The organism is Brenneria salicis ATCC 15712 = DSM 30166, assembly GCF_003315515.1.
Lineage (GTDB): Bacteria > Pseudomonadota > Gammaproteobacteria > Enterobacterales > Enterobacteriaceae > Brenneria > Brenneria salicis.
The window spans coordinates 1-86,830 of the sequence record NZ_QNRY01000012.1 but is presented as its reverse complement, the minus strand read 5'-3'; the positions used below and the strand labels follow the sequence as shown (position 1 = coordinate 86,830).

General features: G+C 53.0%; 70 protein-coding genes, 4 tRNA genes and 4 pseudogenes. 56 read left to right on the top strand and 22 right to left on the bottom strand.

From position 1 onward, the window contains the following. Positions 1-459: 459 nt before the first annotated feature. Positions 460-1,287, bottom strand: coding sequence for an HTH-type transcriptional regulator HdfR (gene hdfR / locus DES54_RS07655; RefSeq protein ID WP_113866105.1), 828 nt, complete (start codon positions 1,285-1,287; stop codon positions 460-462). 119 nt (positions 1,288-1,406) lie between these two features. Between hdfR and DES54_RS07650 the strand changes: the two genes are divergently transcribed. Beyond that, a complete protein-coding gene (locus tag DES54_RS07650) occupies positions 1,407-1,745 on the top strand; it encodes a MaoP family protein (protein WP_113866103.1) in 339 nt (112 codons plus the stop codon). A gap of 164 nt (positions 1,746-1,909) precedes the next feature. Here the strand turns inward: DES54_RS07650 and DES54_RS07645 are convergent, their stop codons facing one another. Continuing rightward, positions 1,910-3,436: a YifB family Mg chelatase-like AAA ATPase gene (locus tag DES54_RS07645; protein ID WP_113866100.1), complete on the bottom strand. Its 1,527-nt coding sequence runs from the start codon at positions 3,434-3,436 to the stop codon at positions 1,910-1,912. 359 nt (positions 3,437-3,795) lie between these two features. Here DES54_RS07645 and ilvL point away from each other — a divergent pair, with 359 nt between their 5' ends. The 7 genes from ilvL (at position 3,796) to DES54_RS07610 (ending at position 11,238) form a co-directional block, all read left to right on the top strand. Further along, entirely contained in the window at positions 3,796-3,894 is a 99-nt protein-coding gene (gene ilvL, locus DES54_RS07640; RefSeq protein ID WP_071531109.1) for an ilv operon leader peptide, read from the top strand. A 140-nt stretch (positions 3,895-4,034) separates the two neighbouring features. Further along, positions 4,035-5,681: an acetolactate synthase 2 catalytic subunit gene (ilvG, locus tag DES54_RS07635; protein ID WP_113866099.1), complete on the top strand. Its 1,647-nt coding sequence runs from the start codon at positions 4,035-4,037 to the stop codon at positions 5,679-5,681. A 38-nt stretch (positions 5,682-5,719) separates the two neighbouring features. Continuing rightward, the gene (gene ilvM, locus DES54_RS07630; protein WP_113866097.1) at positions 5,720-5,980 is read left to right on the top strand and encodes an acetolactate synthase 2 small subunit; all 261 of its coding nucleotides are present in this window, start codon (positions 5,720-5,722) and stop codon (positions 5,978-5,980) included. A 24-nt stretch (positions 5,981-6,004) separates the two neighbouring features. Next, positions 6,005-6,931: a branched-chain amino acid transaminase gene (locus tag DES54_RS07625; protein WP_113866095.1), complete on the top strand. Its 927-nt coding sequence runs from the start codon at positions 6,005-6,007 to the stop codon at positions 6,929-6,931. Between the two features lie 76 nt (positions 6,932-7,007). Next, positions 7,008-8,858, top strand: coding sequence for a dihydroxy-acid dehydratase (ilvD, locus tag DES54_RS07620; protein WP_113866093.1), 1,851 nt, complete (start codon positions 7,008-7,010; stop codon positions 8,856-8,858). A 5-nt stretch (positions 8,859-8,863) separates the two neighbouring features. Further along, positions 8,864-10,408, top strand: coding sequence for a threonine ammonia-lyase, biosynthetic (gene ilvA / locus DES54_RS07615; protein WP_113866091.1), 1,545 nt, complete (start codon positions 8,864-8,866; stop codon positions 10,406-10,408). A gap of 83 nt (positions 10,409-10,491) precedes the next feature. After that, the gene (locus DES54_RS07610; protein ID WP_113866089.1) at positions 10,492-11,238 is read left to right on the top strand and encodes a DUF2461 domain-containing protein; all 747 of its coding nucleotides are present in this window, start codon (positions 10,492-10,494) and stop codon (positions 11,236-11,238) included. A gap of 27 nt (positions 11,239-11,265) precedes the next feature. On the opposite strand, the gene ilvY is transcribed toward DES54_RS07610, so the two are convergent. Then, positions 11,266-12,156: an HTH-type transcriptional activator IlvY gene (gene ilvY, locus DES54_RS07605; RefSeq protein ID WP_113866087.1), complete on the bottom strand. Its 891-nt coding sequence runs from the start codon at positions 12,154-12,156 to the stop codon at positions 11,266-11,268. A 166-nt stretch (positions 12,157-12,322) separates the two neighbouring features. Here ilvY and ilvC point away from each other — a divergent pair, with 166 nt between their 5' ends. The 3 genes from ilvC (at position 12,323) to DES54_RS07590 (ending at position 14,907) form a co-directional block, all read left to right on the top strand. After that, positions 12,323-13,801 carry a ketol-acid reductoisomerase gene (ilvC, locus tag DES54_RS07600; RefSeq protein WP_113866085.1) on the top strand — a complete coding sequence of 493 codons (1,479 nt, stop codon included), beginning with the start codon at positions 12,323-12,325 and terminating at the stop codon, positions 13,799-13,801. A gap of 349 nt (positions 13,802-14,150) precedes the next feature. Then, a complete protein-coding gene (locus DES54_RS07595) occupies positions 14,151-14,528 on the top strand; it encodes a polymorphic toxin type 44 domain-containing protein (protein WP_169050402.1) in 378 nt (125 codons plus the stop codon). Further along, positions 14,506-14,907, top strand: coding sequence for a hypothetical protein (locus DES54_RS07590; RefSeq protein WP_113866083.1), 402 nt, complete (start codon positions 14,506-14,508; stop codon positions 14,905-14,907). Before DES54_RS07595 ends, DES54_RS07590 begins: the two co-directional genes overlap by 23 nt. Positions 14,908-14,941: 34 nt before the next feature. On the opposite strand, the gene putP is transcribed toward DES54_RS07590, so the two are convergent. Continuing rightward, the gene (putP, locus tag DES54_RS07585) at positions 14,942-16,426 is read right to left on the bottom strand and encodes a sodium/proline symporter PutP (RefSeq protein ID WP_113866081.1); all 1,485 of its coding nucleotides are present in this window, start codon (positions 16,424-16,426) and stop codon (positions 14,942-14,944) included. Positions 16,427-16,632: 206 nt separating this feature from the next. Between putP and putA the strand changes: the two genes are divergently transcribed. Continuing rightward, positions 16,633-20,604, top strand: a complete 3,972-nt coding sequence (gene putA, locus DES54_RS07580) for a trifunctional transcriptional regulator/proline dehydrogenase/L-glutamate gamma-semialdehyde dehydrogenase (RefSeq protein WP_113866079.1) — start codon at positions 16,633-16,635, stop codon at positions 20,602-20,604. A 60-nt stretch (positions 20,605-20,664) separates the two neighbouring features. On the opposite strand, the gene ppiC is transcribed toward putA, so the two are convergent. Beyond that, positions 20,665-20,946 (bottom strand): peptidylprolyl isomerase PpiC, encoded by a 282-nt coding sequence (gene ppiC, locus DES54_RS07575; RefSeq protein WP_113866077.1) that lies wholly within the window; start codon positions 20,944-20,946, stop codon positions 20,665-20,667. A 165-nt stretch (positions 20,947-21,111) separates the two neighbouring features. Here ppiC and rep point away from each other — a divergent pair, with 165 nt between their 5' ends. Continuing rightward, positions 21,112-23,133 (top strand): DNA helicase Rep, encoded by a 2,022-nt coding sequence (gene rep, locus DES54_RS07570; RefSeq protein ID WP_113866075.1) that lies wholly within the window; start codon positions 21,112-21,114, stop codon positions 23,131-23,133. A gap of 39 nt (positions 23,134-23,172) precedes the next feature. Here the strand turns inward: rep and ppx are convergent, their stop codons facing one another. Beyond that, a complete protein-coding gene (gene ppx / locus DES54_RS07565) occupies positions 23,173-24,669 on the bottom strand; it encodes an exopolyphosphatase (RefSeq protein WP_113866074.1) in 1,497 nt (498 codons plus the stop codon). Positions 24,670-24,675: 6 nt separating this feature from the next. Continuing rightward, entirely contained in the window at positions 24,676-25,947 is a 1,272-nt protein-coding gene (gene rhlB / locus DES54_RS07560; RefSeq protein ID WP_113866072.1) for an ATP-dependent RNA helicase RhlB, read from the bottom strand. Between the two features lie 119 nt (positions 25,948-26,066). On the opposite strand from rhlB, the gene trxA reads away from it, so the two are divergent. The 17 genes from trxA (at position 26,067) to DES54_RS07475 (ending at position 41,274) form a co-directional block, all read left to right on the top strand. Then, the gene (gene trxA / locus DES54_RS07555) at positions 26,067-26,393 is read left to right on the top strand and encodes a thioredoxin TrxA (protein ID WP_113866070.1); all 327 of its coding nucleotides are present in this window, start codon (positions 26,067-26,069) and stop codon (positions 26,391-26,393) included. A gap of 416 nt (positions 26,394-26,809) precedes the next feature. Then, positions 26,810-28,069 carry a transcription termination factor Rho gene (rho, locus tag DES54_RS07550; protein ID WP_113866068.1) on the top strand — a complete coding sequence of 420 codons (1,260 nt, stop codon included), beginning with the start codon at positions 26,810-26,812 and terminating at the stop codon, positions 28,067-28,069. Positions 28,070-28,419: 350 nt separating this feature from the next. Next, positions 28,420-29,502, top strand: a complete 1,083-nt coding sequence (wecA, locus tag DES54_RS07545; RefSeq protein WP_169050403.1) for a UDP-N-acetylglucosamine--undecaprenyl-phosphate N-acetylglucosaminephosphotransferase — start codon at positions 28,420-28,422, stop codon at positions 29,500-29,502. A gap of 21 nt (positions 29,503-29,523) precedes the next feature. After that, positions 29,524-30,570 (top strand): ECA polysaccharide chain length modulation protein, encoded by a 1,047-nt coding sequence (gene wzzE / locus DES54_RS07540; protein WP_113866064.1) that lies wholly within the window; start codon positions 29,524-29,526, stop codon positions 30,568-30,570. Positions 30,571-30,638: 68 nt separating this feature from the next. Beyond that, entirely contained in the window at positions 30,639-31,769 is a 1,131-nt protein-coding gene (wecB, locus tag DES54_RS07535; RefSeq protein ID WP_113866062.1) for a non-hydrolyzing UDP-N-acetylglucosamine 2-epimerase, read from the top strand. 69 nt (positions 31,770-31,838) lie between these two features. Then, on the top strand, positions 31,839-33,101 hold the full coding sequence (gene wecC, locus DES54_RS07530) for a UDP-N-acetyl-D-mannosamine dehydrogenase (protein WP_113866060.1): 1,263 nt from the start codon (positions 31,839-31,841) through the stop codon (positions 33,099-33,101). Next, entirely contained in the window at positions 33,098-34,165 is a 1,068-nt protein-coding gene (rffG, locus tag DES54_RS07525) for a dTDP-glucose 4,6-dehydratase (protein WP_113866058.1), read from the top strand. The genes wecC and rffG overlap by 4 nt, the downstream gene beginning before the upstream one ends. A gap of 21 nt (positions 34,166-34,186) precedes the next feature. Further along, entirely contained in the window at positions 34,187-34,945 is a 759-nt protein-coding gene (gene rffC, locus DES54_RS07520; RefSeq protein WP_240634967.1) for a dTDP-4-amino-4,6-dideoxy-D-galactose acyltransferase, read from the top strand. Between the two features lie 4 nt (positions 34,946-34,949). Next, positions 34,950-36,080 (top strand): dTDP-4-amino-4,6-dideoxygalactose transaminase, encoded by a 1,131-nt coding sequence (gene rffA / locus DES54_RS07515; RefSeq protein ID WP_113866056.1) that lies wholly within the window; start codon positions 34,950-34,952, stop codon positions 36,078-36,080. Position 36,081: 1 nt separating this feature from the next. Next, positions 36,082-37,332, top strand: coding sequence for a lipid III flippase WzxE (gene wzxE, locus DES54_RS07510; protein ID WP_113866054.1), 1,251 nt, complete (start codon positions 36,082-36,084; stop codon positions 37,330-37,332). After that, a complete protein-coding gene (locus DES54_RS07505) occupies positions 37,329-38,414 on the top strand; it encodes a TDP-N-acetylfucosamine:lipid II N-acetylfucosaminyltransferase (protein WP_113866052.1) in 1,086 nt (361 codons plus the stop codon). Before wzxE ends, DES54_RS07505 begins: the two co-directional genes overlap by 4 nt. Continuing rightward, entirely contained in the window at positions 38,411-39,799 is a 1,389-nt protein-coding gene (wzyE, locus tag DES54_RS07500; protein WP_113866050.1) for an ECA oligosaccharide polymerase, read from the top strand. Before DES54_RS07505 ends, wzyE begins: the two co-directional genes overlap by 4 nt. Before the next feature lie 13 nt (positions 39,800-39,812). After that, the gene (gene wecG / locus DES54_RS07495; RefSeq protein WP_113866116.1) at positions 39,813-40,553 is read left to right on the top strand and encodes a lipopolysaccharide N-acetylmannosaminouronosyltransferase; all 741 of its coding nucleotides are present in this window, start codon (positions 39,813-39,815) and stop codon (positions 40,551-40,553) included. 241 nt (positions 40,554-40,794) lie between these two features. Beyond that, a tRNA-Arg gene (locus DES54_RS07490) sits at positions 40,795-40,871 on the top strand. Between the two features lie 98 nt (positions 40,872-40,969). Further along, a tRNA-His gene (locus tag DES54_RS07485) sits at positions 40,970-41,045 on the top strand. Between the two features lie 26 nt (positions 41,046-41,071). Next, positions 41,072-41,158: transfer RNA gene (locus DES54_RS07480), tRNA-Leu, on the top strand. Positions 41,159-41,197: 39 nt separating this feature from the next. Continuing rightward, positions 41,198-41,274: transfer RNA gene (locus tag DES54_RS07475), tRNA-Pro, on the top strand. A 151-nt stretch (positions 41,275-41,425) separates the two neighbouring features. Here DES54_RS07475 and DES54_RS07470 read toward each other — a convergent pair. Further along, on the bottom strand, positions 41,426-42,220 hold the full coding sequence (locus DES54_RS07470) for a transporter substrate-binding domain-containing protein (RefSeq protein ID WP_113866048.1): 795 nt from the start codon (positions 42,218-42,220) through the stop codon (positions 41,426-41,428). 255 nt (positions 42,221-42,475) lie between these two features. On the opposite strand from DES54_RS07470, the gene DES54_RS07460 reads away from it, so the two are divergent. From DES54_RS07460 to DES54_RS07430, 7 genes are all read left to right on the top strand, one after another. Continuing rightward, complete coding sequence (locus tag DES54_RS07460; protein WP_113866044.1) at positions 42,476-43,546, top strand: iron-containing alcohol dehydrogenase family protein; 1,071 nt, start codon at positions 42,476-42,478, stop codon at positions 43,544-43,546. A 180-nt stretch (positions 43,547-43,726) separates the two neighbouring features. Continuing rightward, entirely contained in the window at positions 43,727-45,091 is a 1,365-nt protein-coding gene (purB, locus tag DES54_RS07455) for an adenylosuccinate lyase (protein WP_113866042.1), read from the top strand. 12 nt (positions 45,092-45,103) lie between these two features. Next, complete coding sequence (locus DES54_RS07450; protein WP_113866040.1) at positions 45,104-45,631, top strand: GNAT family N-acetyltransferase; 528 nt, start codon at positions 45,104-45,106, stop codon at positions 45,629-45,631. A 17-nt stretch (positions 45,632-45,648) separates the two neighbouring features. Continuing rightward, a complete protein-coding gene (locus DES54_RS07445) occupies positions 45,649-46,440 on the top strand; it encodes an amino acid ABC transporter substrate-binding protein (protein ID WP_248290646.1) in 792 nt (263 codons plus the stop codon). Positions 46,441-46,518: 78 nt separating this feature from the next. Further along, positions 46,519-47,190, top strand: a complete 672-nt coding sequence (locus DES54_RS07440) for an amino acid ABC transporter permease (RefSeq protein ID WP_113866038.1) — start codon at positions 46,519-46,521, stop codon at positions 47,188-47,190. A 9-nt stretch (positions 47,191-47,199) separates the two neighbouring features. Further along, the gene (locus DES54_RS07435; RefSeq protein WP_113866036.1) at positions 47,200-47,961 is read left to right on the top strand and encodes an amino acid ABC transporter ATP-binding protein; all 762 of its coding nucleotides are present in this window, start codon (positions 47,200-47,202) and stop codon (positions 47,959-47,961) included. Between the two features lie 77 nt (positions 47,962-48,038). Continuing rightward, entirely contained in the window at positions 48,039-49,196 is a 1,158-nt protein-coding gene (locus DES54_RS07430) for a M20 peptidase aminoacylase family protein (protein ID WP_113866034.1), read from the top strand. Positions 49,197-49,805: 609 nt separating this feature from the next. On the opposite strand, the gene DES54_RS07425 is transcribed toward DES54_RS07430, so the two are convergent. From DES54_RS07425 to hemC, 5 genes are all read right to left on the bottom strand, one after another. Next, entirely contained in the window at positions 49,806-50,483 is a 678-nt protein-coding gene (locus DES54_RS07425; protein WP_113866032.1) for a type 1 glutamine amidotransferase domain-containing protein, read from the bottom strand. Positions 50,484-50,742: 259 nt separating this feature from the next. Then, positions 50,743-51,939: a protoheme IX biogenesis protein HemY gene (hemY, locus tag DES54_RS07420; protein ID WP_113866030.1), complete on the bottom strand. Its 1,197-nt coding sequence runs from the start codon at positions 51,937-51,939 to the stop codon at positions 50,743-50,745. A 2-nt stretch (positions 51,940-51,941) separates the two neighbouring features. Further along, entirely contained in the window at positions 51,942-53,069 is a 1,128-nt protein-coding gene (hemX, locus tag DES54_RS07415; RefSeq protein ID WP_113866028.1) for a uroporphyrinogen-III C-methyltransferase, read from the bottom strand. A 23-nt stretch (positions 53,070-53,092) separates the two neighbouring features. Continuing rightward, complete coding sequence (hemD, locus tag DES54_RS07410) at positions 53,093-53,833, bottom strand: uroporphyrinogen-III synthase (RefSeq protein ID WP_113866026.1); 741 nt, start codon at positions 53,831-53,833, stop codon at positions 53,093-53,095. Continuing rightward, the gene (gene hemC, locus DES54_RS07405; protein ID WP_113866024.1) at positions 53,830-54,771 is read right to left on the bottom strand and encodes a hydroxymethylbilane synthase; all 942 of its coding nucleotides are present in this window, start codon (positions 54,769-54,771) and stop codon (positions 53,830-53,832) included. The genes hemD and hemC overlap by 4 nt, the downstream gene beginning before the upstream one ends. 332 nt (positions 54,772-55,103) lie before the next feature. Between hemC and DES54_RS07395 the strand changes: the two genes are divergently transcribed. Beyond that, positions 55,104-57,659 (top strand): class I adenylate cyclase, encoded by a 2,556-nt coding sequence (locus tag DES54_RS07395; RefSeq protein ID WP_113866020.1) that lies wholly within the window; start codon positions 55,104-55,106, stop codon positions 57,657-57,659. A gap of 71 nt (positions 57,660-57,730) precedes the next feature. Further along, complete coding sequence (locus tag DES54_RS07390) at positions 57,731-58,903, top strand: MFS transporter (RefSeq protein WP_113866018.1); 1,173 nt, start codon at positions 57,731-57,733, stop codon at positions 58,901-58,903. 19 nt (positions 58,904-58,922) lie between these two features. Here DES54_RS07390 and cyaY read toward each other — a convergent pair. Beyond that, positions 58,923-59,160 (bottom strand): annotated as a pseudogene (gene cyaY, locus DES54_RS07385) (iron donor protein CyaY). Between the two features lie 77 nt (positions 59,161-59,237). Between cyaY and lptM the strand changes: the two are divergent. The 6 genes from lptM to uvrD all read left to right on the top strand — a co-directional run bounded on the left by lptM (position 59,238) and on the right by uvrD (position 64,906). Beyond that, on the top strand, positions 59,238-59,405 hold the full coding sequence (gene lptM / locus DES54_RS07380) for an LPS translocon maturation chaperone LptM (protein WP_211185851.1): 168 nt from the start codon (positions 59,238-59,240) through the stop codon (positions 59,403-59,405). 87 nt (positions 59,406-59,492) lie between these two features. Next, positions 59,493-60,317 (top strand): diaminopimelate epimerase, encoded by an 825-nt coding sequence (dapF, locus tag DES54_RS07375; RefSeq protein WP_113866014.1) that lies wholly within the window; start codon positions 59,493-59,495, stop codon positions 60,315-60,317. Further along, complete coding sequence (locus DES54_RS07370) at positions 60,314-61,018, top strand: DUF484 domain-containing protein (RefSeq protein WP_113866012.1); 705 nt, start codon at positions 60,314-60,316, stop codon at positions 61,016-61,018. Before dapF ends, DES54_RS07370 begins: the two co-directional genes overlap by 4 nt. Then, positions 61,015-61,941, top strand: coding sequence for a tyrosine recombinase XerC (gene xerC, locus DES54_RS07365; RefSeq protein ID WP_113866010.1), 927 nt, complete (start codon positions 61,015-61,017; stop codon positions 61,939-61,941). Before DES54_RS07370 ends, xerC begins: the two co-directional genes overlap by 4 nt. Next, on the top strand, positions 61,941-62,657 hold the full coding sequence (gene yigB / locus DES54_RS07360) for a 5-amino-6-(5-phospho-D-ribitylamino)uracil phosphatase YigB (RefSeq protein ID WP_113866008.1): 717 nt from the start codon (positions 61,941-61,943) through the stop codon (positions 62,655-62,657). The genes xerC and yigB overlap by 1 nt, the downstream gene beginning before the upstream one ends. Positions 62,658-62,743: 86 nt before the next feature. Beyond that, complete coding sequence (uvrD, locus tag DES54_RS07355) at positions 62,744-64,906, top strand: DNA helicase II (protein WP_113866006.1); 2,163 nt, start codon at positions 62,744-62,746, stop codon at positions 64,904-64,906. A gap of 243 nt (positions 64,907-65,149) precedes the next feature. Here the strand turns inward: uvrD and DES54_RS07350 are convergent, their stop codons facing one another. Continuing rightward, positions 65,150-65,389 (bottom strand): DUF2645 family protein, encoded by a 240-nt coding sequence (locus tag DES54_RS07350; RefSeq protein ID WP_211185852.1) that lies wholly within the window; start codon positions 65,387-65,389, stop codon positions 65,150-65,152. Between the two features lie 186 nt (positions 65,390-65,575). Further along, positions 65,576-65,839, bottom strand: coding sequence for a hypothetical protein (locus DES54_RS07345; protein WP_113866004.1), 264 nt, complete (start codon positions 65,837-65,839; stop codon positions 65,576-65,578). Between the two features lie 116 nt (positions 65,840-65,955). On the opposite strand from DES54_RS07345, the gene corA reads away from it, so the two are divergent. Then, positions 65,956-66,906 (top strand): magnesium/cobalt transporter CorA, encoded by a 951-nt coding sequence (gene corA / locus DES54_RS07340; protein ID WP_113866002.1) that lies wholly within the window; start codon positions 65,956-65,958, stop codon positions 66,904-66,906. A 219-nt stretch (positions 66,907-67,125) separates the two neighbouring features. Then, on the top strand, positions 67,126-68,184 hold the full coding sequence (locus tag DES54_RS07335; protein WP_113866112.1) for an AbrB family transcriptional regulator: 1,059 nt from the start codon (positions 67,126-67,128) through the stop codon (positions 68,182-68,184). Here the strand turns inward: DES54_RS07335 and rarD are convergent. Next, positions 68,150-69,078 (bottom strand): annotated as a pseudogene (gene rarD, locus DES54_RS07330) (EamA family transporter RarD). The gene DES54_RS07335 and the pseudogene rarD sit on opposite strands and share 35 nt — an antisense overlap. Positions 69,079-69,331: 253 nt before the next feature. On the opposite strand from rarD, the gene pldA reads away from it, so the two are divergent. Further along, complete coding sequence (gene pldA, locus DES54_RS07325) at positions 69,332-70,198, top strand: phospholipase A (protein WP_113866000.1); 867 nt, start codon at positions 69,332-69,334, stop codon at positions 70,196-70,198. A 195-nt stretch (positions 70,199-70,393) separates the two neighbouring features. Beyond that, positions 70,394-72,220, top strand: coding sequence for an ATP-dependent DNA helicase RecQ (gene recQ, locus DES54_RS07320; RefSeq protein ID WP_113866110.1), 1,827 nt, complete (start codon positions 70,394-70,396; stop codon positions 72,218-72,220). Positions 72,221-72,262: 42 nt separating this feature from the next. Here the strand turns inward: recQ and rhtB are convergent. Beyond that, positions 72,263-72,837: pseudogene (gene rhtB / locus DES54_RS07315) on the bottom strand (homoserine/homoserine lactone efflux protein). 174 nt (positions 72,838-73,011) lie between these two features. Between rhtB and pldB the strand changes: the two are divergent. Further along, entirely contained in the window at positions 73,012-74,004 is a 993-nt protein-coding gene (gene pldB / locus DES54_RS07310; protein ID WP_113865998.1) for a lysophospholipase L2, read from the top strand. A 48-nt stretch (positions 74,005-74,052) separates the two neighbouring features. After that, positions 74,053-74,853 carry a sugar/pyridoxal phosphate phosphatase YigL gene (gene yigL / locus DES54_RS07305; RefSeq protein WP_113865996.1) on the top strand — a complete coding sequence of 267 codons (801 nt, stop codon included), beginning with the start codon at positions 74,053-74,055 and terminating at the stop codon, positions 74,851-74,853. Positions 74,854-74,939: 86 nt separating this feature from the next. On the opposite strand, the pseudogene glpT reads toward yigL, so the two are convergent. Next, positions 74,940-76,290: pseudogene (gene glpT, locus DES54_RS07300) on the bottom strand (glycerol-3-phosphate transporter). 311 nt (positions 76,291-76,601) lie between these two features. On the opposite strand from glpT, the gene glpA reads away from it, so the two are divergent. The 4 genes from glpA (at position 76,602) to DES54_RS07280 (ending at position 81,801) form a co-directional block, all read left to right on the top strand. After that, on the top strand, positions 76,602-78,269 hold the full coding sequence (gene glpA / locus DES54_RS07295; protein ID WP_113866109.1) for an anaerobic glycerol-3-phosphate dehydrogenase subunit A: 1,668 nt from the start codon (positions 76,602-76,604) through the stop codon (positions 78,267-78,269). Continuing rightward, positions 78,259-79,521, top strand: coding sequence for a glycerol-3-phosphate dehydrogenase subunit GlpB (gene glpB, locus DES54_RS07290; RefSeq protein WP_113865994.1), 1,263 nt, complete (start codon positions 78,259-78,261; stop codon positions 79,519-79,521). The genes glpA and glpB overlap by 11 nt, the downstream gene beginning before the upstream one ends. After that, positions 79,518-80,729 (top strand): anaerobic glycerol-3-phosphate dehydrogenase subunit GlpC, encoded by a 1,212-nt coding sequence (gene glpC, locus DES54_RS07285; RefSeq protein ID WP_113865992.1) that lies wholly within the window; start codon positions 79,518-79,520, stop codon positions 80,727-80,729. Before glpB ends, glpC begins: the two co-directional genes overlap by 4 nt. A 376-nt stretch (positions 80,730-81,105) precedes the next feature. Further along, a complete protein-coding gene (locus DES54_RS07280) occupies positions 81,106-81,801 on the top strand; it encodes a pirin family protein (protein ID WP_113865990.1) in 696 nt (231 codons plus the stop codon). A gap of 116 nt (positions 81,802-81,917) precedes the next feature. Here DES54_RS07280 and DES54_RS07275 read toward each other — a convergent pair whose 3' ends face one another. Beyond that, positions 81,918-82,511, bottom strand: a complete 594-nt coding sequence (locus DES54_RS07275; protein WP_113865988.1) for a YhgN family NAAT transporter — start codon at positions 82,509-82,511, stop codon at positions 81,918-81,920. 205 nt (positions 82,512-82,716) lie between these two features. Here DES54_RS07275 and asd point away from each other — a divergent pair, with 205 nt between their 5' ends. Continuing rightward, positions 82,717-83,820, top strand: a complete 1,104-nt coding sequence (gene asd / locus DES54_RS07270; protein ID WP_113865986.1) for an aspartate-semialdehyde dehydrogenase — start codon at positions 82,717-82,719, stop codon at positions 83,818-83,820. Between the two features lie 75 nt (positions 83,821-83,895). On the opposite strand, the gene DES54_RS07265 is transcribed toward asd, so the two are convergent. Beyond that, positions 83,896-85,614 (bottom strand): sensor histidine kinase, encoded by a 1,719-nt coding sequence (locus DES54_RS07265; RefSeq protein ID WP_113865984.1) that lies wholly within the window; start codon positions 85,612-85,614, stop codon positions 83,896-83,898. A gap of 662 nt (positions 85,615-86,276) precedes the next feature. Further along, entirely contained in the window at positions 86,277-86,642 is a 366-nt protein-coding gene (locus DES54_RS07260; protein ID WP_113865982.1) for a Mor transcription activator family protein, read from the bottom strand. Positions 86,643-86,830 lie beyond the last annotated feature (188 nt).

The following is an 86,830-nucleotide window of genomic DNA, read 5'->3' as shown; positions in this document are numbered from 1 at the left end:
CCGGTTGGTGATTTGTGATTTTTGGCGATTGATCAGATCGCTCAACTCGGACTGAGTTCCCTCAAAGTGATCTACTATTTGGAACAGCTATTTAGAAAGCGGCAAGATAGTGGTCTTGCTGGATCAGAATACTGTAGTAAAATCCCCACTGATAAAAACGCTTTCCGGGGTTATAGTCATTCAAATGGGGAGATTATTCTTGAAAGGATGCTGATTAACTCAACTAATATAGTATATTCACAATTATTAGATGTCGGTGCGGTACATCAGCAAGGAAATTTATTGCTTAACTTATCTGTTGCAGTAAATTTATTTATTGGTCGTGATCTGCCACAAATATGTATCGTCGATCAAAAAAATATTAATTGTTATCGGATTACTGCTGTTTGCTTTGAGTGGTTTATAAAAAACATTAAGCACGTTCTGATTGGCTCAGACGTGCCTAAGCGATGTGTATTGCTACGTCGATATAGCAATCGGTGTTTTGAGTAACTGACGAATTAACGCCTGTTGATCGCTGTTTTGTAGCCAGACGGCATAAAATGGCCGTACTACGGGCGGCGTGTCGTTTAATGCTTTCAGATGAGGATAGATCTGTAGCCAGTGGCTGGGCAGGAAGGCGCAGCCGCTGGTGGTCACCAGTAGCTGGCGAGTAAGATGTGCGGATGTGGTAGTAAGCACGGGAAGTTGATCGCTGAGTAACAGCAGACTTTCTTGCTGATGAAAATCAGCTCCCCATTCCAGCTTGATGTAAGGCAGATCCTGATTATTCTCGTTTTCTGCGGAGGTGAAAAGCGAGAGTGAAAAGTTGCCTAAAAGTTGGCTCGCCAATTCTTCCATTTTCGGCTGTTCTGTCGTGATCAACAGATCCAACTGACGTTCATGAAGTTGCTTTACCAATGAGTGGCGCAGTGCGATACGTGCTTCCAACTGTAGCAAAGGCCGTTTCTGATAGAGCGACTGTAACCACGACGTAAGATAGGCCTCCCACAGTGAGGCGGTGGCGCCAACGGAGAGCAGGCTATGCTGTTGTGAACGTGCGACCTCTTTTTTGGCGATTTGCCAGGTGCCTATCAAGCTTTCCGCATAGGGTAACAGCCGCTCTCCTGCTGGAGTTAAGCGGATGTTATTTCGGTGACGGGTAAATAAATTTGCCCCAAGCTGAGTCTCTAACTGACGAATACGGAAACTTACCGCTGACTGTGTCAGATAAAGCGATTCTGCGGCGCGGCCAAAGTGTCGGGTCCTGCTGACTTCCAGAAAGGTTTTTAGTAATTCGGTATCCACGCCTATCTCCAAAAAATTTTGTCGTAATGATTTAAATGTTTTGTTTTACACAATGTCAAGCCTATCTAATACTCCGCGCCATAAACAACACGACCATAGAAGAATTAGGAGCGTGTAAGATGGCGGAAAGCTTCTCTACCAATAATCGTTTTTTTGATAACAAGTTTTATCCACGTGGTTTTTCCCGGCACGGCGACTTTACTATTAAAGAAGCACAACTGTTGGAACGCCACGGTTATGCCTTTAACGAACTTGATCTGGGTAAACGCGAACCGATTACCGAAGAAGAAGTACAGTTTGTGGCGATGTGTCGTGGCGAGCGTAAGGCTGAGACAGACATGGAAAAAATATGGTCCAAATATCTGGATCGTATCCGTCGTCCCAAGCGTTTCCACACGTTGTCCGGTGGCAAGCCGCAAATGGACGCGGTTGAAGAATACACCGAAAGTGATGATTAGTAATAAAATGGGGCGAAAGCCCTATTTTTTACGATGAACATCCTTGTCCATCTCCCTCTGGGCCGTAGCGGCGCAATGCTAAAAATACGCCTGACATTATTTATTCCTGATCTTCAAACGTTAATCGCTTCATGTGCATCTCTCTTGGAACCGCGCAGCTATTCTCATCCAAGGTTTTTGTGTAGTTGTATCAACAGGCGATCCATACATCGATAACTGAGTGCTTCAGCAAGGTGATTTTTGTGAATCTCAGACTGATCGGCGAGGTCGGCAATGGTGCGGGCAACTTTTAATATTCTGTGCCAGGCGCGTACTGATAATCCCAGCTTACTCATTACCTCTTCCAGATAACCGGCATCTTCCGATTTCAAACGACAGTATTTCTCGATTTCATTCGGCTTCAGTAGCGCATTGATTTTATTGGCGCGGTGGATTTGCCGCTGTCTTGCTGCCAGCACGCGTGCCCTGACGGTAGCGCTGCTTTCCCCGTGAGCGTTTTGCTGGCGTAGGACACCAGGCGGCAATAATGGAACTTCAATAGAGATATCAAAGCGATCCAGAAACGGGCCGGATAGTTTGCTGAGATAACGTAGAATTTGCTGTGCCGGAAGGCGGTTATGTATCCCCTGATAATGGCCCGAAGGGCTTGGGTTCATGGCTGCAACAAGCTGAACACGTGCCGGATAACGAACTTTGGCGCGAGTACGGGAAATAACGATCTCACCCGATTCCAGCGGCTCTCGCAGTGCGTCTAAAACTCGTCTTTCGAACTCTGGAAGTTCATCCAGAAACAAAACGCCATTATGTGCGAGAGAAATCTCTCCTGGTTTGGGCAGCGATCCCCCGCCGACGAGCGCCGTCATGGAGGCGCTATGATGCGGGGCTCTGAATGGTCGTGCACGCCAGTGTTTCATGATCGCATCGATATTGATCAAACAGTTTATTGCTGCGCTTTCCAGCGCTTCTTCATCGCTCAATGGCGGCATCAGGTTACCAAGTCGGCTGGCCAGCATGGTTTTACCCGTACCGGGCGGGCCAAGCAGCAACAGATTATGGCCGCCAGCGGCGGTGATCTCCAATGCCCGTTTTGCCTGCTCCTGACCAATAATATCTTTTAGATCAGGCGTATCATCATCGGTCACCGTCTCCAGAGGAATTTCATGGCTACGGAGTAATGCTTCCTCACCCTGTAAGAAAGCACAAACCTGCAACAGATGGTCGGCCATCAGCACGTCTCCCTGAGGGATTAGCGCCATTTCCTGCTTATTGTCTTCAGGCAAGATCAGTTGGCGACCGGATTTTGTTGCTGCCAGCGCTGCCGGGATCGCGCCGTTAACGCCACGTAAAGTACCTGAAAGGCCTAACTCGCCAAGAAACTCATACTGGCTGAGTCTCGTGCCGTCAATTTGCTCTGAGGCCGCCAGAATCGCCAGAGCGATAGGGAGATCGTAACGCCCGCCTTCTTTCGGCAGATCGGCTGGCGCAAGATTTACCGTTATGCGCTTGGCGGGAAACGTAAAACCGCAATTAATCAGCGCGCTGCGCACGCGATCGCGTGCCTCTTTGACGGTGGTTTCGGGCAAACCAACCAAGGTTAATGCCGGCAATCCACTGCTGATATGTACCTCAATGTTCACATCCGGCGCCTGTACGCCTATCATCGCCCGTGTGTAGGTAACCGCCAGTGACATCTATTCTCCTCCTTATGTATGATGTATGGCGACATAATGCGTTATCACCCTGCTTGCCGGGAGCATGTCGTGATGAGTTTGCGAAGGCGGAGCAAGGAAGTTTTTCTGCTCTCATTGTGCTACCGCATTCGTGCGAGCCGTATCGCGGTTTTTAATGACTAGAAAAGGGCTACCCAATAATTTCCCACGATCCGATGGAAATAAACGGAAATTACTCTACCCTATGATTAGACTGTGTTTTTTAATGTTCTGACGCTGCCGCTTAAAATTAATCATGCAAAAAATGGTTGTCATCCAATGACTGACTGTGATAACTCTGTAGGCATTCGTTCAACAGTGGGTTACTGAACAGCCTATTTATGAAAGCCCTATCCCTGGTGATTAGCCTAGTCGTGATTAGCGTGGTGGTGATTATTATCCCACCGTGCGGGGCAGCACTTGGACGAAGAATGGCTTAGAAATCAAGCCCGAATTCAAGAAAACCCCCGCACCGTAAGGTCGGGGGTTTTTTATTGGGCGCAATGTATAACATAAGGGAACAGATGATGAGTGGTAGCGTAAGATCCTGTTATTCCAGAAAAAGCTTGGGGAAATAACGATGAATGGGGCAAGGTGGGTGGTACAGGCGTTGCGAGCGCAGGGAGTGGAAACCGTATTCGGTTATCCAGGGGGCGCGATAATGCCCGTCTATGATGCACTGTATGACGGCGGGGTAAGCCATCTACTGTGTCGCCATGAGCAAGGCGCAGCAATGGCGGCGATCGGTTATGCGCGGGCAACAGGGAAAGTTGGCGTGTGTATTGCTACATCAGGTCCCGGCGCAACCAATCTGATCACCGGGCTGGCCGATGCTTTGCTGGACTCTGTTCCCGTTGTTGCTATCACCGGTCAGGTTGGTTCGTCGCTGATTGGTACGGACGCTTTTCAGGAGATCGACGTACTGGGGCTTTCTCTGGCCTGCACTAAACACAGTTTCCTGGTTGAGTCGCTGGATTCGTTGCCGGAGGTGATGGCCGAAGCGTTTGCCATTGCCAGCAGTGGCCGCCCCGGTCCGGTTCTGGTGGATATTCCAAAAGATATCCAACTGGCTGTCGGGGATTTCGCGCCGCACGTTGCGGCGGTTGACAACGGTTTTGATTTCCCGGCTCAGGAAATCGCATTGGCGCGTGAGATGATATCGCAGGCGAAAAAACCTGTGTTGTATGTTGGCGGCGGTGTCGGCATAGCGCAGGCGGTGCCCGCCCTGCGCCAGTTTCTGGCGATGACCGATATGCCTTCCGTTGTGACGCTGAAAGGGTTAGGTGCTGTTGACGCCGAACATCCCTACTATCTTGGTATGATTGGCATGCACGGCACCAAAGCCGCCAACCTGATGGTGCAACAGTGCGACCTGTTGATCGCCGTCGGCGCGCGGTTTGATGATCGCGTGACTGGCAAACTGAACGCCTTCGCGCCCCATGCCAAGGTGATCCACATGGATATCGATCCGGCCGAACTGAGTAAATTGCGTCAAGCTAATGTGGCGTTGCAAGGCGACCTGAAAGCGTTGTTGCCCGCGCTGCAACAATCGCTGAACATCGCCGACTGGCAACAGCAAGCTTCGATGATGAAGGCGGAGTATCCCTGGCGCTATGATCATCCGGGGCAAGCTATTTATGCGCCGGCCTTGCTGAAGGCTATCTCCGATCGTATGGACAAAGATACCGTGGTGACGACGGATGTCGGCCAGCATCAGATGTGGGCTGCTCAACATATGACATTCAGCCGCCCGGAAAATTTCATCACGTCCAGTGGCCTCGGCACCATGGGCTTTGGTGTGCCTGCCGCAGTTGGCGCGCAGGTTGCCCGCCCGGAAGATACGGTAATCTGTATTTCCGGCGACGGATCTTTCATGATGAATGTTCAGGAACTGGGCACCATCAAGCGAAAACGGCTGCCGCTGAAAATCGTCTTGCTGGATAACCAGCGGTTAGGCATGGTGAGGCAATGGCAGCAGTTATTTTTTGATGAACGCTATAGTGAAACGAACCTCTCCGATAATCCTGATTTCCTGACGTTGGCAAGTGCTTTTGCTATCCCCGGCCAACGAATCACACGTAAAGACCAGATTGGTGTGGCATTAGATGCCCTGTTCAACAGCGAAGGGCCATATTTACTGCATGTCTCCATCGATGAATATGAAAATGTCTGGCCTCTGGTTCCCCCCGGCGCCGGTAATGAAACGATGTTGGATAAAACCGAGTAATGGCTAGCCACAATAGAATACGTGTTGGAGAAAACAGAATGATGCATCATCAACTTTCCATTCAGGCTCGCTTTCGTCCCGAAGTTCTGGAGCGTGTATTACGCGTTACCCGCCACCGCGGGTTTAAAGTATGCGCCATGAATATGGTGCATACGACGAATAATGAGCAGATTAATATTGAACTGACCGTTGCCAGCCACCGTCCGGTGGATCTATTGTCGGCTCAATTAAGTAAATTGTTGGATATCTCTAATGTCGATATTCAGCCGATGACAGCGACGCAACAGATCAGTGCTTAACGTACAAGTGAAGGAAAATAAAGAATGACCAAGAAAGCTGATTACATTTGGTTTAACGGGGAAATGGTGCCGTGGGCGGAAGCGAAAGTACACGTGATGTCGCACGCATTGCATTATGGCACCTCGGTGTTTGAAGGGATTCGTTGCTATAACTCGCATCAAGGGCCGGTGGTGTTCCGCCATCGCGAACATATGCAGCGTCTGCATGATTCAGCAAAAATCTACCGTATGCCGGTACAGCAAAGCGTTGATGAACTGATGGAAGCCTGCCGGGAAACGCTGCGCAAGAATAATCTGACCAGCGCCTATATTCGTCCGTTGGTATTTGTCGGCGATGTTGGCATGGGCGTCAACCCGCCGGACGGCTATAAAACTGATGTCATTATCGCGGCATTTCCGTGGGGCGCCTATCTGGGTGAAGAAGCGCTGGATCAGGGCATTGACGCCATGGTTTCCTCCTGGCACCGTGTGGCGGCGAATACCATCCCTACCGCGGCGAAAGCGGGCGGTAATTATCTTTCTTCGTTGTTGGTGGGAAGTGAAGCTCGTCGTCATGGCTATCAGGAAGGGATTGCGCTGGATGTGCATGGTTATGTGTCGGAAGGCGCGGGTGAAAACCTATTTGAAGTGAAAGACGGTATTCTTTTCACGCCGCCCTTTACCTCGTCCGCGCTGCCTGGCATTACGCGCGACGCCATCATCAAATTGGCGAAAGATTTGGGCTTTGAAATCCGTGAACAGGTGCTGTCTCGCGAGTCGCTTTATCTGGCCGACGAGGTGTTTATGTCCGGTACGGCGGCGGAAATCACGCCCGTGCGCAGTGTGGACGGTATTCAGGTGGGGATCGGCAAATGTGGCCCAGTCACGAAAAAATTGCAGCAGGCGTTCTTTGGCCTGTTCACCGGTGAGACGGAAGATAAATGGGGCTGGCTGGATCCGGTAAACCGTTAATCAATTAATAGATATAAAATCAGGCGGTGGTTTATTTCGCCATCGCCCATTACGTTATTATTGGAGTAATAAGAGCATGCCTAAGTACCGTTCAGCCACCACCACGCATGGCCGTAATATGGCGGGCGCCAGAGCCTTGTGGCGCGCCACCGGGATGACCGACGACGATTTTGGCAAACCCATCATCGCGGTGGTTAACTCCTTCACCCAGTTTGTTCCCGGCCATGTGCATTTACGCGATCTGGGGAAACTGGTCGCCGAGCAAATCGAGGCCTCTGGTGGTGTCGCTAAAGAATTCAATACGATAGCGGTTGATGATGGTATCGCCATGGGGCATGGCGGCATGCTCTATTCTCTGCCTTCCCGTGAATTGATCGCCGACTCGGTGGAATACATGGTCAATGCGCACTGCGCCGATGCGATGGTGTGTATTTCCAACTGCGATAAAATCACGCCCGGCATGTTGATGGCGTCGCTGCGCCTGAATATTCCGGTGATTTTTGTTTCCGGCGGGCCAATGGAAGCCGGAAAAACCAAATTATCCGATCAGATCATTAAGCTGGATTTAGTGGATGCCATGATCCAGGGCGCCAACCCGAATGTCAGCGACGCCGACAGCGATCAGATTGAACGTTCCGCCTGCCCGACTTGCGGTTCCTGTTCCGGGATGTTCACCGCCAATTCCATGAACTGCCTGACCGAAGCGCTGGGGCTGTCTCAGCCGGGGAACGGTTCGCTGCTGGCGACGCATGCCGATCGTAAGGAACTGTTCCTGAATGCGGGCAAACGAATTGTCGGTCTGGCGAAACGTTATTACGAGCAGGATGATGAAAGCGTGCTGCCGCGCAATATCGCCAATAAAGCGGCGTTTGAAAACGCCATGACGCTGGATATCGCCATGGGCGGCTCTACCAATACCGTACTACACCTGCTGGCGGCGGCGCAGGAAGGCGAAGTCGATTTCACCATGACCGATATCGATCGTCTGTCCCGGCAAGTGCCGCACCTGTGTAAGGTCGCGCCAAGCACGCAGAAATATCATATGGAAGACGTGCATCGTGCGGGCGGCGTCATCGGCATTCTGGGCGAACTGGACAGAGCGGGCTTGCTGAACCGGGATGTGAATAACGTGCTGGGCAAAAACCTGCCGCAAACGCTGGAAGCCTATGACTTGATGCTGACGCAGGATGAGAGCGTGAGAAGCATGTATTCCGCAGGTCCGGCGGGTATCCGCACTACCAACGCGTTTTCGCAAGATTGCCGTTGGGATTCGCTGGATACCGATCGTCAGGAAGGGTGCATTCGTTCCCGCGAATTTGCCTACAGTCAAGACGGCGGCCTGGCGGTGTTGTACGGCAATCTGGCGGAAAATGGCTGTATCGTGAAGACGGCGGGGGTGGATGAAGGCAGTCTGGTTTTCCGCGGCCCGGCCAAAGTTTATGAAAGTCAGGATGATGCGGTGGAAGCGATCCTGGGCGGCAAGGTGGTGGCGGGCGATGTGGTGGTGATCCGTTACGAAGGGCCGAAAGGGGGGCCGGGCATGCAGGAAATGCTGTATCCGACCAGCTTCCTGAAATCAATGGGCTTGGGCAAACAGTGCGCACTGATTACGGATGGCCGCTTTTCCGGCGGGACTTCCGGTCTATCCATCGGCCATGCTTCGCCGGAAGCGGCCAGCGGCGGCACCATTGGTCTGGTACAGGACGGCGACATGATTGCCATCGATATTCCGCAGCGCAACATCGTACTGGACGTAGCCGACAGCGAGTTGGCCCGCCGCCGCGAAGCGGAGGAAGCACGGGGCGAGGCGGCCTGGACGCCGCATCATCGTGACCGTCAGGTTTCTTTTGCCCTGCGCGCCTACGCGAGTTTGGCGACCAGCGCCGATAAAGGGGCTGTTCGCGATAAGAGTAAGCTGGGAGGCTGATTCTGATGGCAGTGTCACAACCACTTCCTGCCGCGCCCGGCGGCGCGGAGTATCTGCGGGCGATCCTGCGCTCGCCGGTTTATGAAATTACCCAGGTCACGCCGCTGGAGAAAATGGACAAACTTTCTTCGCGGTTGGGTAATGTCATTCTGGTAAAACGTGAAGACAGACATGCGGTGCACAGCTTCAAGCTGCGCGGCGCCTACGCGATGATGGCGGGGCTGAGCGATGAGCAGAAATCGCATGGCGTGGTGACGGCATCGGCAGGTAACCATGCGCAAGGCGTGGCGCTCTCTTCCAGTAAGCTTGGCATTAACTCATTGATCGTGATGCCGGTGGCGACAGCCGATATCAAGGTTGACGCGGTGCGAGGCTTCGGCGGAGAAGTGTTGCTGTATGGCGCCAACTTTGATGAGGCGAAAGCCAAAGCGATAGCGTTGTCGCAACAGCAGCATATGACTTTCCTGCCGCCATTCGATCATCCGGCGGTCATTGCCGGACAAGGCACATTGGCGATGGAACTGTTGCAACAGGACGCGCATCTGGACCGGGTGTTTGTACCGGTGGGCGGCGGTGGACTGGCTGCGGGAGTGGCGGTGTTGATCAAACAGTTGATGCCGCAGATTCAGGTCATCGGCGTGGAAGCCGAGGATTCCGCCTGTCTGCGGGCGGCGCTGGATGCCGGACATCCTGTCGATCTCCCGCGCGTGGGGCTGTTTGCCGAAGGTGTTGCGGTGAAACGCATCGGTGATGAAACCTTCCGCTTGTGCCGGGAATACCTGGATGATGTGATCACGGTGGATAGCGATGCGATTTGCGCGGCGGTCAAAGATCTGTTTGAAGACGTGCGGGCGATTGCGGAACCCTCCGGGGCGCTGGCGCTGGCGGGAATGAAGAAATACATTCAGCAGCACCAGATCCAGGGCGAACGTCTGGCGCATGTGCTGTCAGGCGCTAACGTAAACTTCCACGGTCTGCGATATGTTTCCGAGCGCTGTGAACTGGGCGAACAGCGTGAAGCGTTGCTGGCGGTCACCATTCCAGAAAAGAAAGGCAGTTTTTTGAAATTCTGCCAACTGTTGGGCGGTCGTTCCGTGACCGAATTCAACTACCGTTATGCCAATGCCGACGATGCCTGCATTTTTGCCGGCGTGCGTCTGACGCGCGGCTATGCCGAGCGTGACGAAATCATCACCGAGTTGTCGGCGGGCGGTTATGAAGTGGTGGATCTGTCTGATGATGAAATGGCCAAGCTGCATGTTCGCTACATGGTCGGCGGACGGCCTTCAAAACCGTTGCGGGAGCGGCTTTATAGCTTTGAATTTCCCGAGTCGCCGGGCGCCTTGCTGAAATTCCTGCATACGCTGGGCACGCACTGGAATATCTCGCTTTTCCATTATCGTAGCCACGGTACGGATTTTGGGCGCGTATTGGCGGCGTTTGAACTGGACGAGCGAGATCCTGAGTTTGAGCATCATCTCCAGGCGCTGGGTTATGAGTGTCATGATGAAACCGATAATCCGTCTTTCCGTTTCTTTCTGGCGGGCTAGGGAGTCACCGCGCTCCCGGTGGTGTTTCACTGTCGGGAGCGTTATCTTTATGCCATCAGAGACAACATGGATGACAGACAACGATGGCTTCACATTTCAATGGGTTTTCTCAGCAAGGGCTGACATTCCTGCAACAGGTGCGTCAGCACAATGATAAAGACTGGTTCGAAACTCATCGCGCTATTTACGATGAACAGTTGGTCGCGCCTTTTCGGGCGCTGGTGGATGAACTGAGTCTGGCCATGTTGCAGATTGACGATCATTTCGAAACCCGCCCGGCCATCGGCAAGACATTGTCGCGAATCCATCGCGATACCCGGTTTTCCCACGATAAATCACGTTATCGCAGCCAGATGTGGCTGACCTTCAAGCGTACTCGTAAAGACTGGACGGACGCGCCGGTCTATTTCTTTGAGATATCGCCGGATAGCTGGCGTTACGGGCTGGGATATTACAGCGCGACGCGCACGACCATGGATTTGTTCCGCCAAACGCTGCGCGGCAACCCCGCGCAGTTTCTGGCGGTGGCAGGCTGTCTGGGGAATACCTTCATGCTGGAAGGCGAAAGTTACAAGCGACCGCTGATTAACGATCAGCCGCCGGAACTGGCCGACTGGTATAACCGTAAATCCTTTGCCGCGATTTGTACCCGGTACGATATGGACGCCTTATTTTCCGGTGAACTGATCACCACGCTGGCACAAGGATTTACCCGGCTTGAGCCGCTCTATCACTACCTGATGAACATCGAAACTATGAAGAGAACCGCGCAGGAATCTGAAGCGTCAGGTTCGCGCGCCTTTCCTGCCGACAAGTGGTTTGAGCGCTAGAGAATCGGACGCGTGGTGAGCCCTGTTTTATGGTTTGTCCGGCAAGGTTTCCCAGAAAGCGGCGATTAATGGTTCGCTGAGCCGTTTTTTCTGTACGCAAACGCCCAATTCAAGCGGTTCCATTGCTTGCTCGGCAAAAATGGAGACGCGGTTGCGCACCGGTTCCGGGCTGTTTTCCAGCACCACATCCGGGATGAGCGCAATGCCGCAGCCCAGCGCAACCATCGACACCATCGCTTCATGACCGGACACGGTGGCATAAATTTGCGGATTATTGAGGTGGTGGCGACGGAACCATAGGTCGATACGCTTACGCACCGGGCCGTGTTCCGGCAGAATAAACGGAATTTGCGCCCAGTCAGGGTGGGGGACTTTAACCTGCACCTGAACCGGACATGGTAGCGCGGGGATAATCAGCGCCAGCGGAATTTTACCGATCGGCATAAACTCCACGCTGGCGGGCAAGGTTTCCGGGTTTCCGGCTATTCCCAGGTCAGCCTCGTTAGACTGGACTTTCTCAACCGCGTCTGCGGCATCACCGGTGGTCAGTTTGATCTCCACCAGCGGATGCTCCACTCGGAAGCGATCAAGAATGGGGGGCAAATGACTGTAAGCGGCGGTCACCGAACAGAAAATACGCAACTCGCCGCTCAGGGACGGCCCGCGTTGGTTGAGGACATGTCTGAGTTGCTGATATTGCAACAGCGTTTGCTGGGCGAACAGTTTCAGATGTTCTCCGGCATCGGTGAGTTGCACGGTACGGTTATCGCGCTGGAACAAGGTTTGCCCCACGTCTTCTTCCAACCGTTGAATTTGCCGAGACAGCGTTGAAGGACTGATGTGCATCGCCTTGGCGGTACGACCAAAATGTCGGCTTTCCGCCAAATGCAGAAATAATTTGAGATCACGTAAATCCATGCGATGCGAGCCTCGTTTTTATCTTGCAGATTTTGCAATGTGACGTTGTTAATATATCAATTTAAGCAACGCATTTCCTGTCATATGATGAACGCCATAATGGTTTTCGCTGCGGCGGGAGCCTTTTTCGAATAACAGACAAACAAAACCGGATACGGAGCATGACATGGCTAACTATTTCAACACATTGAACCTGCGCCAGCAGTTGGCGCAACTGGGCAAGTGTCGTTTTATGGGACGTGATGAATTCGCCGATGAAGCGAACTACCTGAAGGGTAAAAAAGTGGTGATTGTCGGCTGTGGCGCGCAGGGCCTGAATCAGGGTCTGAACATGCGTGATTCCGGTTTGGATATCGCTTATGCGCTGCGTCAGGAAGCGATCGCCGAAAAACGCGCTTCATGGCGCAAAGCCACGGAAAACGGTTTCACCGTGGGCAATTACGAAGAACTGATCCCGCAAGCCGATCTGGTGGTTAACCTGACGCCGGACAAACAGCACTCAGCCGTGGTTCAGGCGGTTCAACCACTGATGAAGCAAGGCGCGGCGTTGGGCTACTCGCATGGTTTCAATATTGTTGAAGTGGGCGAGCAAATCCGTAAAGACATTACGGTAGTGATGGTGGCGCCGAAGTGCCCCGGTACGGAAGTCCGTGAAGAATACAAACGTGGTTTTGGCGTGCCGACGCTTATCGCGGTTCACCCGGAAAACGATCCGCAAGGCGAAGGCATGGCGATTGCCAAAGCCTGGGCCGCCGCGACGGGCGGTCACCGTGCCGGCGTGCTGCAATCTTCTTTCGTTGCAGAAGTAAAATCCGACCTGATGGGCGAACAAACGATCCTGTGCGGCATGTTGCAGGCCGGTTCGCTACTGAGCTTCGACAAACTGGCGGCGGATGGTGTCGACGCGGCTTATGCGGAAAAACTGATTCAGTTCGGTTGGGAAACCATTACCGAAGCGCTGAAACAAGGCGGTATCACGCTGATGATGGACAGGCTGTCCAACCCGGCGAAACTGCGCGCCTATGCGTTGTCTGAGCAACTGAAAGCGATTATGGCGCCGCTGTTCCAGAAACACATGGATGACATTATCTCTGGCGAATTCTCCAGCGGTATGATGGCGGACTGGGCGAACGACGATGTTAAGTTGCTGACCTGGCGTGAAGAAACCGGCAAAACAGCGTTTGAAAACGCGCCACAGTTTGACGGAAAAATTTCCGAGCAGGAATACTTTGACCACGGCGTGCTGTTGGTGGCGATGGTGAAAGCCGGTGTTGAACTGGCGTTTGAGACTATGGTGAGCGCGGGCATCATTGAAGAATCCGCTTACTATGAATCACTGCATGAACTGCCGCTGATTGCAAATACCATCGCGCGTAAGCGTCTGTACGAAATGAACGTGGTTATCTCCGATACCGCGGAATACGGTAACTATCTGTTTGCCAATGCCGCGGTGCCGTTGTTGAAAGAAAAGTTCATGGCCTCGCTGCAACCAGGTGATCTGGGTAAAACGGTCGCCGCGACCGAAGTAGACAACGCGCAACTGCGTGACGTCAACGAAGCGATCCGTAATCATCCGATCGAAACCGTCGGTCGCAAACTGCGTGGCTATATGACGGATATGAAACGTATCGCCGTTGCGGATTAATTCTGCGATTATATGCTAAACAAGGCACAGCGTCATGCTGTGCCTTAGACTATTGGCAAACCTTGTTGGGAAATCAGAAGGGTGGTGATAAAGGGATAGAAGAGCAAAACTTTCGCACCAGTGCGACAAAGGGATGTATTTATGGCATCTTACGATCTATCGATTACCGCCGCTCCTTGTGCTTTGTCAGCAACCTCCGAATAGATTTTTCCTTCCTTTCTTGTACATCACGAAAATAACAACATTAATTGATTGAAACTCTGCGTGTTTGTACCGAGAAAACGTTTATTATGATGCCAATTGTATCAATGAAATATCGCGCTTAATATTTCAACACGGAGGTTGTTATATGTCCTATCCTTCTGCACCTAAAGGTGTATCTGTCGATGCTAATATGGCTTATCTCAAAAATAAGTATGGGAGAATAGTCGGCGCTTTAGATTATTATGATTTTTATAAGCTCGTCAGAAACAAAGGCCCTTGGGATTTTAAACAGCAAAGTTCTAAATTTGAAAGTTTTGGGAATTTTCATTATGGTGCAGTAGGTTATGCCGCAGGTATCCCTGAAACTATTTTATTACGGGGGGCCGGTTGTGCACAAATGAGGGCGGGAACCAGCCGCCCAGATGATGGTGTTTGTTGGGGAAGCGTGCCTTATGGTGATGATCCGGACGATCAGTTTTATATTAAGCTAGGGATTGATTATGCAAAGAGTAAAGGTTATTAAAGTATTATTGTTGTCTTTTTCGTTAATCGTCGTCCTGCTGTTATTTTCAATATCAGGAATCGCCTATTATTTATTTGGCATGGAAGATGTTTACACCAAAGTTGACGAATACAAGCTTGATAATAATATTTCCGTTGATGTTTTGCAGTTGGAAAAAGGCGGTGCGACGGTCGGTTTCATTTATTCTTATACCGTTCGTAAAGACAATCAAAAGCCCCAGGAATTTTTGAAAGCAAACACAGGTGATGCGGAAATTTCGATGCGGGATGGTGTGTTGTTCATTAAATTGATTGGTGAAGTCTATAAGCTGGATAACCGGATCAGGTTTAATAACACGCAGGAAACGTTACAGACAGAAATGATCATTCGGAATGGATAAGGGCACAGCGTCATGCTGTGCCTTTTTTTACGGGTTATACCGACCTGAATTCCGCTTCCGCTTTATGAAAACGCTCGGTAATCGCCTGAGACGGCGGACGGCCCATCAGACTGACGATAAAGATGGTCAGGCAACTGAACAGGAAGCCGGGGATGATTTCATACAGTCCCAGCCAGTTATACTGCTTCCAAATCAGTACGGTCGCCGCGCCGACAATCATCCCAAGCAGGGCGCCGTTGCGGGTCATCCGCGGCCACAGCAGGGAAATCAGGATCACCGGCCCGAAAGCGGCGCCGAAACCAGCCCAGGCATAACTGACCAGCCCCAGTACGCGGTTCTCCGGGTTTGCCGACAGGATAATGGCGATCGCCGCCACCAGCAGCACCATCGCGCGTCCTACCCACACCAACTCTCTTTGCGTGGCTCTTTTACGGAAAAAAGGACGGTATAAATCTTCGGTGATCGCGCTGGAACAGACCAGAAGCTGGCAGCTTAAGGTACTCATGACCGCCGCCAGGATCGCCGACAACAGCACGCCGGCAATCCACGGGTTGAACAGCAGCATGGACAGTTCAATAAACACGCGCTCACTGTTTTGCGCAACATTACCTGCTTGTTCCGGGTGGTTGCTGAAATAGGCGATGCCGAAAAAGCCCACGGTCACCGCTCCCGCCAGACACAGGATCATCCAGGTCATACTGATGCGGCGCGCGCTGTGAATGGTGTGGTGTGAATCCGCCGCCATAAAGCGCGCCAGAATATGCGGTTGCCCGAAGTAACCGAGGCCCCAACCCATCAGGGAAATGATGGCGACAAAATTCAAACCTTTGAACATATCCAGATTGGCCGGGTTTTTCGCTTCGATTACCATCAGCGAGGCATCAATGCCGCCCAGCGACAGGATCACCATCACCGGCGTCAGGATCAGCGCGAAAATCATCAGACTGGCCTGAACGGTATCCGTCCAGCTTACCGCCAGAAACCCGCCGATAAACGTATAGGCGATGGTCGCGGCTGCTCCGGCCCACAATGCGGCGCCATAGCTCATATTAAAGGTGCTTTCAAACAGGCGGGCGCCCGCCACCATGCCGGATGCGCAGTAAATAGTGAAAAAGATCAGGATAATCACCGCTGAAATCACGCGCAGTAATTTGCTGGTGTCTTCAAAACGGTGAGTAAAGTAATCCGGCAGCGTCAATGCGTTGTGGTTGACTTCGGTATGAACGCGTAAACGACCGGCGACCCATTTCCAGTTAAGGTAGGTCCCGACCGTCAGGCCGATGGCGATCCAGCTTTCAGAGATACCGGAAATGAAGATGGCGCCCGGCAGCCCCATCAGCAGCCAGCCGCTCATATCGGAAGCGCCAGCGGAGAGCGCGGTGACCACGCTGCCCATTTTGCGTCCGCCCAGAATGTAATCGCCAAAGTTATGGGTGGCGCGATAGGCGAACAGGCCGATAAGTACCATCCCGAAAATATACACCAGAAAAGTCACCAACATGGGTGTGCTCATTGTCATTCAACTCTCCATTTTCATTATTATTCGCACACCTTGTGGTTGCGATGGATCTTCATGCTTCCACGCTGGCCGGAACGAGGCGCAGAGAGGAATAGTGATTTTTTTATTCACCATAACATCATTTATTAACAAGGTTGCACAAAGTTGCAACATGACTGATATTGATATTTTACCGATATGTCCTTTTCATCACAGGAGTGACGTTTATGGGCTTTACCACGATGGGCGTAAAACTCGACGAGGCCACGCGTGACCGTCTCAAGGCCGCAGCGCAACGGATTGATCGCACACCGCATTGGCTGATCAAACAGGCCATCTTTAACTATCTCGAACGGCTCGAAAGCGCTGGCGACACGCCTGAAATACCGCAATCGGCTATGCCCAGCCCCATCGAAGCGCAAGAGATTATGCCGCAATCTCAGGAAGAAGAAACCCATCAACCCTTTCTTGAGTTTGCACAACAGGTATTGCCCCAATCCGTTATACGTGCTGACATCACTTCCGCCTACCGACGCCCTGAAAGCGAACTGGTGCCGACATTGCTTGAACAGGCGAAACTTCCGGCGGAAATAGCGCAATTGACGCAGAAAATGGCTTATCGGCTGGCGGAGCGCCTGCGAGAGCAAAAAGGGGCGAGCGGGCGCGCGGGTATGGTACAAGGATTGTTGCAGGAATTTTCACTTTCTTCGCTGGAAGGAGTGGCGTTGATGTGTCTGGCCGAGGCATTGCTGCGCATTCCCGATAAACCCACGCGTGATGCGCTGATCCGCGACAAAATCAGCGCTGGCGACTGGTATGCGCATCTTGGTCACAGTCCATCGCTGTTTGTTAACGCGGCGACCTGGGGACTGTTGTTCACCGGTAAGCTGGTTGCTATCCATAATGAGGCGAACTTGTCGCGATCGCTCAACCGCATCATTGGCAAAAGCGGCGAACCGTTGATTCGTAAAGGCGTGGATATGGCGATGCGTCTGATGGGGGAGCAGTTTGTGACCGGCGAAACCATTGCCGAAGCGCTGGCCAACGCCCGCAAATTGGAAGCGCGGGGATTCCGCTACTCCTATGACACGCTGGGGGAAGCGGCGTTGACGGAGAAAGATGCCGCCGCTTATCTGACGTCCTATCAGCGGGCTGTCCACGCGATTGGAAAAGCATCCAATGGGCGCGGCATCTATGAAGGGCCGGGTATTTCCATCAAGCTATCCGCGATGTATCCCCGCTACAGCCGGGCGCAATACGAAGGGCTGATGGATACGTTATATCCGCGTTTATTGTCGCTCACCTTACAAGCGCGTCAGTATGACATTGGCATCAATATCGATGCGGAAGAGGCGGATCGACTGGAAATCTCGCTCGATTTGCTGGAAAAGCTCTGCTTTGAGCCGCAACTGGCGGGCTGGAACGGTATCGGATTTGTCATTCAGGCTTACCAGAAACGCTGCCCGTTCGTTGTTGACGCCGTGATCGACATGGCCCGGCGCAGTCAGCGACGGCTGATGATCCGTCTGGTGAAAGGCGCGTATTGGGACAGTGAAATCAAACGCGCGCAAGTCGATGGGCTGGAAGGCTATCCGGTGTATACGCGCAAGGTCTACACCGATGTGTCCTATCTGGCCTGCGCACGTAAATTACTGGCGGCGCCCAACCTGATTTATCCTCAGTTCGCCACCCATAACGCACAAACCTTGAGTGCGATTTACCATCTGGCTGGCAACAACCATTACCCCGGTCAGTACGAATTCCAGTGTCTGCATGGTATGGGCGAACCTCTGTATGAACAGGTGGTGGGCAACGTCGCCGAAGGGAAACTGAATCGTCCGTGCCGCATTTATGCGCCGGTCGGAACCCATGAAACGCTATTGGCTTATCTGGTGCGCCGTCTGCTGGAAAATGGCGCGAATACGTCCTTTGTCAACCGTATCGCCGATGTGACCTTGCCGCTTGAGACGCTAGTGGGCGATCCCGTCGGCGAGGTGGAAGCGTTGGCGACGGCGGAAGGGCGGATCGGTCTGCCGCATCCTCGCATTCCTCTCCCGCGTCATTTATACGGTGCGGCGCGGCATAACGCCAGCGGGCTCGATCTGTCCAATGAACATCGTCTCGCCTCGCTTTCCAGCGCCTTGCTGACGAGCGTGGCGCAATCGTGGCAAGCCGCGCCGGTGATTGACGGCGACGCTGTGCCGCAGGCCGCAAAACCAGTGTTCAATCCTGCCGAGTCGCGCGACATTGTGGGCTATGTCTGTGAGGCCAGCGAGCAGGATATTGCTCACGCGCTGGATTCATCCGTCAGCGCGGCGGCGATCTGGTTCGCCACGCCGCCAGCGGAGCGCGCATCCGTGCTGAATAAAGCGGCGGACATCATGGAAAGTCAGTTGCAGCATCTGTTGGGGTTATTGGTGCGTGAAGCCGGTAAAACATTCGGCAACGCCGTCGCCGAAGTGCGTGAAGCGGTGGATTTTCTGCGTTATTACGCCGCTCAGGTGCGCGAAGCATTCGCCAATGACTCACATCGACCGCTGGGGCCGGTGGTCTGTATCAGTCCGTGGAATTTTCCGCTGGCGATTTTCACCGGACAGGTTGCGGCGGCGCTGGCGGCGGGCAATAGCGTGCTGGCGAAACCCGCCGAACAAACCCCGCTGATTGCGGCGCAGGCGGTGCGTATCCTGCTGGAAGCGGGCGTGCCTGTCGGCGTCTTGCAGTTGTTGCCGGGGCAGGGGGAAACGGTTGGCGCCGCGTTGGTCAATGACAGCCGGGTACGTGGCGTCGTGTTTACCGGCTCAACGGACGTAGCGAAACTGTTGCAGCGCGCCATTGCCGGACGACTGGATGCACACGGACGCCTTACGCCGCTGATTGCCGAAACCGGCGGGTTGAATGCGATGATCGTGGACTCTTCCGCGTTGACAGAGCAGGTGGTGAACGATGTGATCGCCTCCGCTTTCGACAGTGCCGGTCAGCGCTGCTCGGCATTGCGTATTCTGTGTGTTCAGGAGGATGTCGCGGAGCATACGTTGCAAATGCTGCGCGGGGCGATGGCCGAATGCCGGATGGGGAACCCGGAACGTTTATCCACGGATATTGGGCCGGTGATCGATGCGCAAGCGAAGCAGGCCATTGAACGCCATATTCAGCGTATGCGGACGAAAGGACGCAAGGTGTATCAGCCGGCGTCGTCGCCGCAGGATGAACAGCAATGGGCGCGCGGAACCTTCGTCAAACCAACGTTGATCGAACTGGAAAGCGTGAATGAACTGCAAAAAGAGGTATTCGGGCCGGTATTGCACGTCGTGCGGTACCACAGCCAGCATCTCAACACGTTGATTGAACAGATTAATTCGGCAGGGTATGGTTTGACGTTGGGCTTACACACGCGTATTGATGAAACCATCTCGCGGGTGACCGGCAACGCCCGTGTGGGCAATCAGTACGTCAACCGCAATATGGTCGGCGCGGTGGTCGGCGTTCAGCCATTTGGCGGAGAGGGGCTTTCCGGCACCGGCCCGAAGGCGGGCGGGCCGCTCTATCTGTATCGGCTGCTGTCACACAAACCAGATGATGCGCCGCTGCATGGGCTGGCTGGTGAGGATGGTGGGCAAACCGTGGATGTCGGCGTGCGATCGACGCTGTTGACGTCATTGCAGGCGTTGGAAAAATGGGCGCTTGCCGAGCATCGGCACGATTTGGCGGCGCTATGCCAGCAGTACGCGGAACGTGGATTGGCCGGGACGACGTATTTGTTGCCGGGGCCGACGGGAGAACGCAATACTTATACGCTGACGCCGCGTGAGCGCGTGTTGTGTCTGGCTGACAACGACAAAGATGCGTTGATTCAGTTAGCGGCGGTGCTGGCGACGGGAGGATACGTATTGTGGCTGGAAACGTCATTATTGCAGACGCTGTATCGTCGTTTACCGGATGTCGTTCAATCGCGTATTCTGTTCAGTCAGGACTGGCGGCGAGACGATCAGGCATTTGATGCGGTGATCCATCATGGCGATACCGATCAGTTGCTGCAACTCAGTCAACAGCTTGCCGAACGTCAGGGGCCGATTATCGCCGTACAGGGCTTTAGTCGCGGTGAGACCAATATCGCGCTGGAGCGTCTGCTGTATGAACGTTCGCTGAGCATTAACACCGCCGCTGCGGGAGGCAACGCCAGCCTGATGACCATCGGCTAGAGGCGTTGCACTATCGTCACCTTGCCGGCGCCGTTGCGTCCGGCAAGGTGAATGCTGGGATTAATTGCGGTACAGCACTTTAATCAAATGATAGCCGAACTGGGTCTTGACCGGGCCGAACGGTTGCAGCAACTCGCAGGAAAAGACCGCTTTATCAAAGGCGGGAACCATATCGCCTTTACGGAATTCACCCAAATCGCCGCCATTACGTTTTGACGGGCAGGTGGAGTATTTTTGCGCCAGTTGCTGAAAATCGGCGCCCTGGTGCAACTGGGTCAGAATGTCGTTGGCCTGCTGTTCGGTATCCACCAGAATATGCAGTGCCGCTGCGGTATTTGCCATGTCGTTACCCTTATTTAACAGAGAGGGGAATTCCTGAGCGCAATGTAACATCTGCAACGTCAGATGTGGATTGCGATGTGCTTTCCATGACGATAAATCCCCGCTCAAGATCGATTCCGCTTTCTGCTACAATCCCCTTCCGTTTGATGAGTGAGCCATATCGTTATGCGTTTAAACCCCAGCCAACAACATGCTGTCGAATTCGTTACCGGCCCTTGTCTGGTGCTGGCGGGAGCCGGTTCGGGTAAAACGCGCGTTATCACCAATAAGATTGCGCATTTAATCCGTCAGTGCGGCTATCAGGCCCGTCATATCGCCGCGGTAACTTTCACCAATAAAGCCGCTCGCGAAATGAAAGAACGTGTCGCGCAAACGCTGGGCCGCAAAGAAACTCGCGGGTTGGTGATCGCCACCTTTCATACGCTGGGGCTGGAAATCATCAAGCGCGAGTACGCGGCGCTGGGTATGAAAGCCAACTTTTCTCTGTTCGACGATCAGGATCAGATGGCTTTGCTGAAAGCGTTGACCGAACAATGGCTGGAAAATGATAAGACGCTGTTGCAGCAATTAACGTCAACGATCTCGAACTGGAAAAACGATCTTGTTGATCCCGCTGGCGCGGCGGCAACGGCGCGCGGCGAACGGGATCGGTTGTTTGCTCACTGTTATTCGTTGTATCAAGACCATCTGCGCGCCTGCAACGTGTTGGATTTTGACGATCTGATCCTGTTGCCGACGTTGTTGTTCAAGCGTAACGATGAAGTACGGGAACGTTGGCAGAACCGCTTACGCTATTTACTGGTGGATGAATATCAGGACACCAACACCAGTCAATATGAGTTGGTTAAATTGCTGGTAGGCAGCCGCGCACGCTTTACCGTGGTGGGCGATGACGACCAGTCGATCTATTCCTGGCGTGGCGCCCGCCCGCAGAATCTGGTGCTGCTACAACAGGATTTCCCGCAGCTTGAAGTCATCAAGCTGGAGCAAAACTACCGCTCTTCCGGCCGCATCCTGAAGGCGGCGAATATTCTCATCGCCAATAATCCGCATGTATTTGAAAAACGGTTGTTTTCGGAACTGGGTTATGGCGATGAACTGAAAGTGATTACCGCCAACAACGAAGATCATGAGGCCGAAAGGGTGGTGGGCGAGTTGATTGCCCATCATTACATCCACAAGACCCAGTATGGCGACTATGCCATTTTATATCGTGGTAATCATCAATCCCGTCTGTTTGAAAAAATGCTGATGCAGAATCGCATCCCCTATCGGATTTCCGGCGGCACATCGTTTTTCTCACGTCCCGAAATCAAGGATCTCCTGGCGTACTTGCGTGTTTTGACCAATCCAGATGACGACAGCGCTTTCCTGCGTATCGTCAATACGCCAAGACGTGAGATTGGTCCGGCAACGTTGCAGAAGCTGGGCGAGTGGGCGAATCAGCGCAACAAAAGTCTGTTTAGCGCCAGCTTTGATCTGGGGCTCGGTCAATCGCTGACTGGCCGTGGGCTGGAGTCGCTGCAACGGTTTACGCAGTGGCTGTCGGATATCGCTCGGTTGGCCGAGCGCGAGCCGGTGGCGGCGGTGCGCGATCTGATTCACGGACTGGATTATGAAAGCTGGCTGTATGAAACTTCGCTCAGTCCCAAAGCCGCGGAAATGCGGATGAAAAACGTGAATCAGCTTTTTAGCTGGATGACGGAGATGCTCGAAGGTTCGGATCTGGATGAGCCAATGACGTTGACGCAAGTCGTCACACGTTTCACTCTGCGGGATATGATGGAGCGGGGAGAGAACGAAGACGAACTGGATCAGGTGCAGTTAATGACGCTGCACGCTTCAAAAGGTCTGGAATTCCCCTATGTGTTTCTGGTAGGGATGGAAGAGGGGCTGCTGCCGCATCAAAGCAGCATTGATGAAGACAATGTCGATGAAGAACGGCGGCTGGCTTACGTTGGGATCACCCGCGCTCGGCGCGAATTGATCTTTACCCTGTGTAAAGAACGGCGTCAGTACGGGGAATTGGTGCGTCCTGAACCCAGCCGTTTTCTGCTTGAGTTGCCGCAGGATGATCTGGTTTGGGAAACTGAGCGTAAAGTAGTGAGTGCTCAGGAAAGGATGCAGAAAGGACAAAGCCACCTGGCCAGCCTCCGCGCGCAGTTGGCGAAAGCCAAAGGGGAATAACACTCCCCTAATCTTCTTTTTATGACATCAATCCGTCAGTCAAACGGGAACTTCTTCCAGCATCAGCGGCCAGTGGACATAGCTTTGCCAGCGGCTTTCCTGCTCCAGCGCTTCGGCCCTTAACGGATGTTGCGCCATCCAACCGGCCGGCAACATGACCCGCAAACCTTCACCCTCAACGTGCAGTCGTACTGCGGGCAAAGTGTCGTCACGGCGACGGCTGGCAAAAATAATCGCCAAACGCAGCAAGCGGCACAGACGCTGAGCCTGTATCACTGGCACCGCATTTTGCTGACTGAGCGGCATCAAATCGATAGGGTTGCTTTGGTTTTGCAGCAAGGTCGCCAACAGTTTCTTTTGTGCGGGGGTAAAGCCAGGAAGATCGCTGTGACGGATGAGATAGGCCGCATGTTGGGGAGACTGGCGGAAATCAATGCTCAGACCAATTTCGTGCACCAGACAGGCGCTTTGCAGTAGCTCGCGACATCGATTGTCCAACTGCCAGTCGCGTGCGACCTGTTGTAAAAAGGTATCGGCCAGCGCGCTCACCCGTTCGGCTTGCTCGCTATCCAGCAGATAACGACGCTGCAAATTATGCAAGGTACGATGGCGGATATCCTGCCCAATCGGCAGATGAAGCATGCCGTACACCAGCCCTTCGCGCAGCGCGCCGCCGGCCAGCGTCATGGTTTTAATGTCGAGCTCCTGGAAGATAGCCAGCAGGATCGCCAGCCCGCTGGGGAAAACCAGAGCTCTTTCCAACGTCAGGCCTTCAATTTCAAGCTCTTCCAGCTTATCGCACTGAATGGCATGTTGTTTTAACTGCTGGAGTTTCGTCAGCGTGATGTATTCGTCCATCCCCTGCGTGACCATAATCTCCTGCAAAGCTTGTACCGTGCCGGAGGCGCCGACGCAGATTTGCCAGCCCTGTTCTTTCAGGGAAGCGACCACCGGACGTAACATCTCGCGGGCCGCCTGTTCAGCGCGCTCGAAATTGCCTGCTTCCAGATTACGATCGCTGAAATAACGTTCCAGCCAGGTGACGCAACCCATGGGCAAGCTGATAAGCCGGGTCGCTCTGGCGCCGATGCCGGTAGCCAGTTCCGTACTGCCGCCGCCAATATCAACCACCAGACGTTGCTCCGGCCCGCCGGTGGTGTGAGCAACGCCCTGATAGATTAGCCGGGCTTCTTCTTCGCCGCTGATAACCTGAATCGGTAATCCCAGAATCCGCTCGGCCTGTTGCAGAAACTCATCGGCGTTGGTCGCCAGCCGCAAGGTCGCTGTAGCGACGACACGTACCTGCTCGCGTGGGATATCCTGCAATCGTTCTGAAAACAGTTGCAGACACTGCCAGCCCCGCTGCATCGCGTCTTGCGATAACCGATTCTGCTTATCCAATCCTGCGGCAAGACGGACTTTTCGTTTTATCTTTGCCAGCGTCTGAATGCTGCCCGCATTTTTCCGAACAACCAACATATGAAAGCTGTTGGAGCCGAGATCGATAGCTGCATAAAGTGAGGATACGCTTGGCATTTGCGATCAACCTAGCCGTTTACGATTATTACGCGGCGCATTGTTTCTGCGTGGGCCGTTATTGGTGCGTGGCGGGCGCGTTATGCGCTTCGGCGCCGGTAAATCGTTGAGCAATGCGTCGCTGTTGTACTTGCTGACCGGAATACCGTGACCGATATAGGTTTCGATAGCAGGCAGATTCAGCGCGTATTCTTCACAAGCCAGACTGATGGAGAAACCGCTTTGACCGGCGCGGCCAGTACGGCCAATACGGTGAACATAGTCTTCACAGTCATCCGGCAGATCATAGTTGAAGACATGGGTGACTGACGGAATATGCAGGCCGCGCGCCGCTACGTCCGTCGCAACCAGAATGTCCAGATTGCCGTTGGTGAATTCATCCAGAATACGCAAACGTTTTTTCTGCGCCACGTCGCCCGTCAGCAGACCCACGCGGTGACCATCGGCGGCCAGATGGCCCCAGATATCTTCACAACGGTGTTTGGTATTGGCGAAAATAATGCAGCGATCCGGCCACTCTTCCTCAAGCAGTGTCTGGAGCAGGCGCATTTTTTCTTCATTCGACGGATAGAACAACTCTTCTTTGATGCGGTGGCCAGTTTTTTGCTCCGGTTCGACTTCCACATACTCGGCATTATTCATTTGTTCAAAAGCGAGTTCGCGAACGCGGTAGGAAAGCGTCGCGGAAAAGAGCATATTCAGGCGCTGGGTGACCGGCGGCATGCGGCGAAACAGCCAGCGGATATCTTTGATAAAGCCGAGATCGTACATGCGATCGGCCTCATCCAGGATCACGACCTGGATCGCACCCATATTGATGTAATTCTGCTTGGTGTAGTCGATCAGGCGGCCAGTGGTGCCTACCAGAATATCGACGCCGCTTTCCAGCACCTTGAGTTGTTTGTCGTAGCCGTCGCCGCCATACGCCAAACCGAGTTTCAGCCCGGTAAGACGTGAAAGAGCTTCAGCGTCAGAGTGAATTTGCACGGCCAATTCACGCGTCGGCGCCATGATTAAAGCACGCGGCTGGTTGGTCTGACGCTCAGAGCTTGCCGGGTGCGAAAGCAAATAATGGAAAGTAGACGCGAGAAAAGCCAGCGTCTTGCCAGTACCGGTTTGCGCCTGACCTGCTACATCGCGCCCTGATAAAGCCAGCGGCAATGCTAACGCCTGAATAGGCGTGCAGTTATGAAACCCTTTGCTTTCAAGGGCTTCTATAACCTGCGGGTGCAGGGCGAAGTCGGAAAACTTCTGTTCTGTTAAGTGTGTTTTGCTCATAGTGTGGTAGAATATCAGTTAACTATTGCTTTACGAAAGCGTATCCGGTGAAATAAAGTCAACCTTACCGTTGGTTAATGCTACACCAACAAGGTAGATATAATCCTGTGGAGTAAAACATGAGCGATAAAATTATTCACCTGACTGATGGCAGTTTCGATACGCAAGTATTGGACGCTGAGGGCGTAACCCTGGTTGATTTCTGGGCTGAGTGGTGTGGTCCCTGTAAAATGATCGCTCCTATACTGGATGAAATTGCAGAAGAGTTCGCGGGTAAACTGACCGTTGCCAAACTTAACATTGACGAAAACCCGGCGACGGCACCGAAATTCGGTATTCGTGGTATTCCTACGCTGTTGCTGTTCAAAAATGGCGAAGTCGCGGCAACCAAAGTCGGGGCCTTGTCTAAAGGGCAACTGAAAGAATTCCTGACCGCCAATCTATAATTCATTCCATATTCCTGAGGGTGGCAGCCAACATGAGTAATTCTCTATTGACCGCTTGCCGCCCGCCAGGAAGCGTGCTAGATTCATCAACACTGCATATCGTACTTACCTATGTTTAAGCCTTTAGGCTTAAGCCTGAAAGTTAGAATCTAAAGTATTATTCTATGTCAAAATCAGAAAGTCATTGATTTACAAAAATGTTCGTCATCTGGTTTGGACAATCTAATAGTTTTAAAATAACTGGTTTTATGTATCTTTGAATCCCTTATGGTCGTTTTGTGCAGATACTGCATGCGTTAAGAGCGCAACAAAACGGATGTTCGGTGATTGAAGGTTATTATAGAGGCACGGATGACCCTGCCATACCATTCACGTTAATAGTTCGAGATTTACCCCGAGTTTAAGAACCCACCACTATGAATCTTACCGAATTAAAGAATACGCCGGTTTCTGAGTTAATTACTCTCGGCGAAAATATGGGACTGGAAAACCTCGCTCGCATGCGCAAGCAGGACATTATTTTTGCCATTCTCAAGCAGCACGCAAAAAGCGGCGAGGATATTTTTGGCGATGGTGTGCTGGAAATATTGCAGGATGGCTTCGGTTTCCTCCGTTCCGCAGACAGTTCCTACCTTGCCGGCCCTGATGATATCTACGTTTCTCCCAGCCAAATCCGCCGTTTTAACCTTCGTACTGGCGACACTATTTCAGGCAAAATTCGTCCGCCAAAAGAAGGGGAACGCTATTTTGCGCTGTTGAAAGTAAACGAAGTCAACTACGACAAACCTGAAAACGCCCGCAATAAAATCCTGTTTGAAAACCTTACCCCTTTGCACGCGAATTCCCGCCTGCGCATGGAGCGCGGTAACGGTTCAACAGAAGACTTGACGGCTCGCGTACTGGATTTGGCCTCGCCTATTGGTCGTGGTCAGCGTGGTCTGATCGTTGCGCCGCCAAAAGCGGGTAAAACCATGCTGTTGCAGAATATTGCACAAAGTATCGCCTACAACCATCCTGACTGCGTGCTGATGGTGTTGCTGATTGACGAGCGCCCGGAAGAAGTGACCGAGATGCAGCGTCTGGTCAAGGGTGAAGTGGTTGCCTCCACCTTTGATGAACCCGCTTCCCGCCACGTTCAGGTTGCCGAAATGGTGATCGAAAAAGCCAAGCGTCTGGTCGAGCATAAAAAAGACGTTATCATTCTGCTGGATTCCATCACCCGCCTGGCGCGTGCTTATAACACTGTTGTGCCTGCTTCCGGCAAAGTATTGACCGGTGGTGTGGACGCCAATGCCCTGCATCGCCCGAAACGTTTCTTCGGCGCCGCCCGTAACGTTGAAGAAGGCGGCAGCCTGACGATCATCGCAACCGCACTGGTCGATACCGGTTCGAAAATGGACGAGGTCATTTACGAAGAGTTCAAAGGCACCGGTAACATGGAATTGCATCTGGCCCGTAAAATTGCCGAAAAACGCGTATTCCCGGCTATCGATTACAACCGTTCCGGTACGCGTAAAGAAGAATTGCTGACCACGTCTGAAGAACTCCAGAAGATGTGGATTCTGCGTAAGATCATCCACCCGATGGGTGAGATTGACGCCATGGAATTCCTGATTAACAAGTTGGCGATGACCAAAACCAACGATGAATTCTTTGACATGATGAAGCGTTCATAAATCACGGATGAACTCGGGGAACGCCACGCGGGGTCGTGGCGTTTTTTATGGCAGGTTATCTTTGCCCGCCATTCTACGGGCCGTCGCAGGCGATGTTGAAAATCATTCCCGGCGATTTTTTATATCGATGCCGGTAAAATGGTCGTTTGAGCTATTCAGGTTACGAATCGTGTCTCTTTTAGACTATGCTGATCGCCCGCACAGCAAGTGCGTCTTGCTGAATGTCGCTGTTTCAATGCGACGATAGTATTTATGTGACGATAGTGTTTAAGCGAAGATAGTATTTAAGACATAAACCGAGCATATATTGAGCAGCCGCAGCGAAGCTGTGAACGGTGAATTTACTCATTATGAGTATTGAATTATTAATCATTTTCCTGTTTTCTCTGGGCTTCCTATTTTTAGCTCGCCGGATGGCGAGAAAAATAGGACTTGTCGATCGCCCGAACTACCGTAAACGGCACCAGGGGTTGATTCCTTTGGTTGGCGGCGTTTCCGTGTACGCCGGGATCTGCTTTACCTTTCTGATCACCGATTACTACATTCCCAATTTCCGACTTTACCTGTTTTGCGCAGGTATTCTGGTGTTTGTCGGCGCGCTGGACGACCGCTTCGATATCAGTGTGAAAATTCGCGCCATTGTACAGGCGTGCGTCGCGGCCATCATGATGGGGTTTGCCGGGCTCACTTTGCATAACCTGGGGTATATTTTCGGACCGTGGCAGATGGGGTTAGGGCCGTTTGGTTATCTGGTGACGCTATTTGCGGTCTGGGCCGCGATCAACGCATTTAACATGGTGGATGGGATTGACGGATTGCTGGGCGGCTTATCCAGCGTCTCCTTTGGCGCGTTGGGGATACTGTTGTATCTCAACGGCCATGCGAATCTGGCGTTATGGTGTTTTGCCATGATTGCCGCCACCCTGCCTTACATTCTGCTCAACCTTGGGGTTTTCGGTAAACGGTATAAAGTTTTTATGGGCGATGCCGGTAGCACAATGATTGGTTTTACGGCTATCTGGCTGCTGATTCAGACAACACAGGGGATACAGCATCCCATTAATCCGGTAACCGCGTTATGGATTATCGCGATCCCGCTGATTGATATGATTGCGATCATGTATCGGCGGTTACGTAAGGGGATGAGTCCATTTTCGCCGGATCGCCAGCATATCCATCATCTGATGATGAGGGCTGGCTTTACCTCCCGACAAGCTTTTGTATTGATTACCCTGGCCGCCGCATTATTAGCCGCAGTAGGAGTAGTCGGAGAATATCTCTCTTTTGTTCCAGAATGGGTTATGTTGGCCTTATTCTTGCTTGCATTTTTGTTCTATGGTTATTGCCTGAAACGCGCATGGCGAGTCGCTCGTTTTATCAAGCGGATCAAGCGTCGTATGCGGCATGTCGATGAGCAAAAGCAGTTACCTTAACCAAATAATATTGGGGAAGTAATGAAATCAGAGAACCAGTCTGCCGGGAATACGTTAGTTGATAACGAACTGGACATTCGCGGCTTATTTCACACGCTGTGGCGTGGTAAGCCTTGGATCATCGCCATCGCCGCGTTGTTTGGCGTTATCGCGTTACTCTATTCCTACCTGGTAAAACAGGAATGGAGCGCGACGGCGATTACGGATAAACCGACGGTGAATATGTTGGGCGGTTACTATTCCCAGCAACAGTTTCTCCGCAATCTTGATGCGCAAGCCTTTTCTGTCCCGCAAGGTGAGCAACCCTCTATTTCATCCGATGTTTATGCCGAGTTCATTGTGCAACTGGCGGCATATGATACCCGCCGGGATTTCTGGTTGCAGACCGACTATTACAAACAGCGGCAGGAAGGGGATACGAAGGCTGATGCCGCGCTACTGGATGAACTGGTGAATAATATTCAGTTCACACCGCGTGATGACGCCAAGAAAACCCGTGATACGGTGAAGCTGGCGGCGGAAACCTCGGCTGATGCCAATACTTTACTGCGTCAGTATGTGGTGTTTGCCAGTCAACAAGCCGCCGGTCATCTGAATGAAGAAATCACTGGCGCATGGGCGGCCAGAACCATCTTCATCAAGTCGCAGATCAAACGGCAGGAAGCCGTTGCCAGGGCGATTTACGAACGGGAAATCCAGAGTGTCGAACAGGGGCTGAAAATCGCCCGGCAGCAAGGTATCAGCCGTAGCCAGACCGATACGCCGGCGGATGAATTGCCTGCATCGGAAATGTTTTTACTGGGAAGGCCGATGTTGCAGGCACGTCTGGAATCTTTGCAAGCCAGCGGGCCGCACTATGATCTCGAATACGATCAAAATCGCGCCATGCTGACCACACTGAATGTCGGCCCCACGCTTAACGCTAATTTCCAGACCTACCGCTACCTGCGCACGCCGGAAGAACCGGTGAAGCGTGATAGCCCGCGCCGCGCCTTCCTGATGGTGATGTGGGGCGCGATCGGCGCGTTAGTGGGCGCGGGTTTTGCTTTGGTACGTCGTCCACGTTAACCCGCTTAACGGGTAACGTCCGATTCGCAGTGAAAAGTCTGCGTCTAACTTGATTAAAGAGATTCACCGTGAAAGTGTTGACTGTTTTCGGCACCCGGCCTGAGGCCATCAAGATGGCCCCGCTGGTTCATGCCCTGGCTCAGGATGAAGCCTTTGAATCGAGAATTTGCGTAACGGCCCAGCATCGGCAGATGCTGGATCAGGTGCTGCGTCTATTCGATATTACGCCAGATTACGATCTGAATATCATGCAACCGGGACAGAGCCTCAGTGAGATATCCTGCCGCATTCTGACCGGGCTTGAGCCGGTCATGACTGAATTCAAACCCGATTTGGTGCTGGTGCATGGTGATACCACCACAACGCTTACCGCGAGTGTGGCCGCGTTTTATCAGCGTATTCCTGTCGGACACGTAGAGGCCGGGCTGCGTACCGGAAACATCTATTCTCCCTGGCCGGAAGAAGCGAATCGTAAGCTGACCGGGCATCTGGCGATGTACCATTTCGCGCCGACGGAAAATGCCCGTCAAAATTTGCTGCGTGAGCATTTGTCGGATCGACACATTGTCGTCACCGGCAATACGGTCATTGATGCGTTGTTCTGGGTACGGGATCGCATCATTCGTGATGCGGAATTGTGTCGTCGTCTGGATCAACAGTATGCTTTTCTGGATACGACCAAAAGATTGATCCTGGTGACCGGACACCGGCGTGAAAGCTTTGGCGGCGGTTTTGAGCGTATTTGCAGCGCGTTGGCGGATATCGCCAAACGGCATCCCGATACGCAGATTGTTTACCCGGTTCACCTTAATCCTAATGTCAGTGAACCGGTCAACCGCATCCTGAGCGGCATCAACAATGTGATGTTGATTGCGCCGCAGGATTACCTGCCATTTGTTTATCTGATGAATCGTGCGTATATGATTTTGACCGATTCCGGCGGCGTTCAGGAGGAAGCGCCCTCGTTAGGCAAACCCGTGCTGGTGATGCGGGAAACCACCGAGCGGCCTGAGGCGATAGAAGCCGGTACGGTGAGATTAGTCGGCACTGACGTGACGAAAATCGTGGACACGGTTTCCCTGCTGCTGACCGACGAAAACGAATATCAGATGATGAGCCGCGCGCACAACCCTTATGGCGATGGTCAGGCCTGCCAACGCATTGTTGATGCGTTAAAAAATCGCCAGGAGCGATTTTAAACGCCGCTTGCGGCGACCAATACAATGATGGCGGAGCGCCGCCATCACACACGAATTTCAGGTGACGTTATGAGTTTTGAGACAATCTCGGTTATCGGACTGGGATATATCGGTTTACCGACCGCCGCTGCATTTGCCTCTCGTAAAAAGCGGGTGGCGGGTATTGACGTAAATAAAAAAGCGGTGGACACCATCAACCGGGGTGAGATTCACATTGTCGAACCGGATCTGGATGCGCTGGTGAAAACAGCGGTGGAAAATGGTTATCTGCGCGCGTTTAACCAACCCGTTGCGGCGGATGCTTTTCTGATTGCGGTGCCAACCCCGTTCAAAGGCGACCATGAGCCGGATATGGCCTATGTACAGGCGGCGGCTGAGTCGATCGCGCCAGTGTTGAAAAAAGGCGATCTGGTCATTCTGGAATCCACCTCGCCTGTCGGGGCGACCGAGCAAATGGCGCAATGGCTGGCGCAGGTTCGCGCTGATCTCCGTTTTCCACAGCAGGCGGGAGACAAGGCCGACATCAATATCGCCTATTGTCCTGAGCGCGTTTTGCCGGGGCAGGTGATGGTCGAGTTGATTAAAAACGATCGGGTCATTGGCGGTATGACGCCGACGTGTTCCGCCCGCGCCCGCGAACTGTATAACATTTTTCTTGAAGGTGAGTGTGTAGTCACTAACTCCCGAACCGCCGAAATGTGCAAGCTGACGGAAAATAGCTTCCGTGACGTGAATATTGCGTTCGCCAATGAGCTATCGCTGATTTGCGCCGAACAAAATATTAACGTATGGGAACTTATCCGATTGGCAAACCGTCATCCACGCGTCAATATTCTGCAACCCGGCCCCGGCGTGGGCGGACACTGCATTGCCGTTGATCCCTGGTTTATCGTCGCTCAGAACCCGCGGCAGGCAAGACTGATCCATACCGCCAGACTAGTCAATGACGGAAAACCGCTGTGGGTTGTCGATCAGGTTAAAGCGGCGGTGGCGGATTTTCTGGCACAGACGGACAAACGCGCCAGCGAAGTCACGGTAGCCTGCTTTGGTCTGGCGTTTAAGCCGGATATTGACGACTTGCGGGAAAGTCCTGCCGTGGAAATTACGGCAATGATCGCACAGTGGCATGCGGGTACGACGCTGGCGGTGGAGCCAAACGTGAAACAGTTGCCCTCCGTGCTGGCGGGGTATGCGCAGTTGGCTGATACGGCGTCAGCGTTACGGGATGCGGATATCCTGGTGATGCTGGTCGATCACCGCCAGTTCAAAGCGATTAACCCTGAAGATGTTAAACAACAGTGGGTTATTGATACAAAAGGAGTGTGGCGTTGAAACGTATTTTAATCACTGGCGGAGCCGGATTTATTGGTTCGGCTTTGGTAAGACATATTCTGACCGCAACACCGGACAGTGTGGTGGTGGTGGACAAACTGACCTACGCCGGCAACCTGTCTTCGCTGGCCCCAGTTGCAAACAGCGATCGTTTCGCTTTTGAACAGGTCGATATTTGCGATCGGGCGGCGCTGGATCGGGTGTTTGTCGACTATCAGCCTGCCGTGGTAATGCACCTGGCGGCGGAAAGTCACGTCGATCGCTCTATTGATGGTCCGGCGGCGTTCATCGAAACCAATATAGTGGGTACTTACACGCTGCTTGAGGCTGCTCGTCACTATTGGCAAGAGATGGAAGCTGCCGCGAAAGCGGCGTTCCGTTTCCATCATATCTCGACCGACGAAGTCTTTGGCGATTTGCACGGCACCGATGACCTGTTTACGGAAACGACGCCGTATGCGCCCAGCAGCCCTTATTCCGCCTCCAAAGCATCCAGCGATCATCTGGTGCGGGCCTGGCTGCGTACCTACGGCCTGCCGACCATGATCACCAACTGTTCCAACAACTATGGCCCCTACCATTTTCCTGAAAAATTGATCCCGCTGGTGATCCTGAACGCGGTGGCGGGTAAACCGCTGCCGGTTTATGGCGATGGCGCTCAGATCCGTGACTGGCTGTTCGTCGAAGATCACGCCAGAGCGCTGTATAAAGTCGTGTCCGAAGGTGAGGTGGGCGAAACCTATAATATCGGCGGTCATAACGAGCGTAAGAACATTGAAGTCGTGCAGACGATCTGTGACTTGCTGGAAGAACTGGCGCCTAACAAACCTGTTGGCGTGCAGCGTTACCGTGACCTGATCACCTATGTGAAAGATCGTCCCGGCCATGATATGCGCTACGCTATCGATGCCGGTAAAATTGAGCGCGAACTGGGCTGGCGTCCGCAGGAAACCTTCGAATCCGGCATGAGAAAAACCGTCGATTGGTATCTGAATAATGAGGCCTGGTGGCGCAGCGTTCAGGACGGCTCCTACACCAGCGAGCGTCTGGGGTTGAACGACTGAACAGCAAGTTGAGGAGCCAAGATGAAAAATTCTGATCGCAGGCTGACGGCGGAGACGCCAATGTCCTCGGCGGTGTCTGCGATCCGCGCCACGATTGACCCGCTGCACTGGGAAAGCGAGTTTTTCAATCTGAGCAGCGGCAAGTTGAATTTCTCATCCAGCGCACCGGTCCTGACGCCAGCGGCATTGACGCGCTATGCGCTGACGCAGGCGAAAATATCGGCCAATAATCTGGCGCTGGCTGATGCATTGGCGAATATCGGTTTCCGGCTGGTTGAAGGTGAAGTCGACCTCTGTTTGTCTGTGGATGATGCGCCGGCGGCGACGGTATCGCTTCGCCAGCGTCTGGCTGAGCGCGCCGATATTCCGCAACTGCGTCAGGCGGCGGCGCAGGTCTTCTCCCTGAACCGTTTCCGCGCCCCGTGGTATCAGCCAACGGACAGTGGCCGCTTTTACGCCCGGTGGATCGAAAACGCCGTGCTTGGCGCCTTTGATGATCTGTGTCTGTTAATTGAAGACGACAACGGGCAACCACAAGGCTGGGTGACGATCCGTCAGTCTGGCGAGAGGGAAGCGCGTATCGGGTTACTTGGCGTTTTTCCCGGCATCACCGGTCGTGGCGTGGGTTCGCATTTGATGGCGCTGGCTGAAACATGGTGTCGGCAGCAAGGGATACAACGTTTACGCGTCGCGACACAGGTCGGCAATGTGGCGGCGCTTCGTCTCTATCTTCGTCGCGGTGCCCGAATTGAGAGCACGGCTTATTGGTTATACAGGTGATCACATGATTCCGTTCAACGCGCCGCCGGTGGTGGGTACAGAGCTCGATTATATGCAGGCTGCCATGAGCAGCGGCAAACTATGCGGCGACGGGGGGTTTACCCGTCGCTGCCAGCAGTGGCTGGAGCACTATTCCGGCAGCAAGAAAGTACTGTTGACGCCATCCTGTACCGCCTCGCTGGAAATGGCGGCCATCTTGCTGGATATCAAACCCGGCGATGAAGTCATCATGCCGAGCTATACTTTCGTTTCGACGGCCAACGCCTTTGTGCTGCGCGGCGCCAAAATCGTGTTTGTCGATATTCGTCCCGATACCATGAATATCGATGAAACCAAAATTGAAGCGGCGATCACTGATAAAACACGCATCATTGTACCGGTTCACTATGCCGGGGTTGCGTGTGAGATGGACGCTATCATGGCGCTGGCGAAGAAATACGATCTGTTTGTGGTTGAAGATGCCGCGCAGGGCGTCATGTCCAGCTACAAAGGGCGAGTGCTGGGTTCAATCGGCCATGTCGGTTGTTTTAGTTTCCATGAAACCAAGAATTACACGTCAGGCGGAGAAGGCGGAGCGACGCTGATTAATGACCCAAGGCTGATTGAACGAGCGGAAATCGTGCGTGAAAAAGGGACCAATCGCAGCCAGTTTTTCCGGGGACAGGTCGATAAATACACCTGGCGCGATATCGGTTCGAGCTATTTAATGGCGGATATTCAAGCTGCTTATCTGTGGGCGCAACTTGAAGCCGCCCGCCCGATCAATGAGCGCCGTTTACGTCTGTGGCAGAATTATTATGCGGCGTTCAAATCGCTGGCTGATGCCGGTCGCATCGCCTTGCCGACGGTGCCGGCCAGTTGTATCCACAATGCGCATATGTTTTATATCAAGTTGCGCGATGCGCAAGATCGTAGCGCCTTTATCGATTACATGAAAGAAGCCGAAATCCTGACGGTCTTTCATTATATACCGTTGCATGACAGCCCCGCCGGACTGAATTTCGGACGTTTCGCCGGTGAAGATCGTTATACCACGCAGGAGAGTGAACGTCTGGTGCGTCTGCCGTTGTTCTATAACCTGTCAGACGTCAATCAGCGCACGGTCATCAACACTATCCTGAGCTTCTTCGCCTGATATGTCGCTGGCGAAAGCATCAATCTGGACGGCGGGTTCCACGCTGATAAAAATCGCCGCGGGGCTACTGGTGGTCAAACTCCTGGCGGTGGCATTCGGGCCCAGTGGGGTGGGGCAGGCGGGGAATTTCCGCCAACTTATTACTGTGTTGGGTGTATTGTCCGGCGCGGGTATTTTTAACGGCGTGACCAAGTACGTTGCCGAATATCACCAGCAACCGGACCGGCTAACGCCTCTGCTTGGCACCGCCGTTGCGCTGGTGCTGGGGTCTTCCACACTGCTGGCCGCCGTTTTTCTGTTTGCCGCGACGCCCATTGCTAATGCGTTGTTCGGACACGATGAATATCGGGATGTGGTGCGGGCGTTGGCGTTTATCCAGATGGGCATCGCCTACGCCAACTTGTTTCTGGCGATACTCAAAGGCTATCGGGATGCTATCGGGAATGCGCTGGCGATCATCAGCGGCAGCCTGATTGGTCTGGCGGCCTATTGGTTGTGTTTTTCGTTGGGCGGATACCGTGGCGCGCTGGCTGGACTGGCGTTGGTGCCCGCGTTGGCGGGCCTGCCCGCTGGCTGGCTGATGTTGCGGCGTACACCGCTCTCATGGGCGCGGTTAAAACCGGCTTGGGACTCCGTGATTGCCGGTCATCTCGGCAAGTTCACGCTGATGGCGCTGATGACCGCCGTCACGCTGCCGGTGGCCTATATCATGATGCGCAATCTGTTGGCGGCGCACTATAGCTGGGATGAAGTGGGGATCTGGCAAGGGGTAAGCAGTATTTCCGATGCCTATCTGCAATTTATTACGGCGTCGTTCACCGTTTATCTGCTACCGACGCTCTCGCGTCTGACGGATAAAACCGCGCTGGCGCAGGAAATCTTCCGGTCGTTGAAGTTTGTCCTGCCGGTGGTGGCCGCTGTCAGTTTTTGTGTCTGGCTGCTGCGCGATGTGGCTATCTGGCTGCTGTTTTCCAGCCAGTTTACTGCGATGAGAGAGTTGTTCGCCTGGCAACTGGTGGGCGATGTCATGAAAGTGGGCGCTTACGTATTTGGCTATCTGGTGATAGCCAAAGCAGCGCTGCGCTTTTATCTGCTGACGGAAGTGAGCCAGTTTCTGCTGCTTACCGGCTTTGCGCATTGGCTGATCCCCCGGCATGGCGCCTTGGGCGCGGCGCAAGCGTATATGGCGACCTATCTGGTCTATTTTTTGCTTTGTTGCAGCGTATTCATTATTTACCGTAGGCGAGCATGACGACACTGATTCATGTGCTGGGATCGGATATCCCACACCATAACCAGACGGTTTTGCGTTTCTTTAATGATGTTCTGGCAAGCGAATTGCCGGAGCAGCAGGTGCGTCATTTTATGGTGGCGGCGCGTGACGCGTTGCCATCGGCGGATTTTCCGGCGCTCGACATTGAAACGCATGCGGATAAAAAGACGCTGGCGCGGGCGGTGATAGCGAAAGCCAGTGCTGATCCCAATACGCGATTCTTCCTGCACGGGCAATTCAACCCCACGCTGTGGCTGGCATTATTGAGCGGTAAAATCAAACCGACACAGGTGTGTTGGCATGTCTGGGGCGCGGATCTGTACGAAGAGGGTCGCGGTTGGAAGTATCGATTATTCTATCTGCTGCGTCGTATGGCGCAAAAACGCATCGGACACGTCTTTGCGACGCAAGGGGATTTAGCGTGGTTCCGGCAGCGGCACCCTCGTGTTCCTGGTTCCTTGCTGTATTTCCCGACGCGGATGGACCCCGCGTTGACGGACATGTCGGTGGAGAAACCGCTGGCCGGGCCGTTGACGATTCTGGTCGGTAATTCCGGTGATCGCACCAATCGTCATCAGGAGGCGTTGCGGGCTATTCATCAGCAGTTCGGCGCCCATGTGCGGGTGATTGTGCCGATGGGCTACCCCGCCAACAACACGCACTATATTGCGCAGGTTGAGGAAGAAGGGCGCGCGCTGTTTGGCGTAAAACATTTTCAGTTATTGAAAGACCCACTGGCGTTTGATGATTACCTGAATATGCTGCGCACCTGCGATTTAGGTTACTTTATTTTTGACCGCCAGCAGGGTATCGGCACGCTGTGTCTGTTGATTCAGTTTGGCGTTCCTTTTGTGATTAGCCGCAAAAATCCGTTCTGGCAGGATTTGACGCAACAATATCTGCCGGTGTTGTTTTACTGTGATGATCTCAATGAAGCGCTGGTGCGTGAGGCTCAGCGTCAACTGGCCTCCGTTGATAAGCATCAAATCGCGTTCTTTAATCCTAATTATCTGCACGGTTGGCGACAGGCGTTGGCGCTGGCGGCGGGAGAACCAACATGACGCTGGGACAATTTGGCGGCCTGTTTGTGGTTTACCTTATTTCGGTGATTTTTATCCTGACGCTGACCTGGCAGGAGTTCCGTCGGGTTCGCTTTAATTTCAACGTGTTGTTTTCGCTACTCTATCTGCTGACGTTTTATTTCGGTTTTCCGTTTACCTGCCTATTGGTGTTCCGTTTTGGCGTTGAAGTGACGCCGGCGCCGTATTTACTCCAGGCGCTGCTTTCCGCCACGGCGTTTTACGCGATTTACTATGTCAGTTATAAAACCCGCCTGCGCAGGAAAGAGGCAGTTGTCCGTCCGTCTTTACTTACCATGAACCGGGTGGAAACGCATCTGACCTGGATGTTGCTGGCGCTGATCGCGATAGCGACGGTGGCGGTGTTCTTCCTTAATAATGGTTTTCTGTTATTCAAATTGCGTTCTTACAGCCAGATCTTCTCCAGTGACGTCTCCGGCGTGGCATTGAAGCGCTTTTTCTACTTTTTTATTCCGGCCATGCTGGTGGTCTATTTCCTGCGTCAGACACAGCGCGCCTGGCTGTTGTTTCTTATCGGCACGGTGGCATTCGGCATGCTGACGTATGTCATCGTCGGGGGGACGCGGGCGAATGTGATCATCGCTTTCGCGTTGTTTCTATTTATTGGCATTGTGCGTGGCTGGATAACGCTGTGGATGCTGGCGGCGGCGGGCATGTTCGGCATCGTGGGCATGTTCTGGCTGGCGCTTAAGCGCTACGGTATGGATGTCAGCGGCGACGAAGCGTTTTATACCTTCCTGTACCTGACGCGTGATACGTTCTCGCCGTGGGAAAATCTCGCGTTATTGTGGCAGAACTACGACAAGATCGATTTTCAGGGACTGGCGCCTATCGCACGAGATTTCTATGTGTTTATTCCTTCGTGGCTGTGGCCTGAACGCCCGAATCTGGTATTGAACAGCGCCAACTACTTTACCTGGGAAGTGTTGAATAACCATTCCGGGCTGGCTATTTCGCCGACGTTATTAGGTTCGTTGGTGGTGATGGGCGGGGTGATGTTTATTCCGCTGGGGGCGATTACCGTTGGGCTGATTATCAAATGGTTCGACTGGATTTATGCGTTGGGCAAAAACGACAGTAACCGATATAAGGCGGCCATTTTACAGGCGTTCTGCTTCGGGGCGGTGTTTAACATCATCGTACTGGCGCGTGAGGGGGTTGATGCGTTTGTTTCCCGTGTGGTGTTTTTCTGTCTGATCTTCGGCTTTTGCCTGCTGGCGGCAAAATTGCTGTATTGGTTGCTGGAAAGCGCCGGATTGATCAGAGAGCGTCTATCGCGTCCCCGACCACAAACGAGTACGCCGTCAACCGTGTCGCCGGTCCCGCCCACGCGTAGCGTGCTGTAAAGGATTCAGAATGATGGAAGAAAAAGCCGTTATTCCACAGTATTCAATTCGTGGCTTATCTATCCACGGATTTCGCCATATGGCGCAATGTGTTGATTATCTGTTTGCCGATCATCGGGTAAGAACCGGTACATTGGTGGCGGTTAACGCCGAAAAAGTCTTAACGGCTGAGCAGGATAGCGCCCTGCGTACCTTGCTGGAAAAAGCGGATTACCCTTACGCGGATGGGATCAGCATTGTTCGATCGATTCGTCGCAAGTATCCGCAGGCTGAGGTGAGCCGGATTGCAGGCGCGGATTTGTGGGAAGCGTTGATGCGACGTGCCGGTCAGGAAGGCACGCCGGTTTTTCTGGTGGGCGGTAAATCGGAGGTGTTGCAACAAACGGCGGCAAAACTGCGGACGCAGTGGGACGTCAATATCGTTGGTTGTCAGGACGGTTATTTCGCGCCCTCAGCGCGTGATGCGTTGTTTGAACGTATCGGCGCCAGCGGCGCACAGATTGTGACTGTGGCGATGGGATCGCCACGCCAGGAAATCCTGATGCGTGATTGTCGTCGTCATTACCCTGATGCGCTCTACATGGGCGTGGGCGGCACCTACGATGTGTTTACCGGACAGGTAAAACGCGCGCCGCTGGCCTGGCAAAATTTGGGGCTGGAATGGCTTTATCGTTTGATGTCGCAACCGAGCCGTATTTTCCGCCAACTGAAACTATTGAAATATCTTGCTTATCATTACAGCGGACGTTTGTAGGTTTTCTTTATTGGCGATTGGCGCGCCGACTTTTCCTGTCGCCTTGGCCATTCCTGTCCTGAAATTGGATAAAAAAGGGCGGTAATCAGCGTGAAATCATCGCTTTTTGGGGAGAGAAGCATTGATTTGTACGTTATTTAACTTGAAATGAGCAAAGCATAAGCAAACACATCAATTCGATAAAAAAGCACTAGACAGGCACTCGTTAAATCCGTAGTATCCCCTCCCGCAACGGCGCTACGCGCCCGTAGCTCAGCTGGATAGAGCGCTGCCCTCCGGAGGCAGAGGTCTCAGGTTCGAATCCTGTCGGGCGCACCACTAAGTTGTGTGCAAGAGCTGCGGTGGTACAATTACCCCGTAAAGGAAGTACCGCGTAATAAAGCAGTAAAAGTTCGTGTAGTAAAGCGTGGTTTATGGTGGTTATAGCTCAGTTGGTAGAGCCCTGGATTGTGATTCCAGTTGTCGTGGGTTCGAGTCCCATTAGCCACCCCAGATTCAAGTTTGTGATTGATGGTAATGCGAAGGTGGCGGAATTGGTAGACGCGCTAGCTTCAGGTGTTAGTGTCTTAACGGACGTGAGGGTTCAAGTCCCTCTCTTCGCACCACACAAACGAAAAGCATCAGTGATGCTAAAGCAGTATATTCGGCGAGTAGCGCAGCTTGGTAGCGCAACTGGTTTGGGACCAGTGGGTCGGAGGTTCGAATCCTCTCTCGCCGACCATACATTTAAAAAAGCACATCGAAAGATGTGCTTTTTTTTCGCCTGCGATTTTGCATTATTAATTAGGCTTGAGCGATGTTATCCCTCTGGGATCGCCAAGGGTAGCATGGCGCCCCCGGCAATTCGCTTCGTTTTCTTATCGTCCCGTCGATTAATTTGCCAATACCTGATCGCTGCCGAAATATTTCTCCGCCAGTATTTTCAATTGACCGTTCTGGCGTAATACATTGAGTTTTTCATTAAAGCCAGCGAGGAGTTTTTCTCCTTCAGGCGTTTTGGCAAAAGGAAAACTGACCTGTTCATTGGACAGCGGTTCGCCCACCAGTTTGAGCGGTAACTGATGCTTGTTGATTTCCGCCAACAGGATCGGGCGGGAATTCACATAACCTTGCACTCGGTTATTCACCACATCATTAACTGCGGCATCACGGGTTTCATAGGTACGGATAGTGACGCTGTTATCAGGAAAGGCATTACGCAGGTTCGCGACATGCGTCGATCCTAATACGCCTGAAATGGTTTTGCCTTTTAAGTCGGCTATCGACTGAATGTTTTCATTTTTTACACTGGTGACGATTTGCGACGCATAAGTTAAATAAGCATCGGAAAAATTGTATTTTTTCTGGCGTTCGGTGGTGTTGACGAAATTATTTGCGATGGTGTCAAGTTTGCCCGCTTCTAATTGGCCCAATAATCCGCTGAAATCGGCGGTTGTCCACTGAATCTTGTATCCCAACTCTTTGGCGATGGCTTCCGCTACATCCACGTCATAACCGACTAATTTATTATTTTCTTTATAAGAGCCGGGAAAGCTTTGTCCGGTGGTGCCGATCCGCAGGGTATTGTCCTGATCGGTGGAGGCTTGATTATCACACCCGGTGAGCGCAACGGCTATTACGATGGTTAACAGTATGGTTTTCAGGCCTGGGGAGAATGTTTTTTTCATGCTGGCGTTCCTGTTTGAAATTAAATTGGACACCGCTTTATCATCACATTGTTATTTAAAGGGGCCCGAGGCGGTGTATCCGCAACGGACTATATCATCCGCAAAAAAGCGGGATTTATATCTTAACGTTATAATTTATTCCTTTTACTTGCATTACAAATCTGCGGGGGATTCTTACTATGACTACCTCTTGCGATTTGAATTGCCGGTAACGTAAACGGTGGTTATGGGTAAAAAGAAAATGAAGGAATCCTCGTGTTAGCCATAAAATCCCCCCTCGCCTATCACCATCAGGCTGGTTTATGCAACCAGGTGGGTGAACTGATACGCGTATTTGCTCAACGCATTGCCATCTTGACCAGCCCGCGAGCCTGGCAAGCGGTAGAAGCATCGGTGACGGCCAGTCTTGATAACCACGGGATCCAGTTTGAGGTGCATTTTCTTACCGGCGAATGTACCCGCACGGCGGTGGAATACCACCGGGAACGCATCGCGCAGCAGCAAATTCAATTTGTTTTGGGCATAGGCGGCGGACGTGTGCTGGATTGCGCCAAAGCGGTCGCGGATGGTCTGGATAATGGGCAAGTGGCGACGCTGCCAACGATTGCCGCCACCTGCGCGGCGTGGTCGCCCATCAGCATCCTCTATGATGAACAGGGCGGTCATCAGGGAAACTATCCGTTACAACGGATGCCGGTCATGGTTCTGGTGGATAGCTCGGTGATTGCGCGCAGTGATGCGCGTTACCTGAAGGCGGGGATCGTTGATGCGCTGGCCAAGTGGTATGAGTTTCAACCCTATCAGCAAAATAATGGCGACAGTCTGGCGCTGAATCTCAAAATTCAGGCGGCGGCTTTCGCCCGCGATACCTTTGAGCGGTGGGGTGAACAGGCCGTGCGCGATAATCAGGATCAGCAAGTGACCATCGCGCTGCAACACGTCATCGATGCCAATATTGCTGGCGCGGGATTAGCCAACAGCATGCGTGACGAAGACCCTTCGCCGGGGGTGGCGCACGCTATCCATAATCGCCTGACGCACTTGCCCGAATTGCATCATTGGCTACATGGTGAAAAGGTCGGATTCGGATTATTGGTGCAATCGATCCTGGCGCGAGGCGACGGGCGGCCCGATAACGAATTACTGGCGCAATTACGCCGTTACGATGCGCCATTGACGCTCTGCGCGCCAGGAGAGCAGCAGCCGGAGATCGCGAAATATCTGGCGAGTAGTTTCAAATTCCCGGCGGCCAGCGCCGACATGTTGCCGTTCTCGTTGACGCCAGAGGCAATAGAACAGGCTATTCTGGCTGCTGAGAAGCTATAATAGAAACGTTGTAAGAGCGGCGTATCGATTTTATGGCAGAAATGGTAGGGTAGACCCCTGATTTTCTGGATCTAAGATAGATCCAGAAAATATATGGGGGCTATGGGCTGCATGTTATATTCCCAAAATTAACGACAATAAAATCCCGCCTGATAAATCCAAATAAACGAGTAATTCTATATGGCATCACATCTTATTGATTTTCTTCTTATAGGGAATAATTTTGGCACGCCTGAAATGCGGGACGTGTGGTCGGAACATAATCGTCTGACAAAGCAGGTTGAAGTGGAAGTCGCGCTGGCGCTGGCTGAAGGAGAGCTTGGCGTCATCCCGCAGGATGCGGCAAATACGATTGCCGAAAAAGCGGACGCCAGCACGCTGAATGTTGAGGACATAGCTAAAGATGCGGCCCGCATGAAGCATTCTCTGATGCCGACGATCACCGCCATCCAGAAACAGTGCGGCGCGGCTGGCGAGTTTATCCATTACGGCGTAACCACGCAGGATATTGTTGATACAGCCACCGTTCTGCAATTAAAGCACTCTTTTGACATTGTTTTCCGTGATACCCAACTGTTGGCGGTTGAACTGAAACGTCTGTCGAAAAAGCATCAATACACGCTGATGACTGGCCGCACGCATGGTATGCAAGCGCTGCCGACCACGTTCGGTTTTAAGCTGGCGGTCTGGTTGGATGAGTTTATCCGCCATCTTGAGCGCCTGAGTGAGATCAAGGAACGCGTGCTGGTGGGTAACATCAACGGCGCGATCGGGACCTATGCGTCCTTCGGTGATAAAGGGCCGGAAATCGAGCGTTTAACGCTGGATAAGCTGGGCCTGAACACGCCAAACATCGGCTGGCAGTCCGCCCGCGATCGTTTTTCCGAGTATGCTTCCGTTGTGGTGTTGATCAGCGGTACGCTGGGTAAGATTGGCAACGAACTGTATAACCTGATGCGAACTGAAATCAATGAGATCGAAGAACCTTTCTCAGAAGGTAAAATCGGTTCAACCACCATGCCGCACAAACGTAATCCGGCGGCGCTGGAAGGGCTGGCAAGCCTGACCGCGCCAGTGTTTAAAAGCGCTGCGCTGATCCATGAATCGATGAAAGTGGAACATGAGCGCGATGCGATGAGTTGGCGGGCGGAGTGGATCGCCTTACCGGAAATCAATATCTACTTGTCGGCACAGCTTCAGAATGCGCTGGGTATTCTGCGCGGTATGTCGGTGAATGAAAAACAGATGCTGGCGAACCTGGAACTGCAAAACGGCTTGCTGCTGTCTGAGAAGGTGATGTTTGAGATTGGCAAACGTCTGGGTAAACAGACGGCGCACCATCTGGTATACGAGTGCTCCATGCAGGCATTCGAGCAGAACCAGTCATTCAAATCGGTTCTGTTGGCGCACCCGGTGTTATCGCAACAACTGACGTCCGCCGAACTGGAAGAATGGCTGAATCCGGCTAACTATCTGGGCAGCGCGCCTCAGAAAGTGGATGACGTGATCCGCTATGCGGATAACTCCGGCTTACTGCCCGCGTAAAAAGGTAACGTCATGAGTACTGTATTTCGCCAGGCGACGCTGGAGGATGATGAATCCTTTCTGGCTTTGGCATTGGCCGCTTTTGAACCGATACGGCGGTTAGGCATCAATTTTTCCGCCGCGCATGCGGATATTGAGATGGTGCGTAGGCATATCGCTTCACATGGGGTGTATGTCATGGAGAAAGACGGCACTATGGTGTCGTCATTCACCATCCGCTATCCCTGGGGGCCGGAGCCCGGCCCTTATGGTTTGCCGCATCTGGGGTGGTTCGCCACCCACCCGGACTATAAAAAGCAGGGGTTGGGCAGGCAAATGATGGCCTGGCTTGAGCAAAATGTTTTGATTGCTCAGCTTAAGGCGCCCGCCGTATCGTTGGGAACGGCGCAAAGCCATCCGTGGTTGGTCGAGATGTATAAAAATTATGGTTTCAGGGAGATCGGGCAAGCCAATTTAGGGAAAGGGCACCTGACGATTTATATGGAAAAAATCTTTGATGACCAACGCTATGACCAGTGGAAAAAAAGAAATTCAAGATGAGAGGCATGCAAGTGATAATGAAAAAATTAACGTTGTCTGTTATTGCACTGACGATTGCCTTTCTTGTGGCTGGCTGTGATCCTCAGGATGGCGCGGCGCAAGGTGAGAAAGTATTGAAAGTGGGTTCGACAGGTCAGAGTTATCCCAGTGGTTTCAAGCAGGATAACAAACTGGTCGGTTTTGATGTTGAGGTCACGGAAACTATCGCCAAGGATCTGAACTACAAGATTGAGTGGGTGACGGCTGATTTCAGCGGTCTGATGGGACAACTGGAAGCGGGTAAGCTGGCTACGGTAGCCAATGTGGTGGCGATCACGCCGGCGCGTCAGGAGAAATACAATTTCGCGCAGCCTTACAGCTATTATGGTAGCCAGATTGTCACCCACAAAGATAATACGGCGATTGATTCGCTGGATGATCTGAAAGGAAAAACCGTTGCCGGGGTGCTGGGGTCCAACCATGTTAACAACCTGAAGAGTGCCTTTCCTGATGGCAGCGTGACTATCCGTACCTATGAAACGCGTGACGGCGCGATGAATGATGCGTTGTCCAAACGCGTGGAAGGTTACGTGAACTCCCGTCCGATTCTGCTGGCGGAGATTAACAAGCGCAATCTGCCATTCAAGTTGGTCGGTAACTCGCTGGTGGTGGAAGAAGTCAGTTTCCCGTTCCATAAAAACGAACAGGGCGACGCTCTACGTAAGCAGTTCGATGAAGAACTGAATAAAATGCGTGCTGACGGGCGTCTGAAAGCGCTGGCGATAAAATATTTCGGTGAAGATATCACCACGCCGCCTTCCGCGCCGTAATTCGTGGCAGTCTCACGACAATTTTAATGCCATCGCTACGGTCTTGACCGCACGATGGCACTATCAATGGTATGACTCATGAATATCGATTTTGCTTACCTGCTAAAAGTCTTTCCCCAGGTATTGAGCTATTTACCCACCACGTTGCTGCTTGCTGTGGTGTCGATGTTTTTTGCCATGATTATCGGCCTGGTGCTGGCGCTGGTGCGTGAATCCAAAAACATCATCGTGGTGAAAATCGTGGAACTCTACATTTCTTTGTTCCGCGGTATCCCTTCTCTGGTGCAGTTATTTATCATCTATTTTGGTTTGCCGCAGCTTTTCCCAGGGTTATCCAACCTGGATGCGATGTCGGCCGCCATCATCGGTTTCAGTCTGAAAAACTCGGCTTACATGGCGGAAATATTCCGTGCGGCGTTGGCTTCGGTGGATTACGGTCAGACAGAAGCCGGGTTATCCATCGGGATGAACAAGGCGCAGATTTACCGTCGTATCGTGCTTCCTCAGGCAATGCTCAATGCGTTGCCCGCGACAGGCAATACGTTTATTTCTTTGATTAAAGACACGTCGGTGGCCTTTGCGCTGGGGGTATCCGAACTGTTCGCCGAAGGCAAGATGATTGCCGCAGAGTCGTTGCGTTTCTTTGAGACCTTCCTGGTTGTCGGTCTGATTTACTGGCTGGTGATCATTGTTTACGCCTGGCTGCAAAAGCAGTTGGAAAAGAAACTGAATCACTCGCTACAGCGATAAGGGGCTGAAATGATCAGTGTAAAAAATCTCACTAAAAGCTTTGGCGATCAGGTGGTGCTGGAGAATATCAGCCTGGATATCGCGCAGGGTGAAGTCGTCGCCATTATCGGACCTTCCGGCTCCGGTAAATCGACCTTATTGCGCTGTCTGAACCTGCTGGAAAAACCGGAATCCGGCACGATTGAGATCGGTGATCAGCGGCTGGATACGCGCAATTATTCCACCAAGGATGCCTACGCGCTACGTCGCCAGACCGCGATGGTATTTCAGAACTACAACCTGTTCAAAAACAAGACGGCGCTGGAAAACATCACGGAAGCGCTGATTGTGGTGAAGAAAATGCCCAAAAAGCAGGCCACAGAGATGGGGCTTGCGCTGTTGGAGCAGGTCGGTCTGTTGCCGCAGGCGGCACAGTATCCGGTGACGTTATCCGGCGGACAGCAGCAGCGCGTCAGTATTGCGCGCGCGCTGGCGGTGGATCCGAAAGCGATCCTGTTCGATGAGCCAACGTCGGCGTTGGACCCGGAACGCGTGCACGAAGTATTGCAGGTCATTCAGAAGCTGGCGAAAAACAAAACCACCATGGTGATTGTGACGCATGAGATGCAGTTCGCCAAAGAAGTCGCCGACCGGGTGATCTTCATGGCTGAAGGTCATATTGTGGAGCAAGGTCCGGCGGAAAAAGTGATCAGTTTTTCTGATAATCCGCAGACACAGCGTTTCCTGCGCCAGTTGACCAAGCTCCCTGAACCAGTTGAGTACGATATTTAACTGAAAAAAAAGTACCCTGACGGCCCGGTACAACCTGGATGCCCGTACATAGAGCGGACAACGTGGAGTAAGCATTAATGAAAATAGCATCTCAGCATGAGCCGCTGGCTCAGTTTATTCAGGCGTTTCGCCACGATTTGCATCGGCACCCTGAATTATCAAACGAAGAATTTGAAACGACTCGCAAAATCAGAGACGTGCTGGAAAAAGAAGGTATCCGTATTCTCGATTTGCCGCTGAAAACAGGACTCGTCGCCGAAGTGGGCGGACAACAAGACGGCCCGTTGGTGATCGTTCGTTCCGACATTGATGCGCTGCCGATCGAAGAAGAGTCTGGTGTGGAATTCACCTCAACCAGCAAAGGCGTCATGCATGCCTGCGGACATGATTTTCACTCTTCCGCCGCATTGGGCGCGGCTATCCTGCTGAAGAAAATTGAACCTGAGCTAAAAGGTACGGTGCGTATTCTGTTTCAGGCCGCTGAAGAAACGGGACTGGGCGCCCCGCAAGTCATCGCCACTGGCGCGTTAGACAACGCGGCGGCAATCTTTGGCATTCATAACGATCCGACATTGCCCGTTGGCGTGATTGGCGGTAAAGATGGCGCATTGACGGCGGGCGTGGACCGGTTTGAAATCAAGATTGCGGCGAAAGGGTGCCATGCGGCGAAGCCGCATGAAGGAAATGATCCGATTATCATTCTTGGGCAGTTGATTTCATCGGTGCAGACCATCATCAGTCGCACCGTTCCGTCTGATAACAATGTCGTGGTGTCGATCACTCAGGTGCACAGCGGCAGTACTTGGAATGTAATCCCTGATACGGCTTATCTTGAAGGAACGGTAAGAACATTCAGTCAGGACGTGCGTGAGTTGATTGAACAGCGCTTTCGTCAGATTGTGGCTGGTATCGCCAGCGCCTTCGCCGCCGAAATTGAGTTTATCTGGCACGCCGGGCCGCCATCGGTGGTCAATACGGCGGAGTGGGTCGATTTCGCTCTGAAAGTGGCGATTGAAGAAGGCTTTGAAGCGCGTCGTGTCGAGGCCAGCCCGATCGGTGAGGATTTCGCGTTCTATCAGCAAAAGCTGCCTGGCACCTTTATGATGGTGGGCTCTGGCGGCCCGTATGCGCTGCATCATCCTAAATTCCGTGTGGATGACCGCGCGTTGTTCCCAACGGCTCACTATCTGTACCAGATGGCGAAACAGAGTCTGGAGCAACTCGCTCAGGCATAAGCGTCGGCGCCTCCGGCCTGACAGTGAGTCATGCCGGAGGTGAACATAGGGATTGTTGCGATTTAACGACAAGGGCTGCGCTGAATGTCGCCGAAAGGTGACGTATAATTTATTGATTAATAAGAGCTTAGCTGTAAATTTAGTAATCTGTCTCTTGGCAGCGACGTTTTTTGTCAACCCTCTGGCTTATTCTTCGCTCGTTTTTCTCGTCGTGTATCGTTCGCAGGAAAATAAAAATATCTTTTTTATCAGTGGATTATTATAGTCTGATGCCTTTGTGGTAATTGGGATGTGCAAGTTGGCATATTTTGTGCTTAAATATAAGCGTAGATGCTCATTCCACCTTCTATGTTTGCTTAGGCTTCATAATCCTGGGAATGACGCAGAGCCAATTTAAGGTGCCTATCGTCCAACTCCAGATGAAGATGTTTCTCCATCGGATTTTCCCGGACATAACGTTGAGTGAGGCGCCATACTGTTGTCTTACAGACCTGATTTTTTTAACGCTTATCATTTATTGATAAGCGTTTTTTTTCACTATTTTTTCGCCATAAATAAAAACGGCGCTGAATCTATATTCAGTGCCGACAGAATATGACCGGGAACGTTTCAGGCCAACAGTTTTAGCAATGCGGCGGCGACTGGTGCGGAACTGGCAGGGTTTTGCCCCGTCACCAACAAGCCGTCAGTCACCACATAGGGCTGCCAGTCCGCGCCTTTCTCATACAGCCCGCCTTTTTGTTTAAGTTCATCCTCAACCAGAAACGGCACAATATTCGTCAACTGCACGGCATCTTCTTCGGTATTGGAAAAGCCTGTGACCTTTCGGCCTTTGACCAGCGAGTCGCCATCGGCGCCACGGACATGACGCAACACGCCCGGCGCATGGCAAACCACCCCGACGGGTTTACCGGCCTGAGAGAACGCTTCGATCAAGGCGATGGAGTGACGATCTTCGGCCAAATCCCACAGCGGACCGTGACCGCCAGGGTAAAAGACGGCATCGAAGTCCGTTTCTTTCACCTCGGATAACCGTTTCGTCGAGGCCAGCGCCGCTTGTGCTTCAGCGTCTTGTTTAAAGCGATCGGTGTCCTCGGTCTGAGCATCTGGTTCATCGCTTACGGGATCGAGCGGCGGTTGCCCACCTTGCGGTGAAGCCAGCGTGATAACGGCGCCGGCATCTTTAAACGCATAATAAGGCGCAGCGAATTCCTCCAACCAGAAACCCGTTTTCTTGCCGGTATCTCCCAGCCGATCATGTGAGGTTAACACCATCAATATCTTCATCTTTTACTCCTGGTATGCTGGATTCGTCGTGACAGGTTTTGTAATGGCAGCGAGATAAATACATGCCGGTTGCCTGACATTCGCTTTTGAACCATGAATATTCACTTATCCTTAAAGCATAGCAGACAGAATAAGTGCGCTATCACGGTCATACATTGAGGACAATGCGGGTAAATCAAGAGGCGGGGGGAAAATTAAGACAATTCATAATGATAGGGCATCAGAATCATGGGGCGTCCCTATCGACGCCCCATGGCGTTTACTCTGACGAAGGCTGCTGTAACGTCAGCAATAAACCTTCTCTGCGCATTTGAGCGGCTTCCTCCGGTAAATGAAGTCGATCAAGCGCATCCGCGCGCCAGGCGTAGTCATACGCATCCGGCCGTTGTGCCAGCGCGTCCCGGAAAGCATCGCTGGCCTGTTGCCACTCGCCATGTTTCATCAACAATTGCCCCAGCGTACTGCTCAGCAACGGCGTAGCGCCGTGCTGCTTGATGTGCTGACGCAGCATTTTTTCCAGTTGGTCCGGGTTGCCCGCTTTAAGACGCGGCATCAACAGAATCAGCCGTTCGTCATACTGGCGCTTGAGCCCATCAAGGATAATTTTCTGTGCGGTATCATGGTCGTCGCATTCAATCAAATGTTCGACCATCGCCACTTGTAAAGGCACTTCATGACGAACTTTACGACTTTGGCTGTTCCACCATTGCTTCAGTCCTTCATTACCGCCATCCGCCATGGCTTGATCCATCAGGCCGATGTAAGCCTGCTGTTGCAGTTGCCGGACATGCGCTTCGTCATAAGAAGGCAGTTTGCGCATGGCGGGCAGAATATCCAACAACGCGCTGTAGGCATGAGTGCGCAAAAACGCCTGCTCAGCCAGACGCAAGACTTCGGGATGACGAGGGGCGACTTCCAGCAGGCGGTCGACGCCATGACGCGCGGCATGATCTTCATGGCGCGCCAACTGAATACGCACACGGGTGATATCCACCGGTAGCGGGTCGCTATCGGCAATTTCCGCCGCTCGTTCCAGATATTGTTTGGTGCGGAATTCATCGCCGCGCTGTTGAGCGGCTTCCGCCGCCAGCAGGTAATTGACCACCGGCTGTTCGGCATGATCGGCATTGCGCGTCATTAATTTCTCAACCTGTCGATAATCTCCTTCCGCCAGTTTAAGCAACGCCGCTTTGGTCTGTTTTCTGGCCCGGTTGCGCTTACGGCCAAGGAACCAGCCCCGCGTGCGCGCTCCGGTACGAAAAACGCGACGGATAATCCATTCGACGGCCAGCAGGATCAGGAACAGCAACACCAGCATAATCGCCAGACCGGTCACGCTGGTTTCAATGTTGTAGTTGTCCGTTTGAATCAGCACATAACCTTGATGACCGGCCACCATCGGGCCGAGCACCACGCCTGCAATCAGCAGCAGAAACAGCAACAAGACTCTCAACATGTTCAGCCCTCCTGCTGTATCGCCGGCGTCTGTGCCAGCAAGTTACGGACTCTGGTCTGCATCAGTTTTTCCAGCAACGGCTGACTTTGCAATTCGGCAGGCACATCCATCGAGATCGATTGTTGGCTCAGTTCATCAAGCTGATCCAGAAAGGCCTGAGTCGTTGGGTCTGTGGTGTCGAAATAAGCTCTGACCCATGTGGCGGCGGTTTCCAGGGATTGTTTATACACTTCATTCTGATGACGCGGGATCGCCTGCGCCGCGACCAGCAAGCGCGAACGGATATTCTCGCGCAAATACACATCCTGGCTGGGTGCTAACAGCGGTTCCTCCGCGCTGTCCCGGCGGCGAACGGTAATGAAGTCAGTCAGAAAGTTGCGCCAGCTTTTGCTGAGGTTCTGCCGCCATTCGCTGAGCGAAGCGGATAACTCCGTGCTGTTTTCATCCATCGGCGCTTCGTCGATATCGTTATCGGCCAGACGCAGGTTATCTATCTGATCGGTCAATTGGTTCACTTTGAGAATGATACCGTCGAAATCGATTTGACTGACGCTAGCCAGCGCGCTGATATCATTGGTCAGCGCGCGGCGAACTTCGATCAGGCTTGGATCGTTCATTTCCGCCAGACTGTTATCCGCGCTTTTCAGTAACGCGCCGGCCGTGGTGACGTCTTTATCACTCCATAGTTTTCTGGCGGCCATTTTTACCAGAAAATCAGATTGCGTCAGCAACCAGGTGTTGGTGTCGTGATTGGACAATGCCGCCAGCTTTTCACGTAGTTCATCCGACTGACGCGTTAAGGCGTTAAGACGCTGTTCGGCCTCTTCCTGCACTTTGGTATGTTGCTGCTGCGCATCTTGCCACTGCTGGCGTTCCTGCTGTTGCTCTTGTTGTAGCGAGCTTAACCGGGATTCCAGCCGCACAATGGCGGCAGACGTTTGTTGGGCCTGCTGCTGGCTGTAATAGTAAAGTCCGCCGCTCAGCGCCAGCGCAATAATAATCGCGATAGCCCCCAGCAGGGCGCCTGTTCGTTTGGCTGGTTGCGGTGCGGGATCCTGTGGCTGATGAGCGGGGTCAGCCCGCTCTGTAACCTCTTCGGACGGGGCTGTTGGGGTATTGTGTTCCGTCATAATGGTACATCCCATGATCAGGTTTATTGTAGTGCGCGCACGAGCGCATCGTTGTCGGCGTTATCGGCTACTCGAATATGGCGCCAGCCAAGCTGACGCGCCTGCGTTGCCAGGCGTTCACTGACCACAATCACCTGACATCCGAGTAACCAGGAAGTCCGATAGTAATCAGGAACTAAATTATAGATCTGTTGTAGCATTTCTCCGCTGGTGATCACCACCCTGTCAATACCAGCCTGTTGCCAGTGACGACTCTGTTCCAGCCCGTCGTAATGTACGGCGCGGCGTTGATAACATTCACAGTAAACCACGCCGGCGCCCCGCGCGGCGAGGGTGGCGCCAAGCAGTTCCCTACCGCCGTTACCCCGTAATAATAGCGCTTGTTTGCCATTAACATGCTGAAGTTCGGGAAGTTGCAACAATGTTTCGCTGGTTTCTCTATCCTGAGGGTAGGAAACAGGCTGTGCGCTGACTTTGTGCAACGTCAGTGCGGTTGTCCTGCCAATAGCATAGTAGATTAGCGTGGAAGGCCAGCCATTGCCTGTCCGGGTCAGCAGCGGATCGGCATAATTTATCGCATGCTGTGAGAGTGCAAACACCATGTCGCCGGGTTGCAACGCGGCCAGCCGAGTCGGTAACTGGTTCAATTCATGGCCCGGTGAAAACTCAATCAGCGGGCTGTGCCAGGCGCTGTAGCCCAGTTTTCGCAATCGGGTCACCAGTTGCTCGCCAGCCGGTGACGGACGGGTCACCAGAATGGTCATGATGAGGGCGTTTCCTGATAGACGGATTGCAGGATTTCACGAGCCCCTTTCGCTAATAATTCTTCCGCCAGCGAGGTGCCGATTTGCGCGGCATCCGCCATGTCGCCAGTACGTTCACCGACGATGATCCGGCTGCCATCCGGGGCGCCGACCAGCGCGCGCAGCCACAAGGTGTCATCTTTCAATTCGGCGTAACTGCCGATAGGCACCTGACACCCGCCTTCCAGACGGAGATTCATCGCCCGTTCCGCCTGCACGCGGGCGGCGGTGGCGGCATGGTTCAACGGGGCAAGCAATCGCCGGGTACGTTCGTCATTTAACCGACATTCAATGCCGATCGCCCCTTGCCCGACGGCAGGCAGTGATTCTTCAGGGCTGAGAGCGCTGCGGATGCGATCTTCCAGCTTCAGGCGTTTCAGGCCCGCCACCGCCAGAATAATGGCGTCGTATTCGCCGTTATCCAGTTTTGACAGGCGCGTACCGACATTGCCGCGTAAATCCCGAATGATCAGATCAGGCCGTCTGGCGCGCAATTGGCACTGGCGGCGCAGGCTGGACGTGCCTACGCAACTGCCGGCGGGTAATTGATCGAGGCTGGCGTAGTGATTGGAAACGAAAGCATCGCGCGGGTCGTCCCGTTCACAGATGGTGACGAGTCCGAGGCCGTCAGGGAATTCGATCGGAACATCTTTCATGGAGTGAACGGCAATATCGGCGAGGCCCGCCAGCAGCGCCAACTCCAATTCTTTGACAAACAAACCCTTACCGCCCACCTTCGCCAGCGGGGTATCCAGAATGACATCGCCGCGGGTCACCATAGGGACCAGTTCGACCTGAAGTTGGGGGTGGAATTGCGTCAGACGTTGTTGCACATATCGTGCTTGCCACAGGGCGAGCGGGCTTTGTCGGGTGGCAATTCTAATAATGTTGTCTACCATGCTTGATACCGTTTTTATCATTTTCCACCATCGTATCACTGATGGTGCGCAAGTGTCAGGTTACGGACATGGGCGGTACGTCTTTAAACGTACAGGCGAGACACAGGAAGGTGGCGATGAGAGAGCGGGCTGGTTCGGGCAACTGAAAAAACGTAATAAAAGCAAGATAGATAAGTCTAACTTTCTTTACTTTCTTTACGCTCAATCAGCAAGGTGTTAAATTGATCACGTTTCCAGCAATATTTTGCCAAACATTCTTATAATTTCATCAGCGGCAGATTTGGAATACGGGTTTTTTTCTAGGCACTGGGATAATCATCAGGCGAAACGTCTTGTACTTCTATATCGAGACTTTGAAGCAAAGACTGGATGCGATCAACCAACTGCGGGTTGATCGTGCTCTGGAAGCAATGAAGCCCGCTTTTCAGCAGGTCTACAGTCTTTTGCCGATCTTATTACATCATCATCACCCGTTGATGCCAGGCTACCTTGAAGGCAAGGTTCCGCACGGTATCTGCTTTTACACGCCTGATGAAAAACAACAGCGCTACCTGGATAACATCGAATTAAAATGGGGCCAGTTGGCGGATTCGCACGAGCAAGGCGAGTTGCCGATCACCGGCGTCTACTCAATGGGCAGCACCGCTTCCATTGGTCAGAGTTGCAGTTCTGATCTGGATATCTGGGTTTGTCATCAGTCCTGGCTCGATAATGAAGAGCGTTCGCGGTTGCAGCAGAAATGTAAGCTGCTGGAACAGTGGGCGGCCGCGCAAGGCGTGGATGTCAGCTTCTTCCTGATGGATGAAAACCGCTTCCGCCATAATGAAAGCGGCAGCCTCGGCGGTGAGGATTGCGGTTCCACACAACATATCCTGTTGCTGGATGAGTTTTATCGTACTGCGGTGCGTATGGCGGGTAAGCGTATTCTATGGAATATGGTACCGGTTGAAGAAGAGTCAAACTATGACGAATACGTGCTGTCGCTGTATGCTCAAAGCGCTCTGGCGCCGAACGAGTGGCTGGATCTGGGCGGGCTGAGTACGCTTTCTGCGGAAGAGTATTTCGGCGCCAGCCTGTGGCAGTTGTATAAAAGCATCGATTCCCCCTATAAGGCGGTGTTGAAAACGCTGCTGCTGGAAGCCTATTCCTGGGAATATCCCGATACGCATCTGCTTTCAATGGATATTAAAGCGCGTTTGCACAAAGGCGAGATCGTTTCTTTCGGTCTGGACCCCTACTGCATGATGCTGGAACGCGTTACCCGTTATCTGACGGCGATTAACGATCCAACCCGCCTGGATCTGGCTCGTCGCTGTTTCTATCTGAAAGTCTGTGAAAAATTATCCAGAGAGCGCGCCTGCGTAGTCTGGCGCCGTCAAATCCTGAGCCAACTGGTGCAGGAGTGGGACTGGAGTCCTGAGTATCTGGCGATGCTGGATAATCGCGCCAACTGGAAAATCGAGCGTGTGCGCGAAGCACACAATGAACTGCTCGACGCGATGATGCAGACTTATCGCAACCTGATTCGCTTTGCCCGCCGTAACAATCTGAGCGTGAGCGCCAGTCCGCAGGATATCGGCGTTCTCACCCGTAAGCTCTATGCCGCATTTGAAGCATTGCCGGGCAAAGTGACGCTGCTGAATCCGCAGATTTCGCCTGATTTATCCGAGCCGAATCTGACCTTTATTTATGTGCCTGCCGGACGCGCCAACCGCACCGGCTGGTATCTGTACAATCAGGCGCCGTCGATGGACGCCATCATCAGCCATCAGCCGCTGGAGTATAACCGCTATCTGAACAAGCTGGTGGCCTGGGCCTACTTTAACGGCCTGCTGACGCCTGCCACGCGCTTGTACATCAAAGGCAACGAATTGTGCGACATCACCCGCTTGCAGGAGCTGGTGGCGGATGTTTCAAGCCATTTCCCGCTGCGTCTACCCGCGCCGACGCCGAAAGCGCTCTACAGTCCGTGTGAGATCCGTCATCTGGCGATCATCGTCAATCTGGAATATGACCCCACCGCCGCCTTCCGTAATCAGGTGGTGCATTTTGATTTCCGCCATCTGGATGTTTTCAGTTTCGGTCAGCAGCAGCAATGTCTGGTGGGAAGTATCGATTTGCTGTACCGCAACTCCTGGAATGAAGTGCGTACTCTGCATTTCAGCGGCGAGCAGGCGGTACTGGAAGCGCTGAAAACCATTCTGGGCAAGATGCATCAGGACGCCGCGTTGCCGGAATCGCTGGAAGTTTTCTGTTATAGCCAGCATTTACGCGGCCTGATTCGTACTCGCGTACAACAGCTGGTATCTGAATGTATTGAACTACGCCTGACCAGCACACGTCAGGAGCCCAGCCGCTTCAAAGCGGTGAAAGTGGCCGGACAAACCTGGGGATTGTTCTTTGAACGGCTGAGCGTCTCGGTACAGAAGTTGGAAAACGCCGTCGAGTTTTATGGCGCGATCTCCAACAATAAACTGCAAGGTCAGCCTGTTCAGGTGGAAACCAACCATGTGCATTTGCCAGCGGTGGTGGATGGTGTGGCCAGTGAAGGGATTATCCAGTTCTTCTTTGAAGATCTTGATGAAAATCGGGGCTTTAATATCTATATTCTGGATGAGTCCAACCGGGTTGAAGTGTACCGCCACTGCGAAGGCAGCAAGGAAGAACTGGTGCGTGACGTCAGCCGGTTCTATTCGTCCTCTCATGATCGCTTTACTTATGGTTCAAGCTTTATTAATTTCAATCTGCCGCAGTTTTATCAGATTGTGCAATTGGATGGCCGAACTCAGGTGATCCCTTTCCGCAGCAGCGCGCTTTCCCATTTGTGTATTACGCCAGTCGCAGAGGGTCAGACAATGGTCATGAAGCAGCGCTTGAAGATACTTTAGTTTTTATCCTTCAACATCATTGGCCAGATCTGGCTTTTTTCTTTTCGCCGTATTGAGAAAAGGACTTCACCTTGGATGCATTATCACGTAACAATTTGATATTACTGGTGTTAGGTCAGGGATTGACGGGCAGTATCATTTCGCTGATCACCCTTTCTTCTACCTTGGTCGGCATCCTGATGACGCCGGTTCCGTTGTTGACCACGCTGCCAATTACGTCAACGGTCTGCGGCGCCACGCTGATGATTTACTCGGTTTCCTCGCTGATGGCGAAATATGGCAGGCGCAACGCTTTTATCTTCGGCGCCTTGCTGGGGGTGACGGGCTCGCTGCTGGCGGCGTGGGCGATAGTATTGAACAGTTTTGCCCTGTTTGTTTTTTCCACATTTATGTTGGGCATGTCCTGCGCGTTCAATCAGTATTATCGTTTTGCGGCGGCGGAAATCTTTACGGATCAGCAGCAAAAAAGCAGCGCGATTTCATGGGTTATCAGCGGCGGGATCCTGGGCGGTTTTATCGGACCTTTCGCCGCCAGCCAATCCGCCTATTTATGGTCGCCGTATCCCTTCTTTGGCAGCTTTATCGCCGGGGCGGTTATCTGTACCTTCACGGCGCTATTGCTGTTGGGGCTGAAATTACCCAATACGGCGCCTGTCGCGGCAACGCATAAGGAAGAAGCGTCGTTGTTTTCAATTCTGAAAAGCCGTGCGTTTATGTTGGGAACGGTGAGTTGCACGGTCGGTTTTGTGGTGATGACGCTGCTGATGAATTCAGCGCCGCTCGCCATGCATCAGCACCACTTTTCGGTGGACAACAGCGCGACGGCATTGCAGTGGCATTTTGTGGCGATGTATGCCCCGGCGTTGCTGCTGGTAGTGTTGGCAAAACGGATGAGCGCTACGCAGGTGATCGTCACCGGTATTCTCTGCAATGTGATCGGTATTGTTGTCGCGTTAAGCGGCGTAACGTTCTGGCATTTCCTGGTTGCGTTGATAATGTACGGCATCGGCTGGGCGTTCATGTTCAACGGCGGCACGTTTATGTTGAATACCTTTACCCATTCCGTGCATAAATCCCGGTTACAGGGGATCAACTCACTGGCTATCGCTATCCCCAATGCGCTGGCGTCGCTGTCGGCGGGGAGTATGATGGCGCTTACCAGCGGCTGGCCGCTGGTGAATATGTTCGGCATCGCCGTGCTGTTGCTGATGGTGCTCCTGCTGGCACGCGCCTGGCGCGGCTAACCGTAAAAGTCTGATGGCGTCATGCGAAGTGGACATCTTCGCCTGCCTGCGCGGAACAGGCGGCGGACAGCAACGCCATCAAATCATCGCCGCTGCGAGCGCCTATCCAGCGGTCAGCCTGATAATTGAAGTGATAGCCTCCGGCTTTGGTCGCCAGCCAGACCTGATGCATCGGCATCGCCGGCAAACTGATCCAGCGTTTCTTCCAACTGAAGCATCAATTTATCGGCTAATTGATGGAACTCGCTATCGTTCATTTTCGATTCCAGTTGATTTTCATGATCCACCTGCGATTATAGAGAGCATACGAGTAGGAATTACAGGTCTTAATGTTATGAAAAAAGTATTTCGTCGGTTTTTTCTGGCGTTATCGTTACTAAGCCTGTTCGGGTGCGGCTTAAAAGGGCCGCTGTATATGCCGCCCGAACAGAAGGCCGCATCGACAGGCGCCGAGCAGAATGCGAATCAGGCATCACATCAAAATGTGCCCGTGCAACGTTAGTGCGTGACGATGTGTTTCTATCATTATTTTATAACAGGTCACGATAGCGTTTTTACCGCGCCCGGTTAAGCCAGCGGAGTCAGGATAATGCAGTTCGCTAAAATGCACGGCTTAGGCAACGATTTCATGGTTGTTGATGCAGTCACGCAGAATGTTTATTTTTCCCCCGAATTGATCCGCCGTTTGGCGGAACGGCATTGCGGTGTCGGTTTCGATCAATTGCTGGTGGTGGAGCCCCCCTACGATCCTGAACTGGACTTCCATTATCGTATTTTCAATGCCGACGGCAGCGAAGTCGCTCAATGCGGCAATGGCGCACGCTGTTTTGCCCGTTTCGTCCGTCTGAAAGGGTTGACCAATAAGCGCGATATCGCGGTCAGCACTCAGACCGGGCGCATGATCCTCTCTGTCACCGATGATGAACTGGTGCGGGTCAATATGGGCGAACCCAATTTTGAACCGCAGCAGGTGCCGTTTCGGGCGGTCAAAGCGGAAAAAACCTACATCATGCGCGCCGGTGAGCACACCATACTTTGCGGTGTCGTCTCTATGGGTAATCCGCATTGCGTGATCCAGGTCGATGATGTAAATAGCGCGAATGTGGAAGTGATCGGACCGTTGCTGGAAAGCCATGAGCGTTTTCCAGAACGTGCTAATATCGGTTTTATGCAGGTTGTCGATCGTCATACGGTTCGTCTGCGGGTTTATGAACGTGGCGCGGGCGAAACGCAGGCATGCGGCAGCGGCGCCTGCGCTGCTGTGGCCGTTGGGGTACAGCAGGGGCTGCTGGCTTCGCAGGTACGGGTGACGCTGCCTGGCGGTGATCTGGATATTCATTGGGACGGTCCGGGGCATCCGTTGTTTATGACCGGTCCTGCAACGCATGTTTACGATGGATTTATTCATTTATGAAGAATGTCGAGGAGCAGGCAGAGCGCCAAATCGCACTCAGTGACGAGATGGTTTTGCAGTTCCTGCAACAGAATCCTGATTTTTTTATCCGCAATGCCCGTCCTACCGAGCAAATGCAGATCCCGCATCCCGTCAGAGGGACGGTATCGCTGGTCGAGTGGCAGCTTGCTCGTCAACGGCATCACATCTCGCAGCTTGAAGAAGAAATCACGTTGCTGATGGAACAGGCGAAGGCGAACGAGGTGCTGTTCAAGCGACTGCTCAGCCTGCAAGCTGAACTGACCTCTGCCGACAGCCTGCTGGATATGCTCGATCGGCTTCAGCGCTGGGCGCGCAAGCTTGGCTTGGCCAGCGCATCCGTTCGCCTGTTCAGTGATAAATGGCGTATCGGCGCCCCTTCCGATTTCACGCATCTGGCGCTGAATCGCACGTTGTTTGAGCCGTTGCGTATTCAACGTTTCGGTCATTCCAACCATTATCTGGGCAACCTGAACGGCCCCGAATTGCTGATGCTGTTGCCGCAGGCCAAACAGGTGGGATCAGTCGCGTTATCCTTAATGGGTGAAAGCCACGACTTAGGGCTGCTGATCTTCAGTAGCCGTGACACGCATCACTATCAGGATGGTATGGGAACCGTGCTGTTGCAGCAATTGGCGACCATGTTGCCCGCCATGCTGGAGCGCTGGGTTGAGCGGATATGAGCCAGCCGGATCGACCTTCAGAGTGTGGCGCGCTGCAATCCGGCGTGGATGATTTCCTGCGTTATCTGAAAGTGGAGCGTCAATTAAGTCCGCTGACGCAAATCAGTTATGCCCGCCAGTTGGCCGCGATCATCACGATGGTGTCGGCTGCCGGCGTGACGGATTGGAAAAAACTGGATGCGGCGGGCGTTCGCGCTGTGGTTTCCCGTAGTAAGCGAGACGGGTTGCATGCGGCAAGTCTGGCGCTGCGGTTATCGGCGTTGCGCAGCTTCCTTGATTGGATGGTGTCGCGCGGCGCGCTGGGCGCGAATCCGGCCAAAGGCGTTTCCACGCCGCGAGCCGGTCGCCATCTGCCCAAAAATATGGATGTCGATGAGATAGATCGCCTGCTGGATATTGATCTGAACGATCCGCTGGCGGTGCGCGATCGGGCGATGCTGGAAGTGATGTACGGCGCCGGCTTGCGTCTGGCTGAACTGGTGGGTATGGACTGTCAGCATGTTAATCTTGATACGGGCGAAGTCTGGGTGGTGGGCAAAGGCAGCAAAGAACGTAAATTGCCGATAGGAAAAATGGCGGTTACCTGGCTGGAACAGTGGCTGGCGCAGCGCGAACTGTTCGGACCGCAGGACGACGCTATTTTTGTTTCCAACCAGGGGCGACGTATTTCCATGCGCAATGTGCAGAAGCGTTTTGCTGAATGGGGCGTGAAACAAGGCATCAGCAGCCACGTTCATCCGCACAAACTGCGACACTCTTTTGCCACTCACATGCTGGAATCCAGCGGCGATTTGCGTGCGGTTCAGGAATTGCTGGGGCATGCCAACCTGTCAACGACACAGATTTATACCCATCTGGACTTTCAGCATTTAGCGTCGGTCTATGACGACGCGCATCCACGCGCCAAACGAGGAAAAACCTGATGCATTTTTACCGGCCTCTGGGTCGAATCCGTGCGATCACGTTCGATTTGGACGACACGCTGTACGACAATGATGAGGTGATACGGCGCACGGAGCGAGAGTCGGTGAGCTTTTTACAACAGTATCACCCCGCGCTAGCTGATTTTCAGGCAGAGGATTTCCATCGACTGCGCGATGAACTGCGGGCGCGGGAGCCGGACATTTATCATGACGTCACCCAATGGCGTCGCCGGGCGGTTGAGCAGGTGATGTTGAGTGCGGGCCTGAATACGGCGCAGGCGGCGGCAGGCGCGAGCGAAGCGATGGCGGATTTCGCCCGCTGGCGCAGTCAAATCGAGGTAACGGATGAGACGCACCGTGTGCTGTCTGTTTTGGCCGAACATGTGCCGTTGGCGGCGATCACTAATGGCAACGCCGAGCCGCATCGATTTGGGTTGGGGCGCTATTTCAGATTTATTCTCCGCGCCGGCGCCGACGGGCGCGCAAAGCCGTTTGAGGATATGTATCATCTGGCGGCGGAAAAACTCGATTTGCCCCTGCATCAGATTTTGCATGTGGGCGATGATCTCACCGCCGATGTCGTCGGTGCGGTACGTTGTGGCATGCAGGCGTGCTGGATCAATCTGCGCGCAGGCAACCTGATGCGGATTGATGACGCCCGGCTACTGCCGCATATTGAAATTTCACGGTTGGCATCGCTGACAGCATTGTTATAATCACTTTATTAAACTGTATAAATCACCAGTGGAAAGGTGTCTTCCTGGTGACGACACCCCTTCCCGCCAACGGATAACCGGTATCTATGGACGTTTCTGAACTGCTCGATGGCCTCAACGACAAACAACGCGATGCGGTAGCCGCGCCACGCGGCAATGTATTGGTGCTGGCCGGAGCGGGCAGCGGCAAAACCAGGGTATTGGTGCACCGTATCGCCTGGTTGCTGGCCGTTGAAAACTGTTCGCCTTATTCCATTATGGCGGTGACTTTCACCAACAAAGCCGCGGCGGAAATGCGTCATCGCATCGATCACCTGATCGGCACCAGCCAGGGCGGAATGTGGATCGGCACTTTTCATGGCCTGGCCCACCGTTTGCTGCGTGCGCATCATACGGACGCCGGGCTGCCGCAGGATTTTCAGATCCTAGATAGCGATGATCAACTCCGGTTGCTCAAGCGTCTGATACGCGCCCTGAATCTGGATGAGAAGCAGTGGCCGCCGCGTCAGGCCATGTGGTACATCAACGGTAAAAAAGACGAAGGGCTGCGTCCCCAACATATTGAAAGTTATGGCAATCCTATCGAACAAACCTGGCAGCGGGTGTATCAGGCTTATCAGGAAGCCTGCGATCGCGCCGGATTGGTGGATTTTGCCGAGTTGCTGCTGCGCGCGCATGAACTGTGGTTAAACAAGCCGCATGTGCTGAACCACTATCGCGAACGATTCACCAATATTCTGGTGGATGAGTTTCAGGACACCAACCGTATCCAGTATGCGTGGATCCGTATGCTGGCGGGCGACAGCGCCAAAGTGATGATCGTGGGTGATGACGATCAGTCTATCTATGGCTGGCGCGGCGCGCAGGTCGAAAATATCCAGTTGTTCTTGAAAGACTTTGCCGGCGCCGAGACGATTCGGCTGGAACAAAATTACCGTTCGACCAGCACTATCCTGAAAGCGGCCAATGCGCTGATTGCGCACAACGGTGGGCGTCTGGGGAAAAATTTGTGGACGGACGGCGTGGAAGGCGAGCCGATTTCACTCTATTGCGCGTTTAATGAACTGGACGAAGCCCGGTTCGTCGTCAACCGCATCAAAGTCTGGCAGAAAAATGGCGAATCGTTGAACGACAACGCCATTTTATATCGCAGCAACGCCCAGTCGCGTGTGCTGGAGGAAGCGCTGTTGCAACAAAGCATGCCGTATCGCATCTACGGCGGCATGCGGTTCTTTGAACGTCAGGAAGTTAAAGATGCGTTGGCCTATCTGCGCCTGATCGCCAACCGGAATGACGATGCGGCGTTCGAGCGGGTGGTGAATACCCCGACGCGCGGCGTCGGCGACAGAACGCTGGATGTGGTGCGCCAAACCGCGCGCGACAGGCAGTTGACGCTGTGGCAGTCAACGCGCGCGTTATTGCAGGACAAGGCGCTGGCGGGACGCGCAAGCGCATCGCTACAGCGCTTTGTGGAACTGATTGATGCGCTGGCCTATGAAACCGCTGAACTGCCCTTGCATGTACAGACTGACCGGGTGATTAAAGATTCCGGTCTGTGGAGCATGTACGAGCAGGAGAAAGGGGAAAAAGGCCAGGCGCGCATAGAAAACCTCGAAGAACTGGTCACTGCCACACGGCAGTTCAGTTATCAGGATGAAGATCAGGATCTGATGCCATTACAGGCGTTCCTGTCGCACGCGGCGTTGGAAGCGGGAGAAGGGCAGGCGGACGCCAATCAGGATGCGGTGCAACTGATGACGCTGCACTCGGCGAAAGGACTGGAATTTCCGCAGGTTTTCATTGTCGGGATGGAAGAGGGCATGTTCCCCAGCCAGATGTCGCTGGATGAAGGCGGTCGGCTGGAGGAGGAGCGCCGTCTGGCCTATGTGGGCGTGACGCGCGCCATGCAAAAACTGACGTTGACCTATGCGGAATCCCGGCGTTTGTACGGCAAGGAAGCTTATCATCGTCCTTCGCGTTTTGTGGGCGAATTGCCGGCGGAATGCGTTGAGGAAGTCCGTCTGCGGGCCAGCGTATCGCGTCCGGTTAATCATCAGCGGCTGGGTACGCCCGTCAGCCAGAATGACAGTGGCTATACGCTGGGGCAACGGGTTCGTCACACCAAATTTGGCGAAGGCACCATCGTCAATCTGGAAGGCAGCGGCGACCACTGCCGGATTCAGGTGGCGTTTCAGGGACAAGGAATTAAATGGCTGGTCGCGGCTTACGCCAGGCTTGAAACGGTGTGATTTATTAAAGTGGTCTCTTCCAAAGTCGGGGCTACTATAAAAAAGCGAGGGAAAGCTTATGGGAAATAATATCTACGTTATCGTCAGGCGAGCCTGAAAATGGAAGACGCCCTTAATCGGTTTTCTCGCATGCTGCGTATTTCATCTCTTTCCATAATTACGGAGAATTTTCGAACAGCTTTCTTTATTAAATAGCCTGAGAATGGCGTTTATATTTCTTTACTCTTCGAAATAAAAGGTTAATTAACAACTATGAAAGCGTATTAAAAATCGCCATATATAATATAATGCTATAATAAACAAGGTTATTATTCTTATTTTATTCTTTTTTACGAAAAAAAATGGAATAAATACAGGAAAAATTATGAAGAAGAAAAATCCATCGCCATCTCCTTTAGGAACTTCGCAAAGGCTTTTGATCTCCTTATCATCGATCATCCACTCATTTCTGTTGTGGAGAATGCATAGATTAAAAAAACACAAATAATTGAGTAACCATAGAATAAAAAAGAGGGTAAAAATTTTTTTGTTTTTAACATCTGGCGTAAATCCTGTTTTTAGCTTATGAAATCATGGAAATTTCGTTGAATACCTCTGTTGTAACAAAAGTTTACTACAATCAACTGCTCGTCAGTTAGATGGGGGGGTGATTGGGAAAATCATATTTGATTAAATCATAGAGGTGTTGTGCATCACCCATATCTGGGGGATAAAACCAGAAAATTTATTCAATCGGCGACAGCGGGTTTTAACGGCGGTTTTAAAGTTGACAGCCTTTTTCATCTCGGCGTAACATGCGCGCATCATCATTCCCGGAGGACCTACGCCTTGGACACACCCAGTCGATGCTGGCTCATAAACCTGCTCATTAGGTACAACTTCTAAGGCTATCTCCTGCTGATAGCCTTCGTGGTTGTCAGCGATACTATTCATGTCGCTACGAGTCAGATCCGTCGAACGGACTGAAACCTGCCGGTGACGTTTTCACCTCTGTTTCTGTGCTTCAATCGCGTTGTCCATCTCTGTTACTGAAAAGGGAGCTATGGCCCATGCTAAGCGCATTTAAACTGGATCACTGCCGTTTATCTCGTCTGGAACTGGATGACTCCGATGATCTCACTTCATCCGTGTGGGTCGATCTGATCGAGCCTGACGATGATGAGCGAGATAAAGTACAAAACGAACTGGGACAAAGTCTGGCTACCCGGCCAGAACTGGAAGATATTGAAGCGTCGGCGCGTTTCTTCGAAGACGAGGACGGGTTGCACATTCACTCCTTCTTCTTCTTTGAAGACGCGGAAGATCATGCCGGTAACGCGACCGTGGCGTTCACCATCCGGGATGGTCGCTTATATACGCTGCGCGAACGCGAACTGCCCGCCTTTCGTTTGTATCGCATGCGGGCGCGTAACCAAACACTGGTCGATGGCAATGCTTATGAACTGCTGCTGGATTTATTCGAAACCAAAATTGAGCAGTTGGCGGATGAAATCGAGAACATCTATAGCGATCTGGAATCATTGAGCCGCGTCATTATGGAAGGTCGTCAGGGCGAGGAATATGATGACGCGCTTTCCACGCTGGCGGAACTGGAAGACGTGGGCTGGAAGGTTCGTCTGTGCCTGATGGATACGCAGCGTGCGTTGAATTTCCTGGTTCGCAAGGCGCGTTTGCCATCCGGTCAACTGGAGCAGGCGCGTGAAATTCTGCGCGATATCGAATCCCTGTTGCCCCATAATGAATCGTTGTTTCAGAAGGTTAACTTCCTGATGCAAGCGGCAATGGGCTTCATTAACATTGAACAAAGCCGCATCATCAAAATCTTCTCGGTGGTTTCCGTGGTCTTTCTGCCGCCGACGCTGGTGGCATCCAGTTATGGGATGAACTTTGAGTTTATGCCTGAACTGAAATGGTCATTCGGCTATCCGGGCGCCATTGTGCTGATGATCCTGGCAGGACTGGCGCCGTATCTCTATTTCAAACGCAAAAACTGGCTGTAAACGCTATCTGAACGTTGTCGCGCTCCCGCTTTTGTGGAGCGCTTTATCCGGTTTCGCTGCTGCTATTACGTTATGTTTATCCGATACATCGACCCGCGCCGACCTTAAGACCGATTGGTTCTCATCGCGCGTTATCTTGTCATCAATTGCCATATTCATTATCTGACTAATCAGTTTAAAATGGCGGATAATGACTTATTGTTGAAACAGGTTGTGCGCATGAAAAGGGTTTCACCCTTGATGCAATGGGGGATACTGCTGTCGGTTTCACTCATTCTGGGGTTCGGGTTGCAGGTTTACCATGTCCCTGCTGCGTTGTTGCTGGGCCCCATGCTGGTTGGCGTGGTGATGGGGTTGAATGGCGCAACCATCCGTATTCCACCAGTATGTTTTGCTGGCAGCAACGCGGTGCTGGGTTGTCTGGTGGCGCAAAGTCTCTCGTTTTCCATCCTTAGTCCGTTAATCAGCGAATGGCCGCTGGTGCTGTTTATTTTGCTGGCTACGCTTGCCGCCAGTGGGCTTTCCGGTTGGCTGTTGGTGAAGTTCAGCGAATTACCGGGAACGACCGGCACCTGGGGCGCGTCTCCCGGCGGCGCTTCCGCCATGGTCGCCATGTCGGGGAAATTTGGCGCGGATGTGCGGCTGGTGGCCTTTATGCAGTATCTGCGCGTTTTGATGGTGACGGCCAGCGCAGCGTTTGTCGCGCGCCTCAGCCTGGGGGACGCGGCCGCCGAAAACAATGCCATGCTAGTGTGGTTTCCCTCGCTTGACTGGCGTTTCCCCGCGACATTGTGCGTCGCGTTTGGCGGAGCATGGTTGGCAAGGCGTCTGCGTATTCCTTCCGGCGCGCTGTTGGGACCGATGATTATTGGTTCATTTCTGCACGCCAGCGGGGTGATGCATTTACAGACGCCGGAATGGTTGCTGGCGCTGGCTTATGCTTTTATTGGCTGGAGCGTCGGTTTGTGTTTTACCCGCCCGATATTTTTCCTGGCCTTGCGCACCTTGCCGCACATGATGGCGTCCATCGTCGGGCTGATGTTGCTGTGCGGCGGCATGGCGCTGCTGGTCACGCGGATATTGCCTGTTGATTTGCTGACGGCTTATCTGGCGACCAGCCCCGGCGGGCTGGATTCGATCGCCATTATTGCGGCGGGCAGCAGGGTCGATATGGCGTTTGTCATTGCGATGCAGACGTTGCGACTGTTCTCGACGCTGCTCTTTAGTCCATTTCTCTCGCGCTTTATTTCGCGCCGTGTTGTATCTGATGCGAGGTAACCTGAACCCGACGTCGCTTACGTTGCGTATGAAGCGCATCCAGAATAAACAGCGCCAGCGCACTCCAGATAAAGGCAAACGTGATCAGTTTGTCGCTCCCCATCGGTTCACCATACAACATGACGGCCAGCAGGAACATCATGGTCGGCCCAAGGTATTGGAAAAAGCCCAACGTCGAGAGGGGCAGGCGCATCGCGGCAGCGGTGAAAAGCAGCAACGGGACGGTGGTGACCATGCCCGCGGCGATCAGCAGCAGGTTCAGCGACCACGGGTTGTCGAGCATATGACTGCTTGGGCTATCGGCGATAAAAACAGGTAGATAACCGCCAGCGGCAACAGCCAAAGGGTTTCGATCAGCATGCCGGTTTGCCCGTCAATCCCAATCTTTTTACGCAACAGACCGTATAACGCAAAACTGAAGGCCAGCGTTAACGCAACGATGGGCAGCGAACCGAACGTCCACAACTGGACGAGCACACCGACAACCGCCAGCAGTACCGCCATCCATTGCAGACGGCGAAGGCGCTCACCCAGAAACAGCACTCCCAGCAATACGTTAACCAGCGGGTTGATAAAGTAGCCCAGACTGGCTTCCAGCAGATGATTGTTATTGACCGCCCAGATATACAGTAACCAGTTACCGCCGACGAGCACGGCGGTCAGGGCCAGCAACAGCAGGTGTTTGACATTGCGGCAAACATAACGCACCTGACGCCATTTCCGGCTGACGGTCAGCAGGATCAACATAAAGAAAAACGACCAGATAATGCGGTGCGTCAGGATTTCATCAGGCGGAACATGCTTGAGCAACTTAAAGTAAACCGGTGCAATTCCCCAAATGAAATAGGCGCCCAGGGCGAAAAAGATCCCCTGTCGGGTTTGCTGCGAATTCATGGGTGACTCGATAAAGAAGGCGGGTGAGAGTGGCGCCAGTCTACTCGAAATAGCGGGTGTTTTCATCTCAGCCGTTAACCGATGACGTGTTTTGCCGTCGATTGAGCAAGAGAGCGTTCTTTTCTTTGTAGAAAAGACTGAGAAAGCATCAAACACGGGTTCAAATACCGCCGAACTGTGTAGAATGTCGGGTTTGTGTTGGTATTGGTTGTCCGGCGGGACAGCGATCTTGAATGCTCTGGGGGAGAAGTGAATGCGTAAAATTGTAGACATGTTGGTCGCGCTGCTGGCGACATCCGTTTATGCGGAAGAAACAAAAACAGAGCCGGAGAAGGATCAACCCGCAGTGCACGGCAGCATTATCGCCAGCTTGTTGCAGGATCATGACAGCCCGTTCGTTCTCTATCCTTATGAAAGCAACTATCTGCTGTATACCTATACCAGCAATATCAATAAAGCCGCGATACAAAGCTATAACTGGGCTGATGAAGCGCGCAAGGACGAGGTGAATTTCCAGCTTAGTCTGGGATTCCCGTTCTGGCGCGGGATTTTTGGGGATAACTCATTGCTGGGCGGTTCGTACACCCAGCGCTCATGGTGGCAGCTTTCCAACCGGGGCCAGTCCTCGCCGTTTCGTGAAACCGACTATGAACCGCAGATTTTTGTTGGTTGGGCGACAGATTACACCGTTGCCGGCTGGACGCTGCGGGATATCGAGGTCGGTTTCAATCATCAGTCCAACGGACGTTCTGAGCCTACTTCACGTAGCTGGAACCGCGTCTATGCGCGTCTTATGGCGCAAAACGGCAACTGGCAGTTGGATCTGAAACCCTGGGTCCGGTTATCGGACAGCGAGGATGATAACCCGGACATCACCAAATACATGGGACACTATCGTCTGCGCGTGGGCTATGTCTGGGGCGATAGCGTATTCAGCGCGGAAGGGCGCTACAACTGGAATAGCGGTTATGGCGGCGGCGAACTGGCCTGGAGTTATCCATTGACGCAACACGTGCGCTTTTATACCAAAGTGTTCAGCGGCTATGGCGAATCGCTGATTGATTACAATCATCGCCAGACGCGCTTCGGTATCGGGGTCACGCTCAACGATATGTTTTAGACGCTGGGGTTGGCGGTTTGCTCGTATCGTCTTTTGCTCGCATCGTTGTTTGCGCCATCTGAAGAAATAGGGAAAATTTTTCGGGCAGACACGCAAGTATGGCGATAACCTGACGCACTGCTCTTTAAAGCATTGCAGTTTTATCGGACGGCGCTGAAAATAGCGCCTGTTGGATTTCATCGGATTGGGGAACGCGTGTCTACGGCGGAAGTATTGAATAAGGAAACGCTTGCGGTTCAGGTTTTACGGGAGACGTTTGGCTACAAACAATTCCGGCCCGGTCAGCAAGCGATCATCAACGCGACTATCGGCGGGCGGGATTGTCTGGTTGTGATGCCGACGGGCGGGGGGAAATCGCTCTGTTATCAGATCCCCGCGTTGGTAATGGACGGCCTGACGCTGGTGGTATCTCCCCTTATTTCGCTGATGAAAGATCAGGTCGATCAGCTACAGGCGTATGGCGTCAGCGCGGCTTGCCTGAATTCGACCCAAACGCGTGAGCAGCAGCTTGAGGTGATGGCGGGGTGCCGCAGCGGAGAAATCAAGTTGCTGTATATCGCGCCGGAGCGTCTGGCGACAGACAGTTTTCTCGATCACCTGATTCACTGGCAGCCAGCCTTGATCGCCGTTGATGAAGCGCACTGTATCTCTCAGTGGGGCCATGATTTTCGCCCTGAATACCGGGCGTTGGGGCAGGCTAAACAGCGTTTTCCCCACCTGCCGGTTATTGCGCTGACCGCGACGGCGGATGAAACCACGCGGCGCGACATTATCCGGCTGCTTGATCTTCAGTCGCCGCTTATTCAGATCAGTAGTTTCGACCGACCCAATATTCGCTACACGCTGGTGGAAAAATTCAAACCGCTCGATCAGCTTTGGATGTTCGTTCAAGGGCAGCGCGGCAAAAGCGGCATTATTTATTGCAACAGCCGGGCCAAGGTGGAAGATATCAGCGCGCGTCTGCAAAGCCGCGGGCTGAGTGTGGCGGCCTATCATGCTGGACTGGATAATCAACGGCGCGCTCAGGTGCAGGAAGCCTTCCAACGTGACGATCTTCAGGTGGTGGTGGCGACGGTGGCGTTTGGCATGGGCATCAATAAGCCGAATGTGCGCTTCGTTGTGCATTTTGATATTCCGCGCAATATTGAATCCTACTATCAGGAAACCGGGCGCGCCGGGCGCGCCGGGCTGGCGGCGGAAGCGGTGCTGTTTTACGATCCGGCGGATATGGCCTGGTTGCGGCGTTGTCTGGAAGAAAAACCAGCCGGGCAGCAACTGGACATTGAGCGCCATAAGTTGAACGTCATGGGCGCGTTTGCCGAAGCGCAAACCTGCCGCCGTCTGGTGTTGCTGAACTATTTCGGCGAAGGCCGGCAGCAGGCGTGCGGTAACTGTGATATCTGCCTCGATCCGCCGAAGCGTTATGATGCCCTGATCGATGCGCAAAAAGCGCTCTCCTGCGTTTATCGAATCGGACAACGCTTTGGGATGGGGTATACCGTCGAAGTGCTGCGCGGGGCGAATAACCAACGTATCCGTGAGTTCGGCCATGACAAATTGCCGGTTTATGGCATTGGACGGGAAAAGTCGCAGGAGCATTGGGTCAGCGTGTTGCGCCAACTGATCCACCTCGGCCTGCTGAGTCAGAATATCGCTTTGCATTTCGCATTACAGTTGACCGAATCGGCCCGTCCGGTGCTGCGTAGCGAAGTGCCTTTGCAGTTGGCCGTGCCGCGGGTGATCAATCTGAAACCGCGCGCCAGTCAGAAATCCTACGGCGGTAATTACGATCGCAAGCTATTCGCCAAATTGCGCAAGCTGCGTAAATCCATCGCCGATGAAGACAATATTCCGCCTTATGTGGTGTTCAGTGACGCCACGTTGCTGGAAATGGCCGAACTGATGCCGATTACCGCCGGTGAACTGCTGAATATTAATGGCGTCGGTCATCGCAAACTTGAGCGTTTTGGCGCGCCGTTTATGAACATGATCCGCGATCACGTTGATAACGGCGACGAGTGATGACGGTAACCCCGGCTGGCATCAAATCGGTCAATAGACGCGTCAGGTTTTTCTGGCGGTAGCCAGCAGCGCGCCGATCAGCACAAACAGCGAACCGAATATCCGGTTGAGCGTTTGCATTTGACGCGGGCCTTTCAGCCAGCCTGAAATGCGTGTCGCTAGCGTGGCATAACCAATCATCACCAGCACGTCGACGACAACGGTTGTCATGCCTAAAACCATATACTGCGCGGCTTGCGGTTCATGCGGCATGATGAACTGCGGAAACAGCGCGGCCAGAAACACAATGCTTTTGGGATTGGTCAGATTCACCAGCACGGCCCGTTTAAACAGCCGGCGGCGCGCCATTGCTGGATACCCAGCCAGATGAGATAGGCTGCTCCCAACCATTTAAGAATATCGAACGCCAATACGGAGTTGGCCAGCAGTGCGCCCAGCCCAATCCCCACCAGCACAATATGTATCGACAGGCCGACCTGCAAGCCGCAGATTGACGCGACCGTACCGCGATAGCCGTGGCTGATGCCCGTACTCATGGTGTTGATGGCGCCGGAACCCGGAGAGAGGCTGAGAATGAATGTTGTCAGTAAATAGGTTAGCCACCAGTCAATGGTCATTGCGAATGCTTCCTGTTGATTGTTTTCTCTGGCCGCGTCCTGCCTGCCACCTTTCAGGCCGTTGCTGCGCAACGTTAAAAATTTCGCCTGGAAATTTTTTATGCAACAATACGCTGTTATTGATATTTCAAAAAGCCTTTCCGTTAGCTTTATTGTCTGCACCGGAGACGTATGATGATCCCATATCACAATAACCTGTTAACGCGAGAAGCACAGTTTTCTGCCTTTGCTACCGGAGAGTTGCTGAACTTTTGGCTTCAGCGTGAGGAAGGAGAGTTCCTCGGCGTCGATAATGTGCCGATCCGTTTTGTTCGTTTCTCTGCGCCGCAACATCGGCATGTGGTAGCGGTATTTCCCGGCCGCATTGAAAGCTATGTAAAATATAGCGAAGTGGCTTACGATCTTTTTCATCATGGCTATGACGTGTTGATGATGGATCACCGTGGACAAGGGCGATCCGGTCGGCTGTTGGATGATAGTCATCGTGGGCATGTATTACGCTTTAGTGATTACGTGGATGACATTGCGCGATTGTGGCAACAGCAAATCGAGCCGCGAGCCTATACGCGCCGATTTGCGCTGGCCCACTCGATGGGCGGCGCGATCTTGGCCCATTTTCTGGCGCGTCGGCCGGAAGCATTCGCTTCCGCAGCGCTGTGCGCGCCGATGTGCGGTATCCATTTGCCCATCCCTCACTGGCTGGCGTGGCGGGTGCTCGACTGGTCGGAGCGACGTCCTGCCATGCGTGACTATTATGCGGTTGGCACCGGACAATGGCGGCCTTTGCCCTATATGGTCAATATGTTGACCCACAGTCGTGAACGCTATCAACGTAACGTCAGATTTTATGCGGATTACCCGGAGTTGCGCGTCGGCGGGCCGACTTATCATTGGGTGCGTGAAGCGATGATCGCCGGTAAACAGTTATTGGCGCGGGCGGCGGATATCACCACGCCGATCTTGCTGTTGCAGGCGCAGGAAGATCGGGTGGTGGACAATTGTAGCCAGGATGCCTTTTGTCAGGCGCTGGCACAGGCCGGTCACCCTTGCGCGGGCGGCGCGCCTCAGGTTATCGCGGGCGCGCGCCATGAGATCCTGTTCGAGAAGGATAACCTGCGCGCTCAGGCGTTTGCGCTGATTCTGGCTCATTTTGCCGATTATCATTAAATTTTGCGGCGTGCGCCGCCAACACCACAGAGGTTAAATTTCATCGTTATGTACCATGTCGTTGCTTCCGATTTAGATGGCACGCTGCTGTCGCCCGACCATACCTTATCGTCGTATGCCAAAGAAACGCTCAAGCTGCTGACCGAAAAAGGGATTCATTTTGTGTTCGCCACCGGACGGCATCATGGGGATGTGGCGCAAATTCGTGATGGTCTGGGTATCAGCGCGTTTATGATCACCTCTAACGGGGCGCGGGTACATAACACACAGGGAGAACTGATTTTTAGTCACAATCTGGATCAGGATATCGCCCATGATCTGTATCATGTGATGCATGCTAGCCCGGATATCCTGACGCACGTCTACCGCAACGATGACTGGTTCATGAACCGTATCCGGCCCGAAGAGGAGCGTTTTTTCCGCGAGTCGGTTTTCAAGTACAAATTATTCGAACCGGGTCTGCTGGAAACGGATGGTATCAGTAAGGTGTTCTTTACCGGTGATTCGCATGAGCAACTGTTACCGCTGGAAGAAGCGATCAATGCGCGCTGGGGCGATCGCGTCAATGTGAGCTTTTCGGCGCTCACCTGCCTGGAAGTGATGGCGGGCGGCGTATCCAAAGGACATGCGTTGGAGCAGGTGGTGAAAACCATCGGCTTTTCGCTGAAAGAGTGCATCGCCTTCGGCGACGGCATGAATGATTATGAAATGTTGTCTATGGTGGGGAAAGGCTGTGTCATGGAGAATGCGCATCAGCGCCTGAAAAATCTGTTGCCGGACCGCGAAGTGATCGGCACCAACGCCGCAAGCGCTGTACCGAACTATCTGCGTGATCTGTTCCTGAGATAATGGCGAGCGAGGGGAGATAAAGGCGGATAGCGAAAGAAAAGGCGGCGCCCACGACACGCCGCCAGAAGAATGCTGACAAGATAAAATTATACGCGATTCGCTAATTCTTCTTTGTGCTTTTTCTCGCTGAACATCACCACCACCAGCAAAATCACCGACAGTATGCTGCCGCCGATCATCACCATGAAGCCGCCGTCCCAGCCGAAGAAATCGACGGTATAACCGACGATGGCGCTGGCCGCTACGGAACCGCCGAGGTAACCGAACAGACCGGTGAATCCCGCCGCGGTGCCTGCCGCTTTTTTCGGCGCCAGTTCCAGTGCATGCAGGCCAATCAGCATAACCGGGCCGTAAATCAGGAAGCCGATGATGATCATGCAGGCCATGTCCACCGCTGGATTCCCCGCCGGGTTCATCCAATAAACGAGGGTGGCGATGGTCACCAGTATCATAAAGAACACGCCGGTCGCGCCACGGTTGCCCCTGAAGACCTTATCGGACATCCAGCCGCATAGCAGCGTGCCGGGGATACCGGCATATTCATACAGGAAATATGTCCAGGACAATTTATCCAGAGCAAAGTGTTTCACTTCTTTGAGGTAGGTTGGCGACCAGTCAAGGATGCCGTAACGCAGCAGATACACGAAGACGTTGGCAATCGCGATGTACCACAACAGTTTTGTTGGGGAAAACGTATTGCATGAAAATTTGCCTGGCGGTGAGTTCTTCTTCCGCTTTTTCATTGTAATCGACCGGGTAGTCGTTTTTATATTCTTCAATAGGCGGCAGACCGCAGGATTGCGGGGTGTCGCGCATCAGCGCAAACGCGATCAGCGCCACCACAATGGCGGCAAACGCCGGCATATATAACGCGGCTTTCCAATCGTTAAACCAGGCCATTCCCAGCAGGAACAGCAGTGGCGGCAGTCCGCCGCCGACGTTGTGCGCGCAATTCCAGATTGATACGATGCCGCCGCGCTCTTTCTGCGACCACCCGTGAACCATGGTGCGTCCGCATGGCGGCCATCCCATTCCCTGAAACCAGCCGCATAGGAACAGCAGCACGAACATCACCGCAATGCTCGATGTCGCCCAGGGGACAAATCCCATGAACAGCATGACGGCAGCCGACAGGATCAAGCCGGCCGATGAGAACACGCGCGGATTGGAGCGGTCGGATACTGAGCCCATGATGAATTTGGAAAAGCCATAGGCAATTGAAATACCGGATAACGCGAAACCCAGATCGCCACGGGAAAAGCCCTGTTCGATCAGATAAGGCATTGCCAGCGTGAAGTTTTTACGCACCAGATAGTAGGCGGCGTAGCCAAAAAATATCCCCATGAAAATCTGCCAGCGTAGGCGGCGATAGACAGGATCAATATGATCTTTTGCCATACGCGGCTGATGAGCGGCAGGTTTAAAAATACTCAGCATAGATATCTCCAATGCGAATGAAAACGACAATTTATTGTTCTATTACGAGCGTGATTGTAATGAGGAAGCGGGTTGGTATCTGTGATTCATCACTCAAATGTTACGTTTTTATTACAATGTAATATTTTTTGGGATGATGTTAACAACATTGATGGGATAAAAAGTTCATTTTTAGTGATTCAAATCACGTCTATAACCTTTGGTTCGCTATTTGATTTCGTTTTTTGTTCGTTATTGCTCTTTATCAAACATTATATCGCTATTTTGTGTCCTAATAGCAACATATGATGAGCGTCTGGGGCACAAACATGATGCAGAAGAGTGAAGCATACCAGGAAACCGATGTCATTATTATTGGCGGTGGCGCGACAGGCGCCGGTATTGCGCGGGATTGTGCATTACGCGGATTACGCTGTCTGTTGCTGGAGCGCCATGATATCGCGACCGGGGCGACCGGACGTAATCATGGTCTGTTGCACAGCGGCGCTCGTTATGCCGTGACAGATGGCGAATCCGCACGCGAGTGTATTGAAGAAAACACCATTCTGCGCCGTATCGCTCGTCACTGTATTGAACCCACGGACGGCTTGTTCCTGACGCTGCTGGAAGATGATCTTGGCTGGCAGAGCCAGTTTATTACCGCCTGCCGGCAGGCGGGGATCAATGCACAAGCGATTGAACCGCGGGAAGCGCTGCGGCTGGAACCGGCAGCCAACCCTGCGCTGATCGGCGCGGTGCGGGTGCCTGACGGCACGGTCGATCCTTTCCGGCTGACGGCGGCCAACATGATCGACGCCTGCGAGCACGGCGCGAGAGTGTTGACGTATCATGAGGTGATGGGGTTGATCCGTCATGGCGATCGCATTACTGGCGTGCGTGTTTTCGACCATAAACGCTCCATTGAAACAGAAATACACGCGAAAATCGTCGTTAATGCGGCCGGGATCTGGGGGCAGCATATCGCCGAATATGCCGATCTGCGGGTGCGTATGTTTCCGGCCAAAGGCGCCTTGCTGATTCTCGGTCACCGGATTAATAACATGGTTATTAACCGCTGCCGCAAACCGGCGGATGCCGACATTCTGGTGCCGGGCGATACCATTTCCCTGATTGGCACCACCTCGACCCACATTGATTACGACCAAATCGACAACATGGTGGTGACGCCCGCGGAAGTCGATACCCTGATTCGTGAAGGCAGCATGCTGGCGCCGAAGCTGGCGACCACGCGGATCTTGCGCGCCTATGCCGGGGTACGCCCATTGGTGGCGAACGACAGCGATCCGACCGGGCGCAGCGTGAGCCGCGGCATTGTGCTGCTCGATCATGCCAGCCGAGATGGGCTGGAAGGCTTTATCACCATCACCGGCGGTAAACTGATGACCTATCGGCTGATGGCCGAATGGACCACGGACAAAATTTGCGAAAAGCTGGGCTATAACGTTGCCTGTTCCACGGCTCAGCGAGCACTGCCGGGTTCTGAACCTGTCGCCGGACGCCACCAGACCGCGCAAGCCGCATCCAAACGCCCGGATGAAAAACCGTGGTCCGCGCCGCTGCGCGGATCGGCGATTTATCGTCACGGCGATCGCGCCGGACGTTTGCGCTCAGGCGAACGTCTGGACGGCGGTCTGGTTTGCGAGTGTGAGGCGGTTACCGCCGGTGAAGTGCGCTACGCGGTGGAGTCGTTACAGGTGAATAACCTGATTGATTTACGTCGGCGAACGCGCGTCGGCATGGGAACCTGTCAGGGAGAACTGTGCGCGTGCCGGGCCGCGGGGTTATTGTGCCGCCTGGGACAATCGACGCCGGAGCAATCCATCAGCCAACTCAGCCAGTTTCTGAATGAACGCTGGAAGGGTATTCGCCCGGTTGCCTGGGGCAATACGCTGCGCGAAAGCGAGTTTACCAACTGGGTCTATCAGGGGCTATGTGGTTTGACGGCGGATGACGGTCAGGAGGAATACCATGCGCTATGACGTAGTCATCATTGGCGGCGGACTGGCCGGGCTAACCTGCGGTATTCGGTTGTCTGAAGCGGGAAAACGTTGTGCGATCGTCAGCGCCGGACAAAGCGCGTTGCATTTCTCTTCCGGCGCGCTGGATTTGCTCTCTTGCCTGCCGGATGGCCGGGCGGTCAGTCAGCCGCTATCGGCATTGGCCGAGTTGGTCAGCCTGGCGCCGCGACATCCCTATTCGCGTATCGGCGTCGAACGAATTACGGCATTGCTGCCAGAGGCGCAGGCGTTGCTCAACCGTTCTGGTGTCACGGTGCAGGGCGATTATCGGCAAAACCATCAACGTATGACGCCGCTGGGCAAGTTTCGCCCCTGCTGGCTCAGCCCCATCGACAGCGTGACGCGCGGTTGGTCGGACGCGCCGCATTGGGAAACGCCGTTGATTGCCGGTATTGAAGGTTTTCTCGATTTTCAATCCCGTATTGTGGCAGGCGCATTGCAGCAGCAAGGGATCACCGCCCGCAGTGATGAATTAAAACTGCCGGTGCTGGATGGTTTACGTCTCAACCCCAGCGAATTTCGGTCGGTGAATATCGCCCGCCTGTTGGATGATCCTGACAATCTGGCGACGTTGAGCGATGAACTGAGCATGTTGTCCAGCGGCAACGATGTGGTCATTATGCCGGCGTGTCTGGGGCTGGAAAACGCATCGGTGTTGCGCGAATTGCACAATGCCATCGGCAAACCCGTGATGCTGTTGCCCACGTTGCCGCCATCATTGTTAGGGTTGCGTTTGCATCAGGCGTTGTCGCGCCGTTTTCGCCAATTGGGTGGCATGGTGATGCCGGGCGATAGCGTGGCGCGCGCCGAACTGGGGCCGCATGATGCGCGGTTGTATACCCGCAATCACGGCGATATCCCGCTGCGCGCGACGCAGGTGGTCCTGGCCAGCGGCAGTTTCTTCAGCAATGGTCTGGTTGCGCAATTCGATCGGATCACTGAGCCGGTATTCGGGTTGGATGTGCGTTTCGAGGCCCGTCGCGAGTGCTGGAGTCAACAGGATGTCTTTGCCGCTCAACCCTATATGCAATTCGGCGTGATGACGGATGAATGCCTGCGGCCCGCCGTTGGCGGTAAAACCGTGGCCGGCTTGTATGCCATTGGCGCGGTACTGGAAGGGTTCGATCCGATCGCTCAGGGATGTGGCGCGGGCGTCTCCCTGTTAAGCGCGTTGTATGTCGCCGACCAGATACTGAAGGAGAGCAACCCATGAGTCTGCTGACCGACAACAGTTTTGAGAATTGCATCAAGTGTACGGTATGTACCACCTATTGCCCGGTATCGCGGGTTAACCCAGCGTATCCGGGGCCGAAGCAGGCTGGCCCGGATGGTGAGCGGTTACGGCGTAAAGATCCCGCTTTGTACGATGAAGCATTAAAATATTGCACCAACTGTAAGCGCTGTGAAGTGGCTTGTCCTTCGGATGTGAAAATCGGCGACATCATTCAGCGTGCGAAAGCCAGCTACAGTGAACACAAACCGACATTGCGTGACGCTATCCTGAGTCATACCGATTTTATGGGAACGGTGGCGACGCCCTTTGCGCCATTGGTCAATACCGCGACCAGCCTTAAGCCAGTGCGCCAGTTGCTGGATAAAGCGCTGAAAATCGACCATCGTCGTCAGTTGCCAAAATATGCTTTCGGGACGTTTCGGCGCTGGTATCGCCAGCAGGCGGAACAGCAACGGCGCTATTGCGAACAAATCGCCTACTTTCACGGCTGCTGCGTGAACAACAACCATCCCCAATTGGGGAAAGACCTGATTCGGGTGTTCAACGCGCTGGACATCGGCGTGCAACTGCTGAGCAAAGAGAAATGCTGCGGGGTGCCGCTGATTGCCAATGGTTATCACGATCAGGCGCGTAAACAGGCGCGGATCAACATCAACGCGCTGGACGAGGCGATCAACGGCAAAACGCTGCCGGTGGTGGCGACCTCATCCAGTTGCACCTTTACGCTACGGGATGAATATCCGCATCTGTTGGGCGTCGATAACGGCAATGTGCGTGAAGGCATCGAACTGGTTACGCGTCGTCTCTATCGCTTATTGGAAGATGAGGGGCGCACCTTGCCGCTGCGTGCGCTGCCGCTACGCGTGGCCTATCATACGCCATGCCATCTGGAGCGCATGGGGTGGACGGCTTATACGCTCGCGCTGTTGCAGCGCATTCCCGGCATTGAACTGACGGTGCTGGATTCTCAGTGCTGTGGCATTGCCGGCACCTATGGCTTCAAAAAGGAAAACTACACCACGGCGCAGGGTATTGGCGCGTCACTGTTCCGCCAGATAGAAGAAAGCGGGGCGGATGTGGTGGTGACCGATTGCGAAACCTGTAAATGGCAAATCGAAATGTCCACCAGTAAACCCTGTGAGCATCCTGTCACGCTACTTGCGCGGGCATTGATGGAGAAGGCGTAGCGAACAGTCGACGGCGTATTAAAAAAAACTTTACAGATACGAATGATAATGATTATTATTGCCATGCATTCCGGGGAAACCAGCGATATGGCGTGTATTGATGGTTTATATAGACGATGTTTGTATAAATGATGTTCACGTGATAACCGCGGTTTTGCTGTGAAGGCACGACATTGCTCACATTGCTTCCAGTATTTTATTTAGCCAGCTCGGGTGCTGGCTTTTTTTTGTCCGTTTTTCGCCTTACTCTGAGCTTTTCCCATCGCGTGTTGCCACACCTGTTCTGATTTTTTGAACAGAGCGTTAAGTTTTTTACGCTATCTTATTCCCTATCACCCGTTAGACTTTGACTTATCAAAACGCGGGAGTGACTGACATGATCTATTTACGTAAAGCGCAAGATCGCGGACACGCCAACCACGGTTGGCTGGATAGCTGGCATACCTTTTCCTTTGCCGATTATTACGATCGTCAATTCATGGGTTTTTCAGCGTTGCGCGTCATCAATGAAGACAGGATAGAAGGCGGACAAGGTTTTGGCACGCATCCGCACAAAGACATGGAAATCCTGACCTATGTGTTGAGCGGAACGGTTGAACACCAGGATAGCATGGGCAACAAAGAACAGATTCAGGCCGGCGAGTTTCAAATCATGAGCGCCGGGACGGGCATCCGCCATTCCGAATATAATGCCAGCCGTGATGAACTGCTGCATTTGTATCAGATTTGGATTATCCCTGAAAAGACCGGGCTGACGCCGCGCTATGACCAGAAACGCTTCGATGTTCCGCAAGGACGGCAACTGGTGTTGTCGCCGGACGCCCGTGAGGGCTCGCTGAAAGTTTTTCAGGATATGACATTATGGCGCTGGGCGTTGAAACCGCAGGAACAGTCTGTTTATCAGGCCCAGGCGCAACGCCGTATCTGGATTCAGGTGGTGCGCGGCAGCGTGGCGATTAACGGTCATCAGGCGCAAACCAGCGATGCGCTGGCGATATGGGATGAAGAAACGCTCTCGGTTCACGCCAGTCAGGACAGCGAAATTCTGCTGTTTGATTTGCCGCCGGTATAATTATTTCTTCTGAATATTAAAATCGCATCAAGTCGCCGCTTTTAATGGTGGGCTATTCCAGCCCACCACGCTAAACAACGTTGAAAATGGTCAACAACGCTGAAAACGCGCCGGGATCACAGCTTCATATAAGCGCGCACGCCATCAAGGAACATTTGGGTCGAAAGCATGACCAGAATCAACCCCATTAGTTTTTCCAACGCGCTGACGCCTTTTTCTCCCAGCAGACGCAAAAACAGATCCGACATCAACAGAATAATAAAAGAGATGCCCCAGGCGATAAAAAGCGCGAGGGTCAGATGCGGTAATTGATCCGGGTATTGGTGCGACAGCAGCATCAGCGCCGCGAGGATCGACGGGCCGGCCACCAGCGGGATCGCCATCGGCACCAGAAAAGGCTCTTCACCGGCGGGTAAACCGCTGCTGTTTCCCTCCTTCGAGGGAAATATCATACGAATGGCGATCAGGAACAACACGATACCACCCGAAATGGATACCGTTTCGGTGCGCAGGTTGAGAAACGCCAGTATGTGCTCGCCGGCAAAAAGAAAAATCAGCATCAGCCCCAGCGCGATCAACATCTCGCGGATCAGCACCACGCGTCGGCGTTTCGGGTCTAAATGCTTGAGCACCGACATGAAGACCGGCAGGTTGCCCAGGGGGTCCATTATTAGCAGCAACAGAACCGTTGCCGAGATCATTTCCGTCATGGTGTTTTTTTTACTCCTGAAATCCTGTTTCCTAAAATTACAGCATGGCGATATTAGAATCACTGCTAAAAAACGTGGCGCCATCGAATAAATTCACTTGCGACTTTATGTACATTTTGTATGGTGGAAATACATCATTCTTAATGTATTTACGACATTAAAACAGCCAGAATTCTTTTTATTGCCCCAAGGCAGGACAGTTACCATGAAAAATGTTGGTTTTATTGGCTGGCGCGGTATGGTCGGTTCGGTTCTCATGCAACGCATGCAGGAAGAACGCGACTTTGATGCCATCCGCCCGGTATTCTTTTCTACTTCGCAGCACGGCGAACCTGCACCGGCATTGGGTGGTCAGCAAGGCGTATTGCAGGACGCCTACGATCTGGACGCGTTGCGCGCGCTGGATATCATCATCACCTGTCAGGGGGGGGATTATACCAACGAAGTCTATCCGAAGCTGCGTGAAAGCGGCTGGCAGGGTTACTGGATTGATGCCGCGTCTTCTCTGCGCATGAAAGATGACGCCATTATCATTCTGGACCCGGTTAACCACGCGGTGATTAAGCAAGGTCTGGATAAGGGTATTAAAACGTTTGTCGGCGGCAACTGCACCGTTAGCCTGATGCTGATGTCGCTGGGCGGTCTGTTTGCCAACGATTTGGTTGACTGGGTATCGGTCGCCACCTATCAGGCCGCTTCCGGCGGCGGCGCACGGCATATGCGTGAACTGCTGGTGCAGATGGGGATGCTGAATAGCGAAGTCGCCAAAGAACTGCAAGATCCGGCGTCGGCTATTCTGGATATCGAACGTAAAGTCACGGCGCTGACGCGCAGCGGCACCCTGCCGACCGATAATTTCGGCGTGCCGTTGGCCGGTAGCCTGATCCCGTGGATCGATAAACAACTGGATAACGGGCAGAGCCGTGAGGAATGGAAAGGTCAGGCGGAAACCAACAAAATCCTCGGCGCCAGCCAACTGATCCCGGTTGATGGGTTGTGTGTCCGCGTAGGGGCGCTGCGCTGTCATAGTCAGGCGTTTACGATAAAACTGAAAAAAGACGTGGCGCTGCCGGAAATCGAGCACCTGCTGGCAACCCATAACGATTGGGTGAAGGTGGTGCCGAACGATCGTGAGATCACCATGCGTGAACTGACGCCCGCCGCCGTCACCGGTACGTTGTCAACGCCGGTTGGCCGTCTGCGTAAACTGAACATGGGGCCGGAGTACCTGTCCGCTTTCACGGTCGGCGATCAGTTGCTGTGGGGGGCGGCTGAACCGTTGCGTCGCATGCTGCGTATTCTGCTGTAACGCCGGTTTGTTTTGTGGCGCAATCCGCTGGGGATTGCGCCTGTGTTCAGCTTCTTTTCTTCCAACGCTCGGCGATTAAGCCGCCTTTCCAATATTCTCCAGCGCTTTGCGCGGTGAAATCAGCGGTACACGCACCTCAACACGGGTAAATCTTTCGGATTCGCAGACCACCGTAATGCCGTAACGGTTGCCATAGCGGGCTTTGATGCGCCGATCCACCAGATTCATGCCCAGCCCGTCGCCCCCTTCGGGTGGCTGATACATGCCTGCATTATCTTCCACCGTCAGTTCCAGCGTATTGGCGCGCATACGTCCGCGGATGTGGATATAACCGCTGTCGATCATCTGGGAAATGCCGTGCTTGATGGCATTCTCGACGATGGGTTGCAGAGAAAATGCGGGTAATCGGGCTTCCAGCAAGTCGTCAGGCAGGGAAATCTCCACCGTCAGATGATCGGCGAAGCGCGCTTTTTCGATTTCCAGATAAGCATTAACGTGTTCCATTTCGTCGTTAAGCGATACCTCATCGTTGCTGCGTTTGAGGTTTTTGCGGAAAAAAGTCGACAGGGACAACACCAACTGACGGGCGTGGTTGGGATTACGGCGGATCACCGCCGATAACGTGTTCAGCGCATTGAACAGAAAATGCGGGTTGACCTGCGCGTGCAGTAGCTTGATTTCCGACTGCGCCAACAACTGTTTTTGCTGCTCGAAGCGTCCGGCCAGAATCTGTGCGGACAGCAGGTGGGCGATGCCTTCCCCCAACGTCCGATTGATGCTGGAAAACAGTTTGTTCTTAGGCTCATACAGTTTGATGGTGCCGATAACGCGCTGTTCTTCGCCGCGCAACGGGATCACCAGCGTTGAACCCAGCTTGCAGTGGGAGGAAATGGAGCAAGTGTAAGACACCTCGTTGCCATCGGCGTAGACCACCTGATTGTTATCAATGGCGCGTCGGGTATGAGATGAGGTGATCGGCGAGTCGACCTTATGGTGATCGTCGCCCAGCCCGATAAACGCCAGCAGTTTGTCGCGGTCGGTGATGGCGACCGCCCCGACGCCGAGTTCCTCGTATAGAATACGCGCCACGCGCATGCTGTTCTGCTGATTGAAGCCCTGACGTAAAGCACCTTCGGCGCGGGCGGCGATTTGCAGCGCCTTGGCGGAAAACGCTGAGGTGTATTTCTCGAAAATCGCCCGCCTGTCGAGCAGAATACGCATAAACATGGCGGCTCCGATGGTGTTGGTGATCATCATTGGCAACGCGATATCCCGCACCAGTTCCACGGCGTTGCCGAAGGGACGCGCCACCAGCAGAATAATCACCATTTGCAAGATCTCAGCCACCAGCGCGGTCAACCCCACCACCAACGGCTGGAACAGCAGATCGATGCGATTGCGCCGCGCCAGATAGCGATGCAACAGACCGCCGATCAACCCTTCGGCAATGGTCGACAGCATACAGGCCAGGGCGGTCATGCCCCCCATAGAATAGCGGTGAAGCCCGCCGGTCAATCCCACCAGAAAGCCGACCGAAGGGCCGCCCAGCATGCCGCCCAACACCGTGCCGGTGGCGCGGGTATTGGCAATGGAATCATCAATGTGCAGACCGAAATAGGTTCCCATGATGCAGAACACGGAGAACACCAGATAGCACACCAGCTTGTGGGGCAAACGGATCGTGACCTGCATCAAAGGGATGAATAGCGGGGTTTTACTCAACAAATAGGCGATAACCAAATACACGCACATTTGTTGCAGTAAAGAAAGAATCAGATCGATCTGGCTGATCATGGGGGATCACTCTTAATCATATTAATCATGCACACGTTAAACAGATTATACCTTGCTTGCCGAACATAACAGTATGCTTGCGATTACCGTATTGACGTGAGAGAGATACTCGTCCACATCATTTATTTGGCAAGAAATTAGCTGACGTTCATTGGCTGATTACTTTTGGCTATATCGCTTTTTCGTCGCATGGAAATTGATGATGGGCGATATAAGCGAAAAACACACTGCCATAACTTAGTTGTATAAATATAAAAAGAAAAATTCGAGGGCGTCTTGATTAGAAGTGAGATAAACAACTAAGAGAATCTGAGATAAATGGGATTTAGTGAGACCACTGGGGATTTATCGGGATAGATTACTGTAATTACCTTTCACATACTGTAAAAAAACAAGGGCAAAAAATTTAACTCTTCTGCCCTTAATTTTACGTTCAGGTCTGCTTTCTGTCAAAAGCCCAGCCGATCCTGAATATCACGAACGGTACGATTAGCACGACGAAAAAAAACGATAATCTTTTGTCGTAGGGATGACGTCAGAAATATAGCCAATTTTGAATATGCTGACCATTCTTGAGTCGTTCTTACGAGTGGTGTACCACAACTCAGTCGATACGCCAAAACCCGCGATAAAACGATTGATGGTAAAAATTTTATCCACAATCACTTATCCTCGTCATCAAACAGATCCAGATTCGGCTGTCGGCTTTTCATCATGCGGCGATGAACACGATGAATCAGCTTTCTCAGACCACGTTCAGTGATGCCATATTTTGAACTTAGCTCCGCCCAATTGTTGCCTTTGTGCTCGTTGTAAATCTGTAGATCACGCACAGCCAGCTTATAGACATAATCACGCGGGAACGTGAAATTTTGCCCGCCGAAATGTTCAGCCAGGAAATTAGCGACGGCCAGCCCCAGTTGTTCCGCGTGCTCTGTAGAACAGCCGTAATCTGTTGCTGTCTCTGCAACGTGATCGGCAACTTCAGACAACAGCTTATGACGCTTCTCTTCCATCGTCGTGATCATGATTTACCCCTCACTGAACAGACTGAGCCTTGCGTTCGCGGGCTTGCCATTTCTTTAGTGATTCGATAACGCGACTGGCCTGGTCTGTACTGTAGTGGAATACTGAATTTGGCCACCTGAACAGAGGTGATATGCTCACCTCAGAACAACACAGGTGCTCCAATGAAAAAAAGAAATTTTAGTGCAGA

What these genes read in the sequence shown, in the direction of transcription:
- wzyE (WP_113866050.1), top strand. Translation starts at nt 38,411, where the DNA reads ATGACGCTGGGACAATTTGGCGGCCTGTTTGTGGTTTACCTTATTTCG.
- DES54_RS07450 (WP_113866040.1), top strand. Translation starts at nt 45,104, where the DNA reads ATGAGTACTGTATTTCGCCAGGCGACGCTGGAGGATGATGAATCCTTT.
- rffC (WP_240634967.1), top strand. Translation starts at nt 34,187, where the DNA reads ATGAAAAATTCTGATCGCAGGCTGACGGCGGAGACGCCAATGTCCTCG.
- ppx (WP_113866074.1), bottom strand. Translation starts at nt 24,669, where the DNA reads ATGCCAAGCGTATCCTCACTTTATGCAGCTATCGATCTCGGCTCCAAC.
- DES54_RS07590 (WP_113866083.1), top strand. Translation starts at nt 14,506, where the DNA reads ATGCAAAGAGTAAAGGTTATTAAAGTATTATTGTTGTCTTTTTCGTTA.
- DES54_RS07335 (WP_113866112.1), top strand. Translation starts at nt 67,126, where the DNA reads ATGAAAAGGGTTTCACCCTTGATGCAATGGGGGATACTGCTGTCGGTT.
- DES54_RS07345 (WP_113866004.1), bottom strand. Translation starts at nt 65,839, where the DNA reads ATGAATAGTATCGCTGACAACCACGAAGGCTATCAGCAGGAGATAGCC.
- DES54_RS07645 (WP_113866100.1), bottom strand. Translation starts at nt 3,436, where the DNA reads ATGTCACTGGCGGTTACCTACACACGGGCGATGATAGGCGTACAGGCG.
- dapF (WP_113866014.1), top strand. Translation starts at nt 59,493, where the DNA reads ATGCAGTTCGCTAAAATGCACGGCTTAGGCAACGATTTCATGGTTGTT.
- DES54_RS07370 (WP_113866012.1), top strand. Translation starts at nt 60,314, where the DNA reads ATGAAGAATGTCGAGGAGCAGGCAGAGCGCCAAATCGCACTCAGTGAC.
- DES54_RS07435 (WP_113866036.1), top strand. Translation starts at nt 47,200, where the DNA reads ATGATCAGTGTAAAAAATCTCACTAAAAGCTTTGGCGATCAGGTGGTG.
- ppiC (WP_113866077.1), bottom strand. Translation starts at nt 20,946, where the DNA reads ATGGCAAATACCGCAGCGGCACTGCATATTCTGGTGGATACCGAACAG.
- ilvC (WP_113866085.1), top strand. Translation starts at nt 12,323, where the DNA reads ATGGCTAACTATTTCAACACATTGAACCTGCGCCAGCAGTTGGCGCAA.
- corA (WP_113866002.1), top strand. Translation starts at nt 65,956, where the DNA reads ATGCTAAGCGCATTTAAACTGGATCACTGCCGTTTATCTCGTCTGGAA.
- ilvY (WP_113866087.1), bottom strand. Translation starts at nt 12,156, where the DNA reads ATGGATTTACGTGATCTCAAATTATTTCTGCATTTGGCGGAAAGCCGA.
- DES54_RS07440 (WP_113866038.1), top strand. Translation starts at nt 46,519, where the DNA reads ATGAATATCGATTTTGCTTACCTGCTAAAAGTCTTTCCCCAGGTATTG.
- putA (WP_113866079.1), top strand. Translation starts at nt 16,633, where the DNA reads ATGGGCTTTACCACGATGGGCGTAAAACTCGACGAGGCCACGCGTGAC.
- glpB (WP_113865994.1), top strand. Translation starts at nt 78,259, where the DNA reads ATGCGCTATGACGTAGTCATCATTGGCGGCGGACTGGCCGGGCTAACC.
- purB (WP_113866042.1), top strand. Translation starts at nt 43,727, where the DNA reads ATGGCATCACATCTTATTGATTTTCTTCTTATAGGGAATAATTTTGGC.
- xerC (WP_113866010.1), top strand. Translation starts at nt 61,015, where the DNA reads ATGAGCCAGCCGGATCGACCTTCAGAGTGTGGCGCGCTGCAATCCGGC.
- yigB (WP_113866008.1), top strand. Translation starts at nt 61,941, where the DNA reads ATGCATTTTTACCGGCCTCTGGGTCGAATCCGTGCGATCACGTTCGAT.
- DES54_RS07610 (WP_113866089.1), top strand. Translation starts at nt 10,492, where the DNA reads ATGGCTTCACATTTCAATGGGTTTTCTCAGCAAGGGCTGACATTCCTG.
- DES54_RS07445 (WP_248290646.1), top strand. Translation starts at nt 45,649, where the DNA reads ATGAAAAAATTAACGTTGTCTGTTATTGCACTGACGATTGCCTTTCTT.
- DES54_RS07265 (WP_113865984.1), bottom strand. Translation starts at nt 85,614, where the DNA reads ATGATCAGCCAGATCGATCTGATTCTTTCTTTACTGCAACAAATGTGC.
- wecC (WP_113866060.1), top strand. Translation starts at nt 31,839, where the DNA reads ATGAGTTTTGAGACAATCTCGGTTATCGGACTGGGATATATCGGTTTA.
- ilvG (WP_113866099.1), top strand. Translation starts at nt 4,035, where the DNA reads ATGAATGGGGCAAGGTGGGTGGTACAGGCGTTGCGAGCGCAGGGAGTG.
- DES54_RS07625 (WP_113866095.1), top strand. Translation starts at nt 6,005, where the DNA reads ATGACCAAGAAAGCTGATTACATTTGGTTTAACGGGGAAATGGTGCCG.
- rep (WP_113866075.1), top strand. Translation starts at nt 21,112, where the DNA reads ATGCGTTTAAACCCCAGCCAACAACATGCTGTCGAATTCGTTACCGGC.
- wzzE (WP_113866064.1), top strand. Translation starts at nt 29,524, where the DNA reads ATGAAATCAGAGAACCAGTCTGCCGGGAATACGTTAGTTGATAACGAA.
- wecA (WP_169050403.1), top strand. Translation starts at nt 28,420, where the DNA reads ATGAGTATTGAATTATTAATCATTTTCCTGTTTTCTCTGGGCTTCCTA.
- glpA (WP_113866109.1), top strand. Translation starts at nt 76,602, where the DNA reads ATGCAGAAGAGTGAAGCATACCAGGAAACCGATGTCATTATTATTGGC.
- pldB (WP_113865998.1), top strand. Translation starts at nt 73,012, where the DNA reads ATGATCCCATATCACAATAACCTGTTAACGCGAGAAGCACAGTTTTCT.
- putP (WP_113866081.1), bottom strand. Translation starts at nt 16,426, where the DNA reads ATGACAATGAGCACACCCATGTTGGTGACTTTTCTGGTGTATATTTTC.
- rhlB (WP_113866072.1), bottom strand. Translation starts at nt 25,947, where the DNA reads ATGAGCAAAACACACTTAACAGAACAGAAGTTTTCCGACTTCGCCCTG.
- DES54_RS07650 (WP_113866103.1), top strand. Translation starts at nt 1,407, where the DNA reads ATGGCGGAAAGCTTCTCTACCAATAATCGTTTTTTTGATAACAAGTTT.
- glpC (WP_113865992.1), top strand. Translation starts at nt 79,518, where the DNA reads ATGAGTCTGCTGACCGACAACAGTTTTGAGAATTGCATCAAGTGTACG.
- hemY (WP_113866030.1), bottom strand. Translation starts at nt 51,939, where the DNA reads ATGTTGAGAGTCTTGTTGCTGTTTCTGCTGCTGATTGCAGGCGTGGTG.
- DES54_RS07275 (WP_113865988.1), bottom strand. Translation starts at nt 82,511, where the DNA reads ATGACGGAAATGATCTCGGCAACGGTTCTGTTGCTGCTAATAATGGAC.
- yigL (WP_113865996.1), top strand. Translation starts at nt 74,053, where the DNA reads ATGTACCATGTCGTTGCTTCCGATTTAGATGGCACGCTGCTGTCGCCC.
- DES54_RS07280 (WP_113865990.1), top strand. Translation starts at nt 81,106, where the DNA reads ATGATCTATTTACGTAAAGCGCAAGATCGCGGACACGCCAACCACGGT.
- rffA (WP_113866056.1), top strand. Translation starts at nt 34,950, where the DNA reads ATGATTCCGTTCAACGCGCCGCCGGTGGTGGGTACAGAGCTCGATTAT.
- hemD (WP_113866026.1), bottom strand. Translation starts at nt 53,833, where the DNA reads ATGACCATTCTGGTGACCCGTCCGTCACCGGCTGGCGAGCAACTGGTG.
- DES54_RS07505 (WP_113866052.1), top strand. Translation starts at nt 37,329, where the DNA reads ATGACGACACTGATTCATGTGCTGGGATCGGATATCCCACACCATAAC.
- lptM (WP_211185851.1), top strand. Translation starts at nt 59,238, where the DNA reads ATGAAAAAAGTATTTCGTCGGTTTTTTCTGGCGTTATCGTTACTAAGC.
- DES54_RS07430 (WP_113866034.1), top strand. Translation starts at nt 48,039, where the DNA reads ATGAAAATAGCATCTCAGCATGAGCCGCTGGCTCAGTTTATTCAGGCG.
- DES54_RS07425 (WP_113866032.1), bottom strand. Translation starts at nt 50,483, where the DNA reads ATGAAGATATTGATGGTGTTAACCTCACATGATCGGCTGGGAGATACC.
- ilvM (WP_113866097.1), top strand. Translation starts at nt 5,720, where the DNA reads ATGATGCATCATCAACTTTCCATTCAGGCTCGCTTTCGTCCCGAAGTT.
- DES54_RS07260 (WP_113865982.1), bottom strand. Translation starts at nt 86,642, where the DNA reads ATGATCACGACGATGGAAGAGAAGCGTCATAAGCTGTTGTCTGAAGTT.
- ilvA (WP_113866091.1), top strand. Translation starts at nt 8,864, where the DNA reads ATGGCAGTGTCACAACCACTTCCTGCCGCGCCCGGCGGCGCGGAGTAT.
- DES54_RS07470 (WP_113866048.1), bottom strand. Translation starts at nt 42,220, where the DNA reads ATGAAAAAAACATTCTCCCCAGGCCTGAAAACCATACTGTTAACCATC.
- ilvL (WP_071531109.1), top strand. Translation starts at nt 3,796, where the DNA reads ATGAAAGCCCTATCCCTGGTGATTAGCCTAGTCGTGATTAGCGTGGTG.
- ilvD (WP_113866093.1), top strand. Translation starts at nt 7,008, where the DNA reads ATGCCTAAGTACCGTTCAGCCACCACCACGCATGGCCGTAATATGGCG.
- hemC (WP_113866024.1), bottom strand. Translation starts at nt 54,771, where the DNA reads ATGGTAGACAACATTATTAGAATTGCCACCCGACAAAGCCCGCTCGCC.
- DES54_RS07595 (WP_169050402.1), top strand. Translation starts at nt 14,151, where the DNA reads ATGTCCTATCCTTCTGCACCTAAAGGTGTATCTGTCGATGCTAATATG.
- rho (WP_113866068.1), top strand. Translation starts at nt 26,810, where the DNA reads ATGAATCTTACCGAATTAAAGAATACGCCGGTTTCTGAGTTAATTACT.
- wzxE (WP_113866054.1), top strand. Translation starts at nt 36,082, where the DNA reads ATGTCGCTGGCGAAAGCATCAATCTGGACGGCGGGTTCCACGCTGATA.
- trxA (WP_113866070.1), top strand. Translation starts at nt 26,067, where the DNA reads ATGAGCGATAAAATTATTCACCTGACTGATGGCAGTTTCGATACGCAA.
- pldA (WP_113866000.1), top strand. Translation starts at nt 69,332, where the DNA reads ATGCGTAAAATTGTAGACATGTTGGTCGCGCTGCTGGCGACATCCGTT.
- wecG (WP_113866116.1), top strand. Translation starts at nt 39,813, where the DNA reads ATGGAAGAAAAAGCCGTTATTCCACAGTATTCAATTCGTGGCTTATCT.
- asd (WP_113865986.1), top strand. Translation starts at nt 82,717, where the DNA reads ATGAAAAATGTTGGTTTTATTGGCTGGCGCGGTATGGTCGGTTCGGTT.
- hemX (WP_113866028.1), bottom strand. Translation starts at nt 53,069, where the DNA reads ATGACGGAACACAATACCCCAACAGCCCCGTCCGAAGAGGTTACAGAG.
- uvrD (WP_113866006.1), top strand. Translation starts at nt 62,744, where the DNA reads ATGGACGTTTCTGAACTGCTCGATGGCCTCAACGACAAACAACGCGAT.